Here is a 93,691-nt window from a genome sequence, read left to right on the forward strand (position 1 = left end):
GCCTCCTTGCCTCAAAGTTAGCGAAGAAGGCGTCCACGAAACATGGGGCTATTCATAGACGACCATAGCGAGGGAAGAGCATAGTGCCTCCGCTGGCAGCCATGACCGCTTCCTTGGCCGCTTCCAGAGCGTCTCCGACGAGCGGCACACAACGGATTGAAGCGTTGGTCTTTAGGCGGCGATCTTCATTCCATGTGACGCGGATATGCGGTGTTTCCCCTTTGGTCTCCACGTCCTCGACCCGCAGCCCGGTAATCTCGGCAATCCGGCATCCTGTCCCCGCTAGGATACGCCAAATTTGGGCTAGAGCGGGATTCGCTCCTGAGGTGATCCTCTTATGAACCTCGGCAAGAATCTTCGGGGGCAGCGGGTCACGCTTTTCTCCATCACGCTGGCGGGATGCTGTCGCGCCCAGATCGAGCTTATTGAAGGGGTTTTGGAAAGTCTCCGGCAGTCCGAACTCCACCTTTCCGAAGTTGATCACAGCCTTGAGCACGTTCAATTCGCGCTTCACCGATGCAGCCGACACTTGCGCACCGGTAGACTTTAACCGGCCTAGCATCGCATCGCGCACCTTGCGGGCATCCTCACGTGTCAGAGAGGCCAGCACGGGGTTCTTGCCGAGGGCCGCGACGACCATTCGGATTACACGCGAGACGCGCGCCTCCGATTGCGTATCAGCACCTTCGCCATCCCCGATCTTCTCTGACACGTAGAGCCGCTGGGCATCGGTGAGGGTGGGGGCGGGTGCCTTATGCCGCTCAGGGCCAAGCCTCAGGACGTTGATTGTGTGACGGTCGATGGTGGAAGCGCCAACAGGCTCATATTCATCCTGCGGATAACGCGCGGCAATCGCGTCAGCCTCGTTGGCAAGGGCAGCCTCAGTAGCACCCGCTGCAATCAAACTGGCACGGCGGCGCAGTGCTTCGGCATAGGCGTCACGTTCGCTGGCACCGGGCGCGCCTGCGGAAGCAGATCGGGACAAGGAGCGAAGTGCTTCGGCAATCTCGCGTTCGACCTCTGCATGGTAGCGGGGATACGCCGCGAGGGCCTCTTTCTGGGAATCGCCCAGCTTGCGCTTGAACTCGCGCTTGGTGATCACCGCAGCAACCTCTTTCGGCACCCTGCGACGATACTGCCAGCTTCCTGATTTGGTTTGCTCAACGTACTTCAAGATGAGCCCCATGTGTGCCTCTCGTGTGCCTGAGTGTGCACCGAGAGGACCGGCATGTCATTGAAGTCTTTGAATTATCTACTCTTGGTAGAGAGTAAATGGTGCCCAGAAGAGGACTCGAACCTCCACGCCTTGCAGCGCTGGTACCTGAAACCAGTGCGTCTACCAATTCCGCCATCTGGGCACGCTTCAGTGAGGGCGATGTAGCCCTGGGGCAAAGGGTTGTCAACACGGGCCCGCGCGGAAATCGCAAGATTTTTTGACGCTCGTGTGAAAGGCCGGCTGGCGCGGGCCTCACATCGGGCTTTGGGCTTGCTGGCCCGACGTCCGGGGGCTATGGAACGGGGAATGGACGCGACGCCCGCAGGGGAGATTTCCGCATGAGCAAGCTGGTCACCATTTACGGCGGGTCGGGCTTTGTCGGCCGCTATATCGCCCGGCGCTTTGCCGGCCTTGGCTGGCGGGTCCGCGTCGCGGTACGCCGCCCGAATGAAGCGATCTTCGTCAAACCCTATGGCGCTCCGGGCCAGGTCGAACCGATCCTGTGCAATATCCGCAATGAAGCCAGTGTGAAACGCGCAGCCCTTGGCGCGGATGCGGTGGTCAATTGCGTCGGAACCTTCCGCCGCCGCGGCCGGAACAACTTCCAGGCGGTACATGTCGACGGCGCCACGATCATCGCCCGCGCCGCGCGCGAGGCCGGTGTGGCAAAGCTGATCCATATCTCGGCGCTCGGGGCCGATGCCGGCAGCGCCTCGCTTTATGGCCGCAGCAAGGCCGCCGGCGAGGCCGCAATCGCGGCGGAATTCCCCGGCGCGGTCATCCTGCGCCCCTCGGTGATTTTCGGCACCGAGGACAGCTTCTTCAACAAATTCGCGGGCATGGCGCAATTCGCGCCGGTCTTGCCGATTGCCGGTGGCCAGACCCGCTTCCAGCCGGTCTGGGTCGATGATGTGGCCCTGGCCGCGGTCAATGCCGTCACCTCTGATGCCGCTGCCGGGATTTACGAACTGGGCGGGCCCGAGGCGATGCCGCTCCAGGATCTTTTGCACCGCATGCTGCCGGTGATCCAGCGTCGTCGCCTGATCCTCAACCTGCCAGGCGGGCTGATGTCGCTGCCGGCCTTCGGCTTTGACATGGCCGAAGTGCTGACCGGCGGCCTGATCGTCAACAGGATCCTCACCCGCGATCAGCTGAAAATGCTGAAGGCCGATAATGTGGTGACTGAGGGCGCGCGCGGCTTCGCCGCTCTGGGCGTAACTGCCTCGGCTTTTGAAGCGGTGATTCCGGATTACCTGTGGCGCTTCCGTCCCTCCGGGCAATATGCCGCCATCAAGAACTCGGCAAAAAACCTGAAGAAGGTCTGAGATATTGGACAACACGCTGATCGCCGCCTTTCTGGGTCTCCTGGAAGGGCTCACTGAGTTTATTCCGGTCTCATCGACAGGACATCTGCTGCTGGCGGGGCATTTCCTTGGCTTCACCTCGGACAGCCGGACCTTCGAGGTGGTGATCCAGCTTGGGGCAATCCTGGCGCTGACATCGGTATTTGCGGTCAAGGTCGGGCGGCTTTTCATGGATGCACGCCATGACATGGCGGCGCGGCGCGCTATTGTGTCAGTGGCCCTGGCCTTTCTGCCCGCCGTGGTGATCGGGTTGCTGGCGCATGGCTATATCAAGAGCGTGTTGTTTGAATCGCCGAAGCTGATTTCGATCATGCTGATCATCGGCGGCGTCATCCTGCTGGTGGTGGACCGTATCGCGCCAAAACCGCAGCATTTCGACGCGCTGGAACTGCCGCTGGGCAAGTCGCTCGCCATTGGGTTTTGCCAGTGTATCGCGATGATCCCCGGCGTCTCGCGCTCTGGCGCCACGATTGTCGGTGCCCTGATGATGGGGGTCGAGAAACGCGCCGCGGCCGAGTTTTCCTTCCTGCTGAGCCTGCCGACCATGATCGCCGCAGTCTCCTATGATCTGTTCAAAACCCGCAATGATCTCGATTTCAGCGCGGTCTGGGATATCGCGGTCGGCTTCGCCGTGGCCTTCCTTGCAGCGGTTCTCGTGGTGAAATGGGTGCTCTCTTATGTCAGCCGCCATGGCTATGCGATCTTTGGCTGGTGGCGAATCATCGTGGGAACGGCAGCGCTGATCGCGCTTATGGCGGGCAAATAGGCGGCTTCGGAACCAATGCTGACCTATTTTCGGGAATTTTCAGAGGATTTTTGATCACGGGTTCCCCAAATCCGCATATAGGTCAGCCATGCTGACTTTTATTCGAATCCCCTCAGATGTAGGAAGGCGCACCCGGAACCTGCTTTGAGGGAAGCGCAGCCATGGCCACGCAAAAGATGCTGAAATTTGTTTCCCTGGGCAAAGAGATGCCCGAGAAACGCAAAGCCTCTGACCGCAATCAGGATTTCGACGAGATCTATCGCGAATTCGCGGCAGAAAAGGCGGCCGAACAGGCCAGCCGCTGTTCGCAATGCGGCGTGCCTTATTGCCAGTCGCATTGCCCGCTGCACAACAATATCCCCGACTGGCTCCGCCTCACCGCCGAGGGCCGGCTGAAAGAGGCCTGGGAGATCAGCCAGGCCACCAATTCCTTCCCCGAGATCTGCGGCCGCATCTGCCCGCAGGACCGGCTTTGCGAAGGCAATTGCGTCATCGAACAATCCGGCCATGGCACGGTCACCATTGGCTCGGTCGAGAAATACATCACCGACACGGCCTGGGAAGAAGGCTGGGTCCAGCCGGTTGTCCCCCATAGCGAACGCGCTGAATCGGTGGGCATCATCGGCGCAGGCCCGGGCGGGCTCGCGGCGGCGGAACGGCTGCGCCGCGCCGGTGTGCAGGTCACCGTCTATGACCGCTATGACCGCGCCGGCGGGCTGCTGACCTATGGCATCCCGGGATTTAAGCTGGAAAAGCCGGTCGTCATGCGCCGGGTGGAACAGCTGGAAGCCTCGGGCGTGACCTTTGTGCTGAACTGCACCGTCGGCGTTGACCTGTCGTTCGAAGAGATCCGGTCGCGTCACACCGCCGTGCTGATCGCCACCGGCGTCTATAAGATCCGCGAGATCGAGGCCCCCGGCTCGGGCGCGCGCGGCATTGTGAAAGCGCTCGACTACCTGACCGTGTCGAACCGGCTCTCTTTCGGCGACTCTGTGCCGGAATATGAAGATGGCAGCCTGAACGCGAGCGGCAAGCGCGTTGTGGTCATCGGCGGCGGCGATACCGCGATGGATTGCGTGCGCACCGCGATCCGCCAGGGCGCAACTTCGGTGAAATGCCTTTACCGCCGCGACCGGGCCAATATGCCCGGAAGCCAGCGCGAGGTGCAGAATGCCGAAGAGGAAGGCGTGGACTTCGTCTGGCTCGCGGCACCGAAGGGGTTTTCGGGCGGCACAGAGGTCGAAGGCGTGATGGTGCAAAAAATGCGTCTCGGCGCGCCGGATGCCTCGGGCCGTCAGTCGCCCGAGGTGATCGAGGGCGCCGATTATGTCGAGCCCGCCGATCTGGTCGTGCAGGCGCTCGGCTTCGAACCCGAGGCCTTGCCGAAGCTTTGGGGCGTCGACGAACTGACCGTCACCCGCTGGGGCACGATCAAGGCCGATTTCCGCAGCCATGCGACCTCGATCCCGGGTGTCTATGCCGTGGGTGATATCGTGCGCGGGGCGAGTCTTGTCGTCTGGGCGATCCGTGACGGCCGCGAGGCGGCAGATGCGATCATCGACTCCCTCGGTCATGCCGCTGTCGCGGCCGAGTGACCCTTTTCGGGAGAAACGCCATGATCCGTTGCCTTGCTCTGCTCTGCGCCGTGGCGGTATCCCCTGCCCCGTCAGCAGCCAGGCCCTTTGATGCCACCGCTCTCACGACCTGGAGCGGGCCGCGCGCCCTCGCGCTGGTCCGCTCCGGCGCAGATGGCTTTGAAGTGAATACCGATACCATCCGAAGCAAGGTACAGTCGGGGGCAATGCTCCCTGATTACGAGGTCTCGCCGACATGAACCGCTTTTTCACCGTCACCCTGTCTTCTGCGCTGCTGCCGCTGCTGGCGGGCATTGCCGGGGCGCGGACCTGGTCTGCTCCGGAAAGCTGCGAGATCTTTATGACCGTGCAGGCCAAGGGCTGCCGGGTGTCGAATTACTATACCTGCACTGCCGATCAGAAAGGCGATCAGTGGCGCGCCGATTTCGATCAGGAGGGGCTTTTCTTCCGGTCGCGGATCAATTCCGAAACCGAATGGGTCGAGAGTATCAGCGAAGGCGAAGGTGCCGGAACGGTGCAGATGCTGGCGCCGAACGCCGCCGATCCGGCCTCATTCTCGGAACTGATTGCAACCGGGATCGACACGTTTGAATTCTCGCTGACCCGCAATACCGGCTTTGACACCACTGTTACCGGCTTTGACCGGCTGACCGGTCGCAGCGTGACCATTGACGGCGTCGTGCTGGAAGAGACCGAATTCGAGGCCTTCGAGATTGATGCCGATGGCGCCCAGGTCCGGCGCTCGCGCGGCAATGAATATGTTTCGCGCGAGATGCGGCTGTTCTTTTCCGGCCCCGGCCAGAGCGATCTGGGCGATGGCCAATGGCTGCCGATCGACGGCAGCCCGATCGACTTCATCTTCCCCGGGGAGCCTGGATTCGCCTCCCCCCGCCCGCTTTATGACTGCGATCCGCTGATGACCGAGGCTCCTGCCGATCCGGCGCTGGAGCGGCTGTGGAGGGCGCGTTATGGCGACTGAGACGCGCGGACAATGCCTGTGCGGTGCGGTGCGGGTCACCGTCTCGAATGCCCCGCATGAGGTGAATGCCTGCCATTGCAGCATGTGCAGACGCTGGACGGGGGTGGCGCTGGTCACCCTCGACGTTCCCGAGGCCGATATCCGCATCGAAGGGCAGGAGGCGGTGCGCAGCTTTGCCTCGTCAGACTGGGCCGAACGCTCATTTTGCGGCACATGCGGCTCTTCGCTCTGGTATCGGCTGACCGCGCCCGGGGCGCCTGCGGATTATTACCTGGCGGCGGGTCTGATGGACCAATTGTCCGGCGTGACCCTTGCCAATGAAATCTATGTCGATCACCGGCCCCAGGCTTTCGCCTTTGCCGGTCCGGCCAGACAGATAACGGAAGCAGAGTTTATGGCGATGCTTCCGCCGCCAGCCCAAGAGGAGTGAGCCATGACGATCTATGATGAGGCCTGGGCGAAAGCCGAAGAAGCCAAACGTGCTTTCATGGGCGAGCACAGCCTTTACCGCGATGAGGATGAACATTCCTCCTGCGGCGTGGGTCTCGTCGTAGCGGTCTCGGGCAAGCCCTCGCGCAAGGTCGTGCAGGCGGGGATCGACGCCCTGAAAGCGATCTGGCACCGCGGCGCGGTCGATGCCGACGGGAAAACCGGCGATGGCGCAGGGATCCATGTCCAGATCCCGGTCGATTTCTTCTATGACGTCGTGCGGCGCACCGGCCATGAACCCGATCCGCAAAAATGGATCGCGGTTGGCCAGGTCTTCCTGCCGCGTACCGATTTCGCGGCGCAGGAACGCTGCCGGACCATCGTGGAAACCGAAGTCCTGCGCATGGGCCATTATATCTATGGCTGGCGCCATGTACCGGTCGATATTTCGGTGCTGGGCGAAAAGGCCAATGCCACCCGCCCCGAGATCGAACAGATCCTGATCCGTTGTGAAAAAGAAATCGACCGCGAGCAGTTCGAGCGCGAGCTCTACATCATCCGCCGCCGGATCGAGAAAGCCGTCACCGCTTCGGGCATTTACGGCTGCTATCTGTGTTCGCTCTCCTGCCGGTCGGTGATCTATAAGGGCATGATGCTCGCGGAACAGGTCTCGGTCTTCTACCCGGATCTGCAGGACGAGCGGTTCGTCTCGGCCTTTGCGATCTACCACCAGCGCTATTCGACCAATACCTTCCCGCAATGGTGGCTGGCGCAGCCCTTCCGGATGCTTGCCCATAACGGCGAGATCAACACGCTGAAGGGCAATGTCAACTGGATGAAATCGCACGAGATCCGCATGGCATCGAGCGCTTTCGGCGAGATGGCAGAAGACATCAAGCCGATCATCCCGGGCGGCACGTCTGATTCCGGTGCGCTGGATGCGGTGTTCGAGGTGATGGTGCGCTCGGGCCGCTCGGCGCCGATGGCCAAGACCATGCTGGTGCCGGAAGCCTGGTCGAAACAGACCGACACCATGCCCCAGGCCTGGGCGGATATGTATTCCTATTGCAACTCGGTGATCGAGCCCTGGGATGGCCCGGCGGCGCTGGCGATGACCGATGGCCGCTGGGTCTGCGGTGGCCTCGACCGCAACGGGCTCAGGCCCATGCGCTATGTGATCACCGGCGACGGGCTGCTAATCGCGGGGTCCGAGGCCGGGATGGTGCCGGTGGATGAGCTGACCATCCGCGAAAAAGGCGCACTTGGGCCGGGCCAGATGATCGCGGTCGATATGGCAGAGGGCAAGCTCTACCACGACACCGAGATGAAGAACAAACTCGCTTCCGCCCAGCCCTATAGCGAATGGGTCGGCAAGATCACCCATCTGTCGCCCGATCTCGACGCGCTGCCGGAACATGCGCTTTATGCCGGGTCGGACCTGCGCAAGCGTCAGATCGCCGCCGGCTATTCGGTCGAGGATCTGGAGCAGGTTCTGGCCCCGATGGCCGAAGACGGCAAGGAAATGATCGCCTCGATGGGCGATGACACACCGCCTGCGGTGCTGTCGAAAATCTACCGGCCCCTGTCGCATTACTTCCGCCAGAATTTCAGCCAGGTGACGAACCCGCCCATCGACTCCTTGCGCGAGGGCCGGGTGATGTCGCTGAAAACGCGTTTCGGGAATCTGCGCAACGTGCTGGATGAAAACTCCAGCCAGACCGAGATCCTGGTGCTGGAAAGCCCCTTCGTCGCCAATGCCGAATTCGACGCGATGGTGAAGCAGTTCGGCGAGCATGTCGCCTTTATCGACTGCACCTTCCCGGTCGGCCCGACGCTGAACGACCTGCAAAATGCGCTGGAACGGATCCGGGCCGAGGCCGAAGACGCGGTGCGGTCTGGCGCAGGCCAGCTGATCCTGACGGATGAGCATCAGGGCGTGGAGAAAGTCGGCATGCCGATGATCCTCGCGACGTCAGCCGTGCACAGCTGGCTGACGCGCGAGGGGCTCAGGACCTTCTGTTCGATCAATGTGCGCTCGGCGGAATGTATCGACCCGCATTATTTCGCGGTGCTGATCGGCTGTGGTGCGACCACGGTGAACCCCTATCTCGCGCAGGACAGCATCGCTGACCGGATCGAGCGGGGCCTGCTGGAGGGCAGCCTTGTCGAAGCAATGCGCCGCTACCGCGATGCGATTGACGCGGGGCTTCTGAAGATCATGGCGAAGATGGGGATTTCGGTGATCTCGTCTTATCGCGGTGGTCTGAATTTCGAAGCCGTTGGCCTGTCGCGTGCGATGGTCGCCGAATATTTCCCCGGCATGCATTCGCGCATATCGGGGATCGGTCTGCACGGCGTCGAGCAGAAGCTGGAAGAGGTCCATGCCCGTGGCTGGCTCGGCGGCGCGGATGTGCTGCCGATCGGCGGCTTCTACAAGGCGCGGCGCTCGGGTGAGAAACATGGCTGGGAAGCCCAGACCATGCATATGCTGCAAGCGGCCTGCGACCGCGCAAGCTATGATTTGTGGAAGACCTATTCCGCCGCGATGCGGTCGAACCCGCCGATCCATCTGCGCGACCTCCTGGACATCAAGACGCTTGGAAAACCAGTGCCGATTGAAGAGGTGGAAAGCATCACCTCGATCCGCAAACGCTTTGTGACCCCGGGCATGTCTTTGGGCGCGCTGTCGCCCGAGGCGCATATGACGCTCAACATCGCGATGAACCGGATCGGCGCCAAGTCGGATTCGGGTGAGGGCGGTGAAGACCCGGCACATCAGCACCCGTTCCCGAATGGCGATAACCCCTGCGCCAAGATCAAGCAGGTGGCCTCGGGGCGCTTTGGGGTCACGGCAGAATATCTGAACGCCTGCGAAGAGCTTGAGATCAAGGTAGCCCAGGGCGCCAAGCCCGGCGAGGGCGGCCAGCTTCCGGGCATGAAAGTGACCGATCTGATCGCGCGCCTGCGGCATTCCACCAAGGGCGTGACGCTGATCAGCCCGCCACCGCATCACGACATCTATTCGATCGAAGATCTGGCGCAGCTGATCTATGACCTGAAACAGATCAACCCGCGCTGCAAAGTGACGGTGAAGCTGGTTTCGGCCAGCGGCGTCGGCACGATTGCCGCCGGTGTGGCCAAGGCCAAGGCCGATGTGATCCTTGTCTCGGGCCATAATGGCGGCACGGGGGCGTCCCCTGGCACCTCGATCAAATATGCCGGCCTGCCCTGGGAAATGGGCCTGACCGAGGCGCATCAGGTGCTTTCCATGAACAACCTGCGCGAGCGGGTGACCTTGCGCACAGATGGTGGCCTGCGCACCGGGCGCGATGTGGTCATGGCGGCGATGATGGGCGCGGAAGAGTTCGGCATCGGCACCGCGGCGCTGATCGCGATGGGCTGTATCATGGTGCGTCAGTGCCAGTCGAACACCTGCCCGGTCGGCGTCTGCACCCAGGACAAGGCTCTGCGCGACAAGTTCACCGGCAATGCCGATAAGGTCGTCAACCTCATCACCTTCTACGCGCAGGAAGTTCGGGAGATCCTCGCCTCGATCGGGGCGCGCTCGATGGATGAGATCATCGGGCGGCCGGATCTGCTGGTCCAGGTCTCGCGCGGTGCCGCAAGCCTTGATGACCTTGACCTGAACCCGCTTCTGATCACGGTCGATGGCACGCAGAAGATCACCTATGACCGCTCGAAACCGCGCAATGCGGTGCCGGACACGCTGGATGCCGAGATCATCAAAGATGGCCACCGCTTCTTTGAAGATGGCGAAAAGATGCAGCTGTCTTACGCCGTGCGGAATACGTCGCGGACCATCGGCACGCGGGCCTCGTCGCATATCGTGCGCAAGTTCGGGATGAAGAACAGCCTGCAGCATGACCATCTGACGGTGAAACTGACCGGCAATGCCGGCCAGAGCCTTGGCGCTTTCGCGGTGAACGGGATCAAGATCGAGGTCCAGGGCGACGCGAATGACTATGTCGGCAAGGGGCTGTCGGGTGGCGTGATCGTGGTGCGGCCGCAAATGGCCTCACCGCTTAAGGCCGAAGACAACACCATCATCGGCAATACCGTGCTTTACGGCGCGACCGATGGGTTCCTCTTTGCCTCGGGCCGCGCGGGCGAGCGCTTTGCGGTCAGGAACTCGGGCGCGTCTGTGGTGATCGAGGGCTGCGGCTCAAACGGGTGCGAATATATGACCGGCGGCGTGGCGGTGATCCTCGGGCCGGTCGGCGCGAATTTCGGCGCGGGCATGACCGGCGGCATGGCCTATATTTACGACCCCGAAGGCCGGGCTGCGGATCTGGTCAACCCGGAAGGGCTTCTGACCAACAGCCTTGGCCACCCGCATTGGGAGGCGCAGCTGAAAGAACTGGTGGAACGTCACCATGCCGAGACCGGCTCGCGCAAGGCCGAAAGGATCCTTGCCGAATGGGACAGCGAGCGCGGCAATTTCCTTCAGGTCTGCCCGAAAGAGATGCTGCCGCATCTGGCGCATCCGCTGACCGCGCTGGCGGATAAGGTTCCCGCCGAATAAGCAGCCCGGCTGAACCGGACGCTGCCTGAAACGACAAAGGCCCGCCGGCATATCGGGGGGCCTTTTCCATTCTGCCTGTCCCTGACGGTGCGCTCTTGACCCGCGCCGGGACCTGGATAGTCATAACCCGGTGCAAAGGGGTATCCGCCATGACCGCGACCATTTCCGAAGAACACCCGCTCACGCCCGATCTGGCGCTGCTGTTTGACCGTCATACCGCTGATATGCACGCCCAGACCCCGCCCGAAAGCATCTATATGATGGATAAATCGGCGCTGGCGGCGGCGGATGCGCGGTTTTTCGTGCTGCGCGAGGCCGGGGCGCCGCTGGCAATGGGCGCGCTGAAACGGATCACACCGGATCATGCCGAGATCAAATCCATGCATGTGCTTTCCGAGGCGCGCGGGCGTGGGCTGTCGTCACAGATGCTGGCGCATCTGATCGCGGCGGCGCAGGGGGATGGATATCAGCGGCTCTCGCTGGAAACCGGGCACGAAGAGATCTTCACCCCGGCAAAGCGGCTTTATGAAAAGGCCGGGTTCACCGAATGCGAGGCCTTTGGCGATTACAGCCATGACCCGAATTCGCTTTATATGACGCGCGCGCTGTAAGGAGCCCATCACATGACCCGCATCCTCCATGAACCCGTCGATGCTTCCCGGGTGCCGCGTTTCGCAGGTCGTCCGAGCTTTATGCGGCTGCCCACCCCGGACACGCCCGAGGGCCTTGATATCGCCCTGGTCGGTATCCCCTGGGATGGCGGCACCACCAACCGCGCCGGCGCCCGCCATGGCCCGCGCGAGGTCCGCAATCAGTCGAGCCTGATGCGGCGCGGCCATCATGTCTCGGGCGTGATCCCCTATGAGCTGGTCTCGGTGGCGGATGTCGGCGATATCGAGGTGCAGCCCATCGACCTGATGGCGGCGCTCGCGCAGATCGAGGCCGGGATTGCCGCGATCTGCGCGGCGGGGGCGCTGCCTCTGTCGGTCGGGGGCGACCATCTGACGACGCTGCCGGTCCTGCGCGCGATCCATAAGGCGCGGGGTGAAGGGCCGCTGGGCCTCGTGCAGTTCGATGCCCATTCCGACACCAATGACCGCTATTTCGGCGACAATCTCTACACCCATGGCACCCCCTTCCGCCGTGCCATCGAAGAGGGGATTCTCGATCCGCATAAAATCGTGCAGATCGGCATTCGCGGCTCGGTCTATGCCGCTGACGAACATCAGTGGGCGAAAGACCAGGGCATCCGCATCATCTATATCGAGGAGGCCGACCGGCTTGGCCCGCAAGGTGTGGTGGATGAAGTGCATCGCATCCTGGGCGACACGCCCTGCTATGTCACCTTCGACATCGACGGGATCGACCCCTCGATGGCGCCCGGCACCGGCACGCCCGAGATCGGCGGATTCACCACCCGCGAAGCCCAGACCATGGTGCGCGGCCTGGCCGGGCTGAACATCCGGGGCGCGGATGTGGTCGAGGTCTCTCCGCCTTTCGACATCGGCGGGCTGACGGCGCTGACCGGTGCGACAATTCTCTTCGAACTCCTCTGCGTGATTTCGGCCGGGCTGAAGCGCTGACCCGGAACGAGCGCGTAAGAATGCCACCTCTGCCCCTGCGACAGCGGGGGCATCACCAACTTCTGGTTGTATTAGCCGCTTCACTTATTAGAAAGGGTTGTATCATAAAGAAGAGACAGTCACCGACTTTGGTTACCGGATCCCGATAGCATGAAAGTTCATCTGCCAGGCTGGATAACCCACCCGCCCCTCAGAATGTCGATTATCGCGATCCTGATGGTCGTGCTGCTGCCGACCCTGGGCGTCGTTGCAATGGCTTTGCTGAATGTCGGGCAATCCTTCCGGACCCTGTCCGAGCAACGGCTGCTGGAAACCGCGCATATTCTCGCGCGCACGACCGAAAGCGAGATCAGCGTCACCGGGCGGTTGTTGCATGCGATCCGCACCGAACAGGGCCAGAACAGCAACGAGGTATCGCCAGGCGTCTCGATCCTGCCCAACCGCGACGAAGAGGGCATCTATAAGCTATTCACCCTGCGGCGTGATGCCTCCGGGAAGATCATTGCGCCGGAGTTCAGCGAAGCCGAGGTCGCCCGACTGGTGTTGCAGGCCGCCGAGAGCGGCAGGATGCAGGTCTCAAACCTGCTGCCTCCACGTTTTGACGACGACAGGCCCCGGGTGGCAATCGCCTATCCTGAAGCCGCTCCCGAAGGCGCGATGGCGGATGGCGGGCAGCTGATCAATGTTGTCGCGGTCACCGACCACCCGTCCAGCCTGCTCCGCTCGTTGAATGATGACAGCATGGGAGAGAGCAATGCCGTGCTGGCGATCACCGATGGCACCGGGCGGCTGCTGGCGCGCTCGGTCGATGGCGAGCGTATGCTGGGGCGCAAAGTGCCCGACTGGGAACAGCTGACGGCCATGGGAACAGAAAGCGGCAGCTTCCGGGCGACCACGATGGAGGGTCGCGCCATCATGTTCTCGTTCCAGGAGATCCCGAATACCCCGGGATGGGTTGCCGTGGTCGGCGAGCCTGTGGTCTCATTCGATGCCCGCTGGGCACATCCGATCCGCTCGATGATCCTGGTGTCGGTGGGAACGATCGCAGTGGCGCTGCTGCTGGCACTGGTTCTGGTGCGTGGTCTGCTGCAGCCGATTCACGATCTTGCGCAGCGATCCGATAAGATCGCGCGCGTCGGCGGTGCCTCGGATGAGGCCTCCGTCAGCATCCCCCCTGCCCGCATCCGTGAATTCGAAACGCTGCGGCACAGCCTGGAACTGGCGGAACGAAAAATGCGCGGGCGGCTTGCAGAAAGCCGCGCCGCAGAGGCGGCCTCACGCGCCAATCTTGATGCGATGGAGCGGGCGGAGCGACTTGCAAGGATCGGCTCCTGGACGCTGGATCTTGCCAGCGGCAGATTCCACTTTTCGGAAATGATGGCCGAAATGAACGGCCGGTCCACCAAAGACCAGGTCACGGTCGAAGATCTGAAACGGATGATGCCCGAGGCGGATTTCAACCGGGTTGGCGATGCCATTGCCCGCTGCCTCGAAACCGGCGAATCCTATACCGTGGATGTGCAGCATTACACATCCGGTGGCGGCACTTTCGCGGCAGAGATCCGCGGCGGCGTGCTGCGCGACGAGGCCGGGACCATCTGTGGTCTCAGCGGCACGGTTCAGGATGTCAGCGAGCGCGAGGCGTCCCGCGCCCAGATGACCGCCATCGCCGACAGCCTGCCCAATGGGGCAATCTACCGGCTCGATTTCCTGACCCCCGAGCTTGGCCTGACGGGCGAGACGGTAACGCGCCAGGAAATGCGCTTCTCCTATGTCAGCGCCGGCATCGATACGCTGATCGGCATCCCTCACGAGGCGCTGATCCAGGACCCGTCGCTCTTTGTCGATGCCGTCCATCCCGAGGACCGCACCCGCTATCTTGAAACCTCACGTCTCGCTACCGCTTCGGGCACGAATTTCGAATGCGAATTCCGGCTGATCCGCCCTGATGGCGAGGTCATCTGGATCCAGGTCCGCTCGGCGCCGCGCGCTTCAGAGGCGGGGCGGATCTGGGATGGGATCATCCTCGACGTCACCCCGGCCCATAAGGCCGCAGAAGCGCTGCGTCGGGCCAAGGAAGACGCCGAGGCCGCCGAACATGCCAAGAGCGATTTCCTCGCCACGATGAGCCATGAGATCCGCACGCCGATGAATTCGGTGATCGGCATGACCCGGCTGGCACTGCAGACGCAGCTTGACCCCAAACAGCGCGCCTATCTTGGCAAGATCAATGATTCCGCCAATGTTCTTATGGGAATCATCAATGATATCCTCGACTTCTCCAAGATCGAGGCGGGTAGCATGGTGTTGGAGAAATCGGTGTTCCGGCTGGAATCCGTGCTGGAATCGGTCGCATCGGTCACCGCACTCAAGGCCGAGGAAAAGGCGCTGGAGCTCACTTTCGTGGTGGCCCCCGGCACGGCGCAACACTGGCGCGGCGATTCCCTGCGGCTGGCCCAGGTTCTGACCAACCTCGTCAGCAATGCGGTGAAATTCACCGCTGACGGCGATGTGGTCGTCTCGATCTGCGCGCTCCCCGAGGCGCCTCCGGGGGTGCATCAGTTGTTCTTCACGGTCCGGGATACCGGGATCGGCCTCAGCCAGGATCAGATCGACGGGCTCTTTCGCCCCTTCGCCCAGGGGGACAGCGATACCGCCCGCAAATTCGGCGGCACCGGTCTCGGTCTCGCGATCAGCCGGCGCATCGTCGAGCTGATGGGCGGCACGATCTGGGTGGAAAGCCGGCCGGGGCATGGCAGCACCTTCTGCTTTACGGTCGAACTCGAACCCGCCGCGCCCGAGATCATCCCCGGGTCTCTGGTGCAGATTTCCGCAGGCCTCAGCACAAGGCGCGTGCTGATCGTCGATGACAATGAAACAGCGCGGGTGGCGCTTTCTGAGATCGTTGACAGTTTCGGCATGGATTCGGTCGCGGTCGACAGTGGTGAGGCGGCATTGCGCCTGCTGCACCGCACTCAGACCGGAGACGAGCCCTTCGATATCGTGCTGTCGGACTGGCGGATGCCAGGGATGGACGGGCTGGAACTTGCCCGCGCCATCCGCAGCGACGCACATCTGGTGAACATGCCCGCCGTGCTGATGGTGACGGCTTATGGCCATCAGCTCGTGATGTCAGAGGCGACACGGATCGGCCTGCAGGGCGTGCTGCTTAAGCCGGTGACACGTTCGATGATCTTCAATACGTTCATGGAGGTTCTGTCGGTTGCACCGGTCGATGGCTTCAACCGTGCCCCGGAACCAAAGCTCACGGAAAACACTGATCTGAAACGGATTCTGGGCGGTCGCGAGATTCTCGTCGTGGATGACAATGCCCTGAACCGCGAGGTCGTTGGCGAATTTCTCGACCTTGTCGGGGTGAAGGTCACGACGGCTGAAAACGGCCTCGACGCCATTGCACGGATGAAAGAGCACCGATTTGACGCGGTGCTGATGGATGTGCATATGCCGGTGATGAACGGGCTTGAAGCGATCCGCGAGATCCGCCGCAGCCCGGACTGGTCAAACCTTCCGGTTGTCGCATTGACGGCCCAGGCCAGGGTTGAGGACGAGCAGGAAAGCATCGCAGCCGGCATGAGCGCGCATCTCACCAAACCGCTTGATGAACAGGCCCTGTTCCGCCTGCTTTGTGATCTGATCACCGGGAAGGATGCGGGGGAAGAAACCGAAACCTCGCCGGCCTCCCTATCCTCTGCTGCGCCCGCAATACCCGAATATCAAGCCGATTTGTCTAAACTTTTGCGTCGTTTTGGCGGCTCGCGTGACCGGCTTTTGCGATTCATCAACGGTTTTCTGCGTGACTTCGGAGATATGGCTGAACGGTTCGCAGAGATGAATATCGAGACGGATATCACCACGGTCGCGGAATTCTCCCATCGGGTGAAGGGGGTGGTCGGCTATGTCGAGGCAGAGAGCCTCTTCGTTATGTCCGGCACGGTAGAGACGGCTGCACGTCAGGGCGATATCGCCGGCGTTCAGGCCGTTTCGGAACACTTCCGGCAGTTGATGGCGGAATGCGTGGCCGGGCTGCGTCAGCTGGCCGGGGAGATGCAGGCTGCGCCGGCGCAAGCGGGTGCGGCAGGTCTGTCGGCCCAGGAGGCCTGGGAACAGCTGGAAATCACCCTGCCGCTGGTCGCTGCCGGTGACTTTTCGGCACGGGCCAATCTGCATGCCCTGGCCGAAGGTCTGACGGATACGCATCTGCGCAACAAGGTAAGGTTCGGGCTGGAACAATTCGAGGATCTGGAGCTGGGACCGGCGATCGTCACGCTGCGCGAGGTCAGCGACGCGCTCGCCGCCACGATGCGAAGGGCAGATGAATGAAAGCGGCAGCCGTTCCGGCAGGTTCACAGCTCGCGACCATTCTGGTTGTCGATGACGACCGGCTGAACCGCGTCGCGCTGGCAGAGCTGTTGCAGCCAGATTTCCGGGTATTGATGGCCCGGGACGGTCCATCCGGGCTCGAGATCCTGACGCGTGAGGCAGTGAACCTCGTCTTGCTGGATGTCTCCATGCCCGGGATGGATGGCTATGATGTGTTGCGCGCCATTCGGGCGTCGGACCATACCAGCAATCTTCCGGTCATCTTCATCACCGGCATGTCAGATGCCGCAGATGAAGAGCGTGGGCTGCTGCTGGGCGCCGCCGATTTCGTGCATAAGCCCATTCATCCGGCCATTGTTCGCGCCAGGGTCATGACGCATCTGCGACTGGCCCGTCAGCGCAATGAACTCGAGGCGCTCGCTTCGCTGGATGGCCTGACCGGCATCGCCAATCGGCGTTGCTTTGACGAGACCATGGATCGCGTGGCCCGTCAGACCGCGCGAAGCAGTGATGTTATGGGCATCGCCCTGTTCGATGTCGACCATTTCAAGCAATATAATGATCACTATGGCCATGGCGCCGGGGATCAGGCTTTGCGCAATGTGGCGGTGACGCTGAACAGGTTCGCGCGGCGCGCCGGCGAGCTGGCGGCCCGATACGGGGGCGAAGAATTTGCCTTGCTGCTCCCGGGCTGCTCTGAGCTGGAGGAGGTGATGAACAGCTTCCGTCAGAGCATTGCAGATGCCCGGATCCCCCATGAACGCTCAGAGACCTCCGACTGGCTGACCGTCAGCGGTGGTGGGGTCGTGGTGCCTGTGGTGGCGCTGGCGCAATCCGGCGATGCACTGGCTTTGGCGGATCAGTTGCTCTACCGCGCCAAAGCCGGGGGCCGGAACCGGGTTATGGTGCAACGGGCCTGAGCCTTGCCATCCTGCCGCGACCATTATCCGCCCGCAAGCCGTGCTGAGACGGTGGTTGCCGGCACTTCACAGCTGCGCGCCCCGATTGCGAGTCCAGCGTGCATCGCGCCGCCAAGGCGGAGCTGATCGGGCGCGCGGTGCCACAGAACTCGCCACAATGCGTACCGCATAGCCCAAGCTGAACAGGCGCGCTCAGCCCGGACGCCTGTCCAACACCGGACGAAACAGATCACCTTCGCCTGACGGTCTGATCGACCCGGCGCGCGGCGGCTGCCCGCGCACCGGAGGAAGAGAGGTCGCGCGTTGCAGACCCGACGACGGGGCCATCCGACCTCTCCACCTTCCGGAACGAGCGAGGTCGGGAACGAGCCGGGCCCGGACTTTGGCCATGCGCCAGATCGGGGGTCGGGTCGGGGGCCAGATCGGGGGCCAGATCGGAGCACGGAGGCAGTCATCTTCGGCCACAGACCCCAGGTCATATTGCGCGGGACCTGAGGTTTGCGGACACCGGCATGCCGCGATGCGGCGAAGAAATACAGGACGGAAACAAAAGGGAAATTCGAAACTATCACGCCCGTCCCTGACAATATCCTGCCGTCCCGGACGCAAATTTCAGCGTTTTTACTCTGCCCGTTTTCTGCGCAGAAAGCCTGAATTTCCTGCACAAGAAACTTGACAGAATGTCGCAGCGCGCGCTCACTGTGGGGAAAAAGTTTTCAAACACAGAAAACAAACGCCAGGGCCCGGCGCGGAAATATCCATCATCAGGGCCTCAGGGAGGGATGCAAAGTGTCAGATCTGACGAAACGGATCGAGACCATGCACCGGCGCGATGTCGCCGTGGCATGGGCCTTCGTTCTGGGCTTGTGGTTTGCGATCATCTTTGTCGCCATCGGCACCTGGTCGCTCGCGCCTTCGGGCACGACGCGCGCGGTGCTGCTGACCGGCGGCGCCGTTGTGCTCCTGTTCAACACCGCAGCAATTCTCGCCATGCTGCGCCATTACCGCGAAGACCGCGACTTCATGTATGGGCTGGATATCCAGTTCCTTGATGAAGCCCGCGACGCGAAGCGGAGGCGGAAACATGGCTAAATATACCGCCCCCGTGCAAAGCAAGATCGGCCAGATCATTGACGTGATCGTCCTTCTGATCATGGCCATCGGCGCGCTCTACATCCCGTTGTGGCTGGGCATGGCCGGCTCTTCAAAGGAACCCGTCGCCATCGAGAACCCGACCTGGGAGGCCCTTGGCCAGAACCCGGCCATGGTCGGCCAATGGGAGAAGCTTGGCTTCAGCGACCCTGCTGCCGCCGCCGAGATGATCACCGCGCGCTTCGACTATTCCTTCTCGATCTCGTCGCTGATCGTGATGATCGTGGTCATCGTGGGCTATTACGCAATTCTGCTGCGGTTTTCTGAAAAAGAATACTGCGATGTTATCGCTGAAAAATTCGGCGAGTAAGGGCAGCACATGGATCTCTGGAACTATCTTGAATATGCGGCCTGGGCCGCGTCGGCGCTGTTTGGCCTGTTCATCGTGATCGACTGGATCAAGACCGACAGCCAATACAGTGAAGAGTTTCTGACCTCGTCGCGCGAAGGCGAGCTGGAAGCGCTCACCGAAGAACAGCATCATCGGGGGTGAGGGAATGGCACAGGAACAACAAACCGAACATGTCGGCCTTGCCCGCGTTCTTGGCCCCGCCCATGTCTGGGCGCTCGGGGTCGGCATCGTGCTGGTCGGCGAATATATGGGCTGGAACTTCGCGGTCGGAAAGGGCGGTGCCTATGCGGCGCTGATCGCCTGCTGGTTCGCGGGCATCCTCTACAGCTGCGTTGCGATGATCGATTCCGAGGTCACCTCGACGGTCGCGGCTGCGGGCGGCCAATATACCCAGGCCAAGCATATCGTCGGCCCGCTGATGGCCTTCAATGTGGGGCTTTATCTCGTCTTCGCCTATACGATGCTTGAGGCGGCGAACGCGATCACGGTGGGCTTCCTCGTCGATACCGTGGCCACGATGTCAGGCCATTCCGGCGTGCTGGATCAGCGGCCGTTCATCATTCTGGCGATCATGTTCCTCGCCTGGCTGAACTATCGCGGCGTGCTGGCAACGCTGACCTTCAACCTCGTCATCACCGCCATCGCCTTCTCGGCAGTGATCATCCTGTTCCTCGCGACTTCGGGCATCTTTACCACCAGCCCGTTGCAACATGCGGAACTGATGAGCGGCCCCGCCTCCCTGCCCTATGGCTGGCTTGGCATCCTGGCGGCGATGCATTTCGGGCTTTGGTATTACCTTGGGATCGAAGGCACCACCCAGGCCGCTGAAGAAGTGCGTTCACCGGCGCGGTCGCTGCCCTTCGGCACGCTTGCGGGGGTGATGACGCTGGCAATTGCGGCCACACTGACCTGGTATGTCTGCTCCGGCCTGATGCCCTGGGAATATCTTGGTCAGGCCGGGGTGCCGCTGTTTGACGCCGCGCGGCTGTCGGGATCGACCTTCCTGATGGTGCTGCTGGGGATCGGCACGCTCTTCGCGACGCTGGCCTCGGCCAATGGCTGTATCAATGACGCGAGCCGCGCCTGGTTCGCGATGGGGCGCGACCGCTATCTGCCCGGCTGGTTCGGGGCCGTGCATCCGCGCTATCGCACCCCGTATCGCGCGATCATCTTCCTGGTGCCGATCGCGCTGATCTTCGCCCTTGGTGCGCCGATCGATCAGGTGATCACCTTCTCGATCCTTTCAGGATTGCTCGGCTATACTTTCATGCCGCTGAACATCATCCTGTTCCGCCGCAAATGGCCGCTCGATTCGATCAAGCGCGGCTATGAGCATCCGTTCCATCCGGTGCCGGCTTTCGTACTGCTTGCGCTGTGTGGCACCACCTTCTTCGCGGTGTTCCTCGGTTATGGCACCCAGCTTGTGGCGATGATTGCCTTCTATATCGTCGTCTCGCTGTGGTTCCACTTCTGGCGCTACCGCTTCGTCAACCGCGGCGCGCAGTTCACCATGCCCTGGCCGAAACCGCGTGGTTACTGAAATGGAAGCGGGCATTCTCGCCCTTATTCTCGGCGGGGGGCTGGTCATTCTGGCCCTCCGTCTTTCGCGCGCGACCCGCGCCCGCCGCACCGCGCGCGAAGGATATTTCGACCTGATCGCTCCGCATATGACCGGCCTCAGACGCGCGGTGATGCCCACGGGCTTTGCCCGCATTTCGGGCCAGATCGGCGGCCAGCTGACCGATCTGCAACTGATCCCCGACACGCTGACCTGGCGCAAACTGCCGGTGCTCTGGCTTCTGGTCACGCAGCCCGGCGCGCTGCCGGTCTCGCAGCGTATCGATCTCATGGTCCGCCCGCGCGGGGTCGAGCCTTTCTCGACCTTTGACACCCTGCCGCATCAGACCATCCTGCCGCAGGATTTCCCCTTTGACGCCAGCCTGCGCAGCGAGACCCCGCTTGCACCCGGCGAGGCCGCCCTTCTTCAGCGCCATCAGCATCTGCTGCAAGACCCCCGCATCAAAGAGCTGATCATCGCCCCCGAGGGCCTGCGCCTGACCTTTTTCGCCGATGAGGCCGAACGCGGCCGCTATCTGATTTTCCGCGAGGCCGAGATGGGCCGCGATGGGCTGGAGCCCGAAACCCTCGCACCCCTTCTGGAGGCGCTGGCCGATCTGCGCGCCGATATCCTCGCCGGGGTCCCTGACAAAGTCGCAAGGAAGTCCGCATGAAAACGCCCCCGAACCCCTATCTCGTGCTGGGGTCTGCCATTGTGCTTCCGGGCTCCGGCCAGGTCTGGAACGGCGAGCCGCTGCGCGGGCTTATATTCCTGTTCTTCATCTTCCTGCTGGGCGGTTTCACCCTGATCACCGCCGGGCCGGAAATCTCTTTTGTCGGCCGCTATGCCGGCGGGTTCTTCGTCTGGGCCATGGCGATCTTCGACGCCTATAAGCGCGCCCGCATCCGCACCGAGATCTCCGCCCATAAGGGGCGCGCCACCTGAGCCCCCTTCGCCCCGCAGCCGTTCCGCGCTATAGAAAGCGCAGGTGTTATGGGGGTGAGGATGGATCTCTGTCTCAATATGATCGTGCGCGACGAGGCGCCGATCATTGCGGAAACGCTGGCAAATATCCTCGACCATATCGAAATCTCGACCTGGGTGATCCATGATACCGGCTCGCGCGATGCGACGCCGCAGATCATCCGCGATTTCTTCGAGACGCGCGGTATTCCCGGGCTGCTGGCCTTCCGCGACTGGGAGAATTTCGGCGCCAACAGGCAATATGCGCTGAAAGATGCCGAGGGCCGCGCCGAATTCGCGCTGATTTTCGACGCCGATGACGGGTTTGAAGGCACGCTGCCCGGGATGCCGCAGGATTGTGACTCGCTGACGCTGAACATGAAGCGCGGGGCCATCACCTATCCGACCAAGCTGATCTTGCGCAATGATGGCCGTTACCGCTGGCGCGGCGTGGTGCATGAGGGGCTGTATTTCCAGGGCGCGCCTGACCCTGCGCCCATCAGCGGGCCGGAAAAGGTCGTGCATCTGCCCGGCGATTACGCGGTGATCAGCCGGTCAGCCGGGGCGCGCTCGCGCGATCCGGTCACCTTCCTGCGCGATGCCGCGATGCTGGCGAAAGCGGTGGCGACACTGCCTGACGCCGACCGCGACCTGCTGCCACGCTACACGTTTTATTGCGCCAATTCCTGGCGCGATGCCGGCGCCTCGCATGAGGCGATCCACTGGTATCGCCGCCGCATCGACCTCGGCGGCTGGAAGGATGAGCTTTACCTGTCCTGGATGGGGCTCGGGATCGAACTGCGCAAGACGGGCGACACAGAAGGCGCGATCCAGGCCTTTATGAAGGGGCATGAGGTCTGCTCCGACCGCGCCGAATGCCTGTTCCATCTGGTGCAGCTGCTCCGGGCCGAGGGGCGCCCGGAGATGGCGCTGATCCTCGCGCGCGAAGGGCTGAAGATCCCGCTGCCGGCACGGACCCGGCTGTTTCTCTGGTTCGACATCTACGCCTTCTGGATGGATTTCGAATATCTCATGTGCCTCAGGGCGCTGAACCGGCTGGCCGAGGGCGAAGAGGCGCTGGCGCGGATGCGGGCCGCCCATGCGCCGGCGCATCTCTTCGCGCTGATCACCGGTTGACCGGGCGCAGGCCCGGCCCACCTTGCCAGGCGCCGGCAAACTGGCGATCATGAGGATCTCATGCGCGATTGCAGGCCGCGGATGGCAGGCGATTTCTGCGCTGTAACGGTCCGGCCTATCGCCGCGCAGGATCGAGAAGGGAGATCGCGCCCGCGCAGATCTCGCCGGGGGAAACCGCGCGATCTGAAGCCACAGGCCTGCACCGCGCTTTCCAGCCGCAGACCTATCGCGGGCAGGAAATGCCGGTGAGAGTGTTTGAAAACGGCATCGCCGCGAAGGCCGGTGCCTGTGATCCCACCGACCGGGCGCTTTCGCTGCCGGAGCAGCACAGCCATTTTCTGGCGATCTGTTCAAATGAATTGCAGGACAAGATCCTGATGCGGCCGCCGCCAGCCTGGTGCCCTGTCACTGCGCCGAAGAGGCCGAAGGCAGCATCCCCCTCTCGGACGCGTTCGGCCGGGCGGGCGGATCGGATCATGCCGGCAGGGCGATCCCCAGCTTCCTGCGGGACACGCCCGAGCGCCAGCTCTGGTCCTGCCCCGTGCTGCCGCGCCAGGGTGACAGGGTCCGCAGCACCTGGGTCACCAAGGGCATGCGCGGATCAGGGTCGAAAACCATCATGGTGAGTCACCCGTCACACCTGTACCACAAAGACGTCAATGCGCTGGTGACCGGCTTGGCCTCCTGGCCGGTGACACACTCGAATCCCAATACCGGCACCACGCTGGGCCTGTTGTTTTTAGCGACAGCGCCGACCAGGAATTTCCAGCTCCGGGGCATGATCTGCCGCGATATCAGGGCCGATGGCGGGTGCAAACAGGGTCCTTTCGCCTGGATTCGCATGATGAAAATGCTCTGAACCGGCATCCGGACGGAGAGGGTCCGGGCACGATCTGACAGAGCACCCGGCCCGCCCCGCGCGCCGTTCGGTTCCGGCTCCGCAGCTGTAGGAAAGGAGCCGTCATCGCCTGGAAGATCCCCTCTCCTGCGCGATCACCAGTTCGATCCTTACGCCGGCCGTGCCCCGCGGCATCTGCCGGTATCGCGTGGCCAGTTCGCCGCCTCGGACATAGGCGCCCGTCCCGGATGGAGTTTCTGCAAAACCCCGGCTGCGTGCTGAACGGCGAGGGCTGTCCGCTGCCGTAACAGGCGCGCGGCGGGGGGAACCGCCGCGCGCCGCAGATCAGGCCCCGAACAGATCGAGCTCCATCACCTTCACCCAGGCGCGGGTGAAGTCGGCCACGAATTTCGCTCCGTTATCGGCCTGGGCATAGACTTCGGCCAGGGCGCGCAGCTGCGAGTTCGACCCGAAGACGAGATCGGCCCTTGTCCCCGTCCAGCGCAGCTGGCCGGTCTTGCGGTCGCGCCCCTCAAACAGGGTCTGATCCTCTGAGACCGGGCGCCAGTCGACCGCCATATCCAGCAGATTGACGAAGAAATCATTGGTCAGCTGACCCTTGCGGGTGGTCAGCACACCATGGGTCGCGCCGTCATGATTTGCCCCCAAAACCCTGAGCCCGCCGACCAGCACCGTCATTTCCGGCGCGGACAGCGTCAGAAGCTGCGCGCGGTCAACCAGCATTTCCTCGGGTGCCGTGCGATACTGGCCGTTCGAGTAGTTGCGAAAGCCATCGGCCTCGGGTCGCAGCGGATCAAAGCTGGCCGCATCGGTCTGCTCTGCCGATGCATCCATCCGCCCCGGCGTGAAGGGGACCGTGACCGGGTGACCGCCGGCCAGCGCCGCCGCCTCGACAGCCGCGCCACCCGCCAGCACGATCAGATCGGCGAGCGAGACGCGTTTGGCCCCGGTCTGGGCCGCATTGAAATCGGCCTGAACCCCTTCCAGCGCGGTGAGCACCCGGGCGAGTTGCGCCGGTTCATTGACCTCCCAGTCCTTTTGCGGCGCAAGGCGGATGTGCGCGCCATTGGCCCCGCCGCGTTTGTCGGAACCGCGGAAGGTCGAGGCCGAAGCCCAGGCCGTCGACACCAGCTCTGCGGTCGAAAGCCCCGTCGCGAGGATCTCTGCTTTCAGCCCGGCGATATCCGCCGCATCAATCAGCGCATGATCACGGGCCGGGATCGGATCCTGCCAGATCAGATCTTCCTCCGGCGCCTCCGGCCCGAGATAGAGGCTTTTCGGCCCGAGATCGCGATGCAGCAATTTGAACCAGGCGCGGGCGAAAGCATCCGCAAACGCCGCCGGGTTCTGGTGGAACCGCCGCGCGATCGGCTCATAGATCGGATCGAACCTGAGCGAGAGATCCGCCGTCGTCATAAAGGGCGCGTGTTTGACCGAAGGGTCATGCGCGTCCGGGATCATATGGTCCGGACGGCAGTCTTTCGCCCGCCACTGGATCGCCCCGGCTGGGCTTTTCACCTGCTCCCATTCGTAACCGAAAAGCATGTCGAAATAGCCATTATCCCAGGTGGTCGGGTTCGGCTTCCAGGCCCCCTCGAACCCCGAGGTCGTGGTATGGACACCCTTGCCCGTGCCCAGCCGGTTCAGCCAGCCAAGACCCATATCCTGGATCGCTCCGCCTTCGGGTTCCGCGCCAACGAGGGCCGGATCACCCGCACCATGCGCTTTGCCGAAGGTGTGGCCGCCTGCGATCAGGGCCACGGTTTCCTCGTCATTCATCGCCATGCGGGCGAAGGTCTCGCGCACATCGCGACCCGAGGCGACCGGATCCGGGGTGCCGTCCGGCCCCTGGGGGTTGACGTAAATCAGACCCATCTGCACAGCCGCCAGCGGGTTCGCGAGGTCGCGCTCGCCCGAATAGCGGCTAGACGGCTTGTCGGAGGTGGCGAGCCATTCGCCCTCCGGCCCCCAATAGATGTCTTCCTCTGGCGCCCAGATATCCGCGCGGCCCCCGGCGAACCCGAAGGTCCTGAACCCCATCGTCTCCATCGCGACATTGCCGGCGAGCAGGATCAGATCGGCCCAGGAAATCCGGTTGCCGTATTTCTGCTTGATCGGCCACAACAGGCGCCGCGCCTTGTCGAGATTGCCATTATCGGGCCAGGAGTTCAGCGGCGCGAAGCGCTGATTGCCGGTCGAGCCGCCGCCGCGCCCGTCTGCTGTGCGGTAAGTGCCGGCCGCGTGCCAGGCCAGGCGCACCATCAGCCCGCCGTAATGACCCCAGTCTGCCGGCCACCAGTCCTGGCTGTCGGTCATCAGACCTGCGAGATCCTGTTTCAGCCCGTCATAATCGAGCTTCTGAAATTCGGCCCGATAGTCGAAATCCGCGCCCATCGGATCCGATTTCGGCGCATGCTGATGCAGGATCGACAGGTTCAGCTGATTGGGCCACCAGTCCTTGTTCCCGCGCCCGCCAAGGGTTGTCTGCGGCACAGCGCCGTGGATCACCGGGCAGCGCCCGGCGGGTTTGTTTCCGTCCATTTCTTCCTCCCAGAGATCGGCAGCCCTTTCGGACCGCAGACCGGCGGCCCCCTTGCCCGGCGGCTCTGCCTGTCTGACCTCATCCTAGCCAGCGGTGGACTTCAGGGGAACTTGAATATTCTGATGATCTGTATAAGGCTTTCTTATGCGCAATCTGACCCTGAAACAAATTCGCTACTTCGACGCCCTCGCGCGTTTCGGCACTTTCAGCGCGGCGGCAGAGGCCTGCGCGGTGACACAGCCGGCTTTATCCATGCAGATCAAGGAGATGGAGGAAGGCGCCGGCACCCCTTTGCTGGAGCGTGGCCCGCGCGGCGTGCGGCTGACCGCCTTTGGCGAAATGGTGCATCAGCGGGCAAAGGCGATGCTCGCGATCCTCGAAGACCTCGACACCCTGGCGCGCTCGGCCAGCGACGAGCCGGCGGGCAAGCTGCGGCTTGGCGTGATCCCGACCATCGCGCCCTATCTGCTGCCCTCGGTGATCACCCGGCTTGCCGCGCGCTTTCCCGGCCTGAGCCCGATCCTGCGCGAAAGCATGACCTCTCGCCTTATCGAAGAGCTGCAGGACGGGCGCATCGACGCGGCAATCCTGGCGCTGCCGGTCTCTGAACCCGCACTGACCGAAGTCTCGCTCTTCACCGAGCGCTTCGTGCTGATCCGCCCCGCCGAGGACGCGGACAAGCCGGTGCCGCACCGCGACAAGCTGCGTGAGATGCGGCTTTTGCTGCTGGAAGAAGGGCATTGCTTCCGCAGCCAGGCGCTGTCTTTTTGCGATATGCCCTCGACCCAGCCGCGCGAAATGCTCGATGGCAGCTCGCTTTCGACGCTGGTGCAGATGGTTGGCGTCGGCGTTGGCGTGACGCTGATCCCCGAGATGGCGGTGCCGATCGAGACCCGTTCGGCGGCGGTGGCGGTGGCGCGGTTTCGTGACCCGCAGCCCCTGCGCTCGATCGGCATGGTCTGGCGCAAATCCAGCGCGATGGAGGCCCGGCTGATGCAGATCGCCGAGACCGTCCGCGACTGCGGATTGCGGCTCAGACAGGCCAGCGGACTGACCGCTTTGCCGGGCTGGCACAAAGGCTGAAACCGGCACCTGAAGGGCGGTCTCCGACACCGATATTTTCAGCCTATGCGGAAGTTCTTGATGAAAGGCACATCCCTATTGTAGCTTTGGCAGGCAGTGGCGGCGGTGGTGATGGCAATGCCTCACCCCTTCCTGCCAGGTATCGCAAAGACAGGATCCGAAAGCCCGCGGGGAGGCTGGCTCAGGATAACATCTTGTCTTTACTGTTAAAGATCACTGGACATTGGGAGGATGACCATGGTCGACATCATTTCAAAACGTGATGGCCCGCGCCGCGAGGATGAGCGGGCGCGTCGCATGATCCAGGCGAATCAGGGGGCCATAACCCAGATCGCCGACCACCTGACCCAGGGCAGCTACAGCGCAAACAAGCGCGCGAAGGCGGCGGGCGCAAAGGCCCCGCCCGCGCCCGAAGGCAAGCTGATCTATGACGGCGCGGCCGGTGCGCAGATCAGTTCTGACACGGGTGAAATCCGGGTCAGGGTCAGCGTCAATAACCGCGTTGTCGCCTATGACAGCGGGTCCGGGCGCCAGGTCTTTCACCTCGGCGAGATCCGCCGCCAGGAAGCGACACGCTATTTTGCCATCGCCTCGCGGGAGAATGGTTTCTTCTCGCCCTTGCCCGATGAAGTGACCGAAAAGATCGGCGAGCTGGATGGTCAGATCATCGACCAGGCCTGCCCCGAAAGCCTGCTGGCCGCTGAAATCTCGGAACGCCTCGGTTTCAGCTGACCCATTTGAATTTCCGGCACCAGCCTCCTGGGGTGCCGGCCCTCCCGCATTTGCCTGACCACCTGCATCTTCGGATGCAACAGCAAGGGCGAGACGAACGCCCCAGCCCATTGGGAGGACTCGCATGACCGATCCGATTTCGGGTTTCCACACCCGGACGGGCATGTTCGATGACTGGCTTGACCAGCGTGCCACCATGCGCGCCTGGGAGGATTTCCTCACCTATCGCGACATCGAACAAAGCCGCACCTCGGGCGTGCGCCGCGAAATCCTTGAATCCTGGTCGCGCAGCCTCGCCTCGGGGATCGACGCCACGGCGGAACTCGCGCCGCTGGACGAGACCGAAGAGATCCTCGAAGACGCGCGGCAGAAGAATTCCGACCTGCGCGCCGCCGCGCATGCCCCCTTTGAAAAGATGGGGCCGCTGCTCTCCGAGGCCAATGCGCTTTTGATCCTCACCGATGCCGACGGGCTGGTGCTGGAACAGATCGGCGACCTGCGGACCCATAATGCCGCGCGCTCGATCCACCTGATCCGGGGCGGCAAATGGGATGAGGCCGCCATCGGCACCAATGGGATCGGCACCGCGATCCGGTCGGGCCGCCCGACGCTGGTACATGCGTCCGAACATTTCTGCCAGGGCATCAAGGCCTGGACCTGCGCTGCGGCCCCGGTGCGCGATCCGGTGGATCAGCGCATCATCGGCGCGGTGGATCTCTCCGGCCCGCCGGCGATTTTCCGGCCACATAATGTGGCGCTGATCGCCTCGGTCGCGCGTGAAATCGAGGCCGCGCTGGCGGAACGCCAGGAGATGCGGCGCACCCGGCTGCTGGAGGCGTTTCTTGACAATGGCCCGGCCCAGGGCAGCCGCGATGCGGTGCTGATCCTCGACCGGATCGGGCGGGTGATGTATCACCGCCTGCCCTCTGGCGCGCCCCGGGACCAGGCCGCGCCGAAGCTTTCGCTCGGCCAGCAATTCATCCCGCTTTCCGGCTCGATGAGCGATCAGGACATCGCCCGCGCCATCCCGCCGCATCTGCGGCCAAGTGGCGTGTCGCGGCTGTTCCTTGATGGTGAATTCAGCGGCGCCGCGCTGATCCTGCCGGCGCGCCCCACCGCCGCAGCACCTGCCGCAGCGGTGGAGCCCTTCCGCATCCCCCCCCGTGCCGGCGCCGCGCGCGACGAATTGCTGATGGTCGGCCAGGCGCCGAAATTCACCGCCGCCGTCGATCTGGCACGGCGGACGGCAGCGGCGGGGTCCGTGGTGCTGATCCAGGGCGAGACCGGCGCCGGCAAAGAGCTCTTTGCCCGGCTGATCCATACTGCTGCGCCGCATAAGGGCCGCGCGCCCTTTATCACCGTGAATTGCGGTGCCATCTCGGCGGAACTCTTCGGGTCAGAGCTGTTCGGCCATGCGCCGGGTGCCTTTACCGGCGCCACCCGCGATGGCAAGGCCGGCAAGTTCGAACAGGCCGACGGCGGTGTGCTCTGCCTGGATGAGATCGGCGAGATGCCATTGGAATTGCAGCCCTATCTGCTTCGGGTGCTGGAACAGCGCGCGGTCTACCGGATCGGCTGTTCAAAGCGCCGTCAGGTTGATGTGCAACTGGTGGCGATGACCAATCGGGACCTGCGCGAAGAGGTGGAGGCCGGCCGTTTCCGCCGCGATCTCTATTACCGGATCGGCGCGATGACCATCGAAGTGCCGCCCTTGCGCGAACGCCCCTGTGATATCATGGGGCTGGCCGATCACTTCAACCGCGCCGTGGCGGCACGGCTGCACCGCGAGCCGCTGATCCTGTCGCAAGAGGCTGCCGGCCTGCTCGCGCATTACGACTGGCCCGGCAATGTGCGCGAGATGCGCAACCTTTTCGAACGGCTGCATCTGATGGTCAACGGCACGATTGTCACCGAAGACGATCTGCCCGCCGCGCTGCGCAGCGCCCCGCGGCAGCCGGTCGCGGTGGCGGCCGAACCCGTCATACCGGCCAATCTCACCGATATGGAGGAACAGGCGATCCGCCGCACTCTGGCGGCGGAAGAAGGCAATCTGACCCGCGTGGCGCAGGTTCTGGGGATCTCGCGCCCGACGCTGTACCGCAAGCTGAAGACCTATGGCATCCGCCGCACCTATGAGTGAGCGCGCATAGAAAAGGCGCCACCGGGGGGAGAGTGGCGCCTTTTCCTGCCGCTTCTGTCTGGCCCGGGGACCAGCGCCTTCAGGGCACGATCACGCCCCGCCCGGTGAAGCGGCGGTTCTTGAAGTCGTCAATCGCCGTGTTGATGTCATCAAGCTTATAGGCCGTGTAATGCATCTTCACCTTGCCATCTGCATTCAGTTCCATCAGTTCGACCAGTTCGGTGTAATCGCCGACGAGGCTGCCGCCGATTTTGATCTCGTTGGCGACAAGCTCCAGGGTCGGCACTTCGATCTTGCCGCCATAGCCGACGACGATGCATTCGCCGCCCTTGCGCAAGAGCTTCCAGCAGATGTTTTCGACGCCGAGTTCACCGACAAAATCGATCACCACATGGGCGCCGCCGCCGGTGATCTCTTTCAGTTCTTCGATCAGGTTCGGGCCACCATCCAGCACCACATCGGCGCCGAGTTCCCGGGCGAGCACCTGCGCCCCCGGCTCGCGGTCAATTGCGATCAGCCGCGCGCCGCAAAGCTCGCGCAGGGATTGCAGCGCGATATGGCCCAGCCCGCCTACGCCAAGTACCGCACACCAGCTGCCGGGCGGCAACATCTTTGCCGCCCGCTTCGCCGCGCGGTAGGCGGTGATGCCGGCATCGGCCATCGGCGCCACATCCAGCGGCACGATATCGGTGTTCAGCCTGATTAACGAACGCTCATTCGTCTTGAAATAGTCCGCGAAGCCACCATCAAGGCCGAGGCCCGGAAAGAGGCCGTGATCGCAATACATATCATGGCCGTGATGGCAGTTCAGGCAGACGCCACAGGTGCGCAGCGGATGGCAGATCACTGCATCGCCCGGCTTCACGGTCCGCACATTCGATCCGACATCCTCGACCCAGCCAGCATTTTCATGCCCCATCACATAGGGCAGCAGCGTGTTATGCGGATCCATGATCGGCTTCCACACGCCTTCGATAATATGCAGATCGGTGCGGCACAGGCCGGCCGCGCCGACCCGCACAATCACCTCATCGGGCGCAAGGATGGTCGGCGCCGGGATATCCTCGATCACCAGCTGCACATTCATTGCGGGATCATATTCGTAGAGTCTTGCAGCCTTCATGGCGCGCTCCTTACTTTGAAAATCCGGGTTCCGGAGGGGTCGGGCGGCGAGACGCCGCCCGTTCCGCTCATTGACGGCCAAGCCGCTCCGAGCCGCCGCCAAGCGCCGGGCCGGCGGTCGGGTCGACATAGTCTTCGGCATGACCGATCAGGGTCTCGGTGGTCAGGATCAGACAGGCGACCGAGGCCGCATTGGCCAGCGCCGAACAGGTGACCCGCACCGGATCGACGATCCCGGCCTCGATCATGTCGCGAAACCTGCCCTGGGACGCGTCAAAACCCATCCCGTCGGCGGACCGCACCACCTCGGCGATCACCGCATTCGGGTCGGTCCCCGCATTCAGCGCGATCCGCGCCAGTGGACGGGTCAGGACGGAACGTACCAGCTCGATCCCCACCGCCACATCGCCCGATGCCTGCGCGACAACCGCGTCCAGCACCGGCGCGGCATGGGCAAGCGCCGAGCCGCCGCCGGGGACGACGCCCTCTTCGACCGCCGCACGGATCGCGTAAAGCGAATCCTCGATCAGCTGGATCTTGCGCTTTTGCTCCACCGGCGTGAGGCCACCGGCATGGATCACCGCCGTGCCGCCCGAGAGCTTGGCGAGGCGTTCGCGCAGTTTATCCTGTTCGATATTCGGCGGCGCGATGTCATATTGGCGCTGCACCTGCAGACGCCGCGCAGTGATTGCCGCCGCATCGCCCGCGCCGCCGATCACCGTGGTTTGCCCCGCCGAAGACCGCACCTGCCGCGCCGCGCCCAACTGTTCGCGGGTGACATTCTCGATCTTCCGGCCCAGATCGCGCGCCAGCACCTCGCCGCCGGTCAGGATCGCGAGATCATCCATCAACGCCTTGCGCCAGTGGCCATATTCCGGCGGATGCACGATCAGATATTTGCCGGCGGGAGCGGCCTCCAGCAGCGTCACCACCACTTCGGGCGCGATTTCCTCGGCGACAATCAACAGCGAGCGGCCCTCGGCATCGGCGATGCGGCGGGCGCCATCCAGTGCAGAAGGTGCGAGGATTTTCTGGTCGGTCAGCAGGATCAGCGGCTTTTCCAGCACCGCCTCCATCTCGTCCTGGTTGGTGACCATGTGATGCGAGATATAGCCGCGTTCAAAAGACATGCCTTCGATCACCTCAAGCGTCGTCTCGACCGTCACGGAAAAATCGGCGGTGATGATACCGTCTTCGCCGACGCGGGCATGCGCCTCGGCGACGATCTCACCCAGACGGGGGTCGGTGGCAGCGATATTGGCCACCGCACTCAGAAGGCGCGGATTATCTTTGACCGGCACGGCCTGGGCGCGCAGCGCCTCGACCACTTTCGCGACCGCCAGCTCGATCCCCCGGCACAGATCCACCGCCCGAGCGCCGCGCTCGGCCTGGGTCACGCCCTGCTGGATCATCGCATTGGCAAGGACGATCGCCGTGGTGGTGCCGTCACCCGCCACCTCATTCGTCTGCATCGAGACCTCGCGCACCACCTGGGCGCCCATATTCTCGAACCGGTCCGGCAGCTCGATCTCGGTCGCGATGGAAACACCGTCACGCGTGATCAGCGGCGTGCCGACGGGGCGGTCGATCATCGCATTCAACCCTTTGGGCCCCAGCGTCGGTTCGACAGCGGCGGCAAGCTTTGCAACACCGCGCGCCAGCGCCCGGCGGGCCTCGATGGAATGGATCAGAAAGTTAGGCATGGGGTATCCTCCCTTGTGACCGGTCACGCCCCCGCGCGCCGGCTTCCCTTCATGGTGGTGGGGTGGCGTGGCTCAGCTGCGGCTGTCCGGGCTGGCCCCGTGGTCTGTCGCGAGATGGTCCCTGGGCGGCACCCGTCCGAGGATGAAATCGATCAGCTCCGGCTCCCCACCGGACAGATCGACTTCTTTGTAACGTGCCGCAGCGAGGCCGCGGCACATGGCGCCGTTGAACTCCATATTGATGCGAATGGCGCGGAGCCGCATCAGATGGTCGGCAAGACCCCCGGCGGTCAGTGGGTCGCCTGCCCAGGTGACAAAGGCCGGGTCGTCAGGCAAAAGTGCCAGCCCGTCACCGACAAGGATCTCGCGGTAACGCGGTTTCTGAACTGATGCCTCCGGCTGGTTCCCGAGGTTGAGCGCATCAAACCCCGCCAGCGTCAGCGCGGTGATCTGTGCGGGCGCCCAGCCCATCGCCGTAAGCCCCCGGATCACCGCCTCCTGGCGGCGCAGAAAGGCTTTCTCGCGGAAGGTTTCGCGCACCTCCGAGAGATCCGCCCCATCGCTCATCTCGGCGAAGACCGCGTCGAAAGACTGCTCTTCGTTGACGGCGGCATTCACCCGTTCCGCATAGCAGTGATCCATAAGGATCACCCGCGCCTTCGATGCCCAGGGGGGCGCGAGAGCGGCCTTGCGGATGCCATCGGCCATCAGAAACGCGAAGTTCGGCGAACACCAATAGGTCGGCAGGCGAAAGGTGATATCGACCTCGCCATTCCTGACCTCAAGCCGTTCGACAAAGCCCATATCGGTGATCGGCTCATCAAGCTCGGGATCGGTGACGGCGCCAAGACGCCGCCACACTTCCCTTGCCTGCGCGCCCCGGATTTGCGGCAGGCCCATGGCTTATTCCGCCGCGATGCGGATGGGCGACTGTGCCAGCTCGGCACGTTTCGCAGCCACGTCGATATCGTAAAGCCGCGCCGCATTGAGGCCGAGGATCTTTTCCTTGATCTCATCGGTCAGCTGCACGCCCCGCTCTTGCGCGATGTCGTCCGGGATCTGGTAGTTCCACAGCTTTTCCACCAGCCATTGCGGCGTCCAGATCGCGTAATCCGATCCGAACAGGATCTTCTCCGGCCCGAGCCAGAACAGAAGTTCGGAAATGATCTCGCCGAAATAGCGCGGGCGCGAATGGATGAACGGAAGCGCCACCGCGAGGCCGGCATAGACATTGCTTTCCTGCGTCGCGATCCAGCAGAAATCGTCGAGACGCGGCAGGCCGCAATGCTCGATGATCCAGTTCAGACCAAGGAAATCGGTCGCCGCATCATCCACATCGCCCACCGCAAAAGCGTCTTTCGACAAGGGCCGGATGGTCGGGCCTTTATGGACATGGATGTTCCTGATCCCAAGCTTTTCGCAAAGCTCAAAGCATTTATAGGCAGAGGGGTCAGTCAGTTTCCAGCCTTTGGAATCGCCGTTCCATTCGGCCGTGTACATCTTTACCCCTTTGATATCAAAAGTCTCTTTCATGTAATGGATATATTCCAGCGCCTTTTCACCATCGCGCGGATCGAAAGACCCGTTGACGATGAACCGGCCCGGATTGACCTCGGCCAGCTGGTTCGACCGCTCGATCGAGCTGAAGCCTTCCTTGTAGAAATCTTTCAGATAGGTCGACTGGATGATCGCCATGTCATCCGGCCCGTCGATGAAGAGGTCGCGGTAGACCTGTTCGACCGTCTGCTTCTCGAACCGCTCCTTCTCCCAGAGTTCTTCCTTCGGGCTGAGACCGGTGTGATAGGCGTAGAAACAGTCGATGAACTGCTTCCCGTGCACATTGCGCTGATTTTCGGGGGAGCCGTTCCAGAAATGCGTATGGCAGTCGAGCACGAAGATCTCTTTGCCGTCTTTCGTCTTATACATGATGTTCCTCCCTGGATTTTGTCTTGGTTAGGTCAGAGACTGATCGCGACTTTCAACACGCCGTCGCGCTGGTTGGCGAAGAGCTCATAGGCGTCTTCGATCTGGTCGATGCTGTAGCGATGGGTGACGAGCGCGCTGAAATCGACGCGGCGGGCGCGGACGACCTCCATCATCCGGCGCATCCGTTCCTTGCCGCCAGGGCAAAGCGCCGTGCGGATGGTTTTCTCGCCCAGACCGGCGGCGAAGGCGTCGACCGGGATCTTCAGATCGCCGGAATAGACCCCAAGGCTGGACAGCGTGCCGCCAGGACGGATCGAACGCAGCGCCCATTCAAAGGTCGCCTGCAGGCCGAGCGCCTCGATGGCCACGTCACAGCCGCGCCCGTCGGTCATTTCCAGAATGGTCTCGACGACATTGTTCGAGGCCTTGAAATCGACCACCTCATCGGCGCCCATGCGTTTCGCCATGGCCAGACGCGCGGGCACGGTGTCGACGGCGATGATGCGGCTCGCGCCCATCAGCTTCGCCCCGGCGGTGGCGCAAAGGCCAATCGGCCCCTGAGCAAAAACCACCACCGTATCGCCGATTTTGATATTGCCGTTCTCGGCGCCGACAAAGCCCGTCGACATGATGTCGGGGCACATCAGCACCTCTTCATCACTCAGATCATCGGGGATCGGCGCGAGGTTCGCCATCGCATCGGGCACCAGCACATATTCGGCCTGGCAGCCATCAATCGTATTGCCGAATTTCCAGCCGCCGGTGGCCTTCCAGCCATGTTTCGTCCCGGCCCCATCCTGCGAGGAACAGCCGCAGAGACAGGCATTCGACCAGCCGGACGGTGTGATCGCGCCGGCAATCACCCGCTGGCCTTCGCGAAACCCCTTCACCGCCGAGCCGAGTTTTTCGATCACCCCCACCGGCTCATGCCCGATGGTAAGCCCCTTCTCGACCGGGTATTCGCCTTTGAGAATATGGATATCGGTGCCGCAGATCGTGGTTGTGGTGACCCGCATCAGCGCGTCATTCGGCCCCACATCGGGGATCTTCTTGTCTTCAAGAACGATCCGGCCTTTTTCGACAAAGACCGCCGCTTTCATCATGCTTGCCATGGTGTCTCCTGCACAGTCGGAAACGAGGCGCGCAAAAGCCGCGCGCCCCGCAAAAGCGGTCAGATATATTCGAAGACTTCGTCCATATTGCCGAAGAGGATGACGGTATTGTCGTCGATCCGGACCATGCGGCCGTAATGGGTGGAAGTGTTGACCTCGAAGATCTCGGCGGTCATTTCGCGGCCGAGATATTCGGTGATGTCATCCATTTTGAAGATCAGCTTGCCTTCGCCGTCGATCCGGATCGTGGCCGGATTATAGGTGACGGTGACGTTCTTATCCTGATCCATATATTCGGCGATGGCGCGGGCCTCGACCGAGTCGTTCATGGTGACGCCGCATTGATGCGAGATCGTCTGCTCGAAGGTGATATCCTTCATCTGCTTGAAGATATTGCTCTTCGTGCTGTCGCGTGACGTGCTGGACATGGGTCTCTCCTCTCAGCGGCTCAGGCCGATTTCGCCCAGGATCTGCGCCAGACGCTCATGCGAGACAGCCTGGGCGTCAGCAAAGGACACGGGTTTCGAATGGGGTTGCGACCAGATCGGTTGCAGCGCGGCCGCGGCCTTGTCGGCCAGAACGCCATGCTTTTTCACCCAGCCCTGGAACAGCGCGCGGTTATGGGCGCCGTGCTTTTCGTCATGGGCGAGGAGATAGATCAGGTCGATCGTATTCGCGAGGTTGCGCTCGTAATCGGCCTCGGCCGCCGAGATCACCGGCGGCGTGATGAAGTCGTTATTCGCCGCCGCCGCCTGCATCAGGAAGCCCGAACGCATCAGTTCGCCCACCAGCGGTTCAAAGATCAGGTTGATCGCGAAATACTGCTCGAGGTAGTCCTCGGTACCCATGATGGTCTCGATGGCGAGACGACAGGGCTGCCAGGCGGCATCTTCCAGCCAGGCCTTCTTGCCCAGCTCATCATCCCAGCCCTCGATATCCATGCCGATCTCGGCGAGATAGAGCGTGATGTCCTGCGCCAGCCGCATCTTGTAGGAAGAATTGGTCAGCGTGGCATTGTTGATCATCTGGGTATAGCCATAGCGCTGCGCCTGCATGAGCGAGGTGCCAAGGCCGAATTCTGCATGTTTCCAGGCGCCGAGATGCGTCTGCAGCACCTTCTGCCAGACCTTGTCGAACACCAGATGCGCGCCGGCCTTGCGGGCATTGGCGATCACCGATTGCACCATATTCTCGATCTTGGCCTGGCGCTGGTAATGGGTGCGTTCCCATTCCTGATCCGGCGCACGGAACGCGTGCCAGTTCGATGACAGCGCCTTGGTATTGTCCTTGGTATAGGCGCCCTTGCCGTCGCCAAAGCTGATGATCCAGTCCTGGATCAGATAGCGTTCGGGATCGGGCTGCACATCGACAGTGACATCTTCGTAATGCGTCGCCCGTTTGCCGCGCGGTTCGAAATAGTTGTATTTTCGGCTGGTTGAGCCTGCAAAAATCGCAGAGCCGGCGGCTCCCGATCCGGTAGCGGTGGCTGTTGCTGCCATTGGTCTTTCCTCCCTGTGGTGTTTGTTCACTCGAAGAGCGGTCGGGCCGCCTTAATGGCCCGACGAACCGGACGTCGTGGTGAACTTGTCGTAGAAAATCCGCTCGCTCTCATAATCGAGCATGAAGAGCGTCGGCGTCAGCGCGTCGATCATCGGGGGTGGGCCGCAGGCATAGACATCGCCCAGACCTTCGATCCCCAGATCCTTGAGCTTGCGATCGACCGCTTGGTGGACAAAGCCGGTCTCGCCGGTCCAGCCGCTGTCCTCGGGGGCGTGCGAGAGCACCGGGATGAATTCGACCGTCGGATGCGCCGCGGTGATCGCCGCCAGCTGGTCGAGATGGAAGAGATCGTCTTCCGTCCGGGCGCCGTAGAAGAAATAGACCGGCCGCGCCTCGCCGCTTTCGATATGGTCATGCAGGATCGACCACACCGGCGACATGCCGGAGCCCGCGCCGACCAGCACCACCGGCCCGTCGCGCCCTTCGCGGCGGAAACACATGCCGTAGGGGCCGACCACGCTCACTTTTGCTCCGGCCCGGATTCCTCCGTTGTCGAGCTGGTTGGAGAACTTTCCTTCGGGGTATTTTTTGATGATGAAGGAGAGTTTCTGGGTTTCGCTCGGCGGATTTGCCATGGAGAACGAACGCGTGATCGTCTCCCCTTCTTCCGTGGTGACTGTGATGTCGACATACTGACCCGCCCAGAACTTGAGCGGCGCGTTCAGCTCGATCTCGACGCCGCGAATGTCATGCGTGAGTTTGCGGAAATCCGTGATCTGCCCGTCGAACTGCTTGACGGGAATGGATTTCGACAGCACCTCCTCGTCATAGTTCAGAAGGTCGATTGTCAGATTGTCGAAGGCTTTCGCGCGGCACATCAGGATCTGGCCGCTGTCGCGATCGCCATCATTCAGCGCGAATGTGGAATATTTCAGCATCTCGACCTCGCCGTCGAGAAGCACGCATTTGCAGGCCGAGCATTGCCCTTCCTTGCAACCATGGGGCAGCGCGATCCCCTGGCGGAACGCGGCGTCAAGGACGGTTTCGTCCTCGGCACACTCGAATTCCACGCCCACGGGTTCAAGCCTTACCGTGTAAACCTCTCCCATTCTGTCCGGCCTCCCCGCCGTCAGTCCGACACGCCATCCGGCTGCCATTCGTCAATTCTGGTGAGTGGCGGGGGCCAGTCCTGGCCCCCGCGCGCCTGCCTTAGTTGCAGGGATTGATGGTAAAGCCCGCCTGGTATTCGGCGATATGCTTCGCGCGCGCGTCCGGGGTCATTTCACGCAGCACCGTCAGCGGCGACAGCAGGGTGTGGCCGCGCACATCGTCCAGCGTCCACATATCCTTGTTGTCGAAGCGCAGATGCGGCTGCGGCACCAGGGTCTTGCCGTCGTCGCGGACAAAGTTCATATCCTTGATCGCATCGGCAAGATCCCAGCCGTGATAGACGGTTTCCCATTCCCGTTTGCCCGAGAACTTGCCCATCGCCGGCGTCGGGCGGCCCTGATATTCATCAGAGAACGCCTCGACAGCGGTCCAGCGGTCCAGCTCATGCGCGAAGGTGTGGAGCTGACCGTCGATCTCGTCCACGACCATGTCTTCGCGGATAAGGCAGGGCACCAGGCACGACCAGCAGCGATGCGGATAGACGTAGCCGGTTTCCTCATTGAAGGTGATGACCTTCTGACCCGGCTTCGACAGTTTGCCGTACCATTTCCAGAAATCGCCGAATTCCGAATACCAGCCCGGGTACTTATGCTCGAACCACTCGAAGTCCTTGTCGGTCTGGGCTTCGATGCGCCAGAAGTTCACCGGCCAGCCGACCGCGAAGAACTGAGCGACTTTGTGGACGTAGTGCTTCTTGGTGATGCGGTTCCAGGCCTCATGGACGTCATCATGGTGAACCTTGATGCCGTATTTTTCCAGCGGCAGCATATAGGTCCGGTAGTAATCTTCGAAGATCCAGCGGTGCCACATTTCCGCGTAGGATTCCTTTTCCTTGTCGCGGTTGGTGGTGCCATATTCGATCAGCGTGCCGATGGCGGCATCGACGATGGCGTGGTTTTGCCAGAATGCGTAACGCAGATCGCGCTCCAGCAGCAGGTGGTTTTCCGGCTCTTTCAGCGCGGCCATCAGCAGAGAGTGGCCATTGCCGATATGGCGCGACTCGTCCGACTGCACCGAGAGGAACACGGTCGGCAGCGCGTAGTCGCCATTGCGGGCGGCTTCCGACGGCATGGCGACGAAAAGCGTGTTGGTAAAGGCGGTTTCGGCCACAACGGTGAGATACATACAGGCCGAGGTCATCACATCGCCGGTGATGAACCCCTCGCCGAACTGGCGGCCGATGGTGGTGGCATAGCATTTACCGAACGCTTCTTCGGTAATGTCAAACCCGGCCGGGTCGATGTAGTTTTCCATATACCACTTCTTCAGGTTCATCTGAATGGTGGAATGGCGGAACTCGTCAACCATCTGCATGGTAAAGCCGGTGCGCAGATCTTCACCCGGTGCGATCCGGGCCACCATTGCCATCGAGCGGGCGGCCGAGATTTCCGGGAAAGGAATGATCGCGAGGAAGAGCTTCATCCACTCGACCCAGCGGGGCTGGACGTTGCGGAACATGTCGCCGCGCAAAGCCGCATCAAGCGCGCCATAAACGCGGTTGTCTTTCTCTTCCTGCATCGGGAAGTAAGAGCGCAGCACCTGTTTCATCGGGTCGCGCGGCGCCTTGGCGATCTTGTAATCGGTCGGGAAGGTCGCGGCTTCCTGAACATAGCTGGGGTTCCAGCCAAGGTCCGAGATCTTCTTCGTCGCTTCGCCGACCGAGATCCCGCGCTGTGCGGTGATCTTGTTGAGCGTCAGTTGCGTCATGCCATGAATCTCCTGATGTTGACGGCAGGGACTGGCGGTCCGGGCCGGTGGGCGGTTGATCCACCCGGGTTTTCCGGTGCCGCCTTTGGCAGGCTGCAAACCGGGTCAGGTCACGGCAAAGGTTCCGGGCAACGCGACCAGGATCCGACAACGACAATGCGCAAGCGTGCTGCCGTCATGCGGTGGCCTCGCTTCTCCTCCCATTCCTTCGTTCTTATGGTGGCCCTTCTGACCGGATCGCATCCGGATCGGAGAACCGCCTTATTGTCCCAGGGATACATGCAGAACCCGTGCCAGCTTTGGCCAGGCAGGACATTTTTTGCCGAGTCCAGAGATCTGAATTCGCCAACCATTTGAAATACCCAGATTTATTTTCTGAATATTTTTTCAACGGTTTTTTCACCTGCCCCCGGCCCGGAACACCAGGGCCGTAGCATATCGTTACAACTGTCACGCCCATCGGGGCGGGTGTTGCACATATTTGTAACATATCGGTGGTTACAGCCCCTGATCTGCCGATTCGGCGCATGAAACCCATTGCCGGAGTGCAGCAAATTTACGCGGCGTCGCGGCATGTAACGCGGGGTGCAAACTGTAACTGGCCTCTGGAATGAAACGTTACATTCGTAACGAAGGATTGCGATTTTACTCTTTATATTCATTGCCTTATCTTCACAAATTGCTGTCTGCCCTGTCTTCAGACTGTTACTCTTGCCTGAGTTGCCGGCGCTGTCCGGTCTGATCACCCGAGGCTGCTTCCCATGTCAGACCCGATACATCCTGACCCGCTCTCTGCCGGGCAAAGCCCGTCCCGGATCACCGCCGAAGCGATGGTCGCGCGCGCGCCGAATGACCTTGTTTTCACGATGCGCTTCCTCGGGCAAAGCCAGGAAATCCTGCACAGCCATTTCCGCGACTTCCTTGAAACCTGCCTCGCCGATGCCGGCGTGACCCCGGAAAGCCACCCGCTCCTGCCGTTTTTCATCGACAGCCATGCGCTCGAACTGCGTGAATTCGTTACCACCGGTGTCTCGCTGGCCCGCAGCTTTCGCCTTGGTGAAATCGAGATCCTGACCGGCGATGTCGAGACCCTGATGCGGGTCGATATCTGGGACGCCATCGCCAGTCATATCGACATGGCCGAGAAACGGTTCAGCGAGGGGATCAGCCGCGTCGTCTCAGGCCTGAACGCCGAAGAGGCCGAGCTGCGGCGGCTCAGATCATGACCGGCTCAGTGTATCCCACCCGACCGCGCCGCACCGGGGAGCAGGTTCCAGATTGCGGAAACATCCTCACGCATCTCACGATGGGCGAGAGCGAGCAATCGTTCACGAATGCTTTCCTCCAGCGCCGCAAGCAGCTCCCGGGCGCGCGCGGCATCGGCAAATGTGCCGGAGTCCAGCGCCGCAGCAGCGGCTTTGGCCAGCGGGTGATCCGCGCCGAATTCGGCTGCCGCCGCACGGCTGATGGCGGCAAGGAAACGGGTCTCGGGGGAAGGGGGCTGCATCGGCGTCTCCTGCTTCCGGTCTGGCATGACAGCGGATGGGGGCGAAGATGAGCTATGAGAAGCGCCGCGCGCAAGAGATTCTCGCAGATCAGTTCCGCATCACCGCCGAGCTCAGCCAGCTGACCGGCGAGTATCACCGGCTGTTGCAGAAAGTGGCCGCAGCCGGCTTCGCACGGCAGATGGCCGAGGATGCGCCCGGCCCGGCCCTGGCCGAAGCCGAACGCGCCGAGATCGCGGCCCGCCTTACCGCCGAGACCTGCGAATTGCAGGTTGCAGCGCTGGAAAAAGAACTCACCGCCCTCGGGCGCGAACTCTCCGATCTGACATGAGGAACATCCGATGAGCGATACCGCCACCCCGGAGGCGCCGGCTAGGCCCGCGCCGCAGCAGGCCGCACAATCCGCCCTGTTCGATCTGCTCGCGCGCAGCTGGCAGCTGGAGGCTGCGGTCACCGGCCTCGCCTTTGATGCGGCCGGCAAGGTGGCAGGCTTTGCGCTGGAGAACGGCCGCCTCGCCCTGATGGCACTGCAAGATGCCGATTCCCCCCTCAGCCGGCTGCGGGTCGAGGCGGATTCCGGCCGCGCGACCATCCGTCCGCGCGAAAAGCCGGTGGCTCAGCCGGTGCTGACGCCAGACCTGGCGGGCGGCGGGCTGATGCTTGCCCCTTCGGGCTCACTCGGGCTGATCGCGGCGGGGAAGGATGGTCGTCTCAACCGCGTCACACCGCGCGGCCAGGTGATTACAATGACCGATAAGACCAGCCCGATCTTTGCCATTGCCTCGGATGGGACGGGCAAACTGGCCATTGCGCGCGACGGTCGCACCGATCTGCATGAGGAAGAGGGCATGGCGCGGCTGATCGGCCTGTTGACCCCCGGCCCGGCCAATGCCCTGGCCTTCTCGCCCTCAGATCAGTCGCTCGCGGTGATGCTCGACGAAACGCTGCTGATCGGCCAGCCCCGCCAGGGTTACGAGAGCCATCCGCTTGGCGGCAAAGGCCCGCTGGTCTTCGCAGCCAATGGCACCTGGCTCGCCGGGTCGAACGGCAAAGACGGGATCTGGATGCTGCGCCGCGCAGATGGCGCCGTCGCACGGCTCGACAAATTTCGCGCCGCCCCTTCTGCCATCGCCTTCAGCAAAAGTGCCATCTTCGCCTCGGGAGCATTCCGCGCCGCCGGCTGGTCGCTCGCGACTCCGCCGCTGAACGACGGCCAGACCGGTGCGCTGAGGACCGGAAGCCCGGGTCTGGTGCTGATTGACAGGGTCGCGGCCCATCCCGCGCGCGATCTGATCGCGCTTGGCACGGCGGATGGTGCGGTCGCAATCGCGCGCGCCGGCCAGGCCGAGGAAATGCCGCTGCGCCAGGCCGATGGCCACGCGGTCACCGCGCTCGCCTGGTCGTCGGACGGGCTCCATCTCGCGATCGGAACCGCTTCGGGTGCGGCCGCACTGGTGACGCTTCCCGCTCAGCTCTTCAAATAAGGAAAGGATCAGACATGACCGAAGCCCTGCAAAAACAATCGGATGAGGATCTCAGCAAGGATGCTTTTTTCGCGCGGATCGCCGAAGTCTCGCAAGAAATGATCGCCGCCCATGGCAAGGATTTCGCAATGGGCACCCTGGTTCTTGCCGCACGCTGGATCGCCACCGACAAGATCAGTGGAGCGCCCGCCCCGCATTGAACAGCCCCGCGTCGGGGGTGGCACCTGCCGCTTCCGGCCCGGAGGTCCCATCCCCCTGATCCGCGCCCTGCCCCACCAGCGCCCATCGCATCTGGTCGAGCAGGATGTCGCGCGAGCCGGCGGCGCAGGCCAGCAGCCGCGCCTCCGGCGGGGCGGTCGAGGAGATCAGCACCAGGTCCTCTTCGAGACCGATCTCAATCAGATGCGCCCAGGCACAAAGCTCGTGCAAGCGGTGCGTCACGAAATCAAGGCAGTCGCGCGCGACCGGATTGGCCGGCCAGGCCGCCTCGCGCCCGCGCGCGCCCTGTCCCAGCGGAGAGCTATGGACCGCAGAGCCCAGCAATGTCAGCACCTCGCGCCGCCAGCGGCCATATTCGCTCTGATCCGAGTGATCGAGCCCGATGGCATAGAGCTTTTCGGCCACCAGCCGGAAGGCCCGCCCCCCCGCAATATGGCGCCGCCAGAAGTCATTCGCCTCTTCCGCACTGCGACAGGCGACGAATTGCTGCGCCAGTTTTCTGCGCAGCAAAAGTGCCAGCGCCATATCGACATCTTCCGAGACCGAGCGCGCCAGTTGCAGCGCCGGCACCGCCAGTTCGGTCAGGACCAGAAGCCGGATTGCCGAGACGGATTCGACCACCCGCCCGCTCAGGATTTGCAGCGCGCAAAACTGGTCGCGCCCAAGCCGCAGGCCCTCAATCCGCATCCCCGCCCCCGCCGCGCGGTTCAGCGCCATGGTCCAGATCAGCGCCTGGTCGAACATACAAAGCCGGTCATGGGCGCGGCTGTTGGCCCCGGGCTTTTCGACCGGAGGCAGCGCGCGAAAGCCGGGCAGGCCACGGATACATTCCCCCCAGAGCCTGTCGAGATCGTGACCGCGCGCCGACCACATCTGTCGCAGCCGCGCCGCAAGCTGCGGCGACATTTCGCGGTAAAACCGTTCGGGTCCAATGGGTTGATCAGGTGCCAGATGCGCCATGGCAGCTCCTCGCCAGGAGGTGAGATCAGATGACGGTAGCGTCACGCCTGACACAAAGCCAGCGCCAAACACTTGGGTTCCGGCAGATCCAGGCGATCAATCTCTTGCGCCTCTCGAATGAAGAGCTGACGGCGGAACTGTCTCGCAGGGCTGCCGCGAACCCGTTTTTACGCGTAAGGATCCCCGCGAGGAGTGCCGCAGCTCCGGAGGAACAGGGCGAGGAGAGCGCCGGGCTTTACGCGCATGTCATGGGGCAATTGCGGATGATTGCCGCCGCCCGCGCCGATGAAGGTCTGGCCATGGCTTTTGTCGAAGCGCTCGACAGCAATGGCTGGCTGGACCAGCCGGTGGCCGGGATTGCCGCCGCCGCCGGGCGGGAATTGCAGGTTGCGGAACACATGCTTGCTGCATTGCAGCGTGAGATCGAGCCCGCCGGTCTTTTCGCCCGCGATCTCGCCGATTGCCTGCGCATTCAGGCACAGGAACGCGACCAGCTGACCGCCGAAATGGAAGCCGTTCTGCGCCATCTCGACCTTCTGGCGGGTGCAGGTCCGCTCGCGGTGGCAAAGGCCGCGGGCCTCGCCCCCGAGGCGGTCGCCCGCTGCCTCGCGCAGATCCGCCGGCTGGACCCGCGCCCGGGCCTGGGCTTCGGTGTCAGCCCCGCTCCGGTCAGGGCACCCGATGTGATTGTCTCGCGCAGGGATACCGGCTGGCAGGTCGCGCTGAACCGCAGCACATTGCCGGTGCTGAGCCTTGCGCCGCGAGAGAGCGCCGGCGCAGCTTTGCGCGCGGTCAGGGCCGAGGCGGAATGGCTCGCCTCGGTCGTTGAACGCCGCAACCGCACAGTGCTGGCGGTGTCACGGGCGGTCCTCCAGGGCCAGCGCGGCTTTCTGGACCACGGGCCCGGAGCGCTGAAGGCACTCAGCCGGTCCGGGATCGCGGCAGGGCTCGGGCTGCATGACAGCACGGTCGGGCGGGTGGCGCGCGATCTGCTGGTCGAGACGCCGCATGGGCTCCGGACGCTGTGCAGCCTGTTCCAAAGCGGTCCCGCGCGCGAAGGCGGCATGGCGGCAGCGGCGATCCGGCACCGCCTTGCCCAGATTCTGGCGGCGGAGGATCCGCGCGCGCCTTTGGGCGATGCCGCGCTCGCAGAAATGCTGCGCAGCGAAGGCCAGGCTCTGGCGCGCCGCACAGTGGCCAAATATCGCGATGAACTGGGGATTTCCGTCCGAAGTCAACGGCTCCGCCCCTAAGGTTCATCACCGAGATGCTTGTAAATCGTCGTCCGCGACATGCCGAGCGCGCGCGCCGCGAGCGAGACATTCCCCTCATGTCGCTGCACAGCGGTGCGGATGGCCTGGCACTGGCTTTCCTTCCAGGGCACGCCCGTGCATTGGCTGCAGCAATCAGCCACCGGCACCGCAGCCGGCTGCGGCAGCAGCGCGTCGAAATCGGTCACCTCCAATACACCATCGGTGGAACCCAGCATGGCCTGGATCACAGTCGCGCGCAGCTCATGCAGGTTCCCGGGCCAGTCATGTGCGGCCAGCCGCGCCAGGGCAGTTTCGGAAATCCGCGCCTCCGCCCGCACTGACCGCGCGAAACGCAAGGCCAGCGCCGCAAGATCCGCACGTTTGCGCAAGGGCGGCAGTTCCAGCCGGAAGCCTTCGAGCCGGTAGCGCAAGGCCGGAAGCAGCCCCGCCAGCCCGCCCGCCTCGCTGGTTACGCTTACCACCCGGAGATCGCAACGGATCAGCGCGCCGGTCGCAGGCTGGCGATATTCGCCACTGTCAAGCACCCCGGCCAGCGCCGCCTGAGCCATCTGCGGCAAAGCGGTGACCTCATCAAGCAGCAGGGTTCCGCCCTCTGTCTGTTGCAAAAGGCCCGGCTGCCCTTCTGCGCCCAAAAGCTGCGGCAGATCGGCCTCGGCCAGCATCCTGCCATCCAGCACCACAAGCGGCCCAGGCCGCGCCATCGCCGCATGGGCCAGCCGCGCGATCAGTGCCTTGCCGGTGCCGGTCTCGCCGCTGATCGCAATCACCACGCCGCGCCGCGCCGCATCGGGCAAGGCCTGCAAACGCTGCCAGAGTGCCGGGTCTTCGACCACGACATCGCGAAACAGGTTCTTCGCCGGCGCCGCCTCGTCCGCGACGGGCCTCAGCCGCCGGGCCAGCGCGAAACTCGCCCGGTTCGCCACCGCGCGCAGCGACACCGCCGAGCCGATCCGGTCACGGATGCGCAATGTCTCTCCCTCGGCCAGACGGCGCTGAATCGCGGCAAAGGGCTGCTCGAAGATGCGGTCAAAACTCTCGCCCATCAGGCGCGGGAAGCCGGTCAGGAACATCTCACCCTTGCGATTGATCGCCGTGACGGTGAGGTCTTCGCCGAGCACCAGCATCCCCATCGACAGCGTACCGAGATATTCCGGCCTCGGGTGGAACTGCAATACGATGCTGCGGTCATGGCGGACGCGGATCAGACTGTTCTCGATGCTGGATGCCGACATCTGCACCAGGGCCGCCGTATGCTGCTGCCGCACCGCAGACATCGATGAGGCATCCAGCACCCCCGCAAGCTGCCCCGCCCCGTCAAAGATCGGCGCCGAGATGCAGGAGACATCGCCATGTGCGCGCAGAAAATGCTCGCCGCCATAGACCTGGGCGGGGCGCCCTGTCGCGATACAGACCCCCATCGCATTGGTGCCGCGCAGATCCTCGCTCCAGACCGAGCCGGGGATCACCTGGGCCCCCGCCTCGGTTTCGGCGAATTGCGGGTCATGCATCGTATCCAGCACCACCCCTTCGGGCGAGCCAAGCGCGATCATGAAATTCGAGCCGGCGATCTGATCGAACAACAGTTCCAGCTCTGGCCGCGCGAAGCGGATCAGATCGGCGTGAAGCTGGCAGGTCGCGGTGAATTCTGTCGATGACTGGATCAGCCGCCGGCTTCTCTCCAGCGGGTCAAGGCCATGATCAAGGCTTCTGAGCCAGCTTTCCGTAATATCTCCGGGCAGCGCGCCGCCGGGAAAACGCCCTTGCGTTTCAAGTTGATGGCGGGCGCGGGTCAGTGCCGAAGTCTGCATCTCCATGGCGCCGGCCCCTCCCCGGGCTTGTCCATTTCTTTTGTGCCGGGCCGCCTCCCCGCGCCCCGACAGCCCTTTTTGCGGGCCGTTCGAAAACGTATCGGCTGCCCGCCACCTGTCAACCTTGGCCTGTGATTCGCCCTGACCTGTCCAGTTTCTGAACATCTCTCACGCCGCAGGGCACAAGTGGCCTGCCCCCGGCCAGACTGTTCACCCCCTGAACAGCGCCAGCCCTGGATCGTCCAGTTCGCGGACGCCCCCCCGCCGCAAATTCCGCCGGGTTTGCCAGCGCGGCCAGGATGCGCCACCTCTTCGCCCTACCGCCGGGGAGGGCGGTATCCGAGGAGGCAACCCGACCATGAAAGCCCAGGTTCTTCATACCTATGATCCCGCTCTGACCGCGCCCGAATGGGTGCGCGGCGCAGAGGTGGCGGATCCGAAGATCGTGAAATCGAGTGACGTGATCATCCGCATCGGCGGCGCGGGGGTCTGTCGCACCGATCTCCATATTATCGAGGGCATCTGGCGTCCCCATACCGACCCTTCGGGCACCGCCCTCCTGCCTTTGATCATGGGGCATGAGAATGCAGGCTGGATCGAAGAGATCGGGCCCGAGGTCGAAGGCTTCAAAAAAGGCGATCCGGTGATCGTCCACCCAAAAGTGACGGGGGGCACCTGTATCGCCTGCCGTCGCGGCCATGACATGCATGGCGAGGGGAAATTCCCCGGGCTCGACAGCAATGGGGGCTATGCGGAACTGCTGCAGACCTCGGCCAGGAATCTGATCGCGCTGCCTAAGACGCTCGCCCCGAAAGATGTGGCACCCTATGCCGATGCCGGGCTCACCGCTTACCGGGCGGCGAAAAAGGCGGCGCAGCAATTGCTGCCGGATCAGGCTGCCGTGGTGATCGGGGCCGGTGGCCTTGGCCATATCGGCATCCAGGTGTTGCGCGCCATGTGCGCCGCGCGGATCATCGTGGTCGACACCTCAGACGCCTCGCTCTCGCTGGCCGCTGAACATGGGGCCGATCACCTGATCAAGGCCGATGGCGGCGAGGTCGACGCGGTTCTCGCGCTGACCGGCGGCAAAGGGGCGGAAGCGGTGATCGACTTCGTCGGCGAAAAGGGCACCACGAAGAAGGGTCTCGATATGACCCGGCCCATGGGCAGCTATTACGTCGTCGGCTACGGCGAGGAGATCCGCGTCCCCACCGTCGATATGGTGATCACCGAGAAGAACATCATCGGAAATCTCGTCGGCACCTGGGCCGAACTGACCGAGCTGATGGCGCTTGCCGATCGCGGCCTCGTGGAACTGGCGACGAAACATTACCGGCTCGATCAGGCCAATCAGGCGCTGCAAGACCTGCACCAGGGCAAGATCCGCGGCCGTGCCGTGCTGGTGCCTTAACGGGCACCGGCAAACTGCAACCTGACTCTGGGAGGAAGTCATGACCAAAGGAACCGCTTTGAAGCGGCTGTTTCTTGCGACCACCGTTCTGGCCTGTGCCACCGGTCTCGCAAGCGCCGGGGATTATTCGAAATACGGCATCAAAGAAGATGTGCCGGGGATCTGCAGCTATGCGGCCATTGATGCGAAAGACTATTCCGGCCGCACGCTGAACGTCATCACCCATGCGATCCCGGTGATCGGTGAACCGACCGCCCTGCATGCCCAGCAATTCCAGGAGCTGACCGGGGCCACGGTGAATGTGGTCCATGTGCCGTTTGGCGACCTGTTCCAGCGCGTCATGATCCCGTTCCAGACCCAGCAGGCGGCCTATGACGTCCTGTTCTATGCCTCGCTCTGGATCGGCGATTTCAACCCTTACCTGGCCGAAGTGCCTGCCGAATATCAGCAGGTCTCGGGTATGCAGGCGGTGACCGCCACCTATCGCGGCATCGCCTCCTGGGGGGATCGGATGCTGCAATACACCATGGATGGCGACCGGCATTACCTGAAATACCGTGCCGATGTATTTGACAACGCTGACGCCCAGGCGCTGTTCAAAGAGAAAACCGGCCGCGACCTGACCGTCCCCGCCACCTGGGAGGAATATAACGAGGTCGCCGCTGTCTTCACCAATACCGACTGGGATGGCGATGGCGCGCCGAATTTCGGCACCGCCGAGGTCACCAAACGCGATGATCTGATGTTCTCGGCCTTCATCAGCCGGGTCGCGCCCTATGCGAAGCACCCCGATGTGAAGGGTGGTTTCTTCTTTGACCTCGAGACCATGACACCTTTGGTGAACACCCCCGGCTGGGTGCGCGGGCTGGAGCTGTTTGTCGAAGCCCAGGCCTCGATGCCGCCGGGAGGCACCTCCTTCGGGCTGGGTGACGAGATCTTTTCCTTCGGCGGCGGGCAGACGCTGATGTCTTACAGCTGGGATGATGCCTTCATCCAGGCGATGCAGGAAGACAGCCCGATCCGCAACAAGGTCGCCGCGGCCATGCTGCCCGGTGCGCGCGAGGTCTGGAACCGCGAGACCGGCGCCTGGGATAGTTTCGAGGATCCGAACCGCGTCGCCTATGTCACCTGGGGCTGGACCTCGGCCGTGGCAAAGGACAGCAAGAACCAGGATATGGCCTTCGATTTCCTGTGTTTCTTCGCCAATGAGGGCAATACGGAATCCGATCTTCAGATCGGGCGTTTCGGGATCAACCCCTACCGCGACAGCCATTTCGACCCAGCGTTTTACGAGACCGAACTCGGCTGGGACAAGGCGGTGGCCGAGACCTATACGACCACGCTGAAAGGCATCGACACCGCGCCGAACCAGGTTTTTGACCTGCGGGTGCCGGGGGTAGGGGAATTCATGTCCTCGCTTGCCGCCGGAGTTGCGCGGGCACAATCGGGCGAGCAGACGGCCCAGGCCGCGCTGGACGGTGTCGCCGCCGAATGGAACGCCATTGTCGAACGCATCGGTGCGGACCGGGTCCGCGAGGCCTATGCCAATGTGGTCGCGCTCGAAGACCGCTGACCTGACGGAGGGCCGCGCCCCGGCCCTCCGCTTCCCTGCGCCCGTTTCGGCCTGGCCGGCAAGTCATCCGGAGGGCCGCATTCCGCAGGCCCAGACCGCAAGCCGCTTCCGGAGGATCCCCGTGTACCGCCAGAAATACATCTTCCTGCTGCCAGGCCTGCTGGTCCTGATCGCGGTGATCCTTTTCCCGCTCCTCTTCACCATCCGCGTCAGTTTCTCGTCCTGGGATGTCTATAATCCGGGCCTGAACAATGCCGGCGGCGCGATGTATGCCAGAATGTGGGACGATGCCCGCTATTGGGAGGCGCTGAGGCGGCTCTCTGTCCTGAGCATTTCAACCGTTCTGATCCAGTATGTGCTGGGCTTTGCGCTGGCGCTGCTGGTCTGGCGCGAGATCGCGGCGCGGCGGTTCTTCCGGGTGCTGTTTCTGGTGCCGATGATGACGACGCCGGTGGTGATGTCGGTGATCTGGCGCACCATCTTTCACGAAAGCCTCGGGCCGCTGAACCCGATCCTAGACGCCATCGGCATCGGCGCCCAGCCCTGGCTGTCGCAACCCGGATTTGCCTTCGCCGCCGTAATGGTGGTCGAGATCTGGCAATGGACGCCCTTCATGTTCCTCCTTCTGCTCGCAGGGTTGCTGTCCCTGCCCTCCGAGCCCTTCCTTGCCGCCAAGGTCGACGGGGCCGGGCCGATCCGCACCTTTCTGTCGGTGACCTTCCCGATGATGGGCGCGATTTCGGTGGGCGCCATCCTGATCCGCGCGATCGAGGCGTCAAAGATCATGGAGACGGTCTATGTCCTGACCTCGGGTGGTCCAGGAACATCAACCGAAACAGTGAGTTACTACATTTATATCCGGGGAATGCGTGATTTCCAGATCGGCTATTCTGCGGCTTTGTCACTGACCTATCTGATCATCATGGCGGTGGCACTGACCCTGATCGCGAAAGCGCTGATGCGGCTGATGGTGCGGGGGGCACAGGCATGAAGACGTTCTATCTTGCGCTGAAATACCTCGCTGTCACGCTCTGGTCGGCTTTCGTGATCTTTCCCTTCCTCTGGATGCTCTCGACCAGTTTCAAGTCGCAAAACGCGGTGACCGGCGGCGCGACCTGGATCCCCTGGGCGCAATTCGAGCCCTCGCTTGCCGGCTGGAAATCGCTCTTCGGCGGGGTTGGCGGCATCAATATTGTGAAACCCTATATCAATTCGGTCATCGTCACCGGCACAGCATCGGTCATCGCACTGGTGCTGGGCACCCTTGCCGCTTACGGGCTGTCGCGCTTTACCTTCCGCGCCGGGCCGATCCGCAACGCAGACATCACCTTCTTCTTCATCTCGCAGCGCATCATGCCGCCCATCGTGCTGGCGATCCCGTTCTTCCTGATGCTGCGCTGGCTGGGGCTTCTCGACAGCCTGCCGGGGCTGATCCTTGTCTATGTCGCGGCGCTGATGCCGATTGCGGTCTGGGTGATGGTGGATTTCTTCAACACCATCCCGCGTGCGCTGGATGAGATGGCCTGGCTGGATGGCTGTACGCCCGTCACCACCTTCCTGCGGGTGATCCTGCCGAATGTGGCTCCGGGCCTTGTGGTCGCGGGCATGTTCTGCCTGATCTTCGGCTGGAATGACTTTTTCTTCGCCTTCACGCTGACCTTCACCCAGACGCAGCTATTGCCGGTTTCCATCGTCGCGCTGAACTCATCCGTCACACCCTGGTGGTCGCTTTCCGCCGCCGCCATTGTCTCGGTAGCACCTCTGGCGGTACTGGCCTTCGTGGTTGAGCGTTTCCTTGCACGCGGCGGTCTCGCCGGGGCGGTGCGCTGATGCTGCACCTCGAAGATCTCAGCCTGTCCGAGGGCGGCGTGCCGCATCTCGCCGGCATCAGCCTCAAGTTCAAACCGGGTCTGACAACGCTGCTGGGCCGCACGGGGGCCGGTAAGACCACGCTTTTGCGCGCGATTGCGGGCCTTGTGCAGCCCGCCGGGCGGATCAGTTTCAACGGCGAGGACTGGTCGCATATCCCGCCCTGGCGGCGGCCCGTAGCGATGGTGACACAGCAATTCATCAATTACCCGCATCTCAACGTGCTGGATAACCTCGCTTTCCCACTGATCCGCCGGGGCGAGGAGAAAGCTGCGGCGCGCGAGGCTGCGCGCGACATGCTGGGCCGTGTGGGCCTTGCGCAAATGGCCAGCCGGCGCCCGTCCGAGCTTTCGGGCGGCCAGCAGCAGCGGGTCGCCATCGCGCGCGCGCTGGTCAAAGGGGCGCCGATCCTTCTGCTGGATGAGCCCTTCGTGAACCTTGATTACAACCTGCGCGAAGGGATGCGCGAAGAGCTCTCTGCACTGCTTCATGCCACCAGGACCACGGTGATCTATGCCTCGACCGACCCGCGCGAGGCGCTCCGGATGGGCGACGCCGTCGTCCTGATGTCCGAGGGGCGCGCGCTGCAATCCGGTCCGCCGCGCGCGGTTTTCACCGCGCCAGAGACGCTTGAGGCGGCGAAAGTGGTCAATGACCCACCGGTCAATCTGCTGGGCGCAGATCTCAGTGACACCGGCCTCGAGATCGACCATCTCGGCGCCGCGCCGCGCGACAGTATCACAGGGCTGCCGCCTGGCCGCTACACGCTGGCGCTGCGCGCGGAAGATATCCGCCAGGGCGGTGACCTGATGGCGCGGGTCGCGCTGACCGAAGTGACGGGGTCCGAGACCGTGACCCATCTCGATGCCGGAGGCCAGCCGCTCGTCATGCTGGAACGCCGGATCGCAGACCATGCCCTTGGCCAGAACCTTTGCATAACACCCGATCTGAGCCGCGCCCTGGTCTATGGCGCCGATGGCAGGCTGATCGCGAAAGGGGGCCAGAATGGCTGAGATCCGGCTTGAGACCCTCGCGCATCGCTACAGTCCGCACGGGGCCTATGCGCTGAAGCCGCTCGACATGACCTGGCGCTCGGGCGGGACTTATGCGCTGCTCGGCCCCTCTGGCTGCGGCAAATCGACAATGCTCAACATTATTTCCGGCCTGATCCACCCGTCTGAAGGCCGGGTGCTGTTCGACGGCAGGGACGTCGCCGCTTTTGACACCGGGCGCCGCAAGATCGCCCAGGTCTTCCAGGTGCCGGTGATTTACCGGTCGATGACGGTGGGGCAGAATCTCGGCTTTCCACTGGTCTGCCAGGGCGCGCCCGCCGCCCATCGCCGCAAACGGGTGGAGACGATTGCCGACCGGCTCGGCCTTGGCGCGGTGTTGAACCGCCCCGCCAATGCGCTGACGGCGGATCAGAAGCAGCTCGTTTCACTCGGGCGCGGCCTCGTGCGCGAGGATGTGGCCGCGATCCTGCTTGATGAGCCTCTGACGGTGATCGACCCGCAGCAGAAATTCGACCTCCGCCGTATCCTCAAGGAAATAAACGTGGAATTCGGCGTGACCATGGTGCTGGTGACGCATGATCAGACCGAGGCGATGACCTTTGCCGAAGAGGTGATCGTGATGAATATGGGTGAAGTGGTGCAGGCGGGCACGCCGCGTGAGCTGTTCGAACACCCCGCCACGCGCCATGTCGGCAGCTTCATCGGGGCGCCGGCGATGAATTTCCTGGCCGCGGTGGCGCAGGATGGCCAGGCGATGGTGCCCGGCACCGGTCTTGCTTTGCCGCTGCCTGCGGATGTGGGCTCCGGATCGGGCCCGGGCCCGGGCGAAGCGCTGACCCTCGGCTTCCGGCCCGAACATCTGCAACTGGCGGGCAAAGACGCGGCGCTCTCCGGCACCGTGACCCGGATCTGGTTCGAGGGGCTCGACGAGATCATCGCGCTTTCGCATCCGGCGGGTGAGATCCGGCTGCGCGCGCCTGCGGGCACCGGGCTCTCGCCCGGCGACCACGCCGGCATCGTACCGGAGCCGGGGCGGCTGCGGCTTTATGTGGCGGATCGTCTGGCGGGCTGAGCCTCAGCCCTGCCCCACCTCGCCCACCTGCCAGAGCCCGACCGGCGCGGCGCCGTTGATCGCATGATCACCGGAATGTGCCGGGCGATGGTGCGGCTGTTGCTCCAATGCCGGTCAGGCGCCAGGTCACGGTCGGCGGCCGAAGCGCCGGGCGCGTCAAAGAACTGCGACGCCGCCGCCGGGACAAGCTGGCTCGCCAGAGCCTGGGCGCGACCGGCATCCAGCCCGGCCCGCGCGATCAGATCCCCGGCCGCCGCGACCGCGAAAGCCGTGACCGAAAGCCGCCCGCGTCCCCCCGGGCGCCGCTGCCGGGACCAGCGCGATCACATCGGCGCCGGTCTCACTGTCCCGGGCGAAGACTTCGATCCGGTCGGCAAAAATCGCACCGGTCGAATAGAATTTCTCGCCCGTGAGCAGCCAACCCCCCGGCGCCATCCGGGATCACTGTCGTCCTGACCTCGCCCTGGCGGTTGCGGGGTTCGGTCCAGGCGCTGCCGAAGGTTTCGCCCGCAGCAAAGCGCCGGAACCAGGGCGCGGCCACCGCATCCGGGCAGTTCAGCGCGTCCTCGACCATCGAGACATGCGAGCGCAGCGCCAGAGGAATACTGGGCTCCGCCGCCGCGAGATCTATCAGCAACCGCGCCTGGACGGTGATCGACGCACCGTCACCGCCATAAGCTTCGGGCACGTGGATGCGGGTGAAGCCGGCCTCTTTAAGCCAGGCAATCGGCTCCTGTAGCAGGATGCGCCCGGTCTCACGCGCCACCGCGCCCCCGGCGATGCGGTCGAACACCGGCTGAAAGCGGCGCGACAGGGCGGCATAACGGGCGCCGTCGTCATAGCGACCTGGGATCTTCACCTGCGAACTCATCCGTGCCGCCCCTCTCGCCGCATGCCGTGGCTCAGCGCCAGCACCGCAAAGACAAGCGCGCCGCTGCCGACCTGTTGCCAGCAGAAATTCCCCGATCAGGACCGCTGCCGCTTCGCGCTCGAACAGTTCCGGCCCGCGAAAGGCGCGCGCGAAGATGGCACTGAACGACTGATCCTCCATCACCACGACCTCGGTGCGATATGACGGCGGGGCGCGACCAGCAGCATTTGCGCGAGCACCTCTGCCCGGATGGCTGCGGGGGCGAGCGTCGCAGGGATCGGCGCCAACAATCGGGGCATGATATCTGTGGGGCACTGTGGCCATGCGGCCCGGATCCTCGGCTCCGTCCCGTTAAGATCATGGCCGATTTCCATGTGCCACAAGCTGACATGTTCAGGATGAGTGACACCGGCATGAAGTGGCGCCGGAGAGTGCCGGTTTCATGCCCGATTGCAGCGATGAAGCGGCGGGTTTGTTCATGAATTGCCAGCATGGTGGCTCTTGCTGCGCTGCCCTGGCGTCAGCAGACCTGTGGCAATGACAGCGTCTATATGCAAACCGGGACCACCCATATCGACGTCGCCGGCACCGCGCCCGGGACGAGGATCCCGGGAGGCCCGCGCGTTGTGATCCGCCGCAGCCAGAAGGCGGACAACGTCACAGCGCCCGGCCAGGGTGAGGCAATCGGCGCCTCCTCCATCGCTGCGGGCACCGGGGCCAAAACCGGAGCCCCGGTGCTGGCCTCCTCGGACAGGGTGCAGATCGACGCTTTTGCCGATGCGGTCGCGGCAGGGTCGGGTGCCTGTTCCGGGCAATCTCCGGTCGGCGGTCCCCGCAAGGATCCTGGGCGGCTTCACCTGTGAGGCGCCGATCATCGCGACGCAGCTCTTCCACTGTAACCGGAAGGTGGATGACGCCAGGACGGCCTTCGGCGCCGGCCCGATCCGGACCTTCCGTGAGATCATAGTACTTCTTCGTCTTCTGACGAGGTTCGCCCTGATCCGGACCAGCGGGTGGGGTTTGGTTTCAGCGAGGGCTGCAACAGCAGACCCTCAGCCGCGAAAGCCGCCATCTTGCAGGAAACGCGCCTCATCGGGGCGCATTTCACGTTTCAGAATCCGGTTCCTGTGCGGAAAGCGGCCGAAACGGCGGATGATCTCGTGATGGCCCTCGGCATGGGACAGCCAGGGCTGGCCAAGCCGGCGGTTGAGCCGCAGCGCGACCTCCTGATCGGCCAGATCCTCGGAATGCGAAAAGGGCAGCGCGAAGAAAAGCCGCAATTCGGGGTCGACATTGGCGGCATGGCCGCGCGCCTCAGCCTCGCGCGCGAAAGCGCGGGCCTGGGCATCGGTCGCATACATCCGCGCCGTGCCGCGAAAGGCGTTGCGCGGAAACTGGTCAAGCAGGATCATCAGCGCCAGCGCCCCTTCGGGTGTCCGGATCCAGCCGTCAGGATCACCCGCTGCCACATGTTCATGCAGCGCCAGAAAGCGGTCGCGAAAAATGCGGTCAAAAGCCGGGCGCTGCGCGAACCAGTCACCGCGCCGGCCGGCCTCCTGCCAGAAGGCGACCACATCCTCTGCTTTGGGTGCGAAAGGCAACATACAGGGCTCCACCGGATAAAAGGCGGCCCGGCCGCTGGGGACGACCGGGCCAGGAGTGGTGGTTACTTCGTGGTGTAACCGCCATTCACGAGGATCGTCTGGCCGGTCATCCACCAGCCTTCGGTGACGAGGAAGCGGATCCAGGGGGCGATATCTTCGATGTCGGTCAGCCCGGTTTTCGAGAAGCCCGAAAGCGCTGCGGCAGATTTGTGATAGGCCTGCGCGTCAGGCGCTTCCTGACCATAGAAGAACGGCGTATCCATCGGCCCCGGGCCAATTGCGGTCACCGAGATCCCGCGCGCACCGAACTCTTTCGAGGCGGCCCGGGTGAAATGCTCCACCGGTGCCTTGGTGCCGGCATAGCTCGAATAGAACGGCGTATAGGCGCCCAGAAGCGAGGTCACCAATGTGCAGATCGCCCCATTGTCCTGCACCGCGCGCCCGGCTTCTTTCAGGAAGAAGAAGGCCGCTTTGGCATTGACGTCGCTCATCTCGTCATATTCGGCCTCGCTGATCTCCGAAATCGGCTTTTTCAGCACTTTGCCAACCGTATTGATCGCAATATCCGGGCGGCCAAGCGCGGCTTCGGCCTCGGAGAAAAACCGGGTCACCGCCGCCGCCGTGGTCAGATCGGCCTGGATCGCAATCGCCTTCGCCCCTGCGGCCCGGACCGCCGCGACGGTCGCTTCGGCCTCTGCCGCGCTGGCCGCACTGTTGTAATGGGCCGCAATCGCCTTTGCTCCGGCAGCGGCGAAATCGCGCGCAAGCAGCCCGCCGAGGTTCTTGGCCCCGCCCGCGATGAAGATTGTCTTGTCCTTGATACTCCGTGTCATCGTCGCTCTCCTACTGGTTACGGAGTGCAATTTATGTTCTGCGTGAATTAAATAAACTCACCAGTTCTGGCTTCATATGTCGTAAGATTCGAACAATGGATCAGTTGAGCCTCTTTCAGATCTTCACCCGCGTGGTGGCCACCCGCAGCTTTACCAGGGCTGCGGATACTTTGCAGATGCCGCGCTCCAGCGTGTCGACCGCGATCGCGGAACTGGAGGCACGGGTCGGGATACGGCTGTTGAACCGCACCACCCGCGTCGTCGCCCCCACCGCCGAGGGCGAGGAATTCCATGAGAGATGCCTCGCCTTTCTGGCCGAAAGCGAAGAGCTCGACAGTCTGTTTCGCAGCGGTGCGCGGCAGGTTGAGGGGCGGGTGCGGATTGATCTTCCGGCGCGGATCGGGCGGCTGATCGTGGCGCCCCGGCTGCCCGGGCTCATGGCGCGCTGGCCGGGTCTGCAGGTCGAACTGGGCATGACCGACCGGACGGTGGATCTGGTCGGGGAAGGCGTAGATCTGGCGCTGCGGGTCGGGCCCCTCGCGGATTCCGGGCTCAGGGCGCGGCGCCTGGGCGAAATCGCCCAGATCAATGTCGCAAGCCCCGCCTATCTTGCGCTTCATGGCACGCCGCAGGATCCGGACGAGCTGAGCCGGCACTGGCAGGTCGCCTATGCCTCGCCCTCGACCGGGCGGGTGGCGGAGTGGGACTGGCAGGCCGGCGCGCAAGACAAAAGCTGCGCTGTGCCCTGGCGGGTCTCGGCCAATAGTGCCGAGGGCTATATCGCAGCGGCCCTGGCCGGGCTCGGGCTGATCCAGATCCCCGCCTATGATGTCGCCGCCCATATTGCGTCAGGCGAGCTGGTCGAGATCATGCCCGCCTTTCGCCCGCCGGCGATGCCGATTCATCTGCTGTTTCCCGGCCGCCCGCGCGGGCAGCGCCGGATCACCGCCGTTTCCGACTGGCTGGAAACCGTGATCCGCGCAGAGATCACCGGCTGAAGCCCGCGCCGCGCCTCAGGACAGGGCGCCGAGGGCTTTCAGCGCAAGATACATCAGGCCCGAGGCCAGCGCCGTTGCCGGCACTGTGATCACCCAGGCCAGAATGATGGTCATGAAATGCGACCGGCGCACCAGCTTGCGGCGACGGCGCTCTTCGCTGGCCATTTCCGGCAGCTCTACCGCCCCGGTCATCTGCCGCATCCGCCGTGCCTCCACCGCCTCGCGGAAAAAGCCGACGCCGAAAATCCCGCCGATCGCGATATGGGTCGAACTGACGGGCAGGCCGAACCAGCTGGCCGCGATCACCGTCACCGCCGCCGAAAGCGCCACGCAATAGGCGCGCATCGCGTTCAGCCGGGTGATCTGGCCGCCCACCATGCGGATCAGCCGCGGCCCGAACAGCAAAAGCCCGACCGAGATCCCGAGCGCCCCGATCAGCATGACCCAAAGCGGCACCGCCGCCGTGGCCTCGCCGCCATGCAGCAGCGAGACGATGGCCGCCAGCGGCCCGATGGCGTTCGAGACATCATTGGCGCCATGGGCAAAGCTCATCAGCGCGGCCGAAAGCACCAGCGGCACCTGGAACAGCACTTTCAGCGATTTGTTGCGGTTTTCCAGCCCCCTGGACCGGCGCAGGATATAGGGCTTTGCCGCCACCCAGCTGAGCCCGCAGGCGAGCAGCCCGACCAGCAGCGCATGGCCAAAGCTGAGACCGATCAGATGTTTCAGCCCCTTGAGCGAAAGATAGGTGGCGAAGGCCCCGGCCATCACCGCGATCAGCACCGGCACCCAGACCCGCGCCGCCGCGATCTTGTCTTCGCGGTCGATCACCAGCTTATGCACGACCCACAGCGCCGCTGCCGCCAGCGCCCCGCCCAATGCCGGCGAGATGATCCAGCTGGCAGCAATGCGGGACATGCCGCCCCAGTCCACCGCACCAAAGCCGGCCGCGGCAATGCCCGCTCCGACCACGCCGCCGACAATGGCATGGGTGGTCGAAACCGGTGCGCCCGCCCAGGTCGCAAGGTTCAGCCAGAGCGCCGATGACAGCAGCGCCGCCATCATCGCGACCACGAAAGACGCCTCATCCCCAAGGCTCGATGGCGCAATGATCCCCTTGGCGATGGTATCGACCACCTCGCCGCCGGCGATCAGCGCGCCCGCGGTCTCGCAAATTGCGGCAATGGCCAGCGCGCCGGCCATGGTCAGCGCATTGGCCCCTACCGCCGGACCCATATTATTCGCCACATCATTGGCCCCGATATTCAGGGCCAGATAGGCCGCAAAGGCTGCGGCCACCACGATCACCAGCCCGCCCGAGCCGCCCCCCGACACCAGTGCCGCCCAAAGCGCGGCCAGCGCCACAAACACCAGCCCCATACCCACCGCGACCAGCGGCTGCGCCACATAAGAGGTCGCAAGTTCCAGCCGGGAAATCCGGCTCAGGTCGCGGTCCAGCACTTGCCAGCCGGGCTCGGGCTGATCGCGCAGCTGCGGGTCGGTTCTGTCGCTCATAGGGTCTCACGGCGTGGAAAGTGACGGGGAAATCGGGAACCGGCAGCCGGTGGTTCGGCCGGGATGTGATCAGGCGGGTGTGATCAGCTGCGGCGCAGCCCGCAGCAGGCGGGCCAGCTCCGGCTCATCGACGAGGCTCGCGGCCTTTTCCGGCGCGAACCATTCGCGTTTGCGCCGCCCCGCCTCGGGGTAATTTTCAAGCAGCCGGTCGACGCGGATCGCCCAGACATCGACCATCGTGCGCGCCGGCACATCACCCGAGAGCCGTTTCTGGTATCTGTAGCGGCCAACAAGCTGCGGCTGCGGGTCTTCGATACGGATCCCGGCCTCTTCCCAGGCTTCCTCAAGCGCGGTCCCGGCGCCGTCGCGGCCCATTTGCGGCCAGCCCTTTGGCAGGATCCAGCGGCCGGTGGTCAGCGAAGAGATCAGCAAAACCTCGATCCCGCCGGCATCCGTCTCGTGCCAGCACAGCGCCGCCACCTGGTAATGCGACGGCCGGCGCAGGATCAGCGCCCCGAAATCGGTCCAGATTTTCCTAAACATACGCACCCCCCGGTTCGGGCCTGTCCCAGGCAGTTCCCCCTAACAGGACCGCGTCCGATGATCGACAGAAAACGTCATAATTTCGTTACAAATTTCATACATTCGCGGCAGAACCGTCTATCTGAGGCCAGTGCGCCAACCCGAAATGAAGACCGGGCCGCGCGGGATATGTAAATTCATCTTTACAAACCGGCCCCGGATACAGATCAAAGTAAAGAATACCTGCCATAAATCGCCCCCTCCCCCTGCAGATAAGGGCAGCGCCGTGTCGATCCGTATGCTGAAAACACTGATTGCAGTGGCCGATCACGGCACCTTCAGCGCCGCAGCCGAGGCGGTTTTCGTCACCCATGCGGCAGTCAGCCAGCAGATGCGGGCGCTGGAGGAGGAATGGCGGGTGCAGATCTTCAACCGCGCCACAAGGACGCCGGAATTCACCCCCCTGGGTCGGGCGCTGCTGGCAAAGGCGCGCGCCGTGGTCCGGGCCTATGATGATATCGTGCCCTCGGTGATCGGCGATGACGGGCTGAAAGGCGATTTTCTCCTCGGGGCCGCGCCGACCACGCTGACCGGGCTCACGCCTTTCGCCACCGCGATCCTGAAGGCACGGTTTCCCGATCTGCATGTCGGGCTGTTTCCCGGGCTCACCACCCATCTGATCCATGAGGTCGAACGCAATACGCTGGACGGCGCCCTGGTCTCGCGCCCTGCTTTGCTGCCAAAAAACCTGATCTGGCACCCGGTTGCGGCGGAAGAGCTGGTGCTGATCGCATCCGAGAGGATCCTGTCCTCTGACCCGGTGCAGATCCTGCGCGCCCATCCCTTCATCCGCTTTTCGCGCGATGCGGTGGTCGGCACCATCATCGAAGGCTGGCTGCAGAACAACAATATTCAGGTCTCGGAAAGCATGGAACTGGGCGGGCTCGAGGCGATCTACGCCATGGTCCTTGCCGAGCTGGGCGTCTCGATCGTGCCCGAGCCTTGCGTGCATGTGCCCCATTACCTGCCGCTGAAACGGCTCCGGCTGGCCGAGACCGGCGGGCCGGTGCGCCATCTTGGCCTTGTGCATCGCAGGGACAGCACCAAGTCGCGCGTGCTGGAGGAAGTCCTTCGCGCCATCGAACTGGCCCGCGAGGGCGGGAGTTTCTCTCCCGAAGCCATCGCCGCCGCGCTGGCCTCAGACGTCCCGTCCTGAACACCCCGGCCTGAACTCCCCGCCCGGCCCGTGCGGAAAGCCCGTTTTCGCGGTGGATGCCGCTTGCTTTCACTCGCAAGTCTTATATATGAGTAGATATACAAGATATATGCCACCCATATTGGCCCCGAGGGAGAAAGCCCATGCAGATCGTCGTTCCGGAATTCATGGAAGAGGACATCCTGCGTGCAGGGCTGAGCGGGAGCGGGATCCTCTATGACCCGGGGCTGGTCGACCGGCGGGCCGAGCTTCTGGCCGCCCTGGCCGGGGCCGAGGCGATCATTGTCAGAAACCGGACCCAGGTGAATGCCGAACTGCTGGCGGCGGCGCCGCGCCTGCGGGTCGTGGGGCGGCTGGGGGTCGGGCTGGACAATATCGATCTTGAGGCCTGCAAGGCGCGCGGGGTGGCGGTGTTCCCGGCCTCTGGCGCCAATGACATCTCGGTCGCGGAATATGTGATTTCTTCTGCCATGGTGCTGCTGCGGGGGATCCACGCCATGCCCTCGCGTCTGGCAGACGGCGACTGGGCACGCAACGCGCTGATGAACGGGCGCGAGATCAACGGTAAGACGCTGGGTCTGGTCGGGTTCGGCTCCATCGCGCGCGAGACCGCGAAACGGGCGCTGGCGCTCGGGATGGACGTCATGGCCTATGATCCGCATCTGGCGCCGGAGGGGCCGCATTGGGATCTGAAAACCGGGCGCGTGCGGCCGGCCGATCTGGGCACGGTGCTGGCGGGCGCGGATGTGCTGTCACTGCATGTGCCGCTGACCTCTGGCACCCGCCATATGATCAATGAGGCCGCACTGGCGCAGATGAAACCCGGCGCCATCGTGATCAATGCGGCGCGGGGCGGCGTGGTCGATGAGGTGGCGCTCGCCAATGCGCTGCGGGCGGGCCACCTCTCCGGCGCCGCGCTGGATGTGTTCGAGACCGAGCCACCGCCGCCTGAGGATTGCGCCCGGTTCCAGGGCTTCGCCAATGTCATCCTGACACCGCATATCGCGGGCCTCAGCCAGGAATCGAACCGCCGCGTCTCGGAGGTCACCGTGGCCTCGGTGCGCAAACATCTGCTGGCAGAGGTGTCGTGATGGAGCGGCTTTCCCTTGCTGCGACGATCAGCCTTGCCGAGGCGGCGCTGACCCGCAACGGTGCCGGTGCGACGGCGGCGGCGAGCGTGGCGCGCGCGCTTGTCCAGGCCGAGGCGGACGGGTTCAAAGGCCATGGCCTCTCACGCCTGCCCGCCTATGTGGCGCAGCTGCGGGTGGGTAAGGTCAGGGGCGAGGCCGTGCCGGTGGTGACCCGCCCCCGCCCCGGCGCGCTGATGGTCGATGCCGGTCACGGCTTTGCCTTCCCGGCGCTGGATATGGCGGTCGAGGCATTGCCCGGCGTCACCCATGCCCAGGGGATCGCCTGCGCTGCCGTAACCCGCTCGCATCATTGCGGATCTGCCGGGGCCTTTGTCGAGCGGCTGGCCGATGCCGGGCTGGTCGCGCTGCTTTTTGCCAATACGCCGGCGGCGATGGCGCCATGGGGCGGCAATCGCGCGGTCCTCGGCACCAATCCGATCGCCTTTGCCTGCCCCCTGCAAGGCGATGCCCCCATCGTGGTCGATATGGCGCTGTCCACCGTGGCGCGCGGCAATATCGTTGCGGCGGCGAAAAAGGGCGAGGCGATCCCGCCGGGCTGGGCTTTTGACGCGGACGGCCAGCCCACCACCGATGCCAGACGCGCACTGGCGGGTACGATGGCGCCGCTCGGGGATGCCAAAGGCGTCGCCCTGGCGCTGATGGTCGAATTGCTGGCCGCCGGGATGATCGGTGCCAGCTATGCCGCCGATGCGAGCTCCTTCCTGGATGACAAGGGACCACCTCCGGGCACCGGGCAGCTGTTGATCGCGCTGGATCCGGCGGCTTTTGGCGCGGGTGCTCTGGCGCGGTTTGCGACGCTGGCCGGGATGATCACCGACCAGCCGGGAGCACGGCTGCCAGGTGCGCGCCGGCTTGGGGCACGGCGCACGGCTGAGCGTGACGGGCTGGCGCTTTCCCCGGCGCTGATCGGGGAAATCACCGCGCTCTGATCACAGGAGCGCGGGTAACTCCTTCAGCACGATCAGCAGCCCCGAGGCAAAGAGCAACACGATCAGGAGCCGGCGAAAGCGCGCATCGCTGAGCCGGCGATAGACGTTGATCCCGATCTGCGCCCCGATCAGCGTCGCGGGCAAGGCCAGGGCCGTAAGCCAGAGCGTCTCGCGCGTATACTGGCCCTGCAGCGCGAAAGTCAGCATCGCGAGCGCCAGCACCACCACATTATAGGGCTGCAACACCGCCCGCGTCTCAGCCTTGCTCCAGGGCCGCATCGCGCACCACATGGTCGGAAGCGCGCCCGACAGCCCCGCCGCACCTCCCAGCAGCCCGCCAAGAAAACCCACGCTGCTGTCGACCAGCGGCGTCGGGCGCCGGATCGCCGGAAGTGCGCGGCGAAAGCTGAAAAACGCGCCGTAAAGGATCATCATCGCGGCGATGGTCAGCTTCAGCACCGGTGCGCTGATCATCGCAAGCACCATGGCGCCCAGTGGGATCCCCGGCAGCGCCGGCAAGAGGAACCGCAACAGACGCACCCGGTTGGCGCTGATCTCGCGCCGGACGATCCAGACGCCTTGCAGCCCGCTGATCACCGACATCACCACCGACATCGACACCGCCTGCCCCGGCGGCAGCACCTGAAGCCAGAAGCCAAGCGCCAGCAAGGCCGTGCCAAAGCCCGCGAGCCCATTGATGAAACCGCCCGCAAGCGCCCCGGCAAAGAGATATATCAGCACCTCCGCAGTCACGTCAGATCCCTCCGTCTTCCGCCGGCCGCAGCGGCGCCCGCCCGGCACTTTGCCTGATCTGTCGCATCGTTTCGATCCTTTGATATCGCGCATAAATATGCCCCCGCCGCCGGACGGGGGCAAAACTCAGATGGAACCCCGCTTAACCCGGGAAAGCGGTCGGGAAGAAGGTCTCTTTCCAGTCGGTCACATCGGTGGTGATCAGCCCTGCACGGGACATATATTCGAGATAGGGTCCGATCCCTTCGGGGGTCACCGACCAGCGCACCCGCGGATCGGTGATCAGCGCGATCACCTCTTCCTCGCTGAGATTGGTGGCCTCAGCCGCCATCCAGATCTTCGCCGCCTCTTCCGGGTTTTCGTTGATGAAGGTCATCGCCTCCTCCATCGCCGCCATCAGCACGGCGACGGTCTTGGGATTGCCTTCGACGAAATCACTTTTCCCCCAGATCAGGTTGAACGTATGCGGGCCTCCGACCACGTCATAGCTGTCGAGCACCTTATGGGCGCGCGGGTCTTTCAGCTCCTGGTCCTGGAAGGGGGGGGCGCCGAAATGGGCGACGATCTCGGATTGCCCGCCCATCAGCGCGAGCAGCGCGTCCGGATGCCCCATCGAGACGGTGAAAGCATCAAGCGCCGCATGCTGGCCTTCCCCGAGATATTTCTCGGCCCCCATCTGCAGCGTGATTGCCTGGATCGAGGTCTTCACCGCCGGCAGCGCGATCTTATGCGCGCTGGTGAAATCCTTGAGCTCCTTCACTTCCGGCGCGGTGGTCACGAGGTAAAGCGGCATCGAATCCAGTGACGCGATCCCTTTGACCTTCAGATTGGCCTGGGTGCGCGCCCAGATCGTCAGGGCCGGGCCAACGCCACCAGCCGCAATGTCGAGATTGCCCGACAAAAGCGCCTCATTCATCCCCGAGCCGCCGGTAAAGCGCAGCCATTCGGTCTTAAAATCCAGCCCGGCCTCTTTCGCGTGTTTCTCCAGCAGGCCCTGTTCCTCGATCAGGGTCAGCGGCAGATAGCCAATGCCGAATTGCCGCGCCATGCGCAGCGTATCGACCTCGGCCAAAGCGGGGGCAACGGTGGCCAGGCCGAAAGCCAGCGCGAGTGACAGTCTCAGTTTCATGTTTTGTCCTCCCTCTTGCGGGTGCGGGCGCGCCCCTCCTCCGGGCGGCCCTTTCCCGTTCTGACAGTTCTCGTTTCAGTGCTGCACGCCCCACCGCTGGATGGTCAGGCGTTCAATGGTGCGGAAGATCAGGTTCTCGACGACCAGACCGATGATGATCACGGTCAAAAGCCCGGCGAAGACCTTGGGGATATCGAGCATGTTCTTGTTTTCAAAGATGAACCAGCCAAGCCCGCCCGAACCCGAGCTGACCCCGAACACCAGTTCCGCCGCGATCAGGGTCCGCCAGGCAAAGGCCCAGCCGATCTTGAGCCCGGTCAGGATCGACGGGAAAGCCGCCGGGATCAGGATTTTCAGGATGAAGGACGGCCCCTTTAGCCCGTAATTCCGCCCGACCATTTTCAGCGTTCTCGACACGCCCAGAAACCCGGAATGGGTGTTCAATGCGATGGCCCAGGTGACCGAATGGACCAGCACGAAGATCAGGCTGCCATTGCCGAGCCCGAACCAGATCAGCGCCAGCGGCAAGAGCGCAATCGCCGGCAGCGGGTTGAACATCGAGGTCATGGTCTCGAGAAAATCGGTGCCGATCCGCGACGCGATTGCCAGCGCCGTCAGCACCGAAGCCAGCGCGATGCCGAGGCCGTAGCCCATCAGCAGCACCTTGCCCGACCCCCAGGCCGCCGCCGGCAGCGTGCCATCCGTCAGCCCGCTGAAAAACGCCCCGATGGTGGCGGTAAAGGTCGGGAACAAGAGGTCGTTGTTCAGTACCCGGCCATAGATCTCCCAGATCCCCGCCAGCACCGCGAGGATCACCAGCTTTCTCAGCCAGGCCTCGCGGTAGAGCATCTCGAACCATGAGAGCTTTTGTTCGGTGACGGTCAGCTCGCCGCCGGTGACATCGTCATGAAAGATTTCCGGACGGTCGCCGGAAGAGCCTGGAAGGCCTGGTTCTGCCATATTCCTGAGCCTCGTGACTGGTTCAGACATGCTCCACCTCATCGGGTTCATGCGCGAAGAGCATCTCGTGGATCTGCCGCTCCAGCTCTGCCGCCTTGCGCGGATCGGTGGTGCTGTTCATCTCGGCCTTAACCCGGCCAGGATGCGGCGACATCAGCAGGATGCGGTTGCCGATCTTGATCGCCTCGGCAATCGAATGGGTGACGAACAGAACGGTGAATTTCGTCTCTTCCCATAGCCGCAGCAGCTCGTCCTGCATCCGCCGCCGGGTCAGCGCATCCAGCGCCGCGAAGGGTTCGTCCATCAGAAGGATGTCCGGCTCCATCGCCATGCCGCGTGCGATGGCGACCCGCTGTTTCATCCCGCCCGAGAGCATATGCGGATGGCTGTCGGCGAATTTCTCGAGGCCCACTTTGACCACATATTCCATCGCCTTCTCATCCGCCTCGCGGGCATTGAGCTTTTTCGACGCGGTCAGGGCAAAAGCCACATTCTGGCGCACGGTCTTCCACGGCAAAAGCTGGTCGAATTCCTGGAACACCATCATCCGGTCCGGCCCCGGCTGGCTGATCTTGCGCCCCTTCAGCCGCATCTCGCCCTCGGTCGGCGTGATATAGCCGCCCACTGCCTTTTGCAGGGTCGATTTTCCGCAACCCGACGGCCCAAGAAGGATAAAGCGATCCCCCTGGAACACGTCGAAGCTGACCCGGTAGGTCGCGGTGATCAGCCGGTTTGGTGTTTTATATTGCAGGGTTACACCCCGTACGGTCAGCAGCGGATCATTTGGCTGCATCTCTCCTCCCTCTAAATCTGCCGGAACCGCGCCTCCCAACGCTGTTCCCAGTGGATAGGGGCCCGCCTGTCAGGTGCGGGAACCATCCCACGCCTTTTCCGGCAGGCTTGCGAAAACGGGTCTGCTTGCAGCCCATTCAGGACGATGTCATTCGGAAATGGCACGAAGCCGCATCGCCGCCCCGGGAAACAAGACGCAACCGAGCCAGCTTCCTTCCCTAAGGTTAGGGGAGAAGATTTCGCAAGAAAATCTAAAAATCTTAATACCTTCCGTAAGCATTGCTTACAAACCCCTGACACAGAAAATGCCGGCGCCAGGGATCATGCGTCGCCCTTTTTCAGACGAAGCTCTGCCCGGGCAAAGCGGCACGGCGGCGCAGGGTTTCAAGCAGCGCCGACCAGTCACTCCCGCCAAATCCTTCGGCTTTCGACATCTGATAGACCTGCGAGGCCGCAGCTCCGACGCCAAGCGGCACATTCAGCCCCGCCGCATAGGTCAGCGCCAGCGTGAGGTCTTTGGCCGCCAGCCCGAGGCCGAACTCCGGCGAGATATCACCGGCAAAGATCTTGCGCGCATAGGCTCCGGTCAGAAAGCCCTTGCCGGCGGTGGTGCCCGACAGGACCTTTACCGTCCGCTGCACATCCAGCCCCGCAGCCTCGGCAAAGGCCAGGGTCTCGGCGGTCAGCACATTCAGCGCGGTCGACATGAAGTTGTTCACGATCTTGGTCCGGGTTCCGGAGCCAGTCTCGCCGCAATAAATCGTCTCGCGCCCCACCGCGTCAAAGACCGGCATCGCACGCGTCACATCCGCCTCGGCCCCGCCCGCGAGGATCAGAAGCTCACCGCGTTCGGCAAATTCCGAAGTGCCCCCGACCGGCGCATCAACCATCGCCAGACCCAGCCCCGCCAGCCGTGCAGCGATGCGGTCGGTGACCTCCGGCGCAATGGTGCTCATGTCGATGTAAAGCGTGTCGGTCGTCATCGCCGCAGCCACGCCGGGCGCGCCAAACAACACCTCTTCGACATCCGGACCATTGGGGAGCATCGTCACCACGAAGTCCCGCGCCGCAGCCGCTGTCGCCGCGCTGCCCGCCGCATGGCCTCCTGCCGCCGCAATATTCTCAACCGCCGCCGGGTTGAGGTCGTAAACCGTGACCTCATGCCCGGCACCGATCAGCTGGCGTGACATGGCATGACCCATGCGGCCAAGCCCGATAAAACCAATACTGGCCATTCTGCTACCTTGTTTCTGATCCCTGTGATCCCGCCCTGCCCCTGCGGCCTTCTGCGACCAGGGCTCTTCAGCCCTGGTGGAAAAACGGCGCCGGGATCAGGATTTTTGTCTCGATATGATCGACCAGCGGCCGCATTTGCACGGCATAAGCCTGCCATTCGTCTGACGCCTGGAGGGCCTTACGCCGCTCCCAGCGGTCATCCATGCTGGCATAGCCCCACATATGGACGATCTGGTTCAAAGGGCCGATATCGGTGAAATAATAGCCGACCAGATTGCCGAGGATGCGGGTCTGCACGGCAAGGCCTTCAGCCTCATAAAGCCTGAGGAATTTGGAAACATTGCCATTCTTCAGCGTATAGGTCCGCATATCGACGAACATGGTCTTGCCCCTCAGAGGTCAGATTTCAAAGATCCGGATCGCCGCCAGCGCAAAAATGGCCAGCAAAACGGTCAGGCCGCAGACGATGCCGATGGCCACACCGCCGACTTCGCCCAGCTTTTTCAGCGAGGTTTTCATGCCAAGCGCGGCAATGGCGGTGATCAGGCACCAGCGCGACAGATCAAGCAAAAGCGCGCTGATTTCGGGCGGGATGACATTGGTACTGCCGATCAGCACCAGCGCCGCGAAGCCAATGACGAAGAAGGGGACAGGCAGGCCGCCGCCCTGCCCCGCAGCGCCCCTCCGGCTGAACATCAGCGATACAAGCACCACCACCGGAACCAGCAGCGCGACCCGCAGCAGCTTTACGAATGTCGCCGTGGCGCCGGCCTCATCCGAGACCGAATAGCCCGCGCCGACCACCTGGGCGACATCGTGGATCGTGGCGCCAAGAAAAACGCCCATCGCATGATCCGACAGGCCAAGCGCCGCCCCGATCATCGGATAGACAATCATCGCGAGCGTCGAAAGCGCGGTCACCGCGATCACGGTGAAGATGGTGTCGCGTTCCTGCCCTGGGCCGGATTTCGGCAGGACCGAGGAAATCGCCAGCGCGGCAGAGGCGCCGCAAATCGCCACCGCACCGCCGGTCAAAAGACCGAAGGGCAGTGAACGCCCGGTGACCCGCGCCAGCGCCACACCGGCAAGAATGGTCAGCCCCACCCCGGCAAAGACCAGCAGGACAACGCCGATCCCGGCCGCCGCAATCTGCTGCACGGTGATCCCAAGACCCAGAAGCGCCACGCCAAAGCGCAAGAGCTTTTTCGAGGCAAATTCAATCCCTTCGGCGGTTTTCATGTCGGGTTCGGCGAGGAAGGTGAAGGCCATCCCGATCAAAAGCGCCATCAGCATCACCGGCGCGCCGTAATGTTCCGAGATGAATTTCGCGGCCAGCGCCACGGTCACCGCCGAAACCAGCCCCGGGAAAAGCCGCCGGCAGCTGCCCGGCACCTCTGCCACGAGGCTGTTCATCCGATCAGCTCGTCGCCACGGTCATCGGTCTCGCCAAAGCGTTTCAGGACAGCCGGTCTGGTGCCCTCATAGACCCGTTCGAGGTTTTCGGCGATTTTGGCATTCTCGCGCTCGAAGAGGCAATTGCCGTCGAGGTCGGAGGCCACAAGGAAGGGCCCCATCCGGTTGCAGCGGATCACCCACATCGCCTGGGCGAGACCGAGTTCCTCATTCCAGTGGACGGCCTCGACATTCTCGACACCGCGCCCGAGCAGGGCGCCCGTGCCGTAGCCGACCGTCGACAGATAGACCGCACCATTCGGGACGAAGTAGTCCTTATAGTCTTTCGAGGACATGCCGCCCTTGCCGATGATCAGCTTCGCGCCGGTCTTTGCCATCCATTCCGGCAGCCATTTCGCAAAACGGAAACTCGCCGTGGCGGTCACCGCACCCAGATCAAACGTACCATCCTCACGGATCGTCGCGGCGGGCGAGCAGTGGAAATTCGCGGCACTTTGCGACGGCAGTTCCATCGGGATATTCGCGTGTCCCTCGAGCGCGCGCATATAGACGCCTTCGCGGGCGGTATAGATCAGCCCGTTGAGGTAAACGATGTCACCAAGGCGCAAAGCCGCGATCTCTTCGGGCGTCGGCGTGGTGGAAAGGATGACCTCACGCGGTTTCATTCTGCGGCCTCCCGCACGCTGTCCCAGCCCACGGTTTCGCGGCGCTGATAGGGGGTGAACCAGTCGGGATCGGTGCGATGCTCGACCCGGCCGTCCGGGAAGATCCGGGCGACGGCGCGGCGCGAGGACAGGCAAAAGGCATGGACCGACATCTGCATGCCGCCGGTATGGCAATAGCCGACCTCGATATGGGTATCGATCACCATATTCTTGCCGACAAAGCCCATCGCGCCCATGCCGATGGAATTGCCAAGCTCTTTGAACTCTTCCTCCAGTGCCGCGATCTTCGGGTCGGAATTGCGGTCGCCCACCGTGCGCAGGCAGGCCGCGCGCTTGCCAAGCACCATGCAGGTATCCTTGCAGCCGCCAAGGCCGATGCCGATGATCGCCGGCTGGCAGGCAAGCCCGCGTTTGCCGAAAGCCACCAGACAATCGAGGTAGAAGCGCTTGATCCCCTGGATGCCGTCTGACGGGAAGAGCATCCGGTAATCGGTGCCAAAGAGCCCGCCCTTGTGGACGGTGATCAGGTCGATCCAGTCGCCGCCCGGCTCATAGCCATATTCGATCTCGGGCGCGCCGATGCCGATATTGTTGTTGTGATCGGTGCGCCACAAAGGATGTACCCGATTGGGGCGCAGCGGCACCGATGAGGTCGCATTCGAGGTCGCCCGGCGCAAGGCCTCTTCCAGCGCGATCGGCCCGCCCTCGATCCGGGCGTCATTCCCCATCTTCACATACCAGCGCGGCGTGCCGGTATCGCCGCACATCGCGCGGCGGTCCTGTTTCGCTGCCTCGTAATTCTCCAGCATCGCCTGGAGGACGAAAGAGGAAAGATCCCCATCCTCGGTTTCCGCCGCCGCCTTCAGCCCGCCGAGATAATCCTCGGGGATCTCGATGGCGGCCTTGGCCATCAGCGCCTCGGCGGTGGACTGGATCACATTGATCGGTATCACGGTCTGGCTTCCTTAACTGGTCGCGACGAGCGTTTCGGGTTCATGGGCGGGCAGCACCGTCTCGCCAGGGCGGACGATGGTGAACTGCACCTGTTCGCGGGTCAGGGTCAGTGCATCACCCTGCTTGCGGGCAAGGGTGAAGTAAGAGCTTTCAAGATCGCCACTTTCGGGGAAATCCTCGCGGAAATGCGCGCCGCGTGAGTTCTCGCGCAATTGCCCGGCGCGGGCGATGACTTCCGAGACCTCGACCAGCGAGGCCATGTTCAGCCAGTCATGCCAGGTCAGGTTGAAGGCGAGGTTTGCCGGGTCAACACCGGTCTCCATCAGTTCCGCCCGGATTTCCGCGATACGCTTGGCGCCGCGCTGCATCCCGGCGCCGGTGCGCATCACGCCGACATCTTCCCACATCGCCTCCTGCAGCTTGTGGCGCAGCGGCTGGATCCGATCGGCCTTCTTCGAGAACGGATGGCAGGCGCGGGCAACTTCCGCCGCAAGCACCGCCTCATCCGGGTCGCGCAAAGACATCTTTCGGATGTCAGCCGCCATCACATCGCCCGCGATACCGCCAAAGACGGTGGAATTCGCGACCCCATTGCCGCCCAGCCGGTTCGAGCCATGCGCGCCGCCGGCATCTTCGCCCGCGACGTAAAGCCCCTCCATCTCCGTCCGGGTATCCGGGTCCACCACCACGCCGCCCATGAAGTAATGCGCGGTCGGCACCACCTCGACCTTGCCCGCCGCAAGGTCAAAGCCGCTGTCGGCGCAGCGTTTCACCATGCCGGCGAATTTCCTGCGGACATTGTCGGGCCCCAGATGCGCCATCGAGATGAACATGCCGACCTGGGTCGGATCGTTGTTCTTCCTCATCTCGGCATAGATGCCACGGCTGACCACATCGCGGGTCGCCCGCTCGCCACGCTGATCATAATCGAACATGAACCGCTCGCCGCGCGCGTTCAGCAGCTGGCCGCCCGCACCACGAAGCCCCTCCTCCAGCACGGTGCCGGTCATGCGGGTGTAATCGCCCGCCAGAAGACCGGTCGGGTGGAACTGCACCATCTCCATATCGCGCAAGGGCAGGCCCGCGCGCAACGCCATCGCCAGCCCGTCCATCGTCTTGTCGCCGGAAGGCGTGTGGTATTTGTACATGGTCGGCCCGCCGCCGGTGCCCATCATCACGGCCTTCGCGCGGACAAAGCGGAACCGCCCGGTGCGCATGTCAATAAACAGCACCCCCGCCAGCGAGGCGCCGTCTTTCGTCGGCACCAGGCCAATGGCGCGGTGTTCCTGCAGCTTTTGCACGGGCCGCGCCAGCACCTGCTCCATCAGCCGCGAGATGATCTCGATCCCGGTCAGATCGCCCTTATGGACGGTGCGGTCGGCGGTCTGGCCCGCGAAAGCCTTCTGGTGCAGCGAGCCGTCCGGGTTGCGGTCAAAGAAACAGCCAACCTCATTCTCCAGCTCGCGGATGCGGACCACCGCCTGTTCGCAGAGCCGCCAGGCCATATCCTGGTTGGGCAGCCATTTGCCGCCATTGATCGTGTCCATGAAGTGGCGCTCAACCGTGTCGCCCCCGCCAAGTGCCACGTTATAGCCGCCCTGCACCATCCGCGTGCAGCCGCATTTGCCGATCAGCCCCTTCACCGCCAGTGTGATCCGCGTGCCCGGGGCCGCGCTCTGCGCCGCATGCAGCGCCGCAAACAGACCCGCCCCGCCCGACCCAAGGATCAGGATATCCGTCTCGTCGCGCTCAATCTCAAACCTGGTCATGGGTTATATCGCCCTGAGAAGAAATGTGCCGGAGATCAGAAACGCCCCGGCAATCGCGCCGGCGGCGAGGCTTTTCTGCCGCTGCGACCAGGGCAGAAACTCCAGTGCGAGAAGCCGCAGCCCGCCGAAGAAATGCACCGCCAGCAGGAAGACGAGGCCGAATTCCGCGACTTTCACCAACGGGTTATCGGCAAAGCGCAGGAACTGGTCGAGCTGATCGGGATCGGTCAGCGCCAGAGACAGCACCCAGAAATGCGCGGGCAGGAACAGCGCAAGCGCGAGGCCCGAGAGCCGGTGCAGCAGATAGGCAAGCCAGAGCGGGTGGCGCCGGTGAGGCCCGATCATACGACCGATCACAGCAGTGTCACGGCCAGAACGGCGCGTGCTCCCGTCATGATCAAAAGCGCCATCGCGCCCCAGGTGAAGACTTCCAGCAGGCGATCTTTCAGCCCTGTCACCTCATGCAGGATCACCCGCAGTCCGATAGCCGCGTGGACCGATACCGCCAGCACGAAAGCGCCATAGAACAGGAACCAGGGAATCGACCCCTTGGTACGACCAAGGATTTCCGCCGAGGACAGCCCGCCCTGTATCGCGTAGATCATCACCGCCAGATGGCCGAGCACCAGGGGCCCCATCACCATCGCACTCAGGCGCTGCGCCATATAAAGCCGGATCCCCAGCATCAGCTTTTCCCCCCGAAAAACGACCGCGCCGCCGCGCGTTTCAGCCCGGCGATGGAGCTGAGCGGGTCCAGCTCATTGGGGCAAAACCGGGTGCAGCTGCCCTGGCTGTGGCAATTGGTGCAGCCGCCGGGCCCGGTTACGCTGGCGAGAACCGCTGCGCGGTCGGTGACTTTGACATCGTTGTAAAGCGTCCAGGCCCGTTGTAACGCCGCCGGACCCAAGTAATCGGGATTGCCGGCAACGGTGTCGCAGGCCGCGTAGCAGACCGCGCAATTGATGCATTCAATCGCCTTATTGGCCTCAACCCTGCCCGGATCTTCCGGTCTGACCTGCTGGATTGCGTCGTCGCGGCTGCGGCCCGGTTTATGGACGCCGCCCGCCCTGATCCATTTCTCGAAAAACGGGTCCATATCGGCGGCGAGGTCGCGGATCACCGGCAGATTGCGCAGCGGCCCGACGGTCAGCCTGTCGCCGTTCAGCACCTTTTTCACATGGGTCCGGCAGGTCCAGCGCGGCTGGCCATTCACCATCATCGCGCAGGAGCCGCACATGCCGACGCGGCAGGCATAGCGATAGGTCAGCGACGGGTCGAGCTCTTGCTGGATATAGCTCACCACATCCAGCACGGTCTGATTGTCCTGCGCCGGGACCTGAAAGCTCTCGTAAGCGCCCTCGTCTCCGGACCCGCGCCAGACCGACACGTCCATCGTCTTCTCGTTCCCGCTCACCGCGCACCTGTTGGCTCTTTCCCTGAACCCGGTGTAGCGCATGTTTTTTCTAACACTAAGGAACTAATATTAAATTATATCGTAAGAATAATTTACAATACTGGATTGCACGGCATAAAAAAACCCCGCCACAACGGGCGGGGCAAGGGCCTGGGGAATGGCCCTGGGGAAAGGAGGTTCAGCTGATCAGATGCAGGCCCGCAAGGATGAAACAGGCAAGGAAGATGGTCTCGACCACGACGAGCCAGATGGCAGAGCCACCGACTTCCATCATCTTCACCAGCGAGGTCTTGATCCCCACGGCGGCGATGGCGGTCAAGAGCGCCCAGCGGCTGGCCTGTTCGGCGAACCAGGCGACAGAGGCCGGGATCACGCCAAAGGAATTCAGTGCGGCCAGTACCAGAAACCAGATCACGAAAGAGGGCAGCAAGGGCGGGCGGATGCCGCCGGTACTGTCTGCACCCAGATGCCCGGCGCGGATCACCAGAGAAAACACCAGCACCACCGGCGCCAGCATGGCGACGCGGATCAGTTTGACGACCGTCGCCGTCTCGCCCACCTCCGGGCTGATCGAGAAACCGGCGCCGACGACCTGGGCGACATCATGGATCGTCCCGCCAAGAAAGACGCCGGATTCCAGGGGCGTAAAGTCGAACCAGCCGGAAAGCGGCGGGTAGGCGATCATCGCGACGGTCGAAAGAATGGTGACGGCCATCACGGTGAAGGCAAGGTTGCGCTCGGATTTATCGGTGCGGGGCAGCACGGCGGCAATCGCCATGGCGGCGGAGGCCCCGCAGATCGCCACCGCGCCGCCTGACAAAAGCGCCATGCGCCAGCCGCGCCCGAACACCTTCGCCGCCAGCATCGCGAACAGGATCGTGACTGCCACGCCCGCGATCACCAGCAGGATCATCCCGGTGCCAAGCTTTGTCAGCATCTCGACCGAGATCCGCGCGCCCAGCAGCGCCACGCCAAGGCGCAGCACGGTACGGGCGGAAAAGCCGATCCCGGCCTCGGTCCGCGTGCCCTGATCGGCAAGGAAATTCAGCGCGAGCCCCATCAAAAGCGCCATCAGCATCGCGGGCGCGCCGTAATGTTCGGACAGGAACTGCGCGGTGACCGCGACAAGGATCGAAACCGCAATGCCGGGGAAAAGTGTATTGGCGGACTGCCATAGCACCGTGCCACGCAGGCCGGCGGGCCGGGCATTGGCGGCCCGCGTTTCGTCGATTTGTGCCATGGCTTTCCGTTCCGGGCTCAGACCGTATTTCACCGGCCCCGCGACAATCGCGGGGCCGGGTCGTATCGCAGGTGAAGGATCGCAGATCAGGCGCTGCGGTAAAGCTTGGTCATCGAGAATTCGCGATGGCCAAGGGCTTCGGCGCAGGTCAGACGGCCATTCGCAGTGCGGATGATCATCTCGATCAGCGAGTCGCCAGCCTGATCGATGGTCTTTTCGCGGGTCAGCACACCGGTCACATCAACGTCGATATGTTCCGACATGGTGCGCAAAGTGCGCGGATTGCCCGAGATCTTGATCACGGGAACAATCGGGTTGCCGACCACATTGCCCTGCCCGGTCGGGAAGGTATGGATGACATAGCCGCCCGCCGCCATCAGCGTGACGCATTCCGCGGCCGCCGATGAGCTGTCCATGAAATAAAGCCCCGGCCCTTTCGACGGTGCCTCTGCCGGGCCCATCGCATCGATATAGGTCGAGGTGCGGCCGATCTTTTCCAGATTGCCGAGCGCCTTTTCCTCGATGGTGGTCAGACCGCCGAGGATATTCCCCTTGGTCGGCTGGCTGTCGGAAAGGTCATCGGTCTGATGCGCAAAGATCACATCATCCGTATAGGCCTGCCAGATCGCTTTGAACTTGGCGGCAGCCTCTGGGGTCGCGGCGCGTTTCTCGCAGATATGCTCGGCCCCGGTGATTTCCGAGGTTTCGCCAAAGCAGCCATAGATGCCCTGGGGAAGCAGCTTGTCATACATATTGCCGACGGTCGGGCAGGAGGAGAGGCCCGTGGTCGTGTCGCTCTCGCCGCATTTGGTCGAGATCCACAGATCCGAGATCGGGCAGTCTTCTTTCTGCAGTTCCGAGGCCCAATGGACATATTCCTTGGCCTTCCAGCTTGCGGCGCGGATGGTCTCGAAATCGCCCTTCTGCTCGATGGAGAAGCCGGTGACGGGCTTGCCGGTTTTGGCGATGCCGTCAACGATGACCTTGGTCCATTCCGGCTCGATCCCGATCACCACCACGGCGGCGACATTGGGGTTGGCGCCGGTGCCGATGATGGTGCGGAAATGCAGCTCGAGGTCTTCGCCGAACTGGAGACGCCCGTAAGCATGCGGCAGCGCCATCGTGCCTTTGACGTTGTTTGACACCGCTTCACAGGCGGCGTTCGAGATATCATCCACCGGCAGGATCAGAACATGGTTGCGGACACCGACGCGGCCATTCTCACGCCGCCAGGCTTTCACCGTTGCATTGCTGAAATCGAGTGCCATCTGATCACCACCGTTTCGTTTTGCAGTTATGGGTATGGACGTGATCGCCGATACCGGCATCTCCGACCATGCGGCCAATGTCTTCGCCATATTTGGTGACGGTATCGCCGGCCTTAAGCGGCTTCAGCGCGACCTTGTGACCGATCGGGATGTCGGCATTGGCGACAAGGCGGAAGTCCGAATTGTCATGCGTGACGACGCAGATCATCTCGGTGCCGGCTTTCAGATTTTCGACGACAACGACGCCGACATTGTCCTCGTGATCATGGACCAGAAGTTGCGGGATACTCATGGGCTCCTCCCCGGGATTGCTGTTCTATCCGATGCTCGAGTCGTATCATGTATAATTACTCTTATACAAGAGTTATTCTATAATTCTTGTGCAAAGATCAGCCCGCGTGATAGCGTCGGGAAAACATCAGGAACCCGAAATGGCCGCACCGCTTTACCAGACCGTGATCGACCGGATCGTCGCCCAGATTTCCTCGGGCGAGCTGCTTCCGGGCTCGATGTTGCCCAGTGAAATGCAGATCGCGGCGGATACCGGGGTGTCGCAGGGCACGGCACGCAAATCGCTTATGGTGCTGGAACAGCTGGGTATTGTGAAACGCGAACAGGGGCGCGGCACCTTTGTGACCGCCCGCACGCCGGACAATGCGCTCTTCAACTTTTTCCGCCTGCGCGAGCCTGACGGGACAATGATTCGCCCCGAGCTGATGAGCGAGGTGGTGACCAGCCGCGCCTCGACCGAAGAGGAGCGGAAGGTGCTCGATGAGGCACCGGCCCAGGTTTATGAGATCCGCCGGCTGCGCAGCCTGAAAGGTGTTCCGAGCATGCTGGAAACCGCAGTGGTTTCGGCGAACCGCTTTGCGGGGCTTGATCTGCGGGCGCCGCTGCCGAACACGCTTTATGTGCTTTATCAGCAGAATTACGGCTGCATCATCCTGCGCGCCGATGAATCGATCACCGCCGTCGAGGCTGATCCCGAAACGGCAAAGGCGCTGAACCTGAAGCCAGGCGCGCCGGTCCTCTGCATCGACCGGATGGCCTTTGACATCATGGGCCGCGTGGTGGAACGCCGCCGGAGCCTGTGCCGCACCGACGGGCTGGTCTACCAGGTCTCGCTGACCTGACCAAAAAAAGCGGCCGGGCAGACGCCCGGCCGGAACAGGTGGCTCAGAGAGATCAGTTGCCGCTTACGAAGGCCGAAAGTTCGGCACTGTCGCCGACGGCCTGCAGGAAGCTGCCGTCGATATAGCTTTCGGCTCCGGGCGCTTCGGTTATGGTGCCGACAGAGGTCATGAAGCCCGCGATATCGGTCAGCCAGGTGTCCAGTTTCGACGCGCCCGCGTCACGCGCCATCAGCGCGAGTTGTTCTTCCAGGGTGAAGGTCGGGCGCAGTTCGAATTCTGCCGCCGCGCCGGCATCCGAGATCTCGACCCCGCCTTCGGAATAGAAGTCGACCAGCATCTCCCTGGCCTCATCGGGATTGGCTTTGATCCAGGTGATGGCCTTCAGATAGACGGCAAGGAATTTCTGCACCGCTTCCGGATTGTCTGCGGCGTAATCATCGCGCGCAACCAAAGCGCCCGGCACAATCGCGCCGGCATCCGCACCTGAACAGAGGTAATCATAGCCCGCACGCTCTTGCAGAGTATAGGTGTTCGGCGCCCAGACCCCGGCGAAATGGCCATTGCCGGAAATCGCCGCCGTGATGATCTGCGCCTGGGCGAGGTTAATGAACTCCACCGCGTTCGCATCGACCCCCATCTGCGCGAGGCAGGCGCGGGCGGCATAATCGGCGGTGGAATTGGTGGTGATGACAAGGCTGGTGATCTGCGAAGGATCGGCCTTCACCGCCTCAACATCCGCCGCGGCGGTCATGATCGCATTGGTGCGCGATTCGTCATTCGTGACCCCGATGGTCTTCAGCCCGAACCGCGCCGCGCCAAGGATTGCCGGGACCGAGCCGGTACCGCCGACATCCCAGTCTTTCGCCTGTGCCGCCGCGATCTGCGGTGCCCCGGCCGGGAAGGTCACGAATTCAGGCTCCAGCCCGACCTCACCCCACCAGCCCTTCTCAGACGCCACATGGAAAGGCAGTGCCCAGTAAAGCGAGGGCTGATAGCTGACCCGGATCGTCTCGGCGCTGACTGCGCCCGCCGCAAACACAAACGTTCCCAGAGCCGTGCCGAGGGCAAGGCCCGCATATCTGCCGCTTCTCATCTTTTCCTCCCAGAAAGTTGGATCGGTTTTCCGTCTTTTCGTCAGGCGAGTTCCATCGCCTTTTCTTCCCGAAGGCTGCGCCAGATCCGGGTGCGCAGATGCACAAAGCTTTCCAGATCCATCACATCCTCGATCTTTTCATGCGCATCCCAGCGTTCTGTCTCGCGGATGCTGCGGATGTCGATGATCTCTTTGATGCGCCCCGGCTGACGCGCCATGATGGCGACGCGGTCAGCCAGGTAGACGGCTTCTTCGACCGCGTGGGTGATGAACATCACGGTGCGCGGATTGCGCCGGGCAAGGCGCACCAGCTCTTCCTGCATCACCACGCGGGTCTGCGCGTCAAGTGCCCCGAAGGGTTCATCCATCAACAGCACCTCCGGGTCCAGCACCCAGGCCCGCGCGATAGACACCCGCTGCTGCATCCCGCCCGAGAGCTGATGCGGATAGGCATCGGCATGGCCGGTCAGGTTCATCAGCTGCAATACGGCGGTGATACGGTCTTCGCGTTCGGCCCGCGCGACACCGATATTCCTGAGCCCGAGGTCGATATTCTGGCGCACTGTCTTCCAAGGCATCAGCGCGAATTGCTGGAAGACCACGGCGCGCTCCGGCCCGGGTTTCGTCACCCTGACGCCATTCACGCTGACCGTTCCCGAACTCGGGCGGTCAAAGCCCGCGACAAAGCGCAAAAGCGTGGTCTTGCCGCAGCCCGAGGGGCCGACCACGGCCATGAATTCCTTCTCGGCAATCTCCAGGTTCACGCCTTTCAGCGCCTGGAAACCGCCGGTTTTGTTGCCATAGAACCGGCCGACGTCGTCGAAGCGGATCGCTCCCATCTGTCTGTTCCTTCAGGATTAATGTGCAAGTCCACGACGACGGAGGATGACTTCCTCGACGCGCCGCAGGATGATGTCGATGATCAGACCGATGATGCCGATGCCGATCATCCCGGCCATCACGGTGGTGGTCGAGACATTGCCCTGACCCTGAACCATCATATAGCCAATGCCGGTCGAGGCGACGATCAGTTCGGCGCCCACCAGCGACTGCCAGCCAAGCCCGGCCGAAATCCGCAGCCCCGCGATGATCGAGGGCACCGCCGAGGGCAGCAGGATCTCCGAGATCACGCGATGATCTGGGGTGCCAAGCATCTGCCCGGCCTCGATCAGGCGCGGATCGGCGAATTTCGCGCCGCGATAGGCGTTGATCAGACAGGGCGGGAAGGCGCCGGCGAAAATGATCATGATCGGGCCGCCGATGCCGGTGCCGAACCAGAGCGCGGCAAAGGGCACCCAGGCAATTGGTGCAATGAACCGCACGGCGTCAAACAGCGGCGTGACAATGTCGTCCAGCAGCCGGAACCAGCCCATCAACAGCCCCAGCGGTACCCCGATCACCACGGCCAGACCAAAGCCACCGGCAAAGCGGAGAAGGCTGGACCAGAGATGATCAAGCAGCGTGCCCCCGGCGAAACGATGGTCAAGGAGGTAGATAAACCGCTCTCCCACAGCGAGGGGCGAGGGCAGGAAGAGGCTCGGGATCAGGCCAGAAAGGCTCAGCAGCGTCCAGATCGCGAGGAAACCGCCAAAGCCCAGAAGGCCGAGGAAGAGCGTGTTGCGCGCGTCGAATATCCGCATGGTCTCAGCCCCCCGCCTGGGCGGCGGTGTTCCAGGCCAAGGCCCGTTTCTCGGCCACTCCAAGCGCCACTGTCATCAGCCAGCCGCAGATCGTCACCGCGATCATGCCGACAAGGATCATGCCGGGGTAAAGGTCTTGCTGGGCTGCGTTCAGCACCCGGCCCAGCCCGGTCATCGCGCCGACCAGTTCTGCCGCAACCAGCGTCGTCCAGGAGGCCTGAAGCGACAGCCGGAGCCCGGTGAAGATCATCGGGCTGGCGCCGGGCAACAGGATTTCGCGCACGAAAGTGGTGAAAGGCGTACCAAGCATCCTCGCCGCCTCGATCAGGGTGCGGTCAAGATTGCGCACCCCGGCATAGGAATTGATCACCGAGGGCACAAAGGCCGCGAACCAGATCACGAGGATCTTCGCCAGATCGCCCAGCCCCAGCCAGAGGATCGCCAGCGGGATCCAGGCCAGCGGCGGGATCGGGCGGATCACCAGGAAGACCGGGTTGATCACCGCTTCGGCGCGCCGGCTCCACCCCATCCACAGGCCCAGCGGCACACCGGTCGCGACCGCCACGATGAAGCCCAGCGAGACCAGCATGACGGAACGCAGAATATGCTCTCCCAGGACCCCATTGGCATAGCCCTTGCCCGAAACCTGCGCCAGCGCGGTCCAGGTGTCGGCAGGCGATGGAAACCGCCCTGGTGAAATCACCCCGAGCACCGTCGTTAACAGATACCACAGGGTCAGAGCCGCCAGAATCGTAGCGCCTCCCACCATAGTCTTGCGAGACATCCTCATCCTCCCCGTGAGCTATGTAAGCGGTTACATAGATGCTTCCGCCAGTCAATCCTTTTCCGGACCAGGGGCCTGCTAAAGCCGCCATCCCGGAAGAGGATTCAACCTGACGAATTTCTTTACCGTTTAATTTCAATATGATGAACAGGATATGCTGAACGAAACCAGCTTGCGAGAGGTGATTACCCGCTCATCCGGCCCACACGAATCATGCTGATCCAGCCGGCGGCGCATGGGTGCCGCGTGCCACCAGTTCAGTCGGTAAAAGCACGCTCTCGCCCGATTTTCCGGCAATCAGATCCTGCAAAAGCCGCGCGGCCTCTTCGCCCATGCGGGTATGAGGCACCCGCACCGTGGTCAGTTCGGGACTGGTGATTTCCGCGATGTCGATATCGTCAAAACCGGTGATGGTAACGTCTTCGGGCACCCTGAGCCCCATGCGATGCGCCGCCCTGAGCGCGCCCGCCGCGAGCACATCATTGCCGCAGATCACCGCCGTAATCGCCCGGTCCTGCATCAGACCGGCAAAGGCCGCAGCCCCGCCTTCAAACCCGTAAGCCACCTCGGCGACGCCACGAAAGGCAAGTCCCGCCTCTGCCAGCGTCGCACAGGCGCCCTCAAGCCGGCCGCGTGCCCGGTCATTGCCCAGCGTCTTCCCCGAAATCATCGCAATGTTGCGATGCCCGAGGTCCAGCACCATCCGCACCATCGCGGCGATTCCCGCCTGGTTGTCGAACCCGGCGAAAACATGCTGCTCACCACTGGACCAGGCCAGCACATAGGGCACTTTGCGCACCGCCAGCCAGTCATAGATCGCCGGGTCGCGGTCAAAACCCACCAGCAAAAGCCCATCGGCGCCACGTGCCACCAATGCTTCGATCTGGTGTTTTTCGCGCGTGGCATCATAGCCGGACGAGGCGACGAGAAGCGCGAATTTCCCCGGCTCCAGCGAGCGCTCGAACGCGTCGACCCCATGCGCAAAAACCGCATTTTCCAGCGTCGGAACCACCGCGCCGATGATCCCAGTGCGCTTTGAAGCCAGCGCTTTGGCGCCGAAATTCGGCGTGTAATTCAGCGTGCGCACCGCGGCCATGACCTTTTCGCGCGTCGCCGCAACCACCCGGTCGGGCGCGTTCAGACAGCGCGACACCGTGGCGGTGGAAACCCCCGCCAACCGCGCCACGTCATCCACCGTTGCATGGGATGTCTTTTCCGTCACGCCTTCTCCCGCCCGTTCGCGCAAATCGCCGGGCAGTTTCGCAGCAAGCAGGAAATTTGGCCAGAACCCATCAGAGGGGCTTGCGCGGCCCGAATGAAAGCGCTTACATCGAGATCATGTCAGGAAGAGGCGACCTGGTTTCCGGCTGATTTCAAACAGCGGGAGGCCTGGTCGGATCATGCCAACCGGAGGATTTCATGGCTCTGAACTACCTGAAAAAGGCCGCGAAAACGGCGAGTACCGATGCGGGCGAAACGCGCGAGATCGTCCAGCGCATCCTCGGCGATATTGAACGCGGTGGCGATGAGGCGGCGCGCAGATACGCGGTAGAGCTGGATAAATACGAGGGCAATATCGTCCTCACCCGCGATGAGATCGACGCCGCCCGGGCGCAGGTTCCGCAAAAGCTTCAGGATGATATCCGTTTCGCCCATGACAATGTCCGCCGTTTTGCCGAGGCCCAGCGCGCCTCGCTTTCGGATTTCCAGGTCGAACTGGTGCCGGGCCTGACCACGGGCCAGCGCTCGATCCCCTGCCGCTCGGTCGGCTGTTATGTGCCGGGCGGGCGCTACAGCCATGTCGCCTCGGCGATCATGACGGTGACCACGGCGCGGGTCGCGGGCTGCCAGCATGTCACCGCCTGTTCGCCGCCCCGCCCCGGTGTGGGGATCAATCCGGCCATCATCTATGCGGCTGATCTTTGCGGCGCCGACCGGATCCTGTCGCTTGGCGGCGTGCAGGGCATCGCGGCGATGGCCTTTGGTCTGTTCAACAGCCCGCCCGCCGACATCCTTGTCGGCCCCGGCAATCAGTTCGTGGCCGAGGCCAAGCGCATCCTCTTTGGCCGCGTCGGCATCGATATGTTTGCCGGCCCGACCGACAGCCTTGTGCTGGCCGATGGCAGCGCCGATCCGATGGTGGTGGCGACCGACCTCGTCGGCCAGGCCGAACATGGCTACAACTCGCCGGTCTGGCTGGTGACCGACAACGAAAAGCTCGCGCGTGAGGTGCTGGATCTGGTGCCGGTGCTGATCGCCACCCTGCCCGAGGTCAACCGCATGAATGCCGAGGCCGCCTGGCGCGACTATGCCGAGGTGATCCTCTGCGCTGACCGCGAAGAGATGGCCGCGACCTCGGATGATTACGCGCCCGAACATCTGACCGTCCAGGCCGGTGACCTCGACTGGTGGCTGAACCGGCTGAAATGCTACGGTTCTCTGTTCCTTGGCGAGGAAACCACTGTGGCCTTTGGTGACAAGGCGGCAGGGCCGAACCATGTGCTGCCGACTTCCGGTGCTGCGCGCTATACCGGCGGGCTGTCGGTGCACAAATATATGAAGGTCGTGACCTGGCAGCGCGCCACCCGCGAAGGCGCCCGCCCGATTGCCGAAGCGACCGCGCGGATCTCGCGGCTTGAAGGGATGGAAGGCCATGCCCGCACCGCCGACATCCGGCTGAAGAAATACTTCCCCGATACCGCATTCGAGCTGAGCGCAAATGGCTGATCTCTTCTCGGTCGAAGGGCGCATCGCCTGCGTCACCGGCGCGAGCAGCGGGCTGGGGCGGCAGGCCGCCCTGACCCTCGCCCGCCGGGGCGCCAAAGTCATCGCCATCGCGCGGCGCGAGACAGAGCTGGAGGCGCTCGCAAATGAGGCCCAGGGCATCCATCCGCTGGCCGCCGATCTGACCCTCAGGAATGGTCTCAGCTACCTGGCGCATGAGGCGGCGCAGGTGTTCGGCCCGCCGGACATCCTGATCAATGCGGCGGGCGTTAACACCCGCCAGCCCGCCGGTGAGGTCAGCCACGATGCCTGGGATCTGACGCTTGGCCTCAACCTCTCGACGCCGTTTTTCCTGGCCCAGGCCCTGGTGCCGGGGATGCGCGCGAAGGGCTGGGGGCGGATCGTCAATTTCGCCTCGCTGCAATCTTACCGCGCCTTCCCGGCGGGGATCGCTTACGGCGCCTCGAAAGGCGGGGTCGCGCAAATGACCCGCGCCATGGCCGAGGCCTGGTCCGGCGCAGGCATCACCGCCAATGCGCTTGGTCCCGGCTTTTTCCGCACCGAACTGACCGCCCGTGTCTTTGCCGATGAGGCGCTGGCCGCAAAGAACGCCGCCCAGACCTGCCTCGGACGCAATGGCGCGCCCGAAGACATGGACGGCCCGCTGCTCTTTCTGTGTTCGGAGGCATCGTCCTATGTCACCGGGCAGATTCTGATGGTCGACGGGGGGTTCACCGCGAAATGAAAGCTCTGGTCTATACCGGCCCGCGCCGGCTTGAGATGCGCGACGTCCCCGACCCGGTCCCCGGCCCCGGTGAGGTGCTGATCCGGGTCGAGGCCTCTGGCATCTGCGGCTCGGATATCCATGCCTGGCTCGGCCATGACGAACGCCGCCCGGCGCCGCTGATCCTCGGCCATGAGGTCGCCGGCACCATCATGGGCGGCCCGCGCAAAGGCGAGCGCGTCACCGTCAACCCGTTGGCAACCTGTGGCACCTGCCCGGCCTGCCGCGAGGGGCGCGACAATCTTTGCCCCGATCGCCAGATCATCTCGATGCCGCCGCGCGAGGGCGGGTTCGCAGAGTATATCACCTCGCCCGAACGCAACCTGGTGCCGATCCCGGACAGCCTGCCCGCCGCTGTAGCCTGCCTCGCCGAGCCGCTGGCCTGCGGCTGGCATGGGGTGCGGCTGGCGAATCTGGCGCTGGCGGAACCCGCCGGGCAGGTCCTGATCCTCGGCGGCGGCGCCATCGGCTTTGGCGCGGCGCTGGCGGCAAAAGCCGCCGGGAGCCGGGACATCACCCTTGTTGAGCCCAACCCGCTCCGCCGCGCGCGGCTCGCGGAAATCTGCGATTTCCGGTTGGAAGAGGCTGCGCCGACAACGCTGAACCCGGAGCTTGTGATCGACGCCGTGGGCTTTGCAGCAACCCGGCAGACGGCATCTGATCTGGTACGCCCTGGCGGTTTGATCGTGCATATCGGCCTTGGCCAGGCGACAGACGGGCTGAATATCCGCCGCATGACCCTCCAGGAGGTCACCTTCATCGGCACCTATACCTATACAAGCACTGATTTCCACGATTGCGTCACGGCAATCAGCGACGGCCGCCTCGGTCCCTGTGACTGGGCCGAGTTGCGCGGGCTGGAGGACGGCGCGCAGGCCTTCGCCGATATCATCGAAAACCGCATCGCGGCTCCCAAAATTGTGCTGCGGTGAGCCGCCCCTCCTGGTGCGGGACAAAGTGATAGCGGCAAAGCCACGGGCGGCAATGCAGGGTGTTGCCATCCGTGAATCGATCCGGGGAGCTTTTCTTCCCGGATGGACGGGCGGCGGAGACAGATCCGCCGCCACAAAAGAGCCTGAGCCCCCTGATCGCCCATGGTGATGCGCCTGCCGGTCAGACACCGCGGCCATGGCGTGTGGCAGAACCCAATTCCGGATCAGGGCGCCCCTGTGCCGCAGACCGGGCTTGCGCGCCGGGACCGGCACATAGTGCCAGGGAGCACAGACCGCATTGCCCCCCCCCGAAGACGCGGTGAATGTGCGCCGCCCGCCACACCATCCTGCCGGATGAGACTGCATCCACCCTAAGTATGCAGCTGAACCGGACGCCCCGTCACCCTCGCCCGGATCGGGTCTTTGTTATTGTCAAAGCGCATCGCTCAGGCTCCGGACGCCGAAGCAGGCCGCTGCGCCCCCCCACGAGGCGCGACGCATGCGCTCACCTTCTGAACGAAAGGCGTCTGCTGCGGTGGCCTGCCGTCCGTCAGAGAGATTGCAATGCGATGGACGAGGCCCGGAAGGATCCGTGATCAGCGGTTGTCAGCGGTCTGGCTTACCGCAGTGTCGCTGGTGCCGCGCTGGAGGCGCAGGATAACCTGGTGGAGAATCAGCCCCGTCAGGCTGCCCGCTGCCACGCCGAGACTGTCGGCCACGAAATCCGCAAGCTCGCGCGCGCGCCCGACCAGCGGCTGGATCAGCTCGATCAGCCCGCCATAGGCCGCCAGGATCAGCGCGACCGGCAGGACCCAGCCCGGCCGCAACAGGGTGACGACCAGGGCAACCAGGGCAAAGGCCCCAAAATGCTGCATTTTGTCAGAGCCCGGCACCTGAGGCAGTGCGCCGCCAGGCATCAGGGTGCCGATACCGATGGCAATAAGCAGCAAAGCCGCGATGATCAGGGTCAGGAGGGATCTGGAAGACATCAGCCATTTATCCGGGCCCGGGGGAGAGAAGTCCATCTCAGGAGGCGTGGTTCACGGCGGATTTACCAGTCCGGGGCGAAGTTCCGCTGGCGAGGGAGGAAAAGTCACGAAACAGTGCCATAAGTTCAGGCAGATCAGCGGCATGGGCCTTTATCAGAGCCTTGTCGCGACATAAACGCCGGAAAATTCTGCGGCTGACGTGTCAGTCCATGGGTCCGGCTGCGGATCCGTACCATAACAACAGCCGAACAGGCAGCTACAGGCCGGAGACTTCCCGATGCGAACCCAGTTGCGATCCACCGGAGCCCGGCCATCCCGCTTTTCTCCCGCCCACAATCTCCTGGCCGCCATGCTGGTTCTCTTGCCGGCCGGCCTGTTGGTGCCGCTGCCGCTCCTGCGCCCCGCGATGGCACAGGAGGCGCCGTCTCCGCCCCCCAAGGCCGGATATGTCGTGCTGGAACGGGCCTCGGTGCCGGTGCAGCAGCTGCTGACCGGGCGGGCGGTGGCGCGCAGCGCAACGCAGCTCCGGCCAAGGGTCGGGGGCGAGATCACCGCAATCCTCTATACCCCGGGCGCGCAGGTCGAGGCCGGGACGCCGCTTTTCACCATTGACCCGCTGACCTATCGTGCCGCGCTGGCCTCGGCAGAGGCAAGCCTCGCGCGGGCCTCGGCGGATCTGAAGGCGGCGGAAACCAGCTATGGCCGGGTCTCTGCCCTGCGCGGCTCATCAGCCAGCCAGGCGGCGCTGGACATTGCCGAAACCGACCTTCTGAAAGCCCAGGCCGGGCTGGCCGAGGCGGAATCCGGCGTGGATCTGGCCCGCGCCCAGCTGGACTGGACGACGATCCGGGCGCCGATCACCGGGATTGTCGGTGTGGCCCAGGTCTCGGTCGGGGATCTGGTGACCCAGGGCCAGGCCCAGGCGCTGGCCGAAATCGTCCAGGTCGATCCGGTGCTGGTCGATCTGTCGGAACCCTATCAGACGCGGCTTGCCATCGAGGCCCGGGCCGAAAGAGGCGAGATCGAGCTGATCACACCCGAACTGGTCCTGGTTCTGGATGGCGGGCGGCGCATCGCGGGCCAGGCGGAGCTGATCTCTTCGGCGGCAACTGTGTCGTCTTCTACCGGAACCCGCACGCTCAGGTTCGAGGTTCTCAATCCGGGCGGCATGATCGCGCCGGGCATGTTCCTCCAGGCCGAGCTGACGCTCGCGCGGCAGCAGGCGATCCTTGTGCCGCAGCGTGCCACACAGCGCGAACGCGACGGGCGGCTTTCGGCCTGGATCGCTGTGGATGGCAAAGTCGCCAAACGCTACCTGACCGAGACCGGCACCTGGGAGGCGGCCTGGATCGTGCAGGCCGGGCTGGAGCCGGGCGACTGGCTGCTGCTTGACGGGATCAATACCATGCGTGAGGGGCGCGAGATCACCCCCGTCCCGGTGACCATAGATGCGCAAGGGGTGGTGCGCGACCTTGCGCCCGCCCCCGAAGGCGGCGCGGGGAACTGATCTGATGGCACAGTTTTTCATCACCCGCCCGGTCTTCGCCTGGGTTCTCGCGATCATCACCATGCTGTTCGGCAGCTGGTCGCTCTGGAACCTGCCGATCGAGCAATATCCCGATATCGCGCCGATCCGCATCAGCGTGACCGCGACCTATCCCGGAGCCTCGGCCGAGGCGACCGAGAACTCCGTCACCTCGGTGATCGAAGATGCGATGACCGGGCTCGACGGACTTTTGTTCATGACCTCAAGCTCTTCGGCCAGCGGGCGCAGCCGGGTCGAGCTGGTTTTCAACGACACGGTGACGGCGGACCAGGCGCAGAACCAGGTGCAGAACAAGGTCGCGCTGGCGGAATCCGGTCTGCCACTGGTGGTGCGCGAACGCGGCACCGAAGTTCAGCGCGCCGGGGAAAGCTCGCTGATGGTGGGGGCGCTGGTCTCGCGCGACAACCGCTATTCGACGCTGCAACTGGGCGATCTGACGACGCAGATGGTCGAGGATGCGGTGCTCCGGGTCGACGGGGTCGGCTCGATCGACAGTTTCTCATCGGGCTTTGCGATGCGGGTCTGGCTGGATCCGATGAAGATGGCCGAATTCCAGATCACGCCCGGCGATGTCACCGCCGCGATTGCCGATCAGAATTCCACTGTTTCGGTCGGAGCGCTTGGCGCGGATCCGGCGGTGCCAGGGCAGCAGCTGACCGTGGCGCTCTCATCACAGACGCAGCTGACCGGGGTCGATCAGTTCGCGCAGATCCGGCTCAGGGTCGAAGAAGGCGGCGGCGAAGTGCTGCTGGGCGATGTTGCCACAATCGAGATCGGCCAGACGAGCTATGGCCGTTCGGCGCTTTTCAACGGCGCCAATGCGGCCGGCTTTTCGGTGACGCTGGCCACAGGTGCGAATGCCGTCGAGACCGCGAAACGGGTGCGCGAGACGCTTTCTGGCCTGCAAAGCGCCCTGCCCGAAGGGGTCGAGGTTGCCTATCCGTTCGACACCTCGCCCTTCATCGAGGAATCGATCCAGACCGTCTGGAAGACGCTGGCCGAAGCGGTGGCACTTGTGTTCATCGTCATCCTGATCTTCCTGCAAAGCTGGCGCGCAACCATCATCCCGGTGATCGCCATTCCGGTGGTGCTTCTGGGCACCTTCGGGGTGCTCTCGGGGCTTGGCTATTCGATCAACACGCTGACCATGTTCGCCATGGTGCTGGCGATCGGTCTCCTGGTCGATGACGCGATCGTGGTGGTCGAGAATGTCGAAAGCCAGCTGGAGCATGAGCCGGGGCTGGATGCGGTAAGCGCCACGCGCCGGTCGATGGGCCAGATCTCATCAGCCCTGGTCGGGATCGTGCTGGTCCTGTCTTCGGTCTTTCTGCCGATGGCCTTCATGACGGGCTCGACAGGGGTGATCTACCGACAGTTTTCGATCACGATCATCTCGGCCATGGTCCTGTCGCTGGCCGTGGCCCTGATCCTGTCTCCCACGATGTGTGCGGCGCTTTTGAAACCGCGCGCGCATGACGGCGGCAACTGGTTCGCCCGTAAGTTCAACCAGGGCATGGCCAAAGTGACGCGCGGCTATGGCCATGCCGCCGGGCTGGCCATGCGCTGGCCCTTTCTTGTCCTGCTTGTGCTCTGCGCGATCAGCTGGGGCTCGGTCCAGCTGTTTCGCCAGCTGCCGTCGTCTTTTGTCCCGCAGGAGGATCAGGGCGTGATGATGGTGCAGTTGCGCCTTGTCGAAGGTTCGACCACCTCGCAGACCCGTGCAGTGACCGAAGAAGTCGTTGACTGGCTGATGGAGGAGGAAGGCGCGACCGTTGACACTGTGATGACCGCGCTTGGCTTTACCTGGGGCGGAGGCGGGCCGAATACCGCCATGCTTTATATCAGGCTGAAACCTTTTGCCGAACGCCCCGGCCTGTCTGCCTCCCGGCTGGAGCGCGTCGCCAATGCCCATTTCAACGGCCATCGCGCCGGCAATATCACCTTTTCCCAGCCACCGGCGATCCAGGGGGTCGGCAGTTCCGCCGGTATTTCCTTCTATCTGATCGATCAGGCAGGTCAGGGCCAGGCCGCAATGGAAGAAGCCGCAATGCTTCTGGCCACGCGCGCCCAGGAGGCCGGTATCGCCTCGGGCTTTCGCGGCCACGAGCCGAGCCGGCGCCCCGCTTTGCGCCTCGATGTCGACCAAAGCCGCGCCCGGGCGATGGGGCTCACGGTCTCCGAGGTGAATGCCATGCTCTCGGTGATCTTCTCGGGCCGGGAAGTAAACGATTTCGAACTCGGGGCCGAGCTGCGGCCGGTGATCGTCCAGGGGGCCGCCGAATGGCGGATGCAGCCCGAGGATGTGACCGTGTGGCATGCAAGGAACCGCGCCGGCGAGATGGTGCCCTTTGCCAGTTTCATGACCCAGACCTGGTCCGAAAACTCCCCCACGCTGAACCGCTATGGCGGCACACGGGCGATCTCGGTCTCGGCCAATCCGGGTGAGGGCATTTCGACCGGCGCGGCGATGGCGGGGCTCGAGGCCCTGCTGGAAGATATTCCCGGCTACAGCATCGCCTGGACCGGCCTTTCCTATCAGGAGCGGCTTTCGGGGAACCAGGCGCCGATCCTCTTCGCCATGTCGGCACTCGTGGTGTTCCTGTCGCTGGCCGCGCTTTATGAAAGCTGGTCGGTCCCGTTTTCGGTGATGCTGGCGGTGCCGGTGGGCATTCTTGGCGCGCTTGTTGCGGCCTGGGGGTTCGGGCAGTCGAATGACGTCTATTTCAAAGTGGGTCTCTTGACGACCATCGGCCTTGCCGCGCGCAACGCGATCCTGATCGTCGAATTCGCCGAGGCGCGACGAAAACAGGGGATGGAGTTGCTGGCCGCCACCCGTTCCGCCGCCGAAGCCCGGCTGCGGCCGATCCTGATGACCTCTTTCGCCTTTGCCCTTGGGGTGCTGCCCCTCGCGCTCGCCTCCGGCGCAGGTGCGGCAGCGCAGCATGCCATCGGGATCGGGGTATTGGGCGGCATGGTCGCCTCGACGGTGATCGCCCTCTTCATGGTCCCCGCGCTTTACGTGCTGGTGTTGCGGCTGAGTGGCCGCCCTGTTCAGCCCTGAGTTTCCTGGACGCCTTGCCTGTGTTCGTGACCGGTCCACGATCGTGTCCTGCCTGTTGCCTCGTCTTACATTGGGTCGCACAACACAGCCGGAGCCGATTGCGGTGCGGGACTGGCCGGCGGTAAATGGCCATGCCGTGTTGGATCTGGCGACGACCAGTCACAACCACGCTTTCGAGACTTGAACCGCCTAGCACCGCCGGTGACCCGGGTCCAATTGCAATATGCCATCTCAGGCTTCCAACGCTGGTCGGAGGATCTTCCCGGAGATACCTCTATGCGATGTCCTTCACGCTGGCGAGCCGCCGTGAAGTGGTGAGGCTCGGCTCTTCACGTGATCCACAGGCACCGCTGGCCTCCCAGCTTCGCCTCGATCGCGAGATGCCGTGCGATCTTGAGCCAATCGATCCGCCGGAAGATGTCTGTTACGGCAATGCCGGCCTGGGTAAGTAGGGGACGCTTTTCGATAAGCCCTGTGAGGATGCCCTCGATTAGCGCAAGCTTGGCATCCTCAAATCCTTGAAAGCGCCATCCGTTGAACTTGATGCAGAGCACGTCCTTATTGGAACTGAGGCCGCTTTCGATCATTTCCAGGATGCTAGACTTTCCAGCACCCCAGTCGCCGTGAACACCAATGGTCACTGCGCGCTCGGGTTTCTCGCGTAGCAGCTCAATGATTGTTTTCGATATCGCCCCGTTGTTGAGGAGTGAGCTACCCGCCGAAAATCGGACAGTGACGGAATCTACGATCTGAAGTCTGCTGATCCCCAAGACGAGGAGATCAGGACATGTCGAAACGCAGGAACCACGATGCGGCGTTCAAGGCGCGGGTGGCGCTGGAGGCCGTGAAGGGAGAAGGCACGGTGTCGGAACTGGCCGCCGAATATGGCGTGCATCCGACGATGATCCATCAATGGAAGCGGTCACTGCTGGAGGGTGCCGCAGGCATCTTCGAACGCGGTGGCAAGGCCGCTGTGGCGGCGGAGGTTGCCGAAGAAACGGTCCGTGACCTGCACGCCAAGCTCGGAGAGCTGGCCGTCGCCAACGATCCTCCGCAGGGCTTTCGCGGCCCCACTGGGGCCACGGTCCCTG

General features: G+C 63.5%; 88 protein-coding genes, 1 tRNA gene and 1 pseudogene. 45 read left to right on the top strand and 45 right to left on the bottom strand.

Going from position 1 to position 93,691, the window contains the following annotated elements:
• Positions 1 to 52: 52 nt before the first annotated feature.
• Positions 53 to 1,186: a tyrosine-type recombinase/integrase gene (locus JC607_RS12865; protein ID WP_198837325.1), complete on the bottom strand. Its 1,134-nt coding sequence runs from the start codon at positions 1,184 to 1,186 to the stop codon at positions 53 to 55.
• An 87-nt stretch (positions 1,187 to 1,273) separates the two neighbouring features.
• Positions 1,274 to 1,358 (bottom strand) — tRNA-Leu (locus JC607_RS12870).
• A 196-nt stretch (positions 1,359 to 1,554) separates the two neighbouring features.
• Between JC607_RS12870 and JC607_RS12875 the strand changes: the two genes are divergently transcribed.
• The 18 genes from JC607_RS12875 to JC607_RS12960 all read left to right on the top strand — a co-directional run bounded on the left by JC607_RS12875 (position 1,555) and on the right by JC607_RS12960 (position 22,898).
• On the top strand, positions 1,555 to 2,541 hold the full coding sequence (locus tag JC607_RS12875) for a complex I NDUFA9 subunit family protein (protein WP_198837326.1): 987 nt from the start codon (positions 1,555 to 1,557) through the stop codon (positions 2,539 to 2,541).
• Between the two features lies 1 nt (position 2,542).
• Positions 2,543 to 3,346 (top strand): undecaprenyl-diphosphate phosphatase, encoded by an 804-nt coding sequence (locus JC607_RS12880; protein WP_198837406.1) that lies wholly within the window; start codon positions 2,543 to 2,545, stop codon positions 3,344 to 3,346.
• A 161-nt stretch (positions 3,347 to 3,507) separates the two neighbouring features.
• Positions 3,508 to 4,941: an NAD(P)-dependent oxidoreductase gene (locus JC607_RS12885; RefSeq protein WP_198837327.1), complete on the top strand. Its 1,434-nt coding sequence runs from the start codon at positions 3,508 to 3,510 to the stop codon at positions 4,939 to 4,941.
• A gap of 20 nt (positions 4,942 to 4,961) precedes the next feature.
• Positions 4,962 to 5,180: a hypothetical protein gene (locus JC607_RS12890; protein ID WP_198837328.1), complete on the top strand. Its 219-nt coding sequence runs from the start codon at positions 4,962 to 4,964 to the stop codon at positions 5,178 to 5,180.
• On the top strand, positions 5,177 to 5,920 hold the full coding sequence (locus JC607_RS12895; RefSeq protein WP_198837329.1) for a hypothetical protein: 744 nt from the start codon (positions 5,177 to 5,179) through the stop codon (positions 5,918 to 5,920). The genes JC607_RS12890 and JC607_RS12895 overlap by 4 nt, the downstream gene beginning before the upstream one ends.
• Complete coding sequence (locus JC607_RS12900; protein ID WP_198837330.1) at positions 5,910 to 6,350, top strand: GFA family protein; 441 nt, start codon at positions 5,910 to 5,912, stop codon at positions 6,348 to 6,350. Before JC607_RS12895 ends, JC607_RS12900 begins: the two co-directional genes overlap by 11 nt.
• Positions 6,351 to 6,353: 3 nt before the next feature.
• A complete protein-coding gene (gltB, locus tag JC607_RS12905; protein WP_198837331.1) occupies positions 6,354 to 10,892 on the top strand; it encodes a glutamate synthase large subunit in 4,539 nt (1,512 codons plus the stop codon).
• A gap of 149 nt (positions 10,893 to 11,041) precedes the next feature.
• Entirely contained in the window at positions 11,042 to 11,503 is a 462-nt protein-coding gene (locus JC607_RS12910; protein WP_198837332.1) for a GNAT family N-acetyltransferase, read from the top strand.
• 12 nt (positions 11,504 to 11,515) lie between these two features.
• Positions 11,516 to 12,475: an agmatinase gene (gene speB, locus JC607_RS12915; protein WP_198837333.1), complete on the top strand. Its 960-nt coding sequence runs from the start codon at positions 11,516 to 11,518 to the stop codon at positions 12,473 to 12,475.
• A 195-nt stretch (positions 12,476 to 12,670) separates the two neighbouring features.
• Positions 12,671 to 16,816, top strand: a complete 4,146-nt coding sequence (locus JC607_RS12920) for a response regulator (protein ID WP_198837334.1) — start codon at positions 12,671 to 12,673, stop codon at positions 16,814 to 16,816.
• Positions 16,813 to 17,736, top strand: coding sequence for a diguanylate cyclase domain-containing protein (locus tag JC607_RS12925; RefSeq protein ID WP_198837335.1), 924 nt, complete (start codon positions 16,813 to 16,815; stop codon positions 17,734 to 17,736). The genes JC607_RS12920 and JC607_RS12925 overlap by 4 nt, the downstream gene beginning before the upstream one ends.
• Positions 17,737 to 18,525: 789 nt before the next feature.
• The gene (locus JC607_RS12930) at positions 18,526 to 18,828 is read left to right on the top strand and encodes a hypothetical protein (RefSeq protein WP_283176793.1); all 303 of its coding nucleotides are present in this window, start codon (positions 18,526 to 18,528) and stop codon (positions 18,826 to 18,828) included.
• Positions 18,821 to 19,198 carry a hypothetical protein gene (locus JC607_RS12935; RefSeq protein WP_198837336.1) on the top strand — a complete coding sequence of 126 codons (378 nt, stop codon included), beginning with the start codon at positions 18,821 to 18,823 and terminating at the stop codon, positions 19,196 to 19,198. The genes JC607_RS12930 and JC607_RS12935 overlap by 8 nt, the downstream gene beginning before the upstream one ends.
• Before the next feature lie 9 nt (positions 19,199 to 19,207).
• Entirely contained in the window at positions 19,208 to 19,381 is a 174-nt protein-coding gene (locus JC607_RS12940) for a hypothetical protein (protein WP_198837337.1), read from the top strand.
• Positions 19,382 to 19,385: 4 nt separating this feature from the next.
• Complete coding sequence (locus JC607_RS12945) at positions 19,386 to 20,780, top strand: APC family permease (RefSeq protein ID WP_198837338.1); 1,395 nt, start codon at positions 19,386 to 19,388, stop codon at positions 20,778 to 20,780.
• 1 nt (position 20,781) lies between these two features.
• On the top strand, positions 20,782 to 21,471 hold the full coding sequence (locus JC607_RS12950; protein ID WP_198837339.1) for a hypothetical protein: 690 nt from the start codon (positions 20,782 to 20,784) through the stop codon (positions 21,469 to 21,471).
• On the top strand, positions 21,468 to 21,743 hold the full coding sequence (locus JC607_RS12955) for a hypothetical protein (protein WP_198837340.1): 276 nt from the start codon (positions 21,468 to 21,470) through the stop codon (positions 21,741 to 21,743). The genes JC607_RS12950 and JC607_RS12955 overlap by 4 nt, the downstream gene beginning before the upstream one ends.
• Before the next feature lie 60 nt (positions 21,744 to 21,803).
• Positions 21,804 to 22,898, top strand: coding sequence for a glycosyltransferase (locus tag JC607_RS12960; protein ID WP_198837341.1), 1,095 nt, complete (start codon positions 21,804 to 21,806; stop codon positions 22,896 to 22,898).
• Between the two features lie 474 nt (positions 22,899 to 23,372).
• On the opposite strand, the gene JC607_RS12965 is transcribed toward JC607_RS12960, so the two are convergent.
• Positions 23,373 to 23,519 (bottom strand): hypothetical protein, encoded by a 147-nt coding sequence (locus JC607_RS12965; protein WP_198837342.1) that lies wholly within the window; start codon positions 23,517 to 23,519, stop codon positions 23,373 to 23,375.
• Here JC607_RS12965 and JC607_RS12970 point away from each other — a divergent pair.
• Positions 23,518 to 23,757: a hypothetical protein gene (locus tag JC607_RS12970; RefSeq protein ID WP_198837343.1), complete on the top strand. Its 240-nt coding sequence runs from the start codon at positions 23,518 to 23,520 to the stop codon at positions 23,755 to 23,757. The genes JC607_RS12965 and JC607_RS12970 overlap by 2 nt on opposite strands.
• Positions 23,758 to 24,081: 324 nt before the next feature.
• On the opposite strand, the gene katG is transcribed toward JC607_RS12970, so the two are convergent.
• Positions 24,082 to 26,298 carry a catalase/peroxidase HPI gene (katG, locus tag JC607_RS12975; RefSeq protein ID WP_198837344.1) on the bottom strand — a complete coding sequence of 739 codons (2,217 nt, stop codon included), beginning with the start codon at positions 26,296 to 26,298 and terminating at the stop codon, positions 24,082 to 24,084.
• Positions 26,299 to 26,443: 145 nt separating this feature from the next.
• On the opposite strand from katG, the gene JC607_RS12980 reads away from it, so the two are divergent.
• From JC607_RS12980 to JC607_RS12990, 3 genes are all read left to right on the top strand, one after another.
• Complete coding sequence (locus JC607_RS12980; protein ID WP_198837345.1) at positions 26,444 to 27,382, top strand: hydrogen peroxide-inducible genes activator; 939 nt, start codon at positions 26,444 to 26,446, stop codon at positions 27,380 to 27,382.
• A 237-nt stretch (positions 27,383 to 27,619) separates the two neighbouring features.
• The gene (locus JC607_RS12985) at positions 27,620 to 28,114 is read left to right on the top strand and encodes a hypothetical protein (RefSeq protein ID WP_198837346.1); all 495 of its coding nucleotides are present in this window, start codon (positions 27,620 to 27,622) and stop codon (positions 28,112 to 28,114) included.
• A 124-nt stretch (positions 28,115 to 28,238) separates the two neighbouring features.
• The gene (locus tag JC607_RS12990; RefSeq protein ID WP_233092890.1) at positions 28,239 to 30,254 is read left to right on the top strand and encodes a sigma-54-dependent Fis family transcriptional regulator; all 2,016 of its coding nucleotides are present in this window, start codon (positions 28,239 to 28,241) and stop codon (positions 30,252 to 30,254) included.
• Positions 30,255 to 30,333: 79 nt separating this feature from the next.
• Here JC607_RS12990 and JC607_RS12995 read toward each other — a convergent pair whose 3' ends face one another.
• From JC607_RS12995 to JC607_RS13035, 9 genes are all read right to left on the bottom strand, one after another.
• The gene (locus JC607_RS12995) at positions 30,334 to 31,377 is read right to left on the bottom strand and encodes an NAD(P)-dependent alcohol dehydrogenase (protein WP_198837347.1); all 1,044 of its coding nucleotides are present in this window, start codon (positions 31,375 to 31,377) and stop codon (positions 30,334 to 30,336) included.
• 67 nt (positions 31,378 to 31,444) lie between these two features.
• The gene (locus JC607_RS13000; protein ID WP_198837348.1) at positions 31,445 to 33,079 is read right to left on the bottom strand and encodes a molecular chaperone GroEL; all 1,635 of its coding nucleotides are present in this window, start codon (positions 33,077 to 33,079) and stop codon (positions 31,445 to 31,447) included.
• 72 nt (positions 33,080 to 33,151) lie between these two features.
• Positions 33,152 to 33,979 carry an iron-sulfur cluster assembly protein gene (locus JC607_RS13005; RefSeq protein WP_198837349.1) on the bottom strand — a complete coding sequence of 276 codons (828 nt, stop codon included), beginning with the start codon at positions 33,977 to 33,979 and terminating at the stop codon, positions 33,152 to 33,154.
• A 3-nt stretch (positions 33,980 to 33,982) separates the two neighbouring features.
• A complete protein-coding gene (locus tag JC607_RS13010; protein WP_198837350.1) occupies positions 33,983 to 35,005 on the bottom strand; it encodes an amidohydrolase family protein in 1,023 nt (340 codons plus the stop codon).
• Between the two features lie 32 nt (positions 35,006 to 35,037).
• Positions 35,038 to 36,117, bottom strand: a complete 1,080-nt coding sequence (locus JC607_RS13015; protein ID WP_198837351.1) for an NAD(P)-dependent alcohol dehydrogenase — start codon at positions 36,115 to 36,117, stop codon at positions 35,038 to 35,040.
• A gap of 59 nt (positions 36,118 to 36,176) precedes the next feature.
• Complete coding sequence (locus JC607_RS13020; protein WP_198837352.1) at positions 36,177 to 36,545, bottom strand: MmoB/DmpM family protein; 369 nt, start codon at positions 36,543 to 36,545, stop codon at positions 36,177 to 36,179.
• Between the two features lie 12 nt (positions 36,546 to 36,557).
• Complete coding sequence (locus JC607_RS13025) at positions 36,558 to 37,616, bottom strand: aromatic/alkene monooxygenase hydroxylase subunit beta (protein WP_198837353.1); 1,059 nt, start codon at positions 37,614 to 37,616, stop codon at positions 36,558 to 36,560.
• Between the two features lie 51 nt (positions 37,617 to 37,667).
• Positions 37,668 to 38,726, bottom strand: a complete 1,059-nt coding sequence (locus tag JC607_RS13030; protein ID WP_198837354.1) for an NADH:ubiquinone reductase (Na(+)-transporting) subunit F — start codon at positions 38,724 to 38,726, stop codon at positions 37,668 to 37,670.
• Between the two features lie 100 nt (positions 38,727 to 38,826).
• The gene (locus JC607_RS13035) at positions 38,827 to 40,494 is read right to left on the bottom strand and encodes an aromatic/alkene/methane monooxygenase hydroxylase/oxygenase subunit alpha (protein ID WP_198837355.1); all 1,668 of its coding nucleotides are present in this window, start codon (positions 40,492 to 40,494) and stop codon (positions 38,827 to 38,829) included.
• Positions 40,495 to 41,255: 761 nt separating this feature from the next.
• Here JC607_RS13035 and JC607_RS13040 point away from each other — a divergent pair.
• A complete protein-coding gene (locus JC607_RS13040) occupies positions 41,256 to 41,720 on the top strand; it encodes a hypothetical protein (RefSeq protein ID WP_198837356.1) in 465 nt (154 codons plus the stop codon).
• 5 nt (positions 41,721 to 41,725) lie between these two features.
• Here the strand turns inward: JC607_RS13040 and JC607_RS13045 are convergent, their stop codons facing one another.
• Positions 41,726 to 42,001, bottom strand: coding sequence for a hypothetical protein (locus tag JC607_RS13045; RefSeq protein ID WP_198837357.1), 276 nt, complete (start codon positions 41,999 to 42,001; stop codon positions 41,726 to 41,728).
• Between the two features lie 47 nt (positions 42,002 to 42,048).
• Here JC607_RS13045 and JC607_RS13050 point away from each other — a divergent pair, with 47 nt between their 5' ends.
• From JC607_RS13050 to JC607_RS13060, 3 genes are read left to right on the top strand one after another with little or no spacing between them, the layout of a single operon-like run.
• Positions 42,049 to 42,330, top strand: a complete 282-nt coding sequence (locus JC607_RS13050; RefSeq protein WP_198837358.1) for a hypothetical protein — start codon at positions 42,049 to 42,051, stop codon at positions 42,328 to 42,330.
• 10 nt (positions 42,331 to 42,340) lie between these two features.
• Positions 42,341 to 43,483, top strand: a complete 1,143-nt coding sequence (locus tag JC607_RS13055; protein WP_198837359.1) for a WD40 repeat domain-containing protein — start codon at positions 42,341 to 42,343, stop codon at positions 43,481 to 43,483.
• Between the two features lie 14 nt (positions 43,484 to 43,497).
• The gene (locus JC607_RS13060) at positions 43,498 to 43,683 is read left to right on the top strand and encodes a hypothetical protein (RefSeq protein ID WP_198837360.1); all 186 of its coding nucleotides are present in this window, start codon (positions 43,498 to 43,500) and stop codon (positions 43,681 to 43,683) included.
• On the opposite strand, the gene JC607_RS13065 is transcribed toward JC607_RS13060, so the two are convergent.
• Positions 43,658 to 44,662 (bottom strand): hypothetical protein, encoded by a 1,005-nt coding sequence (locus tag JC607_RS13065; protein WP_198837361.1) that lies wholly within the window; start codon positions 44,660 to 44,662, stop codon positions 43,658 to 43,660. The two genes, JC607_RS13060 and JC607_RS13065, sit on opposite strands and share 26 nt — an antisense overlap.
• Positions 44,663 to 44,691: 29 nt before the next feature.
• Between JC607_RS13065 and JC607_RS13070 the strand changes: the two genes are divergently transcribed.
• On the top strand, positions 44,692 to 45,915 hold the full coding sequence (locus JC607_RS13070; protein ID WP_198837362.1) for an RNA polymerase sigma-54 factor: 1,224 nt from the start codon (positions 44,692 to 44,694) through the stop codon (positions 45,913 to 45,915).
• Here the strand turns inward: JC607_RS13070 and JC607_RS13075 are convergent.
• The gene (locus JC607_RS13075) at positions 45,912 to 47,750 is read right to left on the bottom strand and encodes a sigma-54-dependent Fis family transcriptional regulator (protein WP_198837363.1); all 1,839 of its coding nucleotides are present in this window, start codon (positions 47,748 to 47,750) and stop codon (positions 45,912 to 45,914) included. The two genes, JC607_RS13070 and JC607_RS13075, sit on opposite strands and share 4 nt — an antisense overlap.
• A gap of 352 nt (positions 47,751 to 48,102) precedes the next feature.
• Between JC607_RS13075 and JC607_RS13080 the strand changes: the two genes are divergently transcribed.
• From JC607_RS13080 to JC607_RS13105, 6 genes are all read left to right on the top strand, one after another.
• Positions 48,103 to 49,155: an NAD(P)-dependent alcohol dehydrogenase gene (locus JC607_RS13080; protein WP_198837364.1), complete on the top strand. Its 1,053-nt coding sequence runs from the start codon at positions 48,103 to 48,105 to the stop codon at positions 49,153 to 49,155.
• A gap of 40 nt (positions 49,156 to 49,195) precedes the next feature.
• On the top strand, positions 49,196 to 50,728 hold the full coding sequence (locus JC607_RS13085; RefSeq protein ID WP_198837365.1) for an ABC transporter substrate-binding protein: 1,533 nt from the start codon (positions 49,196 to 49,198) through the stop codon (positions 50,726 to 50,728).
• Positions 50,729 to 50,849: 121 nt separating this feature from the next.
• Positions 50,850 to 51,719 carry a carbohydrate ABC transporter permease gene (locus JC607_RS13090; protein ID WP_370584802.1) on the top strand — a complete coding sequence of 290 codons (870 nt, stop codon included), beginning with the start codon at positions 50,850 to 50,852 and terminating at the stop codon, positions 51,717 to 51,719.
• Positions 51,716 to 52,558 (top strand): carbohydrate ABC transporter permease, encoded by an 843-nt coding sequence (locus tag JC607_RS13095; RefSeq protein WP_198837367.1) that lies wholly within the window; start codon positions 51,716 to 51,718, stop codon positions 52,556 to 52,558. The genes JC607_RS13090 and JC607_RS13095 overlap by 4 nt, the downstream gene beginning before the upstream one ends.
• Positions 52,558 to 53,610 (top strand): ABC transporter ATP-binding protein, encoded by a 1,053-nt coding sequence (locus JC607_RS13100; RefSeq protein WP_198837368.1) that lies wholly within the window; start codon positions 52,558 to 52,560, stop codon positions 53,608 to 53,610. The genes JC607_RS13095 and JC607_RS13100 overlap by 1 nt, the downstream gene beginning before the upstream one ends.
• Entirely contained in the window at positions 53,603 to 54,682 is a 1,080-nt protein-coding gene (locus JC607_RS13105) for an ABC transporter ATP-binding protein (protein ID WP_198837369.1), read from the top strand. The genes JC607_RS13100 and JC607_RS13105 overlap by 8 nt, the downstream gene beginning before the upstream one ends.
• A 340-nt stretch (positions 54,683 to 55,022) precedes the next feature.
• Here JC607_RS13105 and JC607_RS13115 read toward each other — a convergent pair whose 3' ends face one another.
• On the bottom strand, positions 55,023 to 55,541 hold the full coding sequence (locus JC607_RS13115; protein WP_198837370.1) for an acyl-CoA dehydrogenase family protein: 519 nt from the start codon (positions 55,539 to 55,541) through the stop codon (positions 55,023 to 55,025).
• Positions 55,542 to 56,044: 503 nt separating this feature from the next.
• Here JC607_RS13115 and JC607_RS13120 point away from each other — a divergent pair.
• Positions 56,045 to 56,416, top strand: a complete 372-nt coding sequence (locus JC607_RS13120) for a hypothetical protein (RefSeq protein WP_198837371.1) — start codon at positions 56,045 to 56,047, stop codon at positions 56,414 to 56,416.
• Positions 56,417 to 56,605: 189 nt separating this feature from the next.
• Here the strand turns inward: JC607_RS13120 and JC607_RS13125 are convergent, their stop codons facing one another.
• Together JC607_RS13125 and JC607_RS13130 are read right to left on the bottom strand one after the other, a co-directional pair.
• On the bottom strand, positions 56,606 to 57,157 hold the full coding sequence (locus tag JC607_RS13125) for a DUF924 family protein (RefSeq protein WP_198837372.1): 552 nt from the start codon (positions 57,155 to 57,157) through the stop codon (positions 56,606 to 56,608).
• Positions 57,158 to 57,219: 62 nt separating this feature from the next.
• Complete coding sequence (locus JC607_RS13130) at positions 57,220 to 57,990, bottom strand: SDR family oxidoreductase (protein ID WP_198837373.1); 771 nt, start codon at positions 57,988 to 57,990, stop codon at positions 57,220 to 57,222.
• A 95-nt stretch (positions 57,991 to 58,085) separates the two neighbouring features.
• On the opposite strand from JC607_RS13130, the gene JC607_RS13135 reads away from it, so the two are divergent.
• Positions 58,086 to 58,988: a LysR family transcriptional regulator gene (locus tag JC607_RS13135; RefSeq protein ID WP_198837374.1), complete on the top strand. Its 903-nt coding sequence runs from the start codon at positions 58,086 to 58,088 to the stop codon at positions 58,986 to 58,988.
• A 15-nt stretch (positions 58,989 to 59,003) separates the two neighbouring features.
• Here the strand turns inward: JC607_RS13135 and JC607_RS13140 are convergent, their stop codons facing one another.
• A complete protein-coding gene (locus tag JC607_RS13140) occupies positions 59,004 to 60,503 on the bottom strand; it encodes an inorganic phosphate transporter (protein ID WP_198837375.1) in 1,500 nt (499 codons plus the stop codon).
• Between the two features lie 69 nt (positions 60,504 to 60,572).
• Positions 60,573 to 61,046 (bottom strand): NUDIX hydrolase, encoded by a 474-nt coding sequence (locus tag JC607_RS13145; protein WP_198837376.1) that lies wholly within the window; start codon positions 61,044 to 61,046, stop codon positions 60,573 to 60,575.
• 265 nt (positions 61,047 to 61,311) lie between these two features.
• Here JC607_RS13145 and JC607_RS13150 point away from each other — a divergent pair, with 265 nt between their 5' ends.
• The 3 genes from JC607_RS13150 (at position 61,312) to JC607_RS13160 (ending at position 64,321) form a co-directional block, all read left to right on the top strand.
• Positions 61,312 to 62,241: a LysR family transcriptional regulator gene (locus tag JC607_RS13150; protein ID WP_370584803.1), complete on the top strand. Its 930-nt coding sequence runs from the start codon at positions 61,312 to 61,314 to the stop codon at positions 62,239 to 62,241.
• Positions 62,242 to 62,384: 143 nt separating this feature from the next.
• A complete protein-coding gene (locus tag JC607_RS13155) occupies positions 62,385 to 63,332 on the top strand; it encodes a hydroxyacid dehydrogenase (protein ID WP_198837377.1) in 948 nt (315 codons plus the stop codon).
• Entirely contained in the window at positions 63,332 to 64,321 is a 990-nt protein-coding gene (locus tag JC607_RS13160; protein ID WP_198837378.1) for an Ldh family oxidoreductase, read from the top strand. Before JC607_RS13155 ends, JC607_RS13160 begins: the two co-directional genes overlap by 1 nt.
• Here JC607_RS13160 and JC607_RS13165 read toward each other — a convergent pair whose 3' ends face one another.
• The 17 genes and pseudogenes from JC607_RS13165 to JC607_RS13240 all read right to left on the bottom strand — a co-directional run bounded on the left by JC607_RS13165 (position 64,322) and on the right by JC607_RS13240 (position 78,206).
• Positions 64,322 to 65,074 (bottom strand): sulfite exporter TauE/SafE family protein, encoded by a 753-nt coding sequence (locus JC607_RS13165; protein ID WP_370584804.1) that lies wholly within the window; start codon positions 65,072 to 65,074, stop codon positions 64,322 to 64,324. It abuts the gene before it with no gap.
• Between the two features lie 142 nt (positions 65,075 to 65,216).
• Positions 65,217 to 66,203 (bottom strand): ABC transporter substrate-binding protein, encoded by a 987-nt coding sequence (locus JC607_RS13170; RefSeq protein ID WP_198837380.1) that lies wholly within the window; start codon positions 66,201 to 66,203, stop codon positions 65,217 to 65,219.
• Between the two features lie 75 nt (positions 66,204 to 66,278).
• Positions 66,279 to 67,193, bottom strand: coding sequence for an ABC transporter permease (locus tag JC607_RS13175; protein ID WP_233092892.1), 915 nt, complete (start codon positions 67,191 to 67,193; stop codon positions 66,279 to 66,281).
• Entirely contained in the window at positions 67,186 to 67,956 is a 771-nt protein-coding gene (locus JC607_RS13180; protein WP_198837381.1) for an ABC transporter ATP-binding protein, read from the bottom strand. Before JC607_RS13180 ends, JC607_RS13175 begins: the two co-directional genes overlap by 8 nt.
• A gap of 337 nt (positions 67,957 to 68,293) precedes the next feature.
• Positions 68,294 to 68,731, bottom strand: coding sequence for an NAD-binding protein (locus JC607_RS26050; RefSeq protein WP_370584806.1), 438 nt, complete (start codon positions 68,729 to 68,731; stop codon positions 68,294 to 68,296).
• A pseudogene (locus JC607_RS26055) lies at positions 68,717 to 69,211 on the bottom strand (NAD(P)-dependent oxidoreductase); the annotation flags it as partial. The pseudogene JC607_RS26055 and the gene JC607_RS26050, both read right to left, overlap by 15 nt.
• A 46-nt stretch (positions 69,212 to 69,257) precedes the next feature.
• Positions 69,258 to 69,572 carry an NIPSNAP family protein gene (locus tag JC607_RS13190; RefSeq protein ID WP_198837383.1) on the bottom strand — a complete coding sequence of 105 codons (315 nt, stop codon included), beginning with the start codon at positions 69,570 to 69,572 and terminating at the stop codon, positions 69,258 to 69,260.
• Positions 69,573 to 69,590: 18 nt separating this feature from the next.
• Positions 69,591 to 70,604 (bottom strand): YeiH family protein, encoded by a 1,014-nt coding sequence (locus tag JC607_RS13195; protein ID WP_198837384.1) that lies wholly within the window; start codon positions 70,602 to 70,604, stop codon positions 69,591 to 69,593.
• Positions 70,601 to 71,269: a fumarate hydratase C-terminal domain-containing protein gene (locus tag JC607_RS13200; protein ID WP_198837385.1), complete on the bottom strand. Its 669-nt coding sequence runs from the start codon at positions 71,267 to 71,269 to the stop codon at positions 70,601 to 70,603. The genes JC607_RS13195 and JC607_RS13200 overlap by 4 nt, the downstream gene beginning before the upstream one ends.
• The gene (locus JC607_RS13205) at positions 71,266 to 72,222 is read right to left on the bottom strand and encodes a fumarate hydratase (RefSeq protein WP_198837386.1); all 957 of its coding nucleotides are present in this window, start codon (positions 72,220 to 72,222) and stop codon (positions 71,266 to 71,268) included. The genes JC607_RS13200 and JC607_RS13205 overlap by 4 nt, the downstream gene beginning before the upstream one ends.
• 12 nt (positions 72,223 to 72,234) lie before the next feature.
• Complete coding sequence (locus JC607_RS13210) at positions 72,235 to 73,992, bottom strand: L-aspartate oxidase (protein WP_198837387.1); 1,758 nt, start codon at positions 73,990 to 73,992, stop codon at positions 72,235 to 72,237.
• A gap of 3 nt (positions 73,993 to 73,995) precedes the next feature.
• Positions 73,996 to 74,337 carry a succinate dehydrogenase, cytochrome b556 subunit gene (gene sdhC, locus JC607_RS13215; RefSeq protein WP_198837388.1) on the bottom strand — a complete coding sequence of 114 codons (342 nt, stop codon included), beginning with the start codon at positions 74,335 to 74,337 and terminating at the stop codon, positions 73,996 to 73,998.
• A gap of 8 nt (positions 74,338 to 74,345) precedes the next feature.
• The gene (locus JC607_RS13220) at positions 74,346 to 74,678 is read right to left on the bottom strand and encodes a succinate dehydrogenase (protein WP_198837389.1); all 333 of its coding nucleotides are present in this window, start codon (positions 74,676 to 74,678) and stop codon (positions 74,346 to 74,348) included.
• Positions 74,678 to 75,385 (bottom strand): succinate dehydrogenase/fumarate reductase iron-sulfur subunit, encoded by a 708-nt coding sequence (locus JC607_RS13225; protein ID WP_198837412.1) that lies wholly within the window; start codon positions 75,383 to 75,385, stop codon positions 74,678 to 74,680. The genes JC607_RS13220 and JC607_RS13225 overlap by 1 nt, the downstream gene beginning before the upstream one ends.
• Positions 75,386 to 75,584: 199 nt before the next feature.
• Positions 75,585 to 76,646: a YeiH family protein gene (locus JC607_RS13230; protein WP_198837390.1), complete on the bottom strand. Its 1,062-nt coding sequence runs from the start codon at positions 76,644 to 76,646 to the stop codon at positions 75,585 to 75,587.
• 86 nt (positions 76,647 to 76,732) lie between these two features.
• Positions 76,733 to 77,914 carry a UxaA family hydrolase gene (locus JC607_RS13235; RefSeq protein WP_198837391.1) on the bottom strand — a complete coding sequence of 394 codons (1,182 nt, stop codon included), beginning with the start codon at positions 77,912 to 77,914 and terminating at the stop codon, positions 76,733 to 76,735.
• A gap of 4 nt (positions 77,915 to 77,918) precedes the next feature.
• Entirely contained in the window at positions 77,919 to 78,206 is a 288-nt protein-coding gene (locus JC607_RS13240; RefSeq protein ID WP_198837392.1) for a UxaA family hydrolase, read from the bottom strand.
• A gap of 139 nt (positions 78,207 to 78,345) precedes the next feature.
• On the opposite strand from JC607_RS13240, the gene JC607_RS13245 reads away from it, so the two are divergent.
• Positions 78,346 to 79,047: a GntR family transcriptional regulator gene (locus JC607_RS13245; RefSeq protein ID WP_198837393.1), complete on the top strand. Its 702-nt coding sequence runs from the start codon at positions 78,346 to 78,348 to the stop codon at positions 79,045 to 79,047.
• Between the two features lie 52 nt (positions 79,048 to 79,099).
• Here the strand turns inward: JC607_RS13245 and JC607_RS13250 are convergent, their stop codons facing one another.
• The 5 genes from JC607_RS13250 to JC607_RS13270 all read right to left on the bottom strand — a co-directional run bounded on the left by JC607_RS13250 (position 79,100) and on the right by JC607_RS13270 (position 83,786).
• Positions 79,100 to 80,086, bottom strand: coding sequence for an ABC transporter substrate-binding protein (locus tag JC607_RS13250; RefSeq protein WP_370584805.1), 987 nt, complete (start codon positions 80,084 to 80,086; stop codon positions 79,100 to 79,102).
• Between the two features lie 95 nt (positions 80,087 to 80,181).
• Positions 80,182 to 80,979 (bottom strand): ABC transporter ATP-binding protein, encoded by a 798-nt coding sequence (locus JC607_RS13255; RefSeq protein WP_198837395.1) that lies wholly within the window; start codon positions 80,977 to 80,979, stop codon positions 80,182 to 80,184.
• Between the two features lie 18 nt (positions 80,980 to 80,997).
• Positions 80,998 to 81,780 carry an ABC transporter permease gene (locus JC607_RS13260; RefSeq protein ID WP_198837396.1) on the bottom strand — a complete coding sequence of 261 codons (783 nt, stop codon included), beginning with the start codon at positions 81,778 to 81,780 and terminating at the stop codon, positions 80,998 to 81,000.
• A gap of 4 nt (positions 81,781 to 81,784) precedes the next feature.
• Entirely contained in the window at positions 81,785 to 82,564 is a 780-nt protein-coding gene (locus tag JC607_RS13265; RefSeq protein ID WP_198837397.1) for an ABC transporter permease, read from the bottom strand.
• Positions 82,565 to 82,775: 211 nt separating this feature from the next.
• On the bottom strand, positions 82,776 to 83,786 hold the full coding sequence (locus JC607_RS13270) for a LacI family DNA-binding transcriptional regulator (RefSeq protein ID WP_198837398.1): 1,011 nt from the start codon (positions 83,784 to 83,786) through the stop codon (positions 82,776 to 82,778).
• Positions 83,787 to 83,983: 197 nt separating this feature from the next.
• Here JC607_RS13270 and hisD point away from each other — a divergent pair, with 197 nt between their 5' ends.
• From hisD to JC607_RS13285, 3 genes are read left to right on the top strand one after another with little or no spacing between them, the layout of a single operon-like run.
• Complete coding sequence (hisD, locus tag JC607_RS13275; protein WP_198837399.1) at positions 83,984 to 85,291, top strand: histidinol dehydrogenase; 1,308 nt, start codon at positions 83,984 to 83,986, stop codon at positions 85,289 to 85,291.
• Positions 85,284 to 86,033, top strand: a complete 750-nt coding sequence (locus JC607_RS13280; RefSeq protein WP_198837400.1) for an SDR family NAD(P)-dependent oxidoreductase — start codon at positions 85,284 to 85,286, stop codon at positions 86,031 to 86,033. The genes hisD and JC607_RS13280 overlap by 8 nt, the downstream gene beginning before the upstream one ends.
• Positions 86,030 to 87,004: a zinc-binding dehydrogenase gene (locus tag JC607_RS13285; protein WP_198837401.1), complete on the top strand. Its 975-nt coding sequence runs from the start codon at positions 86,030 to 86,032 to the stop codon at positions 87,002 to 87,004. Before JC607_RS13280 ends, JC607_RS13285 begins: the two co-directional genes overlap by 4 nt.
• Before the next feature lie 596 nt (positions 87,005 to 87,600).
• On the opposite strand, the gene JC607_RS13290 is transcribed toward JC607_RS13285, so the two are convergent.
• On the bottom strand, positions 87,601 to 87,993 hold the full coding sequence (locus tag JC607_RS13290; RefSeq protein WP_198837402.1) for a VanZ family protein: 393 nt from the start codon (positions 87,991 to 87,993) through the stop codon (positions 87,601 to 87,603).
• A gap of 277 nt (positions 87,994 to 88,270) precedes the next feature.
• Between JC607_RS13290 and JC607_RS13295 the strand changes: the two genes are divergently transcribed.
• Both JC607_RS13295 and JC607_RS13300 read left to right on the top strand, forming a co-directional pair.
• Entirely contained in the window at positions 88,271 to 89,500 is a 1,230-nt protein-coding gene (locus JC607_RS13295) for an efflux RND transporter periplasmic adaptor subunit (protein ID WP_198837403.1), read from the top strand.
• 4 nt (positions 89,501 to 89,504) lie between these two features.
• Complete coding sequence (locus JC607_RS13300; RefSeq protein ID WP_198837404.1) at positions 89,505 to 92,600, top strand: efflux RND transporter permease subunit; 3,096 nt, start codon at positions 89,505 to 89,507, stop codon at positions 92,598 to 92,600.
• A 329-nt stretch (positions 92,601 to 92,929) separates the two neighbouring features.
• Here JC607_RS13300 and JC607_RS13305 read toward each other — a convergent pair whose 3' ends face one another.
• Positions 92,930 to 93,370 (bottom strand): P-loop NTPase fold protein, encoded by a 441-nt coding sequence (locus JC607_RS13305; RefSeq protein ID WP_233092893.1) that lies wholly within the window; start codon positions 93,368 to 93,370, stop codon positions 92,930 to 92,932.
• 17 nt (positions 93,371 to 93,387) lie between these two features.
• Here JC607_RS13305 and JC607_RS13310 point away from each other — a divergent pair.
• Positions 93,388 to 93,691: transposase (locus tag JC607_RS13310; RefSeq protein ID WP_198837405.1), on the top strand; the 304-nt coding region annotated here is incomplete at its 3' end.

It is taken from the genome of Paracoccus sp. IB05, assembly GCF_016405985.1.
Classification (GTDB): Bacteria; Pseudomonadota; Alphaproteobacteria; order Rhodobacterales; family Rhodobacteraceae; genus Pseudogemmobacter.

Bases quoted from the DNA above. Each gene is read 5' to 3' on its own strand.
- JC607_RS12865 (WP_198837325.1), bottom strand. From the start codon at position 1,186: ATGGGGCTCATCTTGAAGTACGTTGAGCAAACCAAATCAGGAAGCTGG.
- JC607_RS12875 (WP_198837326.1), top strand. From the start codon at position 1,555: ATGAGCAAGCTGGTCACCATTTACGGCGGGTCGGGCTTTGTCGGCCGC.
- JC607_RS12885 (WP_198837327.1), top strand. From the start codon at position 3,508: ATGGCCACGCAAAAGATGCTGAAATTTGTTTCCCTGGGCAAAGAGATG.
- JC607_RS12890 (WP_198837328.1), top strand. From the start codon at position 4,962: ATGATCCGTTGCCTTGCTCTGCTCTGCGCCGTGGCGGTATCCCCTGCC.
- JC607_RS12895 (WP_198837329.1), top strand. From the start codon at position 5,177: ATGAACCGCTTTTTCACCGTCACCCTGTCTTCTGCGCTGCTGCCGCTG.
- JC607_RS12900 (WP_198837330.1), top strand. From the start codon at position 5,910: ATGGCGACTGAGACGCGCGGACAATGCCTGTGCGGTGCGGTGCGGGTC.
- gltB (WP_198837331.1), top strand. From the start codon at position 6,354: ATGACGATCTATGATGAGGCCTGGGCGAAAGCCGAAGAAGCCAAACGT.
- JC607_RS12910 (WP_198837332.1), top strand. From the start codon at position 11,042: ATGACCGCGACCATTTCCGAAGAACACCCGCTCACGCCCGATCTGGCG.
- speB (WP_198837333.1), top strand. From the start codon at position 11,516: ATGACCCGCATCCTCCATGAACCCGTCGATGCTTCCCGGGTGCCGCGT.
- JC607_RS12920 (WP_198837334.1), top strand. From the start codon at position 12,671: ATGTCGATTATCGCGATCCTGATGGTCGTGCTGCTGCCGACCCTGGGC.
- JC607_RS12925 (WP_198837335.1), top strand. From the start codon at position 16,813: ATGAAAGCGGCAGCCGTTCCGGCAGGTTCACAGCTCGCGACCATTCTG.
- JC607_RS12935 (WP_198837336.1), top strand. From the start codon at position 18,821: ATGGCTAAATATACCGCCCCCGTGCAAAGCAAGATCGGCCAGATCATT.
- JC607_RS12940 (WP_198837337.1), top strand. From the start codon at position 19,208: ATGGATCTCTGGAACTATCTTGAATATGCGGCCTGGGCCGCGTCGGCG.
- JC607_RS12945 (WP_198837338.1), top strand. From the start codon at position 19,386: ATGGCACAGGAACAACAAACCGAACATGTCGGCCTTGCCCGCGTTCTT.
- JC607_RS12950 (WP_198837339.1), top strand. From the start codon at position 20,782: ATGGAAGCGGGCATTCTCGCCCTTATTCTCGGCGGGGGGCTGGTCATT.
- JC607_RS12955 (WP_198837340.1), top strand. From the start codon at position 21,468: ATGAAAACGCCCCCGAACCCCTATCTCGTGCTGGGGTCTGCCATTGTG.
- JC607_RS12960 (WP_198837341.1), top strand. From the start codon at position 21,804: ATGGATCTCTGTCTCAATATGATCGTGCGCGACGAGGCGCCGATCATT.
- JC607_RS12970 (WP_198837343.1), top strand. From the start codon at position 23,518: ATGGTGAGTCACCCGTCACACCTGTACCACAAAGACGTCAATGCGCTG.
- JC607_RS12965 (WP_198837342.1), bottom strand. From the start codon at position 23,519: ATGATGGTTTTCGACCCTGATCCGCGCATGCCCTTGGTGACCCAGGTG.
- katG (WP_198837344.1), bottom strand. From the start codon at position 26,298: ATGGACGGAAACAAACCCGCCGGGCGCTGCCCGGTGATCCACGGCGCT.
- JC607_RS12980 (WP_198837345.1), top strand. From the start codon at position 26,444: ATGCGCAATCTGACCCTGAAACAAATTCGCTACTTCGACGCCCTCGCG.
- JC607_RS12985 (WP_198837346.1), top strand. From the start codon at position 27,620: ATGGTCGACATCATTTCAAAACGTGATGGCCCGCGCCGCGAGGATGAG.
- JC607_RS12990 (WP_233092890.1), top strand. From the start codon at position 28,239: ATGACCGATCCGATTTCGGGTTTCCACACCCGGACGGGCATGTTCGAT.
- JC607_RS12995 (WP_198837347.1), bottom strand. From the start codon at position 31,377: ATGAAGGCTGCAAGACTCTACGAATATGATCCCGCAATGAATGTGCAG.
- JC607_RS13000 (WP_198837348.1), bottom strand. From the start codon at position 33,079: ATGCCTAACTTTCTGATCCATTCCATCGAGGCCCGCCGGGCGCTGGCG.
- JC607_RS13005 (WP_198837349.1), bottom strand. From the start codon at position 33,979: ATGGGCCTGCCGCAAATCCGGGGCGCGCAGGCAAGGGAAGTGTGGCGG.
- JC607_RS13010 (WP_198837350.1), bottom strand. From the start codon at position 35,005: ATGTATAAGACGAAAGACGGCAAAGAGATCTTCGTGCTCGACTGCCAT.
- JC607_RS13015 (WP_198837351.1), bottom strand. From the start codon at position 36,117: ATGGCAAGCATGATGAAAGCGGCGGTCTTTGTCGAAAAAGGCCGGATC.
- JC607_RS13020 (WP_198837352.1), bottom strand. From the start codon at position 36,545: ATGTCCAGCACGTCACGCGACAGCACGAAGAGCAATATCTTCAAGCAG.
- JC607_RS13025 (WP_198837353.1), bottom strand. From the start codon at position 37,616: ATGGCAGCAACAGCCACCGCTACCGGATCGGGAGCCGCCGGCTCTGCG.
- JC607_RS13030 (WP_198837354.1), bottom strand. From the start codon at position 38,726: ATGGGAGAGGTTTACACGGTAAGGCTTGAACCCGTGGGCGTGGAATTC.
- JC607_RS13035 (WP_198837355.1), bottom strand. From the start codon at position 40,494: ATGACGCAACTGACGCTCAACAAGATCACCGCACAGCGCGGGATCTCG.
- JC607_RS13040 (WP_198837356.1), top strand. From the start codon at position 41,256: ATGTCAGACCCGATACATCCTGACCCGCTCTCTGCCGGGCAAAGCCCG.
- JC607_RS13045 (WP_198837357.1), bottom strand. From the start codon at position 42,001: ATGCAGCCCCCTTCCCCCGAGACCCGTTTCCTTGCCGCCATCAGCCGT.
- JC607_RS13050 (WP_198837358.1), top strand. From the start codon at position 42,049: ATGAGCTATGAGAAGCGCCGCGCGCAAGAGATTCTCGCAGATCAGTTC.
- JC607_RS13055 (WP_198837359.1), top strand. From the start codon at position 42,341: ATGAGCGATACCGCCACCCCGGAGGCGCCGGCTAGGCCCGCGCCGCAG.
- JC607_RS13060 (WP_198837360.1), top strand. From the start codon at position 43,498: ATGACCGAAGCCCTGCAAAAACAATCGGATGAGGATCTCAGCAAGGAT.
- JC607_RS13065 (WP_198837361.1), bottom strand. From the start codon at position 44,662: ATGGCGCATCTGGCACCTGATCAACCCATTGGACCCGAACGGTTTTAC.
- JC607_RS13070 (WP_198837362.1), top strand. From the start codon at position 44,692: ATGACGGTAGCGTCACGCCTGACACAAAGCCAGCGCCAAACACTTGGG.
- JC607_RS13075 (WP_198837363.1), bottom strand. From the start codon at position 47,750: ATGGAGATGCAGACTTCGGCACTGACCCGCGCCCGCCATCAACTTGAA.
- JC607_RS13080 (WP_198837364.1), top strand. From the start codon at position 48,103: ATGAAAGCCCAGGTTCTTCATACCTATGATCCCGCTCTGACCGCGCCC.
- JC607_RS13085 (WP_198837365.1), top strand. From the start codon at position 49,196: ATGACCAAAGGAACCGCTTTGAAGCGGCTGTTTCTTGCGACCACCGTT.
- JC607_RS13095 (WP_198837367.1), top strand. From the start codon at position 51,716: ATGAAGACGTTCTATCTTGCGCTGAAATACCTCGCTGTCACGCTCTGG.
- JC607_RS13100 (WP_198837368.1), top strand. From the start codon at position 52,558: ATGCTGCACCTCGAAGATCTCAGCCTGTCCGAGGGCGGCGTGCCGCAT.
- JC607_RS13105 (WP_198837369.1), top strand. From the start codon at position 53,603: ATGGCTGAGATCCGGCTTGAGACCCTCGCGCATCGCTACAGTCCGCAC.
- JC607_RS13120 (WP_198837371.1), top strand. From the start codon at position 56,045: ATGGTGGCTCTTGCTGCGCTGCCCTGGCGTCAGCAGACCTGTGGCAAT.
- JC607_RS13125 (WP_198837372.1), bottom strand. From the start codon at position 57,157: ATGTTGCCTTTCGCACCCAAAGCAGAGGATGTGGTCGCCTTCTGGCAG.
- JC607_RS13130 (WP_198837373.1), bottom strand. From the start codon at position 57,990: ATGACACGGAGTATCAAGGACAAGACAATCTTCATCGCGGGCGGGGCC.
- JC607_RS13135 (WP_198837374.1), top strand. From the start codon at position 58,086: ATGGATCAGTTGAGCCTCTTTCAGATCTTCACCCGCGTGGTGGCCACC.
- JC607_RS13140 (WP_198837375.1), bottom strand. From the start codon at position 60,503: ATGAGCGACAGAACCGACCCGCAGCTGCGCGATCAGCCCGAGCCCGGC.
- JC607_RS13145 (WP_198837376.1), bottom strand. From the start codon at position 61,046: ATGTTTAGGAAAATCTGGACCGATTTCGGGGCGCTGATCCTGCGCCGG.
- JC607_RS13155 (WP_198837377.1), top strand. From the start codon at position 62,385: ATGCAGATCGTCGTTCCGGAATTCATGGAAGAGGACATCCTGCGTGCA.
- JC607_RS13160 (WP_198837378.1), top strand. From the start codon at position 63,332: ATGGAGCGGCTTTCCCTTGCTGCGACGATCAGCCTTGCCGAGGCGGCG.
- JC607_RS13170 (WP_198837380.1), bottom strand. From the start codon at position 66,203: ATGAAACTGAGACTGTCACTCGCGCTGGCTTTCGGCCTGGCCACCGTT.
- JC607_RS13175 (WP_233092892.1), bottom strand. From the start codon at position 67,193: ATGTCTGAACCAGTCACGAGGCTCAGGAATATGGCAGAACCAGGCCTT.
- JC607_RS13180 (WP_198837381.1), bottom strand. From the start codon at position 67,956: ATGCAGCCAAATGATCCGCTGCTGACCGTACGGGGTGTAACCCTGCAA.
- JC607_RS13190 (WP_198837383.1), bottom strand. From the start codon at position 69,572: ATGTTCGTCGATATGCGGACCTATACGCTGAAGAATGGCAATGTTTCC.
- JC607_RS13195 (WP_198837384.1), bottom strand. From the start codon at position 70,604: ATGAACAGCCTCGTGGCAGAGGTGCCGGGCAGCTGCCGGCGGCTTTTC.
- JC607_RS13200 (WP_198837385.1), bottom strand. From the start codon at position 71,269: ATGAAACCGCGTGAGGTCATCCTTTCCACCACGCCGACGCCCGAAGAG.
- JC607_RS13210 (WP_198837387.1), bottom strand. From the start codon at position 73,992: ATGACCAGGTTTGAGATTGAGCGCGACGAGACGGATATCCTGATCCTT.
- sdhC (WP_198837388.1), bottom strand. From the start codon at position 74,337: ATGATCGGGCCTCACCGGCGCCACCCGCTCTGGCTTGCCTATCTGCTG.
- JC607_RS13220 (WP_198837389.1), bottom strand. From the start codon at position 74,678: ATGCTGGGGATCCGGCTTTATATGGCGCAGCGCCTGAGTGCGATGGTG.
- JC607_RS13225 (WP_198837412.1), bottom strand. From the start codon at position 75,385: ATGGACGTGTCGGTCTGGCGCGGGTCCGGAGACGAGGGCGCTTACGAG.
- JC607_RS13230 (WP_198837390.1), bottom strand. From the start codon at position 76,646: ATGGCACAAATCGACGAAACGCGGGCCGCCAATGCCCGGCCCGCCGGC.
- JC607_RS13235 (WP_198837391.1), bottom strand. From the start codon at position 77,914: ATGGCACTCGATTTCAGCAATGCAACGGTGAAAGCCTGGCGGCGTGAG.
- JC607_RS13240 (WP_198837392.1), bottom strand. From the start codon at position 78,206: ATGAGTATCCCGCAACTTCTGGTCCATGATCACGAGGACAATGTCGGC.
- JC607_RS13245 (WP_198837393.1), top strand. From the start codon at position 78,346: ATGGCCGCACCGCTTTACCAGACCGTGATCGACCGGATCGTCGCCCAG.
- JC607_RS13255 (WP_198837395.1), bottom strand. From the start codon at position 80,979: ATGGGAGCGATCCGCTTCGACGACGTCGGCCGGTTCTATGGCAACAAA.
- JC607_RS13260 (WP_198837396.1), bottom strand. From the start codon at position 81,780: ATGCGGATATTCGACGCGCGCAACACGCTCTTCCTCGGCCTTCTGGGC.
- JC607_RS13265 (WP_198837397.1), bottom strand. From the start codon at position 82,564: ATGTCTCGCAAGACTATGGTGGGAGGCGCTACGATTCTGGCGGCTCTG.
- hisD (WP_198837399.1), top strand. From the start codon at position 83,984: ATGGCTCTGAACTACCTGAAAAAGGCCGCGAAAACGGCGAGTACCGAT.
- JC607_RS13280 (WP_198837400.1), top strand. From the start codon at position 85,284: ATGGCTGATCTCTTCTCGGTCGAAGGGCGCATCGCCTGCGTCACCGGC.
- JC607_RS13285 (WP_198837401.1), top strand. From the start codon at position 86,030: ATGAAAGCTCTGGTCTATACCGGCCCGCGCCGGCTTGAGATGCGCGAC.
- JC607_RS13290 (WP_198837402.1), bottom strand. From the start codon at position 87,993: ATGTCTTCCAGATCCCTCCTGACCCTGATCATCGCGGCTTTGCTGCTT.
- JC607_RS13295 (WP_198837403.1), top strand. From the start codon at position 88,271: ATGCGAACCCAGTTGCGATCCACCGGAGCCCGGCCATCCCGCTTTTCT.
- JC607_RS13300 (WP_198837404.1), top strand. From the start codon at position 89,505: ATGGCACAGTTTTTCATCACCCGCCCGGTCTTCGCCTGGGTTCTCGCG.